The organism is Curvibacter gracilis ATCC BAA-807 (assembly GCF_000518645.1).
In the GTDB taxonomy this organism is placed as follows: Bacteria; Pseudomonadota; Gammaproteobacteria; order Burkholderiales; family Burkholderiaceae_C; genus Curvibacter; species Curvibacter gracilis.
The window spans coordinates 1-115343 of sequence record NZ_JADZ01000022.1 but is presented as its reverse complement, the minus strand read 5'-3'; the positions used below and the strand labels follow the sequence as shown (position 1 = coordinate 115343).

General features: G+C 66.8%; 91 protein-coding genes and 3 pseudogenes. 53 read left to right on the top strand and 41 right to left on the bottom strand.

The window, feature by feature from the left end; all coding sequences use genetic code 11:
* Nucleotides 1-4 precede the first annotated feature (4 nt).
* The 6 genes from L880_RS0116850 (at nt 5) to L880_RS0116825 (ending at nt 6996) form a co-directional block, all read left to right on the top strand.
* Complete coding sequence (locus L880_RS0116850) at nt 5-1432, top strand: NAD-dependent succinate-semialdehyde dehydrogenase (protein WP_027476673.1); 1428 nt, start codon at nt 5-7, stop codon at nt 1430-1432.
* Between the two features lie 130 nt (nt 1433-1562).
* Nucleotides 1563-3014 (top strand): NADP-dependent succinate-semialdehyde dehydrogenase, encoded by a 1452-nt coding sequence (gene gabD, locus L880_RS0116845; RefSeq protein WP_027476672.1) that lies wholly within the window; start codon nt 1563-1565, stop codon nt 3012-3014.
* Entirely contained in the window at nt 3011-4048 is a 1038-nt protein-coding gene (locus L880_RS0116840) for a Bug family tripartite tricarboxylate transporter substrate binding protein (protein ID WP_084461373.1), read from the top strand. The genes gabD and L880_RS0116840 overlap by 4 nt, the downstream gene beginning before the upstream one ends.
* Nucleotides 4049-4116: 68 nt before the next feature.
* The gene (locus tag L880_RS32635) at nt 4117-5100 is read left to right on the top strand and encodes a Bug family tripartite tricarboxylate transporter substrate binding protein (protein WP_043329737.1); all 984 of its coding nucleotides are present in this window, start codon (nt 4117-4119) and stop codon (nt 5098-5100) included.
* Between the two features lie 274 nt (nt 5101-5374).
* The gene (locus L880_RS0116830) at nt 5375-6115 is read left to right on the top strand and encodes an IclR family transcriptional regulator (protein ID WP_027476670.1); all 741 of its coding nucleotides are present in this window, start codon (nt 5375-5377) and stop codon (nt 6113-6115) included.
* 140 nt (nt 6116-6255) lie between these two features.
* Complete coding sequence (locus L880_RS0116825) at nt 6256-6996, top strand: IclR family transcriptional regulator (protein WP_027476669.1); 741 nt, start codon at nt 6256-6258, stop codon at nt 6994-6996.
* A 24-nt stretch (nt 6997-7020) separates the two neighbouring features.
* Here the strand turns inward: L880_RS0116825 and L880_RS0116820 are convergent, their stop codons facing one another.
* Together L880_RS0116820 and L880_RS0116815 are read right to left on the bottom strand one after the other, a co-directional pair.
* Nucleotides 7021-7617, bottom strand: a complete 597-nt coding sequence (locus tag L880_RS0116820; protein ID WP_027476668.1) for a nitroreductase family protein — start codon at nt 7615-7617, stop codon at nt 7021-7023.
* Between the two features lie 108 nt (nt 7618-7725).
* Entirely contained in the window at nt 7726-8598 is an 873-nt protein-coding gene (locus L880_RS0116815; RefSeq protein WP_245615200.1) for a Bug family tripartite tricarboxylate transporter substrate binding protein, read from the bottom strand.
* A gap of 510 nt (nt 8599-9108) precedes the next feature.
* Between L880_RS0116815 and L880_RS0116810 the strand changes: the two genes are divergently transcribed.
* Nucleotides 9109-10569: an APC family permease gene (locus L880_RS0116810; protein WP_051443374.1), complete on the top strand. Its 1461-nt coding sequence runs from the start codon at nt 9109-9111 to the stop codon at nt 10567-10569.
* Nucleotides 10570-10611: 42 nt separating this feature from the next.
* Here L880_RS0116810 and L880_RS32630 read toward each other — a convergent pair.
* The 3 genes and pseudogenes from L880_RS32630 to L880_RS0116800 form a co-directional block, all read right to left on the bottom strand.
* Nucleotides 10612-11532: pseudogene (locus tag L880_RS32630) on the bottom strand (sulfatase family protein); the annotation flags it as partial.
* A gap of 271 nt (nt 11533-11803) precedes the next feature.
* Nucleotides 11804-12259: pseudogene (locus tag L880_RS35680) on the bottom strand (sulfatase-like hydrolase/transferase); the annotation flags it as partial.
* Nucleotides 12256-13350, bottom strand: a complete 1095-nt coding sequence (locus L880_RS0116800; RefSeq protein ID WP_019572564.1) for an ABC transporter substrate-binding protein — start codon at nt 13348-13350, stop codon at nt 12256-12258. The gene L880_RS0116800 and the pseudogene L880_RS35680, both read right to left, overlap by 4 nt.
* A 198-nt stretch (nt 13351-13548) precedes the next feature.
* On the opposite strand from L880_RS0116800, the gene L880_RS0116795 reads away from it, so the two are divergent.
* From L880_RS0116795 to L880_RS0116785, 3 genes are all read left to right on the top strand, one after another.
* A complete protein-coding gene (locus L880_RS0116795; protein WP_051443373.1) occupies nt 13549-14481 on the top strand; it encodes a helix-turn-helix domain-containing protein in 933 nt (310 codons plus the stop codon).
* A 174-nt stretch (nt 14482-14655) separates the two neighbouring features.
* Entirely contained in the window at nt 14656-15642 is a 987-nt protein-coding gene (locus tag L880_RS0116790) for a Bug family tripartite tricarboxylate transporter substrate binding protein (protein WP_027476664.1), read from the top strand.
* Between the two features lie 8 nt (nt 15643-15650).
* Nucleotides 15651-17693 (top strand): acetoacetate--CoA ligase, encoded by a 2043-nt coding sequence (locus L880_RS0116785; protein WP_027476663.1) that lies wholly within the window; start codon nt 15651-15653, stop codon nt 17691-17693.
* Between the two features lie 16 nt (nt 17694-17709).
* On the opposite strand, the gene L880_RS0116780 is transcribed toward L880_RS0116785, so the two are convergent.
* Complete coding sequence (locus tag L880_RS0116780; RefSeq protein ID WP_027476662.1) at nt 17710-18711, bottom strand: tripartite tricarboxylate transporter substrate binding protein; 1002 nt, start codon at nt 18709-18711, stop codon at nt 17710-17712.
* A 179-nt stretch (nt 18712-18890) separates the two neighbouring features.
* Between L880_RS0116780 and L880_RS0116775 the strand changes: the two genes are divergently transcribed.
* Nucleotides 18891-21104, top strand: a complete 2214-nt coding sequence (locus L880_RS0116775) for a rhodanese-like domain-containing protein (protein ID WP_027476661.1) — start codon at nt 18891-18893, stop codon at nt 21102-21104.
* Between the two features lie 29 nt (nt 21105-21133).
* Nucleotides 21134-21976 carry an NADPH-dependent oxidoreductase gene (locus tag L880_RS0116770; protein ID WP_027476660.1) on the top strand — a complete coding sequence of 281 codons (843 nt, stop codon included), beginning with the start codon at nt 21134-21136 and terminating at the stop codon, nt 21974-21976.
* A gap of 353 nt (nt 21977-22329) precedes the next feature.
* On the opposite strand, the gene L880_RS0116765 is transcribed toward L880_RS0116770, so the two are convergent.
* Both L880_RS0116765 and L880_RS0116760 read right to left on the bottom strand, forming a co-directional pair.
* Entirely contained in the window at nt 22330-23532 is a 1203-nt protein-coding gene (locus L880_RS0116765; RefSeq protein WP_051443372.1) for a porin, read from the bottom strand.
* 509 nt (nt 23533-24041) lie between these two features.
* Nucleotides 24042-25244 carry an MFS transporter gene (locus L880_RS0116760; protein ID WP_027476658.1) on the bottom strand — a complete coding sequence of 401 codons (1203 nt, stop codon included), beginning with the start codon at nt 25242-25244 and terminating at the stop codon, nt 24042-24044.
* A gap of 97 nt (nt 25245-25341) precedes the next feature.
* Here L880_RS0116760 and L880_RS0116755 point away from each other — a divergent pair, with 97 nt between their 5' ends.
* Entirely contained in the window at nt 25342-26229 is an 888-nt protein-coding gene (locus tag L880_RS0116755; RefSeq protein WP_027476657.1) for a LysR family transcriptional regulator, read from the top strand.
* Nucleotides 26230-26372: 143 nt separating this feature from the next.
* Here the strand turns inward: L880_RS0116755 and L880_RS0116750 are convergent, their stop codons facing one another.
* Nucleotides 26373-26828 carry a DUF6130 family protein gene (locus tag L880_RS0116750; RefSeq protein ID WP_043329730.1) on the bottom strand — a complete coding sequence of 152 codons (456 nt, stop codon included), beginning with the start codon at nt 26826-26828 and terminating at the stop codon, nt 26373-26375.
* A gap of 89 nt (nt 26829-26917) precedes the next feature.
* Between L880_RS0116750 and L880_RS0116745 the strand changes: the two genes are divergently transcribed.
* Nucleotides 26918-27544, top strand: coding sequence for a TetR/AcrR family transcriptional regulator (locus tag L880_RS0116745; protein WP_027476655.1), 627 nt, complete (start codon nt 26918-26920; stop codon nt 27542-27544).
* A gap of 76 nt (nt 27545-27620) precedes the next feature.
* Here L880_RS0116745 and L880_RS0116740 read toward each other — a convergent pair whose 3' ends face one another.
* The 10 genes from L880_RS0116740 to L880_RS0116695 form a co-directional block, all read right to left on the bottom strand.
* Nucleotides 27621-28298: an anti-sigma factor family protein gene (locus L880_RS0116740; RefSeq protein WP_027476654.1), complete on the bottom strand. Its 678-nt coding sequence runs from the start codon at nt 28296-28298 to the stop codon at nt 27621-27623.
* A 4-nt stretch (nt 28299-28302) separates the two neighbouring features.
* Nucleotides 28303-28842, bottom strand: a complete 540-nt coding sequence (locus L880_RS0116735) for a sigma-70 family RNA polymerase sigma factor (RefSeq protein WP_027476653.1) — start codon at nt 28840-28842, stop codon at nt 28303-28305.
* Between the two features lie 12 nt (nt 28843-28854).
* On the bottom strand, nt 28855-29775 hold the full coding sequence (locus tag L880_RS32620; protein ID WP_169737772.1) for a cytochrome c: 921 nt from the start codon (nt 29773-29775) through the stop codon (nt 28855-28857).
* 19 nt (nt 29776-29794) lie between these two features.
* The gene (locus L880_RS32615; protein WP_051443370.1) at nt 29795-30676 is read right to left on the bottom strand and encodes a metallophosphoesterase; all 882 of its coding nucleotides are present in this window, start codon (nt 30674-30676) and stop codon (nt 29795-29797) included.
* Nucleotides 30677-30869: 193 nt separating this feature from the next.
* Nucleotides 30870-31781 carry an NmrA family NAD(P)-binding protein gene (locus tag L880_RS0116720; protein ID WP_051443369.1) on the bottom strand — a complete coding sequence of 304 codons (912 nt, stop codon included), beginning with the start codon at nt 31779-31781 and terminating at the stop codon, nt 30870-30872.
* A complete protein-coding gene (locus L880_RS0116715) occupies nt 31778-32866 on the bottom strand; it encodes an ABC transporter substrate-binding protein (RefSeq protein WP_027476651.1) in 1089 nt (362 codons plus the stop codon). Before L880_RS0116715 ends, L880_RS0116720 begins: the two co-directional genes overlap by 4 nt.
* Before the next feature lie 19 nt (nt 32867-32885).
* Nucleotides 32886-34553, bottom strand: a complete 1668-nt coding sequence (locus tag L880_RS0116710; RefSeq protein ID WP_157462932.1) for an ABC transporter substrate-binding protein — start codon at nt 34551-34553, stop codon at nt 32886-32888.
* Nucleotides 34554-34565: 12 nt separating this feature from the next.
* Nucleotides 34566-36089, bottom strand: coding sequence for an amidase (locus L880_RS0116705; protein ID WP_051443368.1), 1524 nt, complete (start codon nt 36087-36089; stop codon nt 34566-34568).
* Nucleotides 36090-36139: 50 nt separating this feature from the next.
* Entirely contained in the window at nt 36140-37753 is a 1614-nt protein-coding gene (locus L880_RS0116700; protein WP_027476648.1) for an ABC transporter substrate-binding protein, read from the bottom strand.
* A 67-nt stretch (nt 37754-37820) separates the two neighbouring features.
* On the bottom strand, nt 37821-39008 hold the full coding sequence (locus L880_RS0116695) for an LLM class flavin-dependent oxidoreductase (protein WP_027476647.1): 1188 nt from the start codon (nt 39006-39008) through the stop codon (nt 37821-37823).
* A gap of 242 nt (nt 39009-39250) precedes the next feature.
* Between L880_RS0116695 and L880_RS0116690 the strand changes: the two genes are divergently transcribed.
* A complete protein-coding gene (locus tag L880_RS0116690) occupies nt 39251-40273 on the top strand; it encodes an aldo/keto reductase (protein ID WP_027476646.1) in 1023 nt (340 codons plus the stop codon).
* Nucleotides 40274-40320: 47 nt separating this feature from the next.
* Here the strand turns inward: L880_RS0116690 and L880_RS0116685 are convergent, their stop codons facing one another.
* Nucleotides 40321-41469 (bottom strand): GGDEF domain-containing protein, encoded by a 1149-nt coding sequence (locus L880_RS0116685; RefSeq protein ID WP_027476645.1) that lies wholly within the window; start codon nt 41467-41469, stop codon nt 40321-40323.
* A 209-nt stretch (nt 41470-41678) separates the two neighbouring features.
* On the opposite strand from L880_RS0116685, the gene L880_RS32610 reads away from it, so the two are divergent.
* Together L880_RS32610 and L880_RS0116675 are read left to right on the top strand one after the other, a co-directional pair.
* The gene (locus L880_RS32610; RefSeq protein WP_157462931.1) at nt 41679-43316 is read left to right on the top strand and encodes an ABC transporter substrate-binding protein; all 1638 of its coding nucleotides are present in this window, start codon (nt 41679-41681) and stop codon (nt 43314-43316) included.
* Nucleotides 43317-43339: 23 nt separating this feature from the next.
* The gene (locus L880_RS0116675; RefSeq protein ID WP_027476644.1) at nt 43340-44659 is read left to right on the top strand and encodes an LLM class flavin-dependent oxidoreductase; all 1320 of its coding nucleotides are present in this window, start codon (nt 43340-43342) and stop codon (nt 44657-44659) included.
* 34 nt (nt 44660-44693) lie between these two features.
* Here L880_RS0116675 and L880_RS0116670 read toward each other — a convergent pair whose 3' ends face one another.
* Nucleotides 44694-46523 carry an AMP-dependent synthetase/ligase gene (locus tag L880_RS0116670; RefSeq protein WP_027476643.1) on the bottom strand — a complete coding sequence of 610 codons (1830 nt, stop codon included), beginning with the start codon at nt 46521-46523 and terminating at the stop codon, nt 44694-44696.
* Nucleotides 46524-46642: 119 nt separating this feature from the next.
* Nucleotides 46643-47068, bottom strand: coding sequence for an Lrp/AsnC family transcriptional regulator (locus L880_RS0116665; RefSeq protein WP_027476642.1), 426 nt, complete (start codon nt 47066-47068; stop codon nt 46643-46645).
* Nucleotides 47069-47216: 148 nt separating this feature from the next.
* On the opposite strand from L880_RS0116665, the gene L880_RS0116660 reads away from it, so the two are divergent.
* Nucleotides 47217-48266 (top strand): ornithine cyclodeaminase, encoded by a 1050-nt coding sequence (locus tag L880_RS0116660; protein WP_027476641.1) that lies wholly within the window; start codon nt 47217-47219, stop codon nt 48264-48266.
* Between the two features lie 51 nt (nt 48267-48317).
* Nucleotides 48318-49252, top strand: a pseudogene (ctlX, locus tag L880_RS32605) (citrulline utilization hydrolase CtlX).
* 206 nt (nt 49253-49458) lie between these two features.
* On the opposite strand, the gene L880_RS0116650 reads toward ctlX, so the two are convergent.
* Nucleotides 49459-50556, bottom strand: a complete 1098-nt coding sequence (locus L880_RS0116650) for an alkene reductase (RefSeq protein WP_027476640.1) — start codon at nt 50554-50556, stop codon at nt 49459-49461.
* Between the two features lie 204 nt (nt 50557-50760).
* Complete coding sequence (locus tag L880_RS0116645; RefSeq protein WP_027476639.1) at nt 50761-51345, bottom strand: TetR/AcrR family transcriptional regulator; 585 nt, start codon at nt 51343-51345, stop codon at nt 50761-50763.
* 286 nt (nt 51346-51631) lie between these two features.
* Between L880_RS0116645 and L880_RS0116640 the strand changes: the two genes are divergently transcribed.
* Nucleotides 51632-54145, top strand: a complete 2514-nt coding sequence (locus tag L880_RS0116640; RefSeq protein ID WP_027476638.1) for a cation-translocating P-type ATPase — start codon at nt 51632-51634, stop codon at nt 54143-54145.
* Between the two features lie 50 nt (nt 54146-54195).
* Here the strand turns inward: L880_RS0116640 and L880_RS0116635 are convergent, their stop codons facing one another.
* Together L880_RS0116635 and metE are read right to left on the bottom strand one after the other, a co-directional pair.
* Nucleotides 54196-56394, bottom strand: coding sequence for an OsmC domain/YcaO domain-containing protein (locus tag L880_RS0116635; protein WP_027476637.1), 2199 nt, complete (start codon nt 56392-56394; stop codon nt 54196-54198).
* 413 nt (nt 56395-56807) lie between these two features.
* A complete protein-coding gene (gene metE / locus L880_RS0116630; protein ID WP_027476636.1) occupies nt 56808-59102 on the bottom strand; it encodes a 5-methyltetrahydropteroyltriglutamate--homocysteine S-methyltransferase in 2295 nt (764 codons plus the stop codon).
* Nucleotides 59103-59214: 112 nt separating this feature from the next.
* On the opposite strand from metE, the gene L880_RS0116625 reads away from it, so the two are divergent.
* The gene (locus L880_RS0116625) at nt 59215-60099 is read left to right on the top strand and encodes a LysR family transcriptional regulator (protein ID WP_027476635.1); all 885 of its coding nucleotides are present in this window, start codon (nt 59215-59217) and stop codon (nt 60097-60099) included.
* A gap of 10 nt (nt 60100-60109) precedes the next feature.
* On the opposite strand, the gene L880_RS0116620 is transcribed toward L880_RS0116625, so the two are convergent.
* Nucleotides 60110-61456, bottom strand: coding sequence for an acetyl-CoA hydrolase/transferase family protein (locus L880_RS0116620; protein ID WP_027476634.1), 1347 nt, complete (start codon nt 61454-61456; stop codon nt 60110-60112).
* Between the two features lie 20 nt (nt 61457-61476).
* Nucleotides 61477-63258, bottom strand: a complete 1782-nt coding sequence (locus L880_RS0116615) for an acyl-CoA dehydrogenase (RefSeq protein ID WP_027476633.1) — start codon at nt 63256-63258, stop codon at nt 61477-61479.
* A 370-nt stretch (nt 63259-63628) separates the two neighbouring features.
* On the opposite strand from L880_RS0116615, the gene L880_RS0116610 reads away from it, so the two are divergent.
* Nucleotides 63629-65596: a PAS-domain containing protein gene (locus L880_RS0116610; protein ID WP_027476632.1), complete on the top strand. Its 1968-nt coding sequence runs from the start codon at nt 63629-63631 to the stop codon at nt 65594-65596.
* Complete coding sequence (locus L880_RS0116605; RefSeq protein ID WP_027476631.1) at nt 65593-66336, top strand: response regulator transcription factor; 744 nt, start codon at nt 65593-65595, stop codon at nt 66334-66336. The genes L880_RS0116610 and L880_RS0116605 overlap by 4 nt, the downstream gene beginning before the upstream one ends.
* Before the next feature lie 64 nt (nt 66337-66400).
* Here the strand turns inward: L880_RS0116605 and L880_RS0116600 are convergent, their stop codons facing one another.
* On the bottom strand, nt 66401-67375 hold the full coding sequence (locus tag L880_RS0116600; protein ID WP_027476630.1) for a LysR family transcriptional regulator: 975 nt from the start codon (nt 67373-67375) through the stop codon (nt 66401-66403).
* Nucleotides 67376-67507: 132 nt separating this feature from the next.
* Here L880_RS0116600 and L880_RS0116595 point away from each other — a divergent pair, with 132 nt between their 5' ends.
* Genes L880_RS0116595 through L880_RS0116585 form a run of 3 tightly spaced genes read left to right on the top strand, consistent with a single transcriptional unit; the run spans nt 67508 to nt 70037 of the window.
* Nucleotides 67508-68656 (top strand): iron-containing alcohol dehydrogenase, encoded by a 1149-nt coding sequence (locus L880_RS0116595; RefSeq protein WP_027476629.1) that lies wholly within the window; start codon nt 67508-67510, stop codon nt 68654-68656.
* A gap of 47 nt (nt 68657-68703) precedes the next feature.
* Nucleotides 68704-69192, top strand: a complete 489-nt coding sequence (locus L880_RS32600) for a (R)-mandelonitrile lyase (RefSeq protein WP_051443367.1) — start codon at nt 68704-68706, stop codon at nt 69190-69192.
* A gap of 11 nt (nt 69193-69203) precedes the next feature.
* Nucleotides 69204-70037, top strand: coding sequence for an SDR family oxidoreductase (locus L880_RS0116585; RefSeq protein ID WP_027476628.1), 834 nt, complete (start codon nt 69204-69206; stop codon nt 70035-70037).
* Here the strand turns inward: L880_RS0116585 and L880_RS32595 are convergent.
* On the bottom strand, nt 70004-70978 hold the full coding sequence (locus L880_RS32595) for a LysR family transcriptional regulator (protein WP_043329727.1): 975 nt from the start codon (nt 70976-70978) through the stop codon (nt 70004-70006). The two genes, L880_RS0116585 and L880_RS32595, sit on opposite strands and share 34 nt — an antisense overlap.
* 143 nt (nt 70979-71121) lie before the next feature.
* Here L880_RS32595 and L880_RS0116575 point away from each other — a divergent pair, with 143 nt between their 5' ends.
* The 12 genes from L880_RS0116575 to L880_RS0116520 all read left to right on the top strand — a co-directional run bounded on the left by L880_RS0116575 (nt 71122) and on the right by L880_RS0116520 (nt 82064).
* The gene (locus L880_RS0116575; RefSeq protein WP_027476627.1) at nt 71122-72309 is read left to right on the top strand and encodes a muconate/chloromuconate family cycloisomerase; all 1188 of its coding nucleotides are present in this window, start codon (nt 71122-71124) and stop codon (nt 72307-72309) included.
* A 67-nt stretch (nt 72310-72376) separates the two neighbouring features.
* A complete protein-coding gene (gene catA, locus L880_RS0116570; RefSeq protein ID WP_027476626.1) occupies nt 72377-73312 on the top strand; it encodes a catechol 1,2-dioxygenase in 936 nt (311 codons plus the stop codon).
* Between the two features lie 100 nt (nt 73313-73412).
* Nucleotides 73413-74777: a Rieske 2Fe-2S domain-containing protein gene (locus L880_RS0116565; RefSeq protein ID WP_027476625.1), complete on the top strand. Its 1365-nt coding sequence runs from the start codon at nt 73413-73415 to the stop codon at nt 74775-74777.
* On the top strand, nt 74774-75265 hold the full coding sequence (benB, locus tag L880_RS0116560) for a benzoate 1,2-dioxygenase small subunit (RefSeq protein WP_027476624.1): 492 nt from the start codon (nt 74774-74776) through the stop codon (nt 75263-75265). The genes L880_RS0116565 and benB overlap by 4 nt, the downstream gene beginning before the upstream one ends.
* Nucleotides 75266-75282: 17 nt before the next feature.
* Nucleotides 75283-76302, top strand: a complete 1020-nt coding sequence (benC, locus tag L880_RS0116555) for a benzoate 1,2-dioxygenase electron transfer component BenC (protein ID WP_027476623.1) — start codon at nt 75283-75285, stop codon at nt 76300-76302.
* Nucleotides 76299-77093 (top strand): benzoate diol dehydrogenase BenD, encoded by a 795-nt coding sequence (benD, locus tag L880_RS0116550; RefSeq protein ID WP_027476622.1) that lies wholly within the window; start codon nt 76299-76301, stop codon nt 77091-77093. Before benC ends, benD begins: the two co-directional genes overlap by 4 nt.
* 30 nt (nt 77094-77123) lie before the next feature.
* Entirely contained in the window at nt 77124-78467 is a 1344-nt protein-coding gene (locus L880_RS0116545; protein ID WP_027476621.1) for an MFS transporter, read from the top strand.
* A 52-nt stretch (nt 78468-78519) separates the two neighbouring features.
* Entirely contained in the window at nt 78520-79221 is a 702-nt protein-coding gene (locus L880_RS0116540) for a 3-oxoacid CoA-transferase subunit A (protein ID WP_027476620.1), read from the top strand.
* Nucleotides 79218-79946 (top strand): 3-oxoacid CoA-transferase subunit B, encoded by a 729-nt coding sequence (locus L880_RS32590; protein ID WP_084461368.1) that lies wholly within the window; start codon nt 79218-79220, stop codon nt 79944-79946. Before L880_RS0116540 ends, L880_RS32590 begins: the two co-directional genes overlap by 4 nt.
* Nucleotides 79939-80778: a 3-oxoadipate enol-lactonase gene (gene pcaD, locus L880_RS0116530; protein ID WP_051443366.1), complete on the top strand. Its 840-nt coding sequence runs from the start codon at nt 79939-79941 to the stop codon at nt 80776-80778. The genes L880_RS32590 and pcaD overlap by 8 nt, the downstream gene beginning before the upstream one ends.
* Before the next feature lie 16 nt (nt 80779-80794).
* Complete coding sequence (gene catC / locus L880_RS0116525; protein ID WP_027476618.1) at nt 80795-81073, top strand: muconolactone Delta-isomerase; 279 nt, start codon at nt 80795-80797, stop codon at nt 81071-81073.
* Nucleotide 81074: 1 nt separating this feature from the next.
* Nucleotides 81075-82064, top strand: coding sequence for a tripartite tricarboxylate transporter substrate binding protein (locus tag L880_RS0116520; protein WP_027476617.1), 990 nt, complete (start codon nt 81075-81077; stop codon nt 82062-82064).
* 123 nt (nt 82065-82187) lie between these two features.
* Here L880_RS0116520 and L880_RS0116515 read toward each other — a convergent pair whose 3' ends face one another.
* The 5 genes from L880_RS0116515 to L880_RS0116495 form a co-directional block, all read right to left on the bottom strand.
* Entirely contained in the window at nt 82188-83228 is a 1041-nt protein-coding gene (locus L880_RS0116515) for a YeiH family protein (protein ID WP_027476616.1), read from the bottom strand.
* Between the two features lie 4 nt (nt 83229-83232).
* Nucleotides 83233-84858 carry a 3-(methylthio)propionyl-CoA ligase gene (locus tag L880_RS0116510; protein WP_027476615.1) on the bottom strand — a complete coding sequence of 542 codons (1626 nt, stop codon included), beginning with the start codon at nt 84856-84858 and terminating at the stop codon, nt 83233-83235.
* Between the two features lie 99 nt (nt 84859-84957).
* Nucleotides 84958-85893, bottom strand: coding sequence for a Bug family tripartite tricarboxylate transporter substrate binding protein (locus L880_RS0116505; protein ID WP_169737771.1), 936 nt, complete (start codon nt 85891-85893; stop codon nt 84958-84960).
* 96 nt (nt 85894-85989) lie between these two features.
* Nucleotides 85990-87402, bottom strand: coding sequence for an alpha/beta fold hydrolase (locus L880_RS36735; protein ID WP_342669177.1), 1413 nt, complete (start codon nt 87400-87402; stop codon nt 85990-85992).
* Nucleotides 87403-87410: 8 nt separating this feature from the next.
* A complete protein-coding gene (locus L880_RS0116495; RefSeq protein WP_027476613.1) occupies nt 87411-88259 on the bottom strand; it encodes a TauD/TfdA dioxygenase family protein in 849 nt (282 codons plus the stop codon).
* 129 nt (nt 88260-88388) lie between these two features.
* On the opposite strand from L880_RS0116495, the gene L880_RS0116490 reads away from it, so the two are divergent.
* Nucleotides 88389-89402 carry an AraC family transcriptional regulator gene (locus L880_RS0116490; RefSeq protein ID WP_027476612.1) on the top strand — a complete coding sequence of 338 codons (1014 nt, stop codon included), beginning with the start codon at nt 88389-88391 and terminating at the stop codon, nt 89400-89402.
* 30 nt (nt 89403-89432) lie between these two features.
* Here the strand turns inward: L880_RS0116490 and L880_RS0116485 are convergent, their stop codons facing one another.
* From L880_RS0116485 to L880_RS0116470, 4 genes are all read right to left on the bottom strand, one after another.
* Nucleotides 89433-91034, bottom strand: coding sequence for an EAL domain-containing protein (locus L880_RS0116485; RefSeq protein WP_027476611.1), 1602 nt, complete (start codon nt 91032-91034; stop codon nt 89433-89435).
* 21 nt (nt 91035-91055) lie between these two features.
* Entirely contained in the window at nt 91056-92621 is a 1566-nt protein-coding gene (locus tag L880_RS36680) for a methyl-accepting chemotaxis protein (protein WP_051443365.1), read from the bottom strand.
* Between the two features lie 346 nt (nt 92622-92967).
* On the bottom strand, nt 92968-94419 hold the full coding sequence (locus L880_RS0116475; protein ID WP_027476610.1) for an aldehyde dehydrogenase: 1452 nt from the start codon (nt 94417-94419) through the stop codon (nt 92968-92970).
* 24 nt (nt 94420-94443) lie between these two features.
* Nucleotides 94444-95217, bottom strand: a complete 774-nt coding sequence (locus tag L880_RS0116470; RefSeq protein ID WP_027476609.1) for a coniferyl-alcohol dehydrogenase — start codon at nt 95215-95217, stop codon at nt 94444-94446.
* Between the two features lie 202 nt (nt 95218-95419).
* Here L880_RS0116470 and L880_RS0116465 point away from each other — a divergent pair, with 202 nt between their 5' ends.
* Entirely contained in the window at nt 95420-97228 is a 1809-nt protein-coding gene (locus L880_RS0116465) for a sigma-54-dependent Fis family transcriptional regulator (RefSeq protein ID WP_027476608.1), read from the top strand.
* A gap of 26 nt (nt 97229-97254) precedes the next feature.
* On the opposite strand, the gene L880_RS0116460 is transcribed toward L880_RS0116465, so the two are convergent.
* A complete protein-coding gene (locus L880_RS0116460; protein ID WP_043329749.1) occupies nt 97255-99036 on the bottom strand; it encodes an NYN domain-containing protein in 1782 nt (593 codons plus the stop codon).
* 69 nt (nt 99037-99105) lie between these two features.
* Nucleotides 99106-99495, bottom strand: a complete 390-nt coding sequence (locus tag L880_RS0116455) for a DUF488 domain-containing protein (RefSeq protein ID WP_027476606.1) — start codon at nt 99493-99495, stop codon at nt 99106-99108.
* A gap of 280 nt (nt 99496-99775) precedes the next feature.
* On the opposite strand from L880_RS0116455, the gene L880_RS0116450 reads away from it, so the two are divergent.
* From L880_RS0116450 to L880_RS0116385, 13 genes are all read left to right on the top strand, one after another.
* The gene (locus L880_RS0116450) at nt 99776-100705 is read left to right on the top strand and encodes a VTT domain-containing protein (protein ID WP_027476605.1); all 930 of its coding nucleotides are present in this window, start codon (nt 99776-99778) and stop codon (nt 100703-100705) included.
* A gap of 61 nt (nt 100706-100766) precedes the next feature.
* A complete protein-coding gene (locus L880_RS0116445; RefSeq protein WP_027476604.1) occupies nt 100767-103076 on the top strand; it encodes an FAD-dependent oxidoreductase in 2310 nt (769 codons plus the stop codon).
* A gap of 44 nt (nt 103077-103120) precedes the next feature.
* Complete coding sequence (locus L880_RS0116440; protein ID WP_027476603.1) at nt 103121-105142, top strand: sensor histidine kinase; 2022 nt, start codon at nt 103121-103123, stop codon at nt 105140-105142.
* Nucleotides 105143-105301: 159 nt separating this feature from the next.
* On the top strand, nt 105302-106051 hold the full coding sequence (locus tag L880_RS0116435) for a response regulator transcription factor (protein ID WP_027476602.1): 750 nt from the start codon (nt 105302-105304) through the stop codon (nt 106049-106051).
* A 228-nt stretch (nt 106052-106279) separates the two neighbouring features.
* Entirely contained in the window at nt 106280-106879 is a 600-nt protein-coding gene (locus tag L880_RS0116425) for a type IV toxin-antitoxin system AbiEi family antitoxin domain-containing protein (protein ID WP_027476601.1), read from the top strand.
* Complete coding sequence (locus L880_RS0116420) at nt 106876-107778, top strand: nucleotidyl transferase AbiEii/AbiGii toxin family protein (protein WP_019572654.1); 903 nt, start codon at nt 106876-106878, stop codon at nt 107776-107778. Before L880_RS0116425 ends, L880_RS0116420 begins: the two co-directional genes overlap by 4 nt.
* Before the next feature lie 202 nt (nt 107779-107980).
* Complete coding sequence (locus L880_RS0116415; protein WP_027476600.1) at nt 107981-109192, top strand: ABC transporter substrate-binding protein; 1212 nt, start codon at nt 107981-107983, stop codon at nt 109190-109192.
* 122 nt (nt 109193-109314) lie between these two features.
* Nucleotides 109315-110175, top strand: coding sequence for a branched-chain amino acid ABC transporter permease (locus tag L880_RS0116410; protein WP_019572656.1), 861 nt, complete (start codon nt 109315-109317; stop codon nt 110173-110175).
* Between the two features lie 5 nt (nt 110176-110180).
* A complete protein-coding gene (locus L880_RS0116405) occupies nt 110181-111170 on the top strand; it encodes a branched-chain amino acid ABC transporter permease (RefSeq protein WP_051443364.1) in 990 nt (329 codons plus the stop codon).
* Nucleotides 111167-111937, top strand: a complete 771-nt coding sequence (locus tag L880_RS0116400; RefSeq protein WP_027476598.1) for an ABC transporter ATP-binding protein — start codon at nt 111167-111169, stop codon at nt 111935-111937. Before L880_RS0116405 ends, L880_RS0116400 begins: the two co-directional genes overlap by 4 nt.
* Entirely contained in the window at nt 111934-112635 is a 702-nt protein-coding gene (locus L880_RS0116395; protein WP_027476597.1) for an ABC transporter ATP-binding protein, read from the top strand. Before L880_RS0116400 ends, L880_RS0116395 begins: the two co-directional genes overlap by 4 nt.
* A 10-nt stretch (nt 112636-112645) precedes the next feature.
* A complete protein-coding gene (locus L880_RS0116390; RefSeq protein WP_027476596.1) occupies nt 112646-114118 on the top strand; it encodes a M81 family metallopeptidase in 1473 nt (490 codons plus the stop codon).
* Between the two features lie 44 nt (nt 114119-114162).
* On the top strand, nt 114163-115343 hold a 1181-nt coding region (locus L880_RS0116385; protein WP_027476595.1), incomplete at its 3' end, for a Zn-dependent hydrolase.

Sequence of the window (115343 nt, the reverse complement as noted above, 5' to 3'; positions counted from 1 at the left end):
CACCATGTACCCCTCACTTTCTCTCTACATCAATGGCCGCTTCCTGAGTGCCGAAGGGCGCGAAGTCCAGACCATCCGGGATCCCGCAACGCAGGAGGCCTTGGGTGAATTGCCTTGGGCCACCCGTGAAGACCTGGATGTTGCACTACAGGCCGCAGACCATGCCTTCCAGACCTGGCGGTGCAGCTCGCCCATGGAGCGCTCCGCCGTGTTGCGCCGGGTGGGTGAGTTGGCCCGCGAGCGCGCGAACGACATTGCACGGGCCATCACGCAGGACAACGGCAAGCCCCTGGCCGAGGCCGTGGCCGAGGTGCTCAACAGCGCCGAACATGCCGAATGGGCGGCCGAAGAGTGCCGGCGCATCTACGGCCGCGTGGTGCCGCCCCGCAACCCCCTCGTGCGCCAGTGGGTGGTACGCGAGCCCGTGGGGGTGTGCGCGGCCTTCAGCCCTTGGAACTTCCCGATGGGGCAGGCCATGAAGAAGGTGGTGGCGGCCATTGGTGCCGGCTGCACGGTGGTCCTCAAGGGGCCCGAAGAGTCTCCCAGCGCGGTGGATGCCCTGGCCCGCCTGTTCCACGACGCCGGATTGCCGCCCGGCGTGCTCAATGTGGTGTGGGGCGTGCCTTCCACCATCTCCAAGCACCTGATCGAGTCGCCCATTGTGCGCAAGGTGTCGTTCACGGGCTCCGTGCCGGTGGGCAAGCACCTGGCAGCCATGGCGGGGGCCCACATGAAGCGGGTCAGCATGGAGCTGGGCGGGCATTCTCCGGTGCTGGTGTTTGATGATGCCGATGTGGAGCAGGCGGCCACCCTGCTGGCCCGCTTCAAGGTGCGCAACGCCGGGCAGGTGTGTGTCTCGCCCTCGCGCTTTTATGTGCAGAGCCGGGTGTATGACCGCTTTGTGAGCGCCTTCACCGAGGTCATCAACTCGGTGACGGTGGGCCATGGCCTGCAGCCCGAGTCGCAGATGGGCCCCCTGGTGCACGCGCGTCGCCTCGAGGCCGTGCAGTCCCTGGTGGATGACGCCCGGCGCCAAGGGGGCGAGGTGCTCAGCGGTGGCGGCCGTCTTCCGGGTGCCGGCCACTTCTTTGCCCCGACCGTGATCACGGGCCTGCCCGACACCGCCCGTGTGATGAACGAGGAGCCCTTCGGCCCCCTTGCGCCCATCACCCGCTTCACCGATCTGGAGGAGGTGCTGCGCAGGGCCAACAGTGTGCCGTTTGGCCTGGCGTCCTATGTGTTCACCCACTCGATTCAGACCTCGACGCGGGTGGCCAACGGCCTGGAGGCGGGCATGGTCAACATCAACCACTTCGGCATGGCCCATCCCGAGCTGCCCTTTGGCGGCATCAAGGACAGCGGGATTGGCAGCGAGGGCGGCACCGAACTGTTCGACGGCTACCTGGCCACCAAGATGATCACCCAGATCTAGCGCCTGGCGGCGCCCCATTCCATGGGCAAGGCCCCGCCGGGCCTGCCCTTCACCCGATGTTTCACGGCCTGTTCTCCAGGCTTTTCCCCAGGGCTTCGGGTCCTGGGGGTTTTCTCAAATTTCAATCGCCATGTTGAACCTACAAGACCCCTCCCTGCTGCGCGACCAATGCCTGATCGATGGACAGTGGATCTCTTCCGAGCATCGCATCGATGTGACCAACCCGGCCACCGGGGCGCGCGTGGGCTCGGTGCCCCGCCTGGGCGCCGCCGAGACCGAGCGTGCCGTGCTGGCGGCCCAGGCCGCCTGGCCGGCCTGGCGAGCCCGCACGGCCAAAGAGCGTGCCGCCATCCTGCGCCGCTGGTACGAGCTGATCCAGGCCCATGCCGACGATCTGGCCCGCATCATGACGGCCGAGCAGGGCAAGCCCCTGGCCGAGGCCCGGGGCGAGATCACCTACGCAGCCTCGTTCATCGAGTGGTTTGCCGAAGAGGCCCGGCGCGTCTATGGCGACACCATTCCAGCGCCCTTGAGCAGCCAGCGCATCGTGGTCACCAAGGAGCCCATTGGCGTGTGCGCCGCCATCACGCCCTGGAACTTTCCGGCCGCCATGATCACCCGCAAGGCGGGCCCGGCCCTGGCTGCGGGCTGCACGATGGTGCTCAAGCCGGCATCACAGACACCCCTGACGGCCTTGGCCTTGGTGGCGCTGGCCGAACGTGCGGGCGTGCCCGCGGGCGTCTTGTCGGTGGTGACGGGGTCGGCGGCTGACATCGGGCGGGTGTTGGCAACCCACCCGGCGGTGCGCAAGCTGAGCTTCACCGGCTCGACGGAGGTGGGGCGCACCTTGATGAAGCAGACCGCGGACAGCATCAAGAAAGTGTCCATGGAGCTGGGGGGCAATGCGCCCTTCATCGTGTTCGAGGATGCCGACCTCGATGCGGCGGTGGAGGGGGCGATGATTTCCAAATACCGCAATGCGGGGCAGACCTGTGTGTGCGCCAACCGCCTGTATGTCCATGCCAAGGTCTATGACGCCTTTGCCGCCAAACTGGTGGCTGCGGTGCAGGCCTTGAAGGTTGGCGACGGCCTGGCCGAGGGGGTGCGTGTGGGGCCTCTGATCGATGACAAGGCCCTGGCCAAGGTCGAGGAGCACATCGCCGATGCGCTGGCCAAGGGGGCGCGGGTCCTGGCCGGAGGGCAGCGCCACGCGCTGGGGCGTTCCTTCTTCGAGCCGACCGTGCTGGCGGATGTCACCTTCGACATGGCGGTGGCCCGCGAGGAGACCTTCGGCCCTCTGGCGCCCCTGTTCCGTTTCGAGTCTGAGGACGAGGTCGTGGCCCTGGCCAATGACACCGAGTTTGGCTTGGCCAGCTATTTCTACGCCCGCGACCTGGGGCGGGTGTGGCGCGTGGCAGAGCGTCTCGAGTACGGCATGGTGGGCGTCAACACGGGCCTGATCTCGAATGAAGTGGCGCCCTTTGGCGGCGTCAAGCAGTCGGGCTTGGGGCGCGAGGGCTCGCACTACGGCATGGATGACTACCTGGTCATCAAGTACATCAACATGGCAGGTATCCAATGAGCACTGCCCCGGCCCTGCGGAGGTGGTTGCGGCCTGGCACCGTGGCCTCCAGTTGGCGCATCGGCCTGGCGGGGCTGGCCCTGGCCCTGGCGGGCTGGGGCGGCGCGCCGCACGACGCCCGCGCAGCCGATCTGGCCTACCCCCAAAAAGCCATCACCTTGGTGGTGCCCTTTGCCAGTGGCGGGGGCACCGACGCGCTGGCCCGCCTGCTGGGAACGCAGCTCCAGCAGGTGTTGGGGCAGCCCGTGGTGGTGGACAACCGCCCCGGTGCCAATGGCACGGTGGCCTGGCGCAGCGTCCAGCGGCAGCCGGCCGATGGCTACACCTTGCTGCTGGGCAGCCATTCAACGCACGTCATCGCGCCCCTGGCCGCGCAGCCGCCGCAGAATCCGCAGGCCGTGATGGCGCAGTTCGCCGTGGTCAGCATCGTGGGCCATGCCCCGCTGGTGCTGGCCGTGCGGGCGGATGCCAAGGAGCGCGATCTGGGGGCGTTCGTGCAGCGGGCCAAGGCGCCAGGCCTGAGCTACGGCAGTTTCGGGGTGGGGTCCTCAGGCCATGTCATGGGCGAGGTGTTGGCGGATGCGGCCCACCTGCAATGGGTGCATGTGCCCTACAAGGGCTCGGCTCCAGCGCTCACGGACCTGCTCGGGGGGCACCTCGACAGTGTGTTTCTCACGGTGTCTGCCATTAGCGGCGGTGTTGAGAGTGCCCAGGTTCGACCGCTGGCCGTGACCGGCACGCATCGATTCCCGTCCTTGCCATCGACCCCCACTTTTGTCGAGCTGGGGTGGCCCCAGATGGCCGAGTCGGGCTGGTTTGCGCTGTTTGCACCTGCCGGTACACCGCCCGTGATCCAGGACACCTTGGCCAAGGCCTTGCACCAGGTGCTGCAGTCGAGCGAGCTGCGGTCGCGGTTGCTGGCGCAGGGGGTGGACCCGGTCGGCAGCACGCCCGAGCAGGCACGGCGCATCTGGGCGGAGGCTTTCCGCCAGGCCGAGCCGGTGGTCAAGCGGGCGCACATCGAGTTCCCCTGAGGCCGGTGGCCCATCGGGTGTCAGGTTGTCAGCAACGCATGGGCCCTGAAAGGCCCGAAAGGTACAGCATGGAACTGAACAAGCGGCTTTGTCTGAAGGGTGTCGGCCTGGCCGGGTTGGCCGTGGTGTGCCCTTTGATGGCGCAACCCGTGGCGGGCAAGCCCGTCACCGTGATCGTGCCGTTTGCGCCGGGCGGCGCCATCGATGGGGTGGCCCGCCAGTTGGCCGCGCCGGTGGCCCAGTTGCTGGGGGAGGCCTGGGTGGTCGACAACGTCACGGGCGCCTTCGGCACCATCGGCACGCAGAAGGTCGCCCACGCTGCCACCGATGGGCAGACGCTGCTCTTCGCGGTCAGCAGCCCGCTCAATGTGGCGCCGGTGCTGACCCCCAGTGCCGTGCGCTATGACAGCTTTCGTGATTTCCTGCCCTTGACCGTGGTCGGGCAGATGCCTTTTGCGGTGGTGGGGCGCCAGGGTTTGCCGGCAGACACGCTGGAGGGGCTGATCCGCTGGGCGCGCGCCCATCCCGGGGTGCTGAACTTCGGCACCGATGGCCGGGGCTCGTTGCTGCACATCACCGGTGAGCTGATCCACCTGCGCACCGGCCTGGACTGGGTGCATGTTCCCTACAAGGCCGCACCCCAGGTGGTGACCGATGTGCTGGGCGGGCAGTTGGACCTGGCGATCCTGCCCGTGGCCCTGGTGCAGCAGCACGTGCAGGAGGGCCGAATGAAAGCCCTGGCCGTGAGCTCCGCGCAGCGGGTCGGTGTGCTGCCCCAGGTACCCACCCTGTCTGAACTGCCGGCCATGAAGGGCGTGGCCCTGAGCTCATGGTTGGGTCTGCTGGCGCCGGCGGGCCTGCGGCAGAGCGAGGCCGATCGGCTGAATCAAGCCGTCGGCAAAGTGGCGGGCAGTGAGGCCTTTCGGCAAATGCTGCATGTCCGGGGCATCGTGCCTCAGCTCATCCAGGGGCCTGAATTCGAGCGCCTGATGCGCAGCGAGCGCGCCCTGATTGCCGACGTGGTCCGGCAAAGTGGCATGTCGGCGGAGTAAGGGCATGGCCCTCACAGGCCCGTGCAGTGCCGCCACGAAGCCTGCAGCGTGGGGTCGGCAGGAATAGGCCTCAGGCTATTGAAGTAAAAATCAATGTGTTGATTTGGCATAAAAGTGCTTTATTTAATTGCAATACAATCAAATAGATAAAAATTTGCAATAAATTTGTGACATGTTGCCCCGCGCGGCTTGGCTGTGCGGGCCCCTTGCATGTCGTTGGCAGGGCAGGGCCGAAGTGCCTGGCTGCCACCTTGTTGTTTTCAAAACCAATGCCATGAACAGCTTGCGCCGGATGCTCGATGTCTTGGGCCTCTTCAGGCCTGACCAGTCGGTGATCGACATCGACATCATCTCCCGTGAGTTGGGCTACACCCCAGCCAGCGCCTATCGCTACCTGCGTGAACTGGGGGCGGTGGGCTTGCTGGTGCGTCTGCCGCGGGGCTACGCTTTGGGGCCGCGCATCATTGCCCTGGAGCACCAGATGACAGCCTACGACCCCATGCTGCAATGGGGGCGGGACCTGGTGGCCGACCTGGTGGCCCAGACGGGCCTGGATGCCCTGATCAGCGAGTTCCATGGCCACTCCGTCATCAATGTGCTGCTGCAACGGGGCCATGACGCCGGGCCCGTGGGCGGTGGGCGGGGCTTGCCGATGGACTTGTTTCACAGCGCCACCTCACGCGTGGTGCTGGCCTACCTGCTGCCGCGCCAGATACGGCGCATCTACGATCAGCATGCTGAAAGTGCCCAGCTGCAACACCTGGGGCTGGCCTGGAAGGACTACTCCCGCAGCCTGCTGGACATCCGCAGGAAAGGCTATTGCCTGAGCCGGGGCGAGCTGCACCCGGATCGCACCGGCGTTGCCGCGCCGGTGTTCGATGAGAAGCGCCGGGTGCTGGGCAGCATCACCCTGGTCGGGCGCAGCGAGCGTTTTCAAGCCTTTCAGGAAACCTTTCTGTGTGATCTGGTCGTGCGGGCCGCTGCGCGGTTGACGGATCGCATCGTGGCCCAATAGAGTCCTCATTCCTGACCTTGGCGGGCACGGGCCTGGTGCGGGTCTGTTGCTCTTCCTTTGGCGTTTCGTCACGGGCACTGCCCGCAGTTCGATTACGCTTGTCAACCTGAACTTCAACCCTCCCACAGAACAACGAATTGATGAATAGCCTTCGACGCATGCTGGATGTTTTGAGCCTGTTCAAGCCTGAGCAGGCCGTGATTGATGTGGAGTTGATCTGCTCCCAGTTGGGCTATGCGCCGGCCAGCGCCTACCGCTATGTGCGCGAGTTGAGCGATGTCGGTCTGCTGGTGCGTCTGCCCCGGGGCTACGCCTTGGGCCCGAGGGTGATCGAGCTGGATCGCCTGATGACCGAATACCACCCGCTGTTGTCCAGCAGCCGCGATCTGACGCAGCACCTGGTGGAGCAGACCGGGCTCAGTGTGCTGATCAGCGAGTTGTATGGCTCCACCGTGATTTCGATCTATCACCAGCCCGGGGCCAACGTCGACCCCTTGAATTTTGGTCGCGGGCGCCCCATGGATCTGTTTCGCAGCGCCACATCGCGGGTGATCCTGGCCTATCTGCTGCCGCGTCAATTGCGCAAGATATTCGACGCCCACACCGATCATCCCGGCGTGCAGCGCATTGGCGGCGACTGGAAAGTCTTCTCCAAGACCATGCTGCAGATCCGCAAGCAGGGCTTCTGCATCAGCGTCGGCGAGCTAGACCCCGAGAAGACGGGCCTGGCCGCGCCGATCTTCGACGAGAAGCAGCGCATTCTGGGCAGCATCACCCTGGTGGGGCCCAGCGAGCGCTTTGCGGCCTTCAACCAGGAGTTTCTCGCCAATCTGGTGGTGGGGGCGGCTGCCAGCATCACGGCGCATATTTCAGCGGCCTGATCCCGGGCGGTGGCCCCAAGGCCCTCAGCTGTTGCTCTTGAAGCGGCCTTCGAAGGCCACGTCTGCCAGCGGCAGGCGCCCGTTCGGAGTCTCGCGCGCGCGCAGCGCTTCGGGCAAGCGATCCGGGCGGCCGGGTTTGCCGACCGCAATCACGGTCTCGATGGCGTGGGTCTCGGGCAACTGAATGGCTTCGCGCAGGCGGGGCTCGTCAAAGCCGGCCATGGCGTGGCTGGCCAAGCCAGACAAGGTGGCCTGAAAGGCCAGGCTGGCCCATGCGGCACCGCTGTCAAAAGAGTGCCAGGCATTGGGCGCTGCCGCGGGTTTTCCTGGAAACACGGCCTGTTTGGCCGACACCAGCACCAGAAGCGCTGCTGCGTGTTGTGCCCAGCCCTGATTGAACTCCACCAGCGACTCGAAAATGGGCGCCCAATGCGCCGTGTCGCGTCGCACGTGGATCCAGCGCCAGGGTTGGGCGTTGTACGCCGACGGCGCCCAACGCGCGGCTTCGAGCAGCGTCAGCAACTGTTCTTCTGAGATCGCTTCACCCGTGAAGGCGCGGGGCGACCAGCGTTGAGTGAATAGCGGATGGATGGGGTGCTCGGTTTCGCGGGTAGATGACACAGGTGGTCTCCGGTGGGTGAATTGACCTGCAGCGAGGTGCCCAGGTCGGGTGGGTGAAGGGGCAGGGTGAGTCGCGTGGGGGCCATTGCGGCGGGCGTGGCCCCGTGCTCACTGCACCCGGATGCCCCGTTCACGGATGAGCTTGCCCACGCGTTCTGAATCAATGGCAATCTGCGCGTCCAGTTCTGCCGGCTTCGACGCCGCCGCGTGCATGCCCCGCTTGGCGGTCCAGGCTTGCAATTCAGGGCTGCCCAGCACTTTGAACAGGCTGGCATTCACCCTGGCCAGAATGTCCGGTGGCGTGCCCGCCTTGGCATGCAGGGTGTAGGAGGTCGAGAGCAGCATGTCGGCGCCGCCAGCCTCCAGGATGGTGGGCACCTGGGGTGTGATGGGCGCTCTCTTGGGGGCGCCCACCGCCAGCAATTTCAGGCTGCCCTTTTCAACATGGGGCAGCAATGCCTCCACACCACCCGAGGTCGCCTGCACCTGGCCTCCGAGCATGGCGGGGATGACCTCCGCGAGGGCCTTGTATGGCACATGCAGAAACTCCATCCCGGTGCGGGCCTGCAGCAACTCCATGTTCAGATGCATGATGCTGCCCACCCCGCCCGTGCCAAAGGTGACCTTGCCAGGGTTGGCCTTCACGTACTGCACGAACGAGGCGAAATCGCTCACCGGCAATTGAGCGCTGGTGACCAGGTACAGGTTCACATCGGCAATGTTGCTCACCGAGACCAGGTCTTTGCGGACATCAAACGGCAGTGGTTGATAGAGCAGCGGGTTCACCGACAAGGTCAGACGGTCCAGCAGCAAGAAGGTGTAGCCGTCGGCAGGCGCCTTCACCACCGCATCGGTGCCGATGATGGCGTTGGCACCCGGCTTGTTGTCCACGATGACACTGGTGTTCAGCTCTTTGGCCAGCCCTTCCGCGACCAATCGGGCCATCACATCGGGCCCGGTGCCCGGGGGGTAAGGCACCATGATTTTCACGGGTCGAGCTGGCCAATTCGTCTGCGCAACCGCCGATTCCGTCCATGCCGCGGAGGTGGCGAGCAGCAGGCCCAGCAAAGCCCATTTTTTGAGTGCAGCAAGCATTCCGAGTCCTTTTCAAATCATCCTGGAAGACACTGGCTTGAGCTGTGATGGGCCAAGCAGTACGGTTTGTCATCCACGTTTTTCCCTGTGGATGCGTGAATGCAAAGTTATCACAATGAAATAAAAAAGCAAAACAAATCAAAAAATAATTGCGTGCACGATGTTGAATTTTCGTTTTAAGAAATGCCGGCTTTTGGTGCGAAATTTTGAAGGCGCCTTCCCGGCGCACTTTTACGGTGCCTGGATCGGTGTTCCTGCATGCCGATCTGGGCTATCGACTCCCAGATGGCCGGCCTAGACTTTGCGTCAGCCCTCAGACAACCGAGCGCGTGAACGCGACCTGAACCGTTCGCGTGGCCTCCGACAACAGACCTCACTTGCTGATCAAGAACACCTATGGATTCACCCACTCCTTCGATGCCCCGTCTGCCCGATGACGCCACGGGCCTGCGCTCAGGAACCCTGAGTTCATGGTTCATCACGCTCTTGGTGATCTCGGCGGCCAGCCCGTTGAGTGTGGTCGCCGGGGGCTTTCCCATCGGGATGATGCTGGGCAATGGCGCCGGGACACCCGCGCTGGTGGTGCTGGCTTTGTTGCTGCTGCTGATGTTTGCTGCGGGCTATACCGCCATGGGTACCTGCGTCACCAGTGCCGGAGGCTTCTACGCGATGATCTCGCGTGGGGTGGGTGGTGCGGCGGGTGGCGCGGCGGCCTTCATCGCAATACTGGGGTCGCTGACCCTTCAGTTTGGCTTGTATGGGCTGCTCGGCGAGGTGGTCTCCGAATCCTTGCGCACGCAGTTTGATCTGAGCGTGCCCTGGTGGCTGGTGGCGGTGGCCGCGATTGCATCCGTGGCCTACTTTGGATTTCACCAGATCGATTTTTCGGCCAAGATCCTGGCCTGCTTTGTGGTGGCCGAATACGCCTTCGTGCTGCTGTTGGACGTGCTGATCCTGCGTCGCGGCGGGGCCCATGGCATCGAGTTTTCGTCGTTCCAGCCCGCAGCACTCAGTGCCGGCAATCCCTCCATCGGGATCCTGTTTTGCTTCGCAGCCTTCATCGGCTTCGAGGCCACCACCATCTACAGCGAAGAGGCCAAAGATCCGAAGCGCAGCATCCCGATCGCCACCTATTCGGCCCTGATCCTGGTCGGGTGCTTCTATTCGTTTTCGCTGTGGTGTCTGGTGATCGGCACGGGGGCCGAGCGCGTCCAGGAGACCATCACCGGGCTGAGTGATCCGACCAACTTCCTGTATCTGCTGTCAGACACCTACGCGGGCCAGCCCCTGACCCTTCTTCTGCGGGGCATGTTCATCGTCAGCATCTACGCGGGGCTGATCGCGTTTCACAACTCTACCGCCCGGTATTTTTATTCAATGGGTCGGGAGCGCCTGCTGCCCAGGCGCCTGGGCTGCACCCACCCGCAGTACAAAAGCCCGCACGTGGCCTCGCTGTTGCAGACCGTGCTGTGCCTGGTCGTGGTGCTCTTGTTTGCGGTGTTCAAGGCCGACCCCGTTCTGCACCTCTTCTCGTGGCTCAGCAACATCGCCACGGTGTGTCTGCTGCTGCTGATGATTGCGACGGCGGCGGCGGTCATCGTGTTCTTCCGTCGAGATGCGCATTCCTACAGCACATTCAGGATCTTCTGGATGCCGCTCGCCGCCATGGTCGGCCTGTGTTTTGTATTCGCCCTCGCTGTGCCCAATTTTCAGGTCTTGACCGGGGCCAGCCAGGCCTTGTCCTGGGCCCTGCTCGCCTTGTTGCCCTGTGCGGGGTTTGCAGGGTGGGCGGCGGCTCTTCGATTGAAGTCCATCGATCCTGTGGCCTACGCCACCCTGGGGCACGATCGAAAGTAGGGTGCCGCCCCGTCTCGGATCGTGTCGCCGTTGAAGCTCCGGTCAAGCCCGAACCCGCTGCCCCTTGTCCGGCGCGTAGCGGTCGGCCTGGATGTCGGGCGTCACGCCGTGGGTGAAGACCTCGTCCGTGATGGGCAGCTGGGTTTCGTTCCATTGGCCCCACAGGGTTTTCAGCTGCGCGAACACCTCTGGGTGTCGGTGCCGCAGGTTGGCGCGTTCGCGCTGGTCCTGCACCACATCGAACAGAAACTCGTTGTCGTTGATCTTCAGGTACTTCCAGTCGCCCTGGCGCAATGCGCGTTGGGCTTGTGACTTGTAGCGCCAGAACAGGGTGCGTTGCCAGGGGCTGCGGTCGCCGGTCAGCACGGGCAGGATGTTCTCGCCGTCGCTGGGGTAGTCGGGGTGGGGCGCCAGGCCCACCGCCGCCAGCAGGGTGGGCAGCCAGTCCATGGTGATGGTGACCTGGTCGCTGATCTGCGGCGCCAGGCGTTGCGGCCAGCGCAGCAGGGTGGGCACGCGCAGCCCGCCCTCCAGCAGCTCGGTCTTCTGACCCGTGAAGGGCCAGGTCTTGGAAAAGCGCTCGCCGCCGTTGTCGCTGGTGAAGACCACGATCGTGTTCTGGGCCTGCCCACTCTCATCGAGTGCCTTCAGCACCTGGCCCACGGCGGTGTCCAGCGATTGCACCATCTTGCCGTAGGTGGCGAGGTTGCCGCCGTCGTAGTGGAACAGGTCGGTGAGGCTGCGCGACACCGCCTCGTCCTCGGGCCCTACCCAGGGCCAGTGCGGCGCGGTGAAATGCAGCGACAAGAAGAAGGGCTTTTCGGCCCGGGCCTGTTGCTGCACATAGCGCGAGGCCTCATCGGCCAGGATCTGGGTGTAGTAGCCCACGCGCTCAACGGGCACATCGTCCTCCCACAGGTCGCGCGGCACATGTTCGCCCACGCCGGGCTTGTGGGTGAAATAGTAGGGCCTGCTAACACTGATTTCGCCGGATGCGTTGGAGATCCAAAAGGCCTAGCGCAAGGCGCCAACCGCAGCTGGGTCGGTGACCCAGCGAGGATTGGCAACGCCGCGATCGGCCTTTTGGGCTCCAACCCGAAGGGAAGCCGGCTGGCCAAGCGCCACTCGGCGTTGCGTGTCTTGCCCAGACGCCCGGTCTGGGCTGCGACACGCGCCTTGATTGGCGCTTGGCCAGCAGGCTTCGCACCGGTGAAATCAGTGTTAACAGGCCCTGCACCCCGCTGTAGTTGCCGAAGAACTTCTGGTAACCGCTTTTCAGCGGGCCGAAGTGCGGCAGGGCGCCCAGGTGCCATTTGCCGATCAATGCGGTGTGGTAGCCGGCGTCGGCCAGCAGCGAGGGCAGGGTGGGGTGCTCGGGCGGCAGACCCAGGTAGTGGGCGGGCTTGGCGATCGGCTCTTCCAGGCCGCCACGCAGGCGGTACTGGTAGCGCCCGGTGATCAGCGCGAAGCGGGTGGCCGAACACACGGCCGAGTTGGAATAGGCCTGGGTGAAGCGCACCCCCTGGTCGGCCAGCCGGTCCAGGTGCGGGGTGGGGTAGTCGGTCTGGCCGTACACGCCCAGATCGGCCCAGCCCAGGTCATCGGCCACGATGAAGACGATGTTGGGGCGCCTGTCGTGCAGGGTGTCGTGGGTGTCGGCTGGGTGCTTGGTGTGGCGGCTCTGGCTCATGGCAGGGGGCGTCCGTTGCGGTCCAGTGCGGGCCAGAACTTCTCGGCCTTCAACTCTTTCAGGGCGGCTTCGACAAACTGCGGTGCCACCCAGGCGTCCACGTCCACGGGCTGCTTGATCAGGCCCAGCTTCAGGCCATCGGCCACCACTCCCTTGTAGACCGACACCGCGGCCTCGTCGATGCGCGGCGAATGGCGCGACTTCAGCGATTCACCATCGAACTCGGCCTTGTACACCGCCTCGCCCTGGCCGCTCTGGTCGCCCCACAGTTGCAGCAGTGCGGCGCGGTTGGCTTCGTCGCTGGCCCATTGCGAGGCGCGGATCAACTGCTTGACCAGGCGCGTGGTGTGGGCCGGGTAGCGGGTGATGAAGTCATCGGTGGCCAGCAGGCTGGCGTAGATGCTGAAGGCCGGGCCCTTGCCCTTGGTGCTGACGGGCAGGGTCACGCCCTTGTCCAGCAGCAGGTGCAGGTCGGCGCCGCCAAAAGTGGCATCGATGTCGCGGTTGACCACCGCCGCCTTGGAGCCGGGCCAGTCGAGGTTGACCACCTTCAGGTCTTTTTCGGTCAGGCCGGCTTCGGCCAGAAAGGCGTCAAACGGGCGCTGATAGGCCGTGCCCTTGAGCACCGACACCTTGCGCCCTTTGAGGTCGGCAAAGCTCTGGATGCCCGCGCCCGGCGCCACCGCCAGGTAGCTGTTCGAGTTGCGCCCCACCACCGCGATCAGCCGCGTGGGCAGGCCGCGCGATTTGCCGATCACCGAGGCCAGGTCGCCCAGGAACACCACGTCCAGCTGCTTGGCCGCCACCGCTTCGTTCACGGCCGGGCCGGCGCCGCGGAAGGTGGTCCATTCGATCTTGATGTGGTCGGCCTTGAATTCTTCCTCCAGCCAGCCCCGGGCCTTGACCACCGCCAGCGGGTTGGCCCCCGGGAAGGGCTTGGTGCCGGTGCCCAGTTCGGGCGAGCCGATGCGGATCACGGTGGGGGCGGGCTCGGCCTGGGTGAAGGTGGCGGCAGCGGCCAGCAGCAGGCCGGCGCTGGCGATCAAGGCGCGACGGGGCAGGGCCAGTCGCTTGGCGAGGGTCAAGGGCATGAAATGGGGGCTTGAAGTCGTTGAAACACCGGGGCGGCCTTCAGGCGCGCTCCCGTCATGGCGAAATGTTATGAAAACCCGACTTCATAGCCAAAGAAGTTTGATGCATAAGCAAGCAGGGTCTTGGCTGGGCCGGCCTGACAGGCCCGCCTGCGTGGCATCATCCGTGTGATCCCAGTTCTGGGCCACCGGCTGACCATGTACCCACCTGACCCGCGTTTTGATGCTTCCCGGCGCGTGCCCAGCGGCTTTGACGTGGGCCGCTGGCAGGCCTTGGAGCAGGCGGCGCCCGATTCTCCCCCCTGGAAGCTGCTGCCGCACAGCGTCAAACGCTCCAGCCAGGATCGGCCCTGGCCGGGCCTGGTGTTCTGGCACCAGGTGGGGCCGGAGGGCGATCTGTATGTGCCGCCCACGGCCAGCCACAGCATTCTGGTGCGGCGGGCACAGCCCACCCAGCTGTTGCAACGCCAGGGCAGCGTGACCGAGTCCTTGCGCTGGCAGCCGGGGCAGGCCGTGGTGGTGCCGGCCGGGCTGCCCTCGTTCTGGCGCAGTGCGCAGCCGCGCGACAACCTGCACATCGACCTCTCGCCCGCCTGGCTGGAGCGCGTGGCGCACGCGCCCGTGTCGCTGCAAAGCTGCTTCGGGCGCGACGATCCGCTGCTGGCCGGGTTTGCCCAATTGCTGCTGGCCTCGCTCGATTCCAACACCTCCCTCGACAGCCTGTTCGGCCAGCACATCGCTGAGGCCATTGCCTTGCACCTGATGCAGCATTACGTCGGGGCGCGGACCAGCTCACGGGCCCAGGCCGGGCTCTCACGGCGCCAGATGCAGCGCGTGGAAGAGGCCTTGCGCGCCGACCTGGCCGGCCATTGGACGGTCGAGCGCCTGGCCCAGTTGGTCGACCTCAGCCCCTTTCATTTTTCACGGGCCTTCCGGGCCTCTTTTGGGGCTGCACCCCATGCCTGGCTGAGGCTGCAGCGCATGGAAGCGGCCGCGCATGCGGTGCGGGAAACCCGGCTGAGCTTCGAGGAGATCGCCCGCCAGACGGGCCACCGCTCGGCCTCCCATTTCGCGCAGGCCTTCCGCCAGCACTGGGGCCTGACGCCGACGGCCTACCGCCGGGCGGGCTGAGGCCAGGGGCGGGGTTTTCCCTGGGCAGCGCAGGGTTTCGACAGGCGCAGCAATCCGTCGACAGTGGGCCATGGGGCCCTGGGGCACATTCGCAGTGGCCGGGGCAAGGCCTCCGCTTCGAGAAGCCATGCACCCCGGGCACCCCACCAGACCCCTGCCGAAGGAGACAACACCATGAGCACCCGCCGTCAATTCACCGCCCGCCTGGGCCTTTTGGGCGCCTCTGGCCTGCTGGGCGGCCTGCCCCATGCCGCCTGGGCCCAGCAGCCCGAACTGGCCCGCCTGCTGGTGGGCTTTCCGCCTGGGGGCAGCACCGACAACGTGGCGCGCCGGGTGGCCGACCGATTGCGTGGCAGCTACGCGGGTCAGGTGCTGGTGGACAACAAGCCCGGTGCAGGCACCCAGATCGCGGTGGCAGCCCTCAAGGAGGCGCCCGCCGACGGCTTGACGATGCTGCTGTCGCCGCCGGCGCCCTTCAGCATCTACCCCTTCACCTACCGCAAGCTGCCCTATGGGCCCGACGACCAGCTGCCTGTGGCCATGGTCTGTTCGTTTCCCTTTGCCTTTGCGGTGGGGCCGGCGGTGCCGGAGAGCGTGCGCAGCGTCCCCGATTTCATCGCCTGGGCCAAGGCCAACCCGGGCAAGGCCAGTTTTGGCTCGCCTGCCGCCGGCTCCACACCCCATCTGGTGGGCAGCCTGCTGGGCTTGATGGCCGGCGTGGAGCTGACCCACGTCGCCTACCGCGGCGATGCCCCGGGCCTGCAGGACCTGATGGGCGGCCAGTTGGCGGCCTATTCCTCGGTGTTGGGCAGCTTTCTGCCGCAGCTCAAATCGGGCCGGATCCGTCTGCTGGCCGTGTCGGGCAACGAACGCAGCAGCTTCATGCCCGCCCTGCCCACCTACCGTGAACAGGGCTACGAACTCGACATGACCGAATGGTTCGGCCTGTTCCTGCCGGGCAAGACGCCCGCACCGGTGGTGCAGCGCCTGGCCGAGGCGGCCCGTGCCGTGGTCGGCCAGGCCGACTTTGCCCGTGGCCTGGCCGACTTTGGCATGACCCCGCGCTACCTGGGCCCGCGCGAGCTGGCGGCCCAGTTGCGTGCCGAGACAGAGATGTGGCGCGGCAACATCAAGAAAATCGGTTTCACTTCGGAATCCTGAAAATCACCATGACAGACCACTTGCCTGCTGCCGTCCCTTTGTGGGTGCCTGATGAAGCACGTCGATCACAGGCCTTGATCACCGCCTTTGAAGCCTGGCTGGCGCGTGAGCGCGGCCTGCGTTTCGACCATTACGAAGCGCTGTGGCGTTGGTCGGTCGACGATGCGGAGGGCTTCTGGTCTGCCATCCTGCAGTTTTTCGATCTGCGCTTCGACCCGCCGCCGCAGCGCATGCTGGGGCGCTCGCAGATGCCGAACGCCTCTTGGTTCCCGGGGGCGCGGCTCAATTTTGTCGAGCAGATGCTGCGGCACACGGCGCTGGCCACACCGGCGGTGGTCTACGAGAGCGAAGCCATGGGCGCGGGGGAGCTGAGCTGGCCGGAGCTGCGGCGCCAGGTGGCCTCGGTGGCGGCCACCCTGCGCGCGCTGGGGGTGGGCGAGGGCGACCGCGTGGCGGGCTACCTCCCCAACATCCCGCAGACGCTGGTGGCCTTTCTGGCCGCTGCCAGCCTGGGGGCCGTCTGGACGCTGTGCGCGCCCGACATGGGGCCCTTGAGCGTGGGCGACCGCTTCCGCCAGATCGCGCCCAAGGTGCTGGTGGCGGTGGATGGCTACCGCTTTGCCGGCAAACCTTTCGACCGGCGCGCCGCCCTGGGTGAGATCCTGGCTGGCCTGCCCAGCGTGCGGGCTGTGCTTTGGGTGACGCACCTGGATGCCCAGGCCGAGCCCCCGCCCACTGCGGCCCCTCTGCACTGGCTGCCCTGGGCGCAGGCCGTGGCGGGCGAGCACGAACTGCGGCCGCAGGCGCTGCCGCCCGAGCACCCGCTGTGGATCCTCTATTCCTCCGGCACCACCGGCCTGCCCAAGCCCATCGTGCATGGTCATGGCGGCGTGCTGGCCAATGCCATGGTCAACATGGTGCTGCACAACGACCTGCACCCGGGCGACCGCGTGCTGTGGGCGGTGAACACCTCCTGGATGGTCTGGAACGCTCACATCATGAGCCTGCTGGGCGGTGCCACCGTGGTGCTGTACGACGGCAGCGTGACCGGCGCCGGGCCCGAGCCCGACTGGGGCCACCTGTGGCGCCTGGCCGGGCGTACCCGGGTGCAGTTCTTCGGCGCGGGCGCGGCCATCCACCAGCAGTGCATGAAGGCCGACGTCATGCCTGCCCGCATTGCCGATCTGTCGGCCCTGAAGACCGTGGGCTCCACCGGCTCGCCGCTGTCACCCGAGGCTTGCGCCTGGCTGTACAGCGCCGTCAAGCCCGACCTCTGGCTGAACGTTGTTTCTGGCGGCACCGACCTGGCCGGCGGCTTTCTGGTCGGCCTGCCCACCTTGCCGGTGTACCTGGGCGAGATGCAATGCCGGACGCTGGGCGCCCGGGTCGAGGCCTGGAGCGACGAGGCCCGGCCCGTGATCGACGAGGTCGGCGAGCTGGTCTGTGTGAACCCGCTGCCTTCAATGCCCCTGTACTTCTGGGGCGACGACGATGGCAGCCGCCTGCGTGAAAGCTATTTCGACACCTTCCAGGATGCGGCCGGCCAACCGGTGTGGCGCCATGGCGACTGGCTGCGCCTGGTGCCTCGGCCCGAGGCCATCGGCGGCGTGATCTATGGGCGCTCCGACGCCACCATCAACCGCCAGGGCGTGCGCATGGGCACGGCCGAGCTGTACCGCGTGGTCGAGCAGCTCGAAGAGGTGGCCGACAGCCTGGTGGTCGACCTGGAGTACCTGGGCCAGCCGTCCTGGATGGCCTTGTTCGTGCAGTTGCGCCCCGGCCTCACGCTGGACGAGCCGCTGCGCCAGCGCATCCGCCAGGCCTTGCGCACAGGCCTGTCGGTGCGGCATGTGCCCGACGACATCGTGCAGGTGGCAGCCATTCCGCGCACCATCACCGGCAAGAAGCTCGAGCTGCCCGTCAAAAAACTGATGCTCGGCCATGCGCCCGACAAGGTGGTGCGCCGTGACGCACTGGCACAGCCCGAGAGCCTGGACTGGTTTGTCGAGTTCGCGGCCCGCCACCTGAGCCAACGCAGCGCCTTGGCCTGAGGTTTGGGGGCGCCCCTCAGCGCAGCGAAATCCCCGCCGTGCGAATCGCCCGGCTGTAGCGCGGGCGCTCTTGTTGCAGGCTGGCGGCCAGGTCGGCGGCGCTGCCGCCGGCCACTTTGAAGCCCATGTCCTCAAGTTTGCTGCGCAGCTCGGGCGAGTGCAGCGCGGCGTCGATATCGTGGTTCAGGCGTGCCACCACGGCGGCGGGCGTGCCGGCGGGCACAAAATAGCCTTGCCAGCTCTCCACCGAGAAGCCCGGCACGCCGGCCTCGGCCATGGTGGGCACCTGGGGCAGGGCGGGTGAGCGGTAGCTGGTGGTCACCGCCAGGGCGCGCAGCTTGCCGCTGCGCACATGCTCGGTCACGGCGGCCAGCGTGATCAGGGTGGCCTGGGTGTGGCCGGCCAGCACGTCCAGCGCCGCCGGGGCTCCACCCGAGTAGGGGATGTAGCGCACCTTGGCGCCGGTCTCCTGGCTCAGGATCTCATGCGCCACGTGGGCGATGCCCCCGTTGCCGGGCAGGCCCAGGGTGAGGGTGTCGGGTTGGGCCTTGGCGCGCGCCAGGTAGTCGGCGAAGGTGTTCAGACCACTGTTCGGGTTCACCACCAGGATCTGCGGGTTCACCACCGCCTTGATCACCGGGGCAAAGGCCTTGTTGGCGTCGTAGGGCAGTTCGGTGAACAGGATGTTGTTCAGTGTCAGGCCCTCACCCTGCTGCAGCAGGGTGTAACCGTCAGGGGCGGCCCGGGCCACCTTGGCGGCACCGATGTTGCCGCTGGCACCCGGCACGTTGTCCACCACCACGGGCTGGCCCCACAGGGCGGTCAGTTTCTCGGCCAGGGCGCGTGTCAGCTTGTCGGCACTGCCGCCGGCGGCCACGGGCACCACGATGTGCACGGGCCGGTTCGGGAAGGCCGGTGGCTCGGCCGCTGCCGCTGCAGCACACAGGCCCAGGGTGGCCAGCAGGATCAAAGGGGTGTGCAGCAGGCTGCGGCGGGGCAGGGTGGGGGTGGCGTGCATGGTGGGCGCCACTCTAGGCAGGCCGGGTCGAACCGTGAACGAAGTTCTTCGGCTAACCATATGCGTGCAAGGCGTACATATGGTTAGCCGAAATCATTCCTTGGGCAGGGCGTCGGGCGCTTTTAGCCTCAAGCAACCGCAACATTGCCTTTGACCCCAGCATCCGAAAGACCCATCGCATGAGCCAGACCGACCTCAGCCTCGACTTCAGCGGCACTGACCTCGCCAGCCTCCGCACCCGTGCGGTGCTTGATTTCATTGCCCATGCGCGCCGCACCGTGCCCGACCCTGGGCAGGCCAGCGACGCCCAATTGGCCGAGGTGGCGCAGGCCCTGGCGCAGCTGGGCCTGCGCCGCGAGCTGTTCCCCGAGGCGCACTTTCCACTCAGCGAAGAGGCCCCGGCCCGGGTCTACCGCCTGTACGAAGACCTGGATGGCCACTATGCCCTGTACGTGTCGGCCGGCCAGCCTGGCAAGGCCCAGCCGCCGCACGACCACACCACCTGGGCCATCATCGCCGGCATCCAGGGCCACGAAGAAAACGTGCTCTACCAGCGCAGCCCCACGGCCGACCCGGCGCGTGACAGCCTGAGCCCCATCCGCACGGTGGACGTGGCCCCTGGCAGCTACATCACCCTGCAACCCACGGATGTGCACACCATCGAGCTGGTGGGGGCCGAGACCGGCCTGCACCTGCACTTCTACGGCCTGGGCCTGGACCGCCTGCCCGGGCGCGTGGTGTTCGAAAGCCGCAGCGGCGGCAGCTACCGCACCTTTGCGCCCCCGGCCCTGATCCGCCACCCCCTGATCAGCCCGGCCGCCCTGCGCGAGGCCCTGCGCGACGGCGAAGAGATCGCCGTGCTCGATGTGCGTGAAACCGGTGTCTACACCCACGGCCACCTGCTGCTGGCGGCCTCGGCGCCGCTGTGGCGGCTGGAGCTGCTGATCGACCGCCTGGTGCCGCGCCGCGGCACCCGCATCGTGCTGGTCGATGGCAACGAATCGCTGGCCCATGAGGCGGCGCGCAAGCTGGTGCGCCTGGGCTATGCCCAGGTGTCGGTGCTGGAGGGCGGCACCGAGGCCTGGGCCGCCGCCGGCTTGGAGATCTTCACGGGCACCAACGTGCCCAGCAAGGCCTTTGGCGAGGTCATCGAGCACGACAAGCACACCCCCTGGATCGACGTGGCCGGCCTGCGCCAGGCGCTGGATCAGGGGCAGAACCTGGTGGTGGTGGACAGCCGCACCCCTGAAGAGTTCAAGCAGTTCAGCCTGCCCTTTGCGCACAGCCTGCCCGGTGCCGAGCTGGTCTACCGCATCCATGAGCTGGCGCCCGACCCCGATACCCTGGTGGTGGTCAACTGCGCCGGGCGCACGCGCAGCATCGTGGGCGCCCAGACCCTGATCGACGCCGGCATCCCGAACCGCGTGGTGTCGCTCAAGGACGGCACCATGGCCTGGCTGCTGGCCGGGCAAAGCCTGGCCCAGGGCCGCAGCACGGCCCTGCCCGAGCCCTCGCCCCAGGGCCTGGCCCAGGCCCGTGAGCAGGCCGCCCGCGTGGCCGAGCGCGCCGGTGTGCAGCGGCTGGACGCAGCGGGCCTGGCCCGCCTGCAGGGCCAGCGCCACGAGCGCTCGCTGTACCTGTTTGACGTGCGCACCCGCGAGGAATACCAGGCCGGCCACCTCGAAGGCTGGCGCTGGGCCCCCGGGGGCCAGCTGGTGCAGGCCACCGACGAGTACGTGGGCACACGACGCAGCCGCATCGTGCTGGCCGACTGGGACGGGGTGCGCGCCCTCACCACCGCCGCCTGGTTGGCTCAGCTGGGTGGGCATGAGGTGTACGTGTACAGCCCGGCCGCCCAGGCCACCACGGTGACCGGCCCCGAGCCGGTGCGTGTGCTGGCCTCGCAGCCCGCTGCGGCGCGCCTGTCGCCCCTGCAACTTCAGGCCTGGCAACAACAGGGCGAGGTGCTGGTCTTTGACGTGGACCGCCGTGCCGACCACGAGCGTCGCCATCTGCCCGGCGCCCGCTTTGCCGTGCCCGACCGCCTGCACGAGTTTGTGGGCACGGCCGACGACACCCGCGCCATCGTCATCACCTCGCCCGACGGTGTATTGGCCGCCACGGTGGCGGCCGAGCTGGCACACCGCCTGCCGACGCGCACCGTGCGCAGCCTGGCCGGAGGCACCGAGGCCTGGGCCACTGCCGGCCTGCCTCTGCAAAGTGGTGCCGATGGCGTGCTGACGGGGGACGACGACCACTGGTACAGCCCCTATGCCCATGCCGACCTGGCCCAGCGCGATGCGGGCTTCAAGGCCTATCTGGACTGGGAGCTGGGCCTGGTGGCCCAGCTGGAGCGCGAAGGCGACATCGGCATCCAGTTGATTGCGGCCTGACCCACTTCACACCACCCACCGGAGAACCCATGAGTCAGAACCCCTATGACCTGAACCCGGCGCTGGCCGCCCGCTATGCCAACGCCCAGGCCGCACTGCCCACGCCACCAGCAGGGGCCAACACCGCAGTGCTGCAACACCTGCTGGCCCACCGCTCGGTGCGGGCCTACCTGCCCGATGCCCTGCCCGAGGGCACGCTGGCCCACCTGGTGGCGGCCGCCCAGTCGGCTCCCACCTCGTCCAACCTGCAGGCCTGGAGTGTGTTGGCGGTGACCGACCCCGAGCGCAAGGCGCGCCTGTCGGAATGGTCGCGTGACCAGGCCCACATCCGCCAGGCGCCGCTGTTCCTGGTCTGGCTGGCCGATCTGTCGCGCCTGGACCGCGTGGCCCAGGGCCTGGGCCTGCCCTCGGATGCGAACCAATACCTGGAGCAGTTTCTGGTCGCCAGCATCGATGCCTCGCTGGCCGCCCAGAACGCGGTGGTGGCCGCCGAGGCTCTGGGCCTGGGCACCGTCTACATCGGTGCCTTGCGCAACCGGGCCCCCGAAGTGGCGGCCGAACTCAAGCTGCCGGCGCATGTGTTTCCGTTGTTCGGCCTGTGTGTGGGTCACCCCGATCCGGCCCAGCCTGCCGCCGTGAAGCCGCGCCTGGCCCAGTCGGTGGTGCTGCACCACGAGCACTACAGCGCCGAGGCCGAGGCCCGCGAGGTGCCGCAGTACGACCAGGCCATCCAGGCCTTTCAACGCGATCAGGGCCTGCCCCCGGTGCCCTGGTCGCAGCAGGCCAGCCAGCGTGTGGCCGGGCCGCAAAGCCTGTCGGGGCGGGATCATCTGCGCCGCTTCATCACCTGGCAGGGGTTTGAGCTGACCTGAAGCCGGGTGCTCGATGGCTGCCCTTTGGACCCGGCCAGGTGCCGGGTTTTTTTATGTCTGGCATTCGCATGGTTGAGTGCTGGCTGATTATCTCCAACAATGGATATGCAAAATGATAATCACCTGATTTTCCATTCCGGGCAGAATATCCATTGAGCGCAGGGCCGGATTATTTTGAGGAAAATGTTTCGGTGGGCCCCAAAAGCCGCCTGCGCTTTTGCGATGTCTCCTAGCTCTGACTTTCGTCAGTTGAATCCCCCGGTCAGTCTATGGCCGGGGGATTTTTTTTGGAGGCGAAAAAAAGCCGCCACCCGAAGGTGGCGGCTTTTGCGTGACTGCGCTGTTGAAGGTGATCAGAAGCGCACGCGGATACCGGCGTCAATACCGGTGGACGAGCCGTTCACGTTGGCCGCACCGTTCACACCGCCAAAGCCGGCCGAGCTGAACGAGGCCGCATTCAGGCTGGCACCACCCGAATTGCTCACGCGTGCCACGGTGCCGTACACCGCGGTGCTCTTCGAGAAGTTGTAGACATAACCCACGGCAAACTTGTTGGCTTTGCCGGCGCTGTCGAGCTTGGCGCTGCTCAACTGGGCCAGCACGTTGCCCGCACCCACCGGTGCGTTCACGCCCAGCGACCAACCCTTGACGGCCTTGGAGTTGCCCAGGCTGATGAAGTCGTTGTACTTTTGCTGCGACACCGTGGCCAGCAGCTTGGCCACGCCAAAGTCGTACGAGCCGCCGAAGTTGGTGTCGGTGTAGTTGCCGAAGCTGCCAAACGCGCCCAGGCTGTTGGTGGCGTTGCCGAACGACTGTGCGCCATTGTTGATGTACTTGGTCTGGCCGTAGGCGGCGGCCACGTCGATCGGGCCCTTGGCATAACCGGCGCGCAGGCCGTAATACCGGCCGTTCTCCGACGAGTCCACCGTGGTGCCGGCGCTGTTGGTCTGGGTGGCGGTGCTGGCCTGGTTGCCGAAGGCGACGGTGCCCTGACCATAGAAGCCCCCCAGATTGCTGGGCAGCAGGTAGCTCACGCCATTGGAGGCACGCACAAAGGTGGTGGCCGCACCGGTGTAGTTGGTGATGATGGCGCCCACGCTGCCGGCCCCGAAGGGATCGAAGACGGTGTAGTTCCAGAAGCTGGGCACGATGTCGCGACCCAGGCGCACTTCACCGAAGTTGCCCGACAGGCTCACGGTGGCCCGGCGGTTGAAGGTCAGGCCACCGGCGGCCACGGCGCCCGTCGAGGTGGCGCCGTTGTTGGTGGTGGTGCCGCTGCTGCCGATGCCGCTGTTGGCCGCGATCGCGGCTTCGAGCCAGAAGCTGGCAGCCAGGCCACCGCCCAGGTCTTCGGTGCCGCGAAAGCCCAGGCGGCTGGCGGTGTTGCCCGAGGGCGCGATGCCGCTTTGGCGGCCGGCATTGCTCTTCACGCTTTCAAAGGCCAGGTCGACCACACCGAACAGGGTGACTGACGATTGGGCGTGGGCGCTGGCGCCCAGGGCCAGGGTCAGCACGGCGGCGGTGGAAAGGGCTGAGCGGACAAATCGAATCTGCATGGGTTTTCCTGAATGAGTTAATAGGTGAATCGAGGTGAAAAGTGATTTCAAGGCCCGAACCCCGATAACGGGGGTGGTCAGGTGACGTCCGCCGACTTATTTCGGTCATGGGCCACTGTCCGGGTTTGAAGTTGTCACTCTAGAGAGGGCTCGGTTCAGGCCATATCAGGAATTCGAAGATGCATTGAAAAATATTGTCGGCGCACATCGGTGGATGGAAGTGAGTGCCGGATATTCGTCCGCATGCCCTTCGGGGAGCACCTTTGCATATGATTTCAAAATGCTCGAAGGTGTTGTATCGGGTGGGCGAATGAAATGATGTATTCGCCGGTATTTATTGAATATCGATATTCGTATCGCCTGTCGCCGGCACGCCACAGTGCTGGCTGGTGCCTGGTCCGAAGCAGGCCCACGCAAAAGCCCGCGTCAGATCCGTCGACCTGCCTCAGGGCCATGGGTCATTCAGGGCCTGGGTTCTCGCTCCATCGCCCTCGGGCGAGGCCCGAGGCTCAATGGGCGGTCGGGCGTGCACCGTTGAAACGCACCGGCACGCCGCCGCGCCGATCCAGCGCGCCGCTCCAGCAGGTCAGCCCCAGTGACACCAGAACCACCAGCGCACCGATCCACGGCGTGTGCATCAAGCCGAGGTGGGTGACGATCAAGCCGCCGGCCCAGGCGGCGCCCGCGATGCCGAGGTTGAAGGCGGCGATGTTCAGGCCCGAGGCCACGTCCACGGCGTGGGGGGCAACGCGCTCGGCCTGCTGCACCACGTAGACCTGCAGCCCGGGCACGTTGCCGAAGGCCACCGCGCCCCACAGCAACACCGTCGCAACCGCAAGCCAGGGGTGTGGCGCGGTGAAGGTCAGCGCCAGCAGCACGGCGGCCAGCAGGGCGAAGATGATCTGCAGCGCGGGAATCGGCCCCTGGCGGTCGGCCAGCCTGCCACCCCATAGGTTGCCGACGGCCACGGACACGCCATAGACCAACATCACCCAGACCACCGCGCCGGGTGTGAAGCCCGAAATGTCCTGCAGGATCGGTGCCAGAAAGGTGAAGGGAATGAAACTGCCCCCGTAGCCGATCGCGGTCTTGGCGTAGACCAGCAGCAGGCGCGGCTCGGCCAGCACACGGGCCTGCTGCGCCAGGGACGCCGGCGGGGTGTGCCGAAGCTGGCTGGGCACGAACAGCAGGCTGCCGATGAAGGCGATCACACCCAGCACCGACACCGCAAGAAAGGTGGCGCGCCAACCGAAATGCTGGCCGATGAAGGTTCCCAGCGGCACACCGGTGACCAGCGCCACCGTCAAGCCGGTGAACATGATGGCGATTGCGCTGGCGGCCTTTTCCTTGGGCACCAGGCCGGTGGCGATGGTCGAGCCGATCGAGAAGAACACCCCATGCGCCAGACCGGTCAGCACGCGGGCCGCGATCAAGGTCTCGTAGCCGGGCGCCTGCCAGGCCATCAGGTTGCCCAGCGTGAAAAGCGCCATCAGCGACAGCAGCACCTTCTTGCGTGGCAGCTTGCCGCTCAGGGCGGTGAGCACCGGTGCGCCGACAGCGACGCCCAGCGCATACAGGCTGACCAGCAGGCCGGCAGAGGGCAGGCCGATGGCCAGATCGGTTGCGATGGTGGGGATCAGGCCGACGATGACGAACTCGGTCGTCCCGATGGCGAAAGCGCTGAGGGTCAGCGCGAGCAGGGCAAGTGGCATGGGGGCTCCTATCAAGATGGGGAGCGCGCAGTATCCAGAGCCGATTGATTCCGATAAAGCCGGTATCAGGCAGAATTCTCTTGATTCGGAGTCAAGAATGAAAATCAGCCTCGAAGAACTTCAGGCCTTCACCACCGTGATCGACAGCGGCTCGATCACGGCGGCAGCCGAACAGCTCGAACAGACCGTCTCCGGCATCAGCCGCGCCCTGGGCCGGCTGGAGCGCAAGCTGGGCACCACGCTCATGCGGCGCACCACACGCAAGTTGGAGCTGACCGAAGAAGGCGAAGTCTTTCTTCAGCACGCGCGCAGCATCCTCGATGCGGTGGAGTCGGCGGAAGATCAGATGGCCTCTCGCCACCAGCGTCCGGCAGGGCGCTTGCGCGTGAACGCGGCTTCGCCCTTCATGCTGCATGTGGTCGTGCCCCTGGTCGGGGCGTTTTGCGAACGCTATCCCGACATCGAGCTGGAGCTGCACAGCAGTGACAACATCATCGATCTGATCGAGCAGCGCACGGACGTGGCGATCCGCATCGGCACGCTGCAGGACTCGACGCTGCATGCCCGTGCTCTGGGGAGCTTTCGGCTGCGTGTGCTTGCGTCACCGGCCTATCTCGAAGCGCATGGGCGGCCCAAACAGGTGGCCGACCTGCGCCACCATCGGCTGCTCGGCTTCACGCAGCCGGAAAGCCTCAACCACTGGCCCTTGCGCAGCGAACAGGGCGACACCTGCCTGACGCGGCCGAGCATCAAGGCCTCCAGCGGCGAGACCGTGCGCCAGCTTGCGCTGGCAGGGCAAGGCATTGCCTGCCTGGCCGATTTCATGACCCGCGACGATCTCGCACGCGGCGACCTCGTCCCCCTGCTGGTGAAGGACACGGTCGAACACCTGCAGGCCGTGCATGCGGTGTACTACCGCAACACGCAGCTCTCGGCGCGGATCCAGTGCTTTCTGGATTTTCTGGCGCAGCGCATGGCCCCCTGATTCAAGCGCCCGGGCGGTCATCGGCGAGGCTGCGCTGATGTCGCGGCCAACCCTGCGCAGACCTGAACTTGGCTCAAGGACAGCCTCAGTTGCTGCCGGGCTGTGCGTCGCCCGGCCTCATCACCCACCCGGCAGGGCAGGTCTCAGTGCTGCGGCACCGTAAAGCCCACGGTCTGGCTGTGCAGCACCTGATGTTGGGCATCGGCGAGGTCGATGCGCAGGGTGTGCGGCCCCGCATCCAGCCCCTGGAGCACGATGAGGTCGGGGCTTGCCTGTACCCAGTGCCAGGCCGCGTTGTCCACGGTCAGGTGCAGGTGACCGATGCGTGGCACCACTTTGGCGGCAGCGCTTCCATAGACCGGAGCGATCTGCAGGTTCTCGGCCTGGAAAGGAACCACCACCACACCGCGTGTGAGCGGGCCCGCCAGTGGCGCATCGACCCGCAGCCGGGGTGCTGCAACGGGGGCCTGCGCGGCCGGCTGCTCCGCTCGGGGGGCCTCTGTCTCGTGGGCGGCGCTGCGGGACTGGCAGGCTGCGATGACTGCCAGACCGATCAAGGTCTGAACTGCTAGCCGGCTGGCGATGAGAAGACTTGGCATGGGCACTCCGTGAAATTGAAGTAATCAGTGATTACATTTTGGAGAATGTAGCATGTAATCATTGATCACACACCACGAAGAACCCCACGATGCCGTCACCCACCAGCCCCGATGAACGCGCCTACCACCATGGCGATCTGCGGCGCTCACTGATTGCTGCCGCCTTGCAACTTGTTGAAGAACAGGGCCTGGAGGCCGTCAGCGTGCGCGAGGTGGCACGACGCGTGGGTGTGTCGCCCGGGGCGCCTTTCCGGCATTTCGAAAACCGCACCGCCTTGCTGACCGCCGTGGCGGAGGAGGCGCAGGATCGCTTGTTGCAAGCGGTGGGCGAGGCCCAGCGCCAGGCAGCGCCTGATGATCCCCTGGCAGCATTCCGTGCCATTGGCGAAGGCTTTTTGCGTTGGGCTTTCGCGAACCCGGCTCATTTCCAGGTGGTGTCCACCCGGGCCATGATCGACTACGACAGCCCCGGGCTGCGTGACCGCAACGACCGTTTGCGGGCGGGCATGCGCGACTTGATGCAGCAGGCTGCGGAGCAAGGCCGACTTCGGCCAGGCGAGCTGGACGCTTACGTGCTGGGCCTGCGCGCGCTGGTGTATGGCTTGGCGCGCATGCACATCGACGGACAATTCGCCAGCTGGGGCCGCGAGCCGCAACGGGCCCTGGAAGACAGCCTGGCTGTGCTCGACCAATTCATGTTGGCCCTGCAGGCCTAGCGGTGCGGCCCCGCCATCGGCGACGTTCTGAACGCCAGCCCCGAACGCCAGGCCGGCGCATCGGTACCCGCGTGGCCTACAGCCTGGTCTGCAGTGCCTGGGTGAAGCGCATCAGTTCGATCGCGTCCATGTCCGAGACCGCCCAGAACTGCATCTGGGCCGTGCTCCAGTGGCTGATGTTGAACCCCCTGATCTGCGAGCTTTGGAGGGCCGCGGTGCGTTCAGAGGGCCAGACAAACAGGTTGATCACATGGCCACGGTGCCGGTAGACCAGTGCGGCCACCGCGTTTTGATCGATGTGTTCAACCCGCCCGCCCACCAGGGGGAAGTCGGCCTCGGCCAGGTCCAGCACCGGTGGGGCATAGTCCAGCTTGCCCTGGAACCAGGGTTTGACGGTGTGCCGGTCGCTGGACTCCACCTGGAACAAGGGGCCCACCCGCAGCGAATGGACATGGTCGGCTACCAGGGCCTCCTCAAGGCCACCCGGCCTGTTCAGACTCGCCAGGTGGGGGCTGAGCCACCAGGTGAGGGCCACCCCTAACAGAAAGCCCGCGGCCAGTCTGCGCCAACCGCCCAGGTCCAGGCTCAGAAGCGAGCCCGCCGGGCGCTGGGGCTTGAGGGGGCTGGCCGCTGGCTGGGCCGCCGAGGCCAGCAGCAGCTGGGTGCGGATGCGGGCGCGCAGCTGATCGTCGGCGTGGTGGCGGGTCGCCTGTGTGCGGATGAGCGCCGAGAGTTCGTCGTCTTGCGGGTCCATGTTTTCAGCGTCCTTTTTCTTCTTGGGGGCTCAACAGCATGTCTTTGAGGCGTGCCCGCGCGCGCGAAAGCCGTGACATCACGGTGCCGACAGGGATGCCCGCGACCTGGGCGATGTCGGCGTACTCCAGGCATTCGAGTTCTCTGAGCACGATCACCTCTCTCAATTTCGCGGGCAGGGCCTGGATGGCGCGATTGACCCGCCCCGCATCCTGCTTGTGGTGGAGCAGGCTGGCGGGGTCAGGGGCATGGTGGCCGTCCTGGTGGTGCAGCAGGTCCAGGGCGTCATCATCGAAGCCGGTCACTTCGAGTTGCCCCCGTTGCTGCTGCAGGTGGGTGTAGCAGGCGTTTCGGACAATGCCCAGGAACCAGGGGCGGGCATCGTCACCGTGCAATTTGTCCAGGTAGCGGAAGGCCTTCAGCGAGGCCTCCTGCAAGACATCGCTGGCAGCGGCGTCGTCGTGCACCAACCAGCGTGCCAGGTTGTAGCCCGCATCCAGCCAGGGCAGGATGAGGTGTTCGAAGTTGCGGGTCGATCGGTTCATGAAATCGGTCGCTCAGGGGGCCTTGACAGAGGCCTTGCCGGCGGGCCCGGGCTTGGGCTCGACAGCGATGGCCGGCACACTCTTGAGGTAGACCGCCATCGCGTGCAGGTCTGCTTCGCTGAGCCGGGAGGTGCCTCGCACCACCGCCTTCATCCCGGAGCCCACCAGATCGGAGTCGGGTGTCATGCCGGTCTTCAACAGGTTCTGGATGTCGGCGACCGACCATTCTCCGATACCTGTGCGTTTGTCGGGGGTGATGTTGGGGGCATTCTGCCCGTCAGGCCCCCCTACGTTGCCCGAAAACGCCAACGAGGTCTTTAGACCGCCCAGCGCATTGCGCGGCGTGTGGCATTCCTGGCAATGGGCCACCGCATTGACCAGGTAGTCGCCCCGGCGCCAGGTCGCATCCTGCGGCGCAGGGGCTTTGTCAGGCTCGGGCCGGAAGAACAGGGTGCGCCAGAAGAACAGCAAGGGCCGCCAGTTGAACGGGGGCTTCAACTCGTGCGGCTTATTGGCCGTGGGCACGGGGGGCAGCGTCATCATGTAGGCGTACAGGTCAGCCATGTCGCGCTCGCTGAGCCGGGCAAACGAGGGGTAGGGAAACGCGGGATACAGGTATTGCCCCTGCCGGCCAATGCCTTCGCGCAATGCGCGTTTGAAGTCGAGCTCGCTCCAACTGCCGATACCGTGCTGCTTGTCGGGAGTGATGTTGGGCACCCTGAAGGTGCCGAAGGGCGTGTCCAGCCCCAGACCGCCGGAAGGCAGGGCTGATGAGCCCTGACCGGCGTGACAACCGATGCAGTCGGCCGCGTCGTAGAGGTACTTGCCATTGGCCAGGTTGGCCGCAGCGGCGGGAAGGCTGATGGCGAGCATCAGCCCACCGAGCCCCGCCCGCAGGGCCTGGGCGGCCTGAACTTGGATCTTTGAAAGCACGGTGTTCACCCCCGTGTGCTCAGGCCAAGGGGCGGCGCTTGGGCTGGGCGGTCCCGGCATGCTCGTCGACCTGGCTGAAACCCAGGCCCTTGAAGGGGCGCGCGGCATCCCAGGCCACCGGGGTTCTCTTGGGCTGGCTGCCCGCGAGGGGGAAGGGGAAGATCAGCGATTCAGCCGCATGGTGAGCGATGCGTCCCGTCATCTGATGGTGCTCCTGGTGGATGTGACCGAAGAACACGGTGGTGTTCTGGTAGGGCGTCAGGATGTCGATGGCCTTGGCGCCGTCCTTGGTCGCCCAGTCCCAGGCCGGGTACATGTCAAACAGGGGCCGGTGCGCAAACACCACCACCGGGGCGGTCTTGTCGAGCCGGGCCAGGTCGGCATGCAGCCACTCCAGTTGCTGCTCGCCGATCAGACCATTGGGGTCCGAGACATTGTCCAAGGCCACAAAGTGAACGCCTTTGTGCTTGAAGCTGTAGTGCCCCTTGCCAAAGACCTGCTGGTACATCTCGCCGTTATCAAGCCCGGCGTCGTTCTCGCCGGGGATGAAGCGCACATCCTTGACCTTGAGTTCACCGACGATGGCCTTGAACTCGGTCATGCGGCGCTGACGCTCCTTGTCGTCGGCAGCCGCATGGGTCAGATCCCCCGTGAACATGATGAAGTCGGGTTGACGCTCCAGGCTGTTGACGGCCGCCACCGCCTTGCGCAGCGTGTTCCTGGCCTCGGGATTGGGTGGGCCTTCGAAGCCCCAGTGGGTGTCGGTCATCTGGACGAAGAAGAAGTCCTCTCCAGACGCGGCCAACGACTGGCCCCACGGCCCCAGGCCCGAGGCCAGAACGGCGCCGCCCACGCCGGATAGTTTGAGGAAGTCGCGACGGTCGAAGGGGGTGTGCTTCATGGGCTGGGCTCCAGGTTGGGGGCGCCGGAAATCGACGCCTCACCCTGCAATACCAGGCCCGTGCGGGTTTTATTCCCTTCAGCCTGACGAATTCACCGACCCTCGAACTTCATGCCTGCCCGTCGTCCAGGGCACTGCCTCAGCGCGGGATCCGCTCGCCTTGATGCTCACCGGTGCCCGGCCTGCAGCGGCCTCAATCAACGCCATGCCCCCGCAGACCTCCAGTGGCCAGCAACTCACGCAAGAACCCATCCGGCCCGTCCAGTCGGCGGGCCGGCCGCCCCAGGGTCTGGGCTACGGTGGCGGTCACCGGGGCGGCCACGCCGGTGCTGATCCAGTGGTGGAACTGGGCGTGCACCTGTTGCAGGTAGCTGGGGTGGTCCGGCGCTGGGGCCGGGGCCGAGGCCTGCCAGCGGATCGGACGGCCGGCCAGGGCGCTCAGGCGCTGGGCCAGCTCGGCATGGCTCAGGGCTTCAGGCCCGGTCAGTTCCAGGGGGGCGGTGGGCAGGGGGCCGGGGCTGAGCAAGGTGTGCACGGCCACGTCGGCGATGTCGCGGATGTCGATGTACGACACCTGGGCGGGCCCGAAACCGCCGCTCAGCACATCGCCCGCGCGCAGGGCGGCGGCCAGCGGGGCCAGCACCACCTGGGCCCAGGCGTTGGGGCGCAGCACGGCGTGGGGCAGGCCGCTGTCGGCCAGCGCCTGCTCGACCTGGCGGTGGGCGTCGCCGCTCCAGGTGCGACCTGCCGGTGACAAGGTCCAGGCCGAGCCCGAGAGCTTGACCAGCCGTGGCACGCCGGCCTGGCGTGCCGCCTGCACAAAGTGGCGCTGGTGTTGGGCCAGATCGGGGCTGATGGGCGACAGCAGAAAGGCCGCCCGCACCCCGCTCAAGGCGCGTTGCAGGGTGCCAGGCTCGGCCAGCTCGCCCTGGCTCAACTCCACCCCGGCTTGGGCCAGGTGGGCGGCCAGGGTGCTTTGCCGGCTCAGCACCCGCACCCGCACGCCCTGGGCCAGCAGGCCGGCCACCACCAGGCGGCCCAGCCGCCCGCTGCCGCCGCCCACCAGCACCGGGCGGGGGTCGCCGCCGCGCAGCGGCGGGCTCATGTGGCCTCCAGCACAGGCGCGCCCAGGCGGTGCAAGGGGCCCGCGTCCACCCAGTCGGCCACGCTGAAGTCGGCGCTCAAAAAGCCCTGCTGCAGCAAAAAGCCCTTGAAATGGTCCACCGCGTCCAGCAGCTCAGGGGCCAGGCTCAGGCCCAGGTGCCGGTGCACCTCGGGGCCGTTGCTGGCCAGCACGGCTTCTTCGGTGCTGCCGATCTCGCGCGCCACAAAGCGCAGGGTCTCATCGGGATGGGCCTCGGCCCATTCGGCGCCGCGGCGCACCACGGCCAGCAGGCGCTGCACCAGGTCGGGCCGGTCGCGGGCCAGGGCCTCGTCCACCGTCAGCAGGCGGGGCGTGCCGTTGTTGATGCGCACGCGCGGGTCAGGGTGGTTGCCCGTCTCGACCACGGTCTGGGCGCCGATCAGGTTGGCCACCACAATGCCCTCGGCCCCTTTCACAAACACGGCATCCACCTCGCCGCGCTCCAGTGCGCTGATCTCGGCCAAGTAGGGGTGGCGCCGGCGCAGCCCATGCAGGCTGGCGTGACCGGGGCCCAGCAGCACGGGCTCGGTGATCGGCAGATCGACCGGCACGATGTCGGCCCAGCCCAGGCCGGCCGTGCCCAGGGCGGAGTGCAGGCCCTTGAGTGCGGTGGCGCGGTGAAAGTCGATTTGCTCGCCCACCCTCAGCGGCACGCCCAGGCGGCGCCCGGCCAAGTCGGCGGCGCTGCGCAGCGGGCTGTCGCGGCGGGCGATCACGGCCTGGAACTCATCGGTCCAGGTCAGGGCCACCAGCCGGGTGGCTGCACCCTGGGCACGCGCCCACAGTGGCGGGATGTTGCCGCCCTGGCGGAACGACCAGGCCAGGTGGTGGCTGAAGTGGCTCTCGCGGATGGCCTTGACCGGGCTGTCGATGATCGACTTGACCTGCAGGCCCAGGGGCTGGAATTCGGCCTCCAGCCAGCCCAGGCGGGCCGCGATGCCCAGGGGCGAGGGCACGGGGCAGCGGGTGTACCAGAGCACGGTGCCGGGGGCGTCCGTGGGGTCGCCGGCGCGGGCGGTGGCCGGTGCGGCCAGGGGTTCACTCATGGGGTCTCCCTTTGGGGTGTCAGGCGGCCAGCCAAACATGGGCCAGGTTGCCGGCCACGCCCAGCGCACCCACGGTGTGCTGGTGCACGCGCGGGCTGGCCACGGTCAGGTTGTCGGGCGCCACCAGGGTGATGTCGGGCAGGTCGCGCACGATGGCTTTCTGGATGGCTATCCACAAGGCCTGTCGTTTGGCCAGGTCGGTTTCAACGGCAGCAGCTTCCAGCCACTGGTCCACCTCGGGGTTGGCATAGCCCGAGCCGTTCGAAAACGGCAGGCCACGCTTGAAGTTCTTCGACCAGTACAGGCGCTGGATGCCCACCGTGGGGTCGAAGGTGTTGCTCATGCCGCCAAAGTTGAAGTCGAAGTCGCGGTCGGTGTAGATGCGCTTGATGTAGGTGCTGAAGTCGCTGCTGCGCAGGCTCACCTCCACGCCCACCTTGCCCAGCGCCTGCTTGATGTACTCGCTGGTGCGCAGGCCGCCCTCGTGCGGCATGGGGTCGTGGGTGAGGCGCACCCGCACGCCATCGGCCCCGCGCGGGTAGCCCGCCTGGTCGAGCAGGCGGCCTGCGCGTTCGGGGTCGTACACCGGCACGGCCAGGTCGGCATGGAAGAAGCGCTTCAGGCCCGGCGCCACCGGCCCCGGGGGCGAGCTGGCCAGCCCATACCAGGCTGTCTTGACGATGGTCTGCCGGTTCAGCGCGTGGGCAAAGGCCTGGCGCACCCGCACGTCTTTGAAGAAGGGGCGCTCCAGGTTGAACTCGAGCCGGAACACCGAATTCACGTACTGGTAGCCCTCGCTGCTGAAGTGCAGCTTGCCGGCGGCACGCAGGCGGCCCACGTCGGCCAGCGACACCGGCGTGTTGGGCGCCAGGTGCACCTCGCCGGCCTCCAGTGCGGCGCTGCGCGCGGCGGCATCCGGGATGAAGCGGATCACCAGCCGGTCCAGGTAGGGGCGCGGCTTGTCCCAGTAGTCGGGGTTGCGTTCCAGCACCAGGTGGCTGCCGCGCACCCATTCCTTGAAGCGGTTGGGGCCGGTGCCGATGGGGGCGTTGTTCACCGGGTTGGATTCGGCGCGCCCGCTGCTGTACAGGTGCTTGGGCACGATGGGTGATTCGGAGGCCGCCAGCGCATTCAGCAGGTAGGGCACGGGCGCCGACAGGCGCAGCTCCACCGTCAGCGGGTCGGGCGTGCGCACCTCGCTGAGGTTGGCAAAGGTGGCGCGACCACGCGGGTGCACCTCTTTGAGCAGGTTCAGCGAATGCGCCACATCGGCCGAGGTGAAGGGCTGGCCGTCATGCCAGAGCACCTTGGGCCGCAGCTTGAACACATAGCGCAGGCCATCGGGCGACACCTGCCACGACACGGCCAGTTGGGGCTGCGGGTTCAGATCGAAGTCGTAGTCCAGCAGCCCCTCCGTGACCTTGGCGCTCACGAAATAGCTGTTGTTGGCGGTGTGGGCGATGGTGGTCAGCACCGGCGGTTCGGGGAAGATGGCCAGCACCAGGGTGCCGCCGCGCTGGGGCGTGGGGGTGGCGGCCCGGGCCGGGGCCCAGGGCAGCAGGGCGCCGAGGCCGGCGGCGCTGGTGCCGGCCAGCAGGCGGCGGCGCGACAGGCCGAGGTCGGTGGCGTTGGCTTCAGGGGCAGCCTGACGGGCCGATGGGTTCCAGGGGGCGTGGAATGGGTTCATGGCCGCGTCCTCTCAGCCGGTGCTCTGCCAGCCCGGGGGCACGATGAAGCCGGGCTGCTGGGCCTCCAGCAGTTCGGCAAAGCGGATCGGTGTGAGGTCTTCCAGGAAGGGGCCCACGGCCTGGCCGCCAATCGGCAGGCCGCTCTCGTCCAGCCCCAGCGGAAAGCTGGTGGCCGGCAGACCGGGCAGCACCGGCAGACCGGCCCAGGTGAACAGGTCCAGAAAGCGCACCGGGCGCACGCCGTCGGCAAAGGCCACGGGGTAGTGGCGCTCGTCCTTGGGCTCTTGCTGGTTGTGTTCGAAGGCGGGCAGCGGGGCGACCGGGCTCAGCACCAGGTCGAACTGTTCAAACAAGGCCTCCCATTGGGCGCGCAATTGCAGGCGCGCTTCGTTCAGGCGCAGCCAGTCGCGGTGGCTCAGCGAGAACGAGCGCAGCCAGGCCGCATCGGCACTGTGGTCGTCGGGCTGCAATGCGGCCAGGCGTTGCTGGGCCCCAGCGCTGAGGGTGGGTGGGTCAGCCAGTGACGAGCCCAGCAGGCTGCGGTACAGCGTGTGCGAGGCCGCCAGATCGGGCAGCAGGCCCGGTGCCAGCTCGCTCACGCGGGTGACCTGGCCACCTGCGGCCTGCACGGCCTGCACCAGGCGCTGGCTCACCTGCTGTTCAGACAGGCTTTGCTCGGTGCCCGGCCATTGGTCGATCAGCAGCAGGCGGAAATCGCTCAGACGGTTGTGCCGTGGGGCGGGCAGGGTGGCGCGCCAGGTCTTGTTCTGCCGCGGGTCGCGGTTGAGCAGCAGGGGCAGGGCCAGCGCCAGGTCGGCGGCGCTGCGCGCCAGCGGGCCGGCCACGGCCAGATCGCGCTCGCCTTGACGGCCGGCCGGCAGGCCGGTGCCCAGCAGGCTGATCAGACCCTGGCTGGTCTTGTGCCCGTAGACCCCCGTGAAATGGGCCGGGATGCGGATCGAGCCGCCGATGTCGGTGCCCAGCTCCAACGCCACAAAGCCGGCCGCCAGCGCAGCGGCCGAGCCGCCGGACGAACCGCCCGGCGTGCGCGCCGGATCCCAGGGGTTGCGGCTCAGGCCATAGACCGCGTTGTAGCTTTGCAGATCGGCCAGTGCCTGGGGCACGTTGCTCTTGCCCAGCACGATGGCGCCCGCCTCGCGCAGGCCGGCCACGGCGGCACTGTCTTGCGCGGCCAGGTTGCCGGTCTGGGCTGGGCTGCCCACCGTGGTGGGCAGGCCGGCGACATCAAAGTTCTCCTTCACGCTGACCGGCACGCCCAGCAAGGGGCGGCGCTCGCCGCGGGCCAGGGCGGCATCGGCGGCCCGGGCGTCGGCCCGGGCGCGCTCCAAGTCCAGCACCACGAGGGCATTGATGGCGGGGTTCAGGCGCGCGATGCGCTCGAGGCTGTGCTCCAGCAATTCGCTGGCGCTGATCTGGCCCTCGGCCAGGGCACGCGCCTGCTCGCTGGCCGAGGCATGGCTCAGGCGGTTCAGCAAGGCGGTCTTCAGGTGCTGGGTGTCGGCGGGTGCGTTCATGGACGGCTCGCTTTCTGTGGTGGTGGGTGGTGCTTCAGTCGCGCCGGGGCTTACTTGCCGCCCTCGACCCAGGTGTCGGACCAGTCGCCCGCGTGCAGGTCGATGCTGTTGAAGAAGTTGTGCACGCGCTTGTTCAGGGCCGAGGGGCCGGGCACGGTGACCAGCGGGTACACCGGCAGTTCGCGACCCACGATCTGCTGGATCTGCTTGAACTGGCCGGCGCGCTTGCCCTCGTCCACTTCCACCGCAGCCTGGCGGAACAGCTCATCCACCTGGGGGTTGTTGTAGTGGGCGGCGTTGATCCAGATCAGCGGGTTCTTGATGCCGTCGGACCAATAGATGCGCTGCACGCCCACGATGGGGTCGAACAGGCGGCCCAGGCCGTTGATGTTCAGGTCGAAGTCGCGCGCGGTGTAGACGCGCTTGAAGAAGCTGGCCATGTCGCCGTCCTGCAGTTCGGCCTTGATGCCCACACGCCCCAGCGCATTGCGCAGGAACTCCGAGCTGCGTTTGAAGTCGGCGCCCGGGATGTTGGTGATGCGCAGCGCAAAGCGCTGGCCGTTGGCCTGGCGTGGGTAGCCGGCCTGGTCCAGCAACTGGTTGGCGCGGGCCACGTCGTAGGGGTACTGGAAGGTGCTGTCGTCGTAGTAGCTCGACAGCACGCTGGGCACGGGCGAGTTGACCACCTCGGCACGCTTGTAATAGACCGTGGTGCGCAGCGCGTTGCGGTCGATGGCGTGCGCAATGGCCTGACGCACTTCAGGCTTGGCGAGGATGGGGTGCTCGACGTTGAACTCCAGGAAGGCGGCGTTGTTCAGAAAGCCGTCATAGCTGTCGTCCACCTGCACCTTGGGGTTCTGGGCCAGGCGGTCCAGGTCAGCCAGGTTGATGTTGGTGGCCACGTCGATCTCGCCAGCCTCCAGCGCGGCCACGATGCCGGCGCGGTCGCCGATGAACTTGATCACGGCGCGGTCCAGATACGGCTTGCCCGCCTGCCAGTAATGGGGATTCTTCTTGAGCAGCACGTGGCTGCCCCGCACCCACTCAGCAAACACAAACGGCCCGGTGCCGATGGGCGCGCTCTGGTTCGGGCTGGTCAGCGGGTCGGCCTCGGTGTAGCGGTGGGCCGGCACGATGGGCAGCTCGGCCGACGACAGCGATTTCAGCAGGAACGGTGTGGGCTTGTTCAGCACCAGCACGGCGGTCAGCGGGTCGGGCGTGTCCACGCGCTCCAGGTTGGCCAGGGTGATGCGCCCGCGCGGGCCCTGCTTCTTTTGCGCCGACAGCGAAAAGCGCACGTCGGCCGCGGTGAAATCCTTGCCGTCGTGCCACTTCACGCCGGGGCGCAGCTTGAAGGTGTAGCGCAGGCCATCGGGGCTCACGCTCCAACTGGTGGCCAGCAGGGGCTGGGGCTTGAACTGGCTGTCGTAGCGCAGCAGGCCCTCGACGATCTTGGCGCTGATGTTGCGGATGCGGGTGTTGGTGTCGAGAAACGACACCAGCGACGGCGGTTCCAGGTCGGTGGCCAGGGTCAGGGTGCCGCCGCTTTGGGGCTTGGCCGCGCTCCCTTGGGCGCTGGCGCTCAGGCTGGCGCCGGCCAGGGGCAGGGCGGCCAGCAGCAGGGCGAGCAGGCGGCGGTTGAGTTGGGGCAGGCGCTGGGTCATGGTGGCTTTCAAGGTCGGTTTCACGTGGATGGGACGGTGGGTGGGGTGTTGCGGGTTCATGCAGCGCTCACAGGCGCAGGCCGGCCTGCTTGAGCAGGGGCAGGATGCGGTCGCCGAAATATTCGAGGTCTGGCTTGAAGTCGTAGAAGCTCAGTTGCAGCCCATCCACGCCGGCGCGGTGCAGTTGCACAAACTGCTCCACCACCTGCTCGGGCGTGCCCACCACTTCGATGTTGCCGCCGATGGCGCGGCGGCTCGGTGGGTCGATGCCGACCCGGCCTTTCCAGGCGTGGGCGTCGCTGGCCAGGCTGTTGAAGCCCTGGGGCGTGGTCGGGTCCTGGTGGGCCACGATGGCGTCGTAGTAGGCGCGGGTCTCGGCCTCGGTGTCGCGGCTGATCACCAGCGGGTTCAGCAGGGTGCGCACTTCGCGGCCCTGCTGGCGCGCGCGTGCCTTCAGGTCGGCGATGTGGGCCGGCAGCGCCTTCACGGCGCTTGCGAAATCCGAGCCCGCAGGGCTGGTGATGAAGACGATGTCGGAGTAGCGCGCCGCGTACTCGAAGCCGGCCTCCGAGCCGGTGGCATTGACCAGCACAGGGCGACCATAGCGGGGCTTGGGGCTGACAAAGGCACCCTGCAGCTTCCAGCTCGACTCGCGGCCTTCATAGCTGTAGTTCTCGGGGTCGCTCCACAGGCGCTGCACCACCTCGATGAATTCGGCCGTCAGGTCGTAGCGATGGTCGTGTTCGATGCGCTCCCAGCCGAACATGCGGTGCTCCACCTCGCGGTGACCGGTGACCACGTTGATGCCCCAGCGTCCACCCGAGATGTGGTCCAGCGTGGCGCCCCACTTGGCCAGGTGCAACGGGTGCAGGGGCCCATACAGCACGTGCAGGGTCGAGATCAGGATGATGCGCTGCGTCACCGAGGTCAGTGCCGCGGTGGTCATGAACGAGTCGAGGGCATTGCCGTCGAATACGCCGCCATAGCCGCCCTTGGGCAGCCACTGCGACAGCGCAAACACCAGATCAAAGCCCAGTGACTCGGCTTTCAGCACCAGGTCGCGGTTGTAGTCGAAGCGCCAGTCGGTGCTGCGCGGCAGGGTCGAGGCACTCCAGCCACCGGCCTGGATGGGCAGGAACAGGCCCAGCAGAACGGGTTGCTTCAGGGCTTGCGACAAGGGGCTGTCCGGGAAATCGGTGGGGGCGGCAAAGCGGTCCAGGCCGACCAGGGCCCCGGCATGAGATGGCAGTGACATGGTGTTTGAAGCGTGCGCTCGCAGGTGAGGAATTCAGGTGCATTCAGGTGGAATGAGAGTGCGCATTCTGGGTCGCAGCATTTCAAATGCGCTATGCCGATTTCGGATGTCGATCCTTGGAAATCGTTGCTGGGCGCGGCTTCCAAAGGGGCGTCTGGTTTCTAGAATGAAAAAGAGCCCCACCACGACGGGCTTGCGGTGCGTGACCGCCGCGCTTCTTTTCAAACCCGGAAACCCATCCCATGACCTACCGTTACCTGGGCCGCAGCGGCCTGCGCGTGTCCCGCCTGAGCCTGGGCACCATGATGTTCGGCGGTGCCACCGACGAGCCCACCTCGCATCGCATCATTGCCAGTGCCCGCGAGCAGGGCGTCAACTTCATCGACACGGCCGACGCCTACCAGAAGGGCCGCACCGAAGAGGTGGTGGGCCGCGCCCTGCAGGGCGACCGCGACCATTGGGTGCTGGCCACCAAGCTGTCCAACCCCATGGGGCCGGGGCCCAATCAGCGCGGCACTTCGCGCAAGTGGATCGTGCAGGCGGTGGAAGGCAGCCTCAAGCGCCTGGGCACCGACTACATCGACCTGCTGTACCTGCACCGTGCTGACTTCGAGGCCCCGCTGGGCGAGGCCGTGCGGGCCCTGGGCGATCTGGTGCGGGCCGGCAAGCTGCGCTACTTCGGCCTGGCCAACTTTCGCGGTTGGCGCATTGCCGAAGTGGCCCACCTGGCCGATGCCGAAGGCATTGACCGCCCGGTGGCCAGCCAGCCCCTTTACAACCTGGTGGACCGCAGTGCCGAAGTGGAGCAACTGCCCGCCGCCGCCCACTATGGCCTGGGCGTGGTCTCGTACAGCGCGCTGGCCCGTGGTGTGCTGACGGCCAAGTACGACCCTGATGCGCCGCCCCCGGCCGACTCGCGCGCCGCACGCCATGACAAGCGTTTGCTCGAAACCGAATGGCGCCCCGAGTCGCTGCGCATCGCACGCCAGTTGCGCGAGCATGCCGAAGCCCGCGGCATCACCCCGGCCGAGCTGGCCGTGGCCTGGGTGCTGAACAACCGCCTGGTCACGTCTTTCATCGCCGGTCCACGCACCGAGGAACAGTGGCAGGCCTACGTGAAGGCGCAGGATGTCGTGCTGACGCCTGAGGACGAGGCCTTGGTGAATCGCCTGGTGCCCGCGGGCCACAGCTCCACCCCGGGCTACACCGACCCGGGGCACCCGGTGGAAGGGCGCGTGCCCTTTGTGCTGCCTGCAGCAGGCTGAGCCCGGTCTCTGATCCGCTGGGCGCCAGGACGGCGTTCAGGCCTGGTTCAGCCCAGGCTCACCTGGTTGCGCCCCGCCGCCTTGGCCTGGTACAGCGCCCGGTCGGCACGGCCCACCACGGCATCGCAAGAGGCGTCGTCGGCCTGCACCAGGGCCACCCCGATGGACACCGTGCAGGCAGGCGTGTCGGCGTCAGCCGGCAGCCTTTCCACCCGCGCCTGCAGGCGTTCGGCCATCCGCTGCGCCGACGCCAGATCGCTGATCGGCAGCAGGGCGATGAACTCTTCGCCGCCGTAGCGGCCCACCCGGTCGAGCGGGCGCAGGCCTTGTTGCAAGGTGGCGGCCACCTTCACCAGCGTGCGGTCGCCGGCCTGGTGGCCGTGGTTGTCATTGATTCGTTTGAAGTGGTCTAGATCGAGCAGCAGAAGGGCATAGGCCTGGCCTTCCAGTTGCCAGCGTGCGTGGGCTTGATCTGCCAGGCGCAGGATGGCCCGGCGGTTGAGGGCACCGGTCAGCTCGTCGTGGCTGGCCAGGTGTTCAAACTCCTGTCGCACCCGCTCGCTGGCCATCAGCTGGGCGCTCACCAGCACCATCAGGATGGTGAAGCTGAAGGTGGCCACAAACACCATGTGGATGACCGAGCCGGCGTCAAAGCGTTGCGTCTCGGGGGTGTCGATCCAGTAGGTGGTCAGTGCGCGCGTCAGCAGCACCAAGGTCTGCCAGGCCATCGCCACCAGCATCAGCCGGGCGGCAAAGCCACGCCCATGGCGGGCCAACACCTGGGTGTGCACCCCACAGATGAGGGCCATGCCCAGCCCGAAGATCAGCATGCGCGGGCGGTAATCGGGCCAGATCACAAAAAACACAAAGAGGCCTGCCAGACACCCCAGCACCAGCACCACCCAGGGCCACCAGCGCCAGGGGCGACCCAGAAATTCGCAGGTGCCCGCCAGCAGGGTCACCGTGCAAGCCATCAACAGCCCATTGCCCCCCAGGCCGACCAACAGGGCCGGCGCATGCCCTAGCAAGGCGTAAAAGGCGGTGGTGCCCAGGGCAAGAAGGGGGGCCACACCCCAATACCGAAGGCCTTTGATCTCGCTCGGAAAGTTGTGCCGGATGCCCAGCAACACGGCCCCCATCACGGCGCATTGAAGGGCCGCGAGAAAGTTGAAACTGCGCAGGTCCAGAGACGTCATCGGGCAGGCGCCCGAACGCAGGCGACGGGCGGTTTCATGATTTTTGCCAGTTTAGCCGCCTGCATGAGGCCCGGTGCCAGGCCCTCTCTTTTTCAACATTCCATCTCTGAAATCCGTCTAAGTCGACGCAACACCCGCCGATAGGATTTGCGCCAACCGTCCAGGCCACCATGTCCGGTGGCTGGACCGGCTTGTTTTCTGGAGTGTGCATGTTGAATCGACTGAAACGCGACTGGCAGGGCCAGCTTCAGGTCTTGGCGCTGTGCGCCTGGCTGGGGGTGGGGGGCTGGGCTGGCGCTCAGACGCCTGCTGCCAGGCCGGTGGCCCCGTCTGGCCAAGCCGTGCATGGCGGCACGTTGCAATTCGGGGTGGTGCCCGAAGCAGCCACCATCGTTTCGATCGACAACACCTTCGGTTTTCCGCAGAAGGTGGGCACCAAGGTGGTCGAGGGCCTGCTGGCCTACGACTTCGAGTTCAAGCCGGAGGCCCGTCTGGCCACGCGCTGGCAGGTGTCGCCCGACGGGCTGCAATACCGGTTCGAGTTGCGCCGCGGCGTGAAGTGGCACGATGGGCGCGATTTCAGCTCGGCCGATGTGGCGTTTTCCATCCTCACGCTCAAGGAGTTCCATCCGCGCGGCCGGGCCACCTTCGCCAATGTGTCGGAGGTGCGCACGCCGGACGCCCACACGGCCATCATCGTGCTGAGCAAGCCGGCACCCTATCTGCTGACTGCCCTGGCCTCCAGCGAGTCGCCCATCGTGCCGCGCCACCTGTACGAGGGCACCGACATCCGCGCCAACCCCTACAACACCAAGCCGGTGGGCACGGGGCCCTTCGTGTTCAAGGAATGGGTCAAGGGCAGCCACATCATCCTGGAGCGCAACCCGGATTACTGGGACAAGCCCAAGCCCTACCTGGACCGCATCGTGGTGCGCATCATCCCCGATCCGGCGGCCCGTGCGGCCGCGCTGGAATCGGGCCAGCTTGATCTGGCCGGTGACACCCCCGTACCGCTGGGTGATGTGGCGCGCCTGCGCAGCCTGCCCACGCTGGACATCACCACCCGCGGATACGAATACGGGGGCCAGCAGTCTCAGTTCGAGTTCAACCTCGACACGCCTGCTCTGGCCAACCCCAAGGTGCGTCTGGCCATTGCCCATGCGGTGGATCCGAAGGCCCTGGTCAAGACAGCCTGGTTCGGCTTTGCAGAGGTCTCGCCCACGCCGATCACGCCGGTGCTCAAGCAGTTCAGCGACTTGCGCATCAACCCGCATGCCTACGACCCGGCCCTGAGCGAGCGGCTGCTGGACGAGGCCGGCTTTGCCCGCAAGGCCGACGGCAAGCGCTTTGCACTGCGCCTGACCTACAACCCCTACTACCAGGAAGGCAACCGCCGCACCACCGAATACCTGCGCCAGGCCCTGAACCGCATCGGCATCGACGCCAGCATCGCGGCCTACGATTTCGGCAGCTTTGTGAAGGCGGTCTATACCGACCGCAGCTTCGACATCGCGGTGAACAACCTCAACAACAACTTCGACCCCACGGTGGGCGTACAGCGCATCTACTGGTCGAAGAACTTCAAGCCCGGTCTGGGCTTCTCGAACGCCAGCCACTACGCCAACCCCGAAGTGGACCAGTTGCTCGAAGCTGCTGCCGTCGAGCCCGACCTGACGCGTCGGCGCGGCCTGTTCTTCCGCTTCCAACAGATCATCCATCAGGAGCTGCCGGTGGTGAACCTGGCCGCCTTCCAACCCGTGACCGTGGCCCAGAAGAAGGTGCGCCGCCACACCCTCAATTCGAACGGGCTCAACGATTCCTTTGCCGAGCTGTACCTGGCGCCCTGAGCGCCCTTCCCGGAGACTGACCCATGGCCAAACGATCTGGCTTTTTGCGCTTTGGCGCCTTTCTGTACCCCACCGGCCACCACATCGCGGCCTGGCGCCACCCGGACACGGTGCCCGGTGCGGGGCTCAACATCCGTCACTACCGTGAGCTGGCCCAGATCGCCGAGGCGGCGCGCTTTGACCTGCTGTTCCTGGCCGACGGTGTGGGCACCCGGGGCGACCGGCCTGAGGTACTGAGCCGCACCGCGCACAGCTATGTGTCGCAGTTCGAGCCGCTCACGCTGCTGTCGTCTCTGTCGGCCGTGACCGAGCGCATCGGCCTGGTGGGCACGGCCTCGACCAGCTTCAATGAGCCCTTTCACATTGCGCGCAAGTTTGCCTCGCTGGACCACCTGAGCGGCGGGCGCTCAGGCTGGAACCTGGTCACCTCGTCCAGCGAGTTCGAGGCGCGCAATTTCAACCTGGAGCACCACCTGGCCCATGCCGACCGCTACGAACGTGCCAGCGAGTTTGCCGATGTGGTGCAAGGCCTGTGGAACAGCTGGGACGCCGATGCCTTTGTGTGGGACAAGGCCGGTGGTCGGGTGTTCGACCCGGCACACCGCCATGTGCTGAACCACAAGGGCAAGCACTTTTCGGTGCAAGGCCCCTTGAACGTGGCGCGTTCGCCGCAAGGCCGGCCAGTGCTGGTGCAGGCGGGTTCGTCTGAAGCTGGCAAAGCCCTGGCGGCCCGCACGGCCGAGGTGGTCTTCACCGCCCAGCAGACGCTGCAGGACGCGGTGGACTTCTATGCCGACCTCAAGGGCCGCATGGCAGCCCATGGGCGTGATCCGGCCAGCCTGTTGGTGATGCCGGGGGTCTTTCCTGTGGTGGGCAGCAGCGAGAGCGAGGCCCGCGAGAAGTTCGAGCAACTGCAGTCGCTGATCGACCCGGTGCTGGGCCTGTCGCTGATCTCGGGGCTCACCGGCGGTGTGGACCTGTCGGGCTACGACCTGGACGGGCCGATCCCCGAACTGCCCGAGACCAATGCCAGCAAGAGCCGCCAGGACCTGACGCTGAAGCTGGCCCGCAGCGAGAACCTGAGCATCCGCCAGCTCTACCTGCGCGTGGCGGGTGCCCGGGGCCACTGGCAACTGGTGGGCACGCCCGAGCAGATCGCCGACCAACTCGAAGAGCGCTTTGTGAACTACGGTGCCGACGGCTTCAACGTGATGGCCCCGGTGCTGCCCAACGGCCTGCGCGACTTTGCCGAGCGGGTGCTGCCCGAGCTGCGCCGGCGCGGGCTGGCACGCACGGAGTACGACGGTGCCACGCTAAGGGCCAATCTGGGCCTTCAGGCCTGAAGCGCTGTCAGCGCTGTTGTGCGCCGGCCAGCCTTCAACGCCGGTACACGGCCTCGATGTCGCTTTTGAAGTGCTGGGCCAGGTTGTTGCGCTTGAGTTTGAGCGTGGGCGTCATCAAGGTGTTCTCGATGGTCCAGGGCTCGAGCGTCAGGCGCACGGCCCGGGGCTGGGCGTAGTAAGGAAAGCTGGCGGTCAGGGCCTTGATGCGCTCCAGCACCGCCTTGCTGGCCGCACTGGCGGTGAGGGCGGCCGGGTCATCCGGGTTCAGGGCCAGCGTGTGGGCCAGGGCCTGCCACTGCGCCGGGTTGAGCACCACGATGCAGCCGATGAAGGGGCGGTTGTCGCCAAAGGCGTAGGCCTGGTCGAACAAGGTGTCCTGGGTGATGGCCAGCTCCAGGTCGGCCGGGGCGATCTTCTCGCCGGTGGAGGTGACGATGATCTCCTTGACCCGGCCCAGGATGCGGATGCGCCCGTCCTCCAGCGCGGCCTGGTCGCCGGTGCGCAGCCAGCCACCTTCCAGCAGGGCGGCACGGGTGTCGTCCTCGCGCTTCCAGTAGCCACGCATCACGCTGGGGCCGCGCACCTGCAGCTCGCGGTTGTCGGCAATGCGCACTTCCAGGCCCTCCAGCGGCCGGCCGACGGTGGCGGGGTGGTTGTCGTCCAGCGTGTTGACGGCGATCACGGGCGACGATTCGGTCATGCCATAGCCCTGGGCAATGGGCACGCCCAGGCTGTTGAAGCAGCGCGCCACGGCAGGCGAGAGCGGGGCGCCCCCGCTGACGGCCAGGCGCAGGCGGCCGCCGAAGCCGGCCTGCAGGCGGCGCGCCACCAGGTGCTCCAGCAGCGGCCAGGCCAGCCGCGCCAGCGGGCCCGGTGGTGGGGTGGGCTGGCCCAGCGCGTCGGCCAGGCCCTGGGCTGCGGCAAAGCGTTGCCAGCCGATGTCCTGCGCGGCACGCGCCAGGCGGGCGTTCATGGGATGGCCGGCCAGACGGGTCTCGAAGCCGGCATGCACCCGCTCGAAGATGCGCGGCACCGACACCAGCACCGTGGGGCGCACGCTTTGAAAGTCCTGCATCAGCTGCTGGGTGGAGCGCGCAAAGGCCACGCTGGCCCCCACTGCCACGGGCAGGTAGTAGCCCGCGGTGCGCTCGAAGGTGTGCGACAGCGGCAGGAACGACAGAAACACATCGCTGGCGCGCGCCTGCACGCGCTGCACGCAGGCCTGCACGTTCGACAGCACATTGCGGTGGGTCAGCATCACACCCTTGGGCTTGCCGGTGGTGCCCGAGGTGTAGACCAGTGCGGCCAGGTCTTCGGCCTGGGGCGGCTGGCTGGGCACGGCGCCGTTCAAGGCATCGCCCCGGGCCAGCCAGTCGGTCAGCGAGCACAGCGGCACCGTGCCCGGGGGCGCGGCCAGCGGCGTGCTGCCGGGCTGCACCACCACCACCTGGCGCAGGGCGGGCAGGGCCAGGCCCACGCTGGCGATGGAGGCCCACTGGGCCTCGGTCTGCAGCACCAGCAGGCTGGCATCGCTGTCGGCCAGGATGTAGGCGATGCTGTTGGGGTTGTCCAGCGCGTGCATGGGCACGGGCACACAGGCGCGGCGCAGGGCGGCCTGGTCCAGGCAGACCGCGTTCAGGCCGTTGGGCAGCAGCAGGCCGATGCGCTCACCCCGGCGCAGGCCCAGGCTGGCCAGGGCGGCCGCATGGCGGGCCACCTGGGTGGCCACGGCCTGCCAGCTGAGGCTGTCCCACTGCTCGGTGCCGGGGTTGTACACCTGATAGGCCTCGGCCTGCGGGCTTTGGGCCACGCGCCAGTCAAACAGCTCTGAAAGGGTGTGCAGATCGGCCAGGGAAGGGGTCATGACGGTTCGGGGTCGGGTGGTGGGGGAGCAAGGCACCACAGCATCGGTGGCTACCCCATTGTGGCGCTGCGGGCCTGTTGGGGCTTTGCGCCAGATCGACTGCGCGTGTCATGACTTGATCAGGCCAGCTTGTGGGTGGACAGCAGCAGGCTGGTCTCGGTGTTCGAGATGCCGTGGATGGAGCGCAGCGTGCTCAAGACCTTGTCGAAGGCTTCCAGGCTGTCGGTGCGGATCTCGGCCAGCAGATCCCACCGGCCATTGGTGCTGTGCAGGGCCACGATGTTGGGGTGGCCGCGCAGGATGCGCAGCACCTCGGCACCGTGCGGGCCCTCTACCGCGATGCTGGTCATGGCGCGGATGCGGTGGGCCTCGGCGGCCGGTCGCAGGCGCACCGTGTAGCCCACGATGGTGCCCTCGGCCTCCAGCCGGACGATGCGGTTCTGCACCGTGGCGCGGGCCACGCGCAGCTTGGCGGCCAGGGCCACCACGGGCAGGCGGGCGTTGTCACGCAGCAGGGCGATCAGTTCGCGGTCGATGTCATCCATGAACAAATTGTCACTTGTTCAGCGCATATTGGCCAATGGATCGTAAAAATTGACAGATTGAAGGGTTCATTTTGGCGCGTCCAACGGGAAGAATTCTTCCATTCCCCGTGATTCCCCGCGGGTTGAAAGCCCTCTGAAAGACCCCGCCATGACCCGTTTCATCGATGTTCCCACCATGTCCCGCCTCGTGCAGGAGATCGGCGTTGCCCGCTTTGTGGGCGAACTGGCCGACGCCATCCGCGACGATTTCGTGCGCTGGGCCGACTTTGACAAATCGGCCCGCGTGGCCAGCCACTCCGACATCGGCGTGATCGAGCTGATGCCCGTGTCCGATGCGCAGCACTACGCCTTCAAATACGTCAACGGCCACCCGGGCAACACGGGCCGGGGCCTGTACACCGTGATGGCCTTCGGGGTGCTGGCCGAGGTGGCCACGGGCTACCCGGTGCTGCTGTCTGAGCTGACGCTGGCCACCGCGCTGCGCACCTGCGCTACCTCGCTGATGGCGGCCCGCGCCCTGGCGCGGCCCGACGCGCGCCGCATGGCCCTGATCGGCAACGGCGCCCAGAGCGAGTTCCAGGCCCTGGCCTTTCACCACCACCTGGGCATCGAGGAGATCGCGGTGTTCGACCTCGACCCCCGGGCCACCGACAAGCTGGTGCGCAACCTGGCCCACTGTACCGGGCTCCGCATCCGGCGCGCCAGCTCGACCGCCGACGCGGTGCGCGGGGCCGATGTGGTGACCACCCTCACCGCCGACAAGGCCTACGCCACCATCATCACCCCCGACATGATCGAGCCCGGCATGCACCTGAACGCCGTGGGCGGCGACTGCCCTGGCAAGACCGAGCTGCACGCCGACGTGCTGCGCGCGGCCCGTGTGTTTGTCGAGTACGAGCCCCAGACCCGGGTGGAGGGCGACATCCAGCAGTTGCCGGCCGACTTTGTGGTGGTGGACCTGTGGCGTGTGCTGGCCGGCACCGAGGCCGGGCGCCAGAGTGCCGAGCAGGTCACGGTGTTCGATTCGGTGGGCTTTGCGCTGGAGGACTATTCCACCCTGCGCTATGTGCTGGAGCAGGCCAGCCGCCGGCAACTGGGCGTGGAGGTGGAGTTGGTGCCCGAGGCCGACGACCCCAAGGACCTGTTCCGTCACACACGCGCCGGCAGCGCTCGGGCCGCCCTGCGCCGCGTGGCCTGAGTGCCCGGCCTGATTCCGCACCCCTGAGCTCTTCATCTGCACTTTCCGCCCATGCCCCCTCTGCCTTCGATCCAGGCCCCTGCGGCCGTCGTGATGGTGCGCCCGCACCGTTTCACCCCCAATCCCGAGACTGCGGCCGACAACGCCTTCCAGCAGGCGGCCGAGCGCGAGGCGGCCCAGCGCATCGCCGAGGCGGCGCGCGACGAGGTGACGGCCGCCGCGGCCCGGCTGGAGGCCGAGGGCGTGCGCGTGCACTTGTTTGAGGACCCTGGCGAGCGCGACACGCCCGATTCGGTGTTTCCGAACAACTGGTTTTCCACCCACCCGGGCGGGCATGTGGCGCTGTACCCCATGCACTCGCCCAGCCGGCGGCGCGAGCGGCGCAGCGATGTGATCGAGATGCTCAAGACCTGTTACCGCGTGCAGGACGTGATCGACTATTCAGGCCTGGAGCCCGACGGCCTGTTTCTGGAGGGCACCGGCGCCATGGTGCTCGACCACGTGGCCCGCGTGGCCACACGGCCCGCTCGAACCGGGCCGATGCGGTGGCCCTGGAGCGCTTTTGCACCCATTTCGGCTTTGAACCCCTGGTGTTCGACACCGCCGACGCCCAGGGCCAGCCCGTCTACCACACCAATGTGTTGATGTGCATTGCCACCCAATTTGCCTTGGTGGGCTTTGACCTGATCCCGGATGCGCGGCGCGCCGCCGAACTGCGCGCCCGCCTGGAAGAATCAGGCCGCGAGGTGATCGCCCTGAGCGCGGCCCAGATCGCCGACTTTGCCGGCAATGCGCTTGAGCTGTCGGGCCGGGACGGGCGCCTGCTGGCCCTGTCGCAGCGCGCCCACGACAGCCTCACCCCCGCCCAGCGGGCCACCATTGGCCAGAGCGCGCGCCTGCTGCCGCTGGCCGTGCCCACGGTCGAGATGGCGGGCGGCTCGGTGCGCTGCATGCTGGCGGGGATTCACCTGGCGCCCCGGCGTTGAAGCAGGCCCGGTGGCCTGTTCCAAACGCCATGGACGCAGTTGGGAACGTCCTGATCCTGCAGGTGTGACGGGGGCTGTGCCGTCGTGGGCCGGATACGGCTCACACAGTCAAAGCTCACAGATACGGCTCACAGTTTGAGCCGTATTGTGTGGAATGCGGCTCACACCGGGCACGACCCCTGTGACACGGCCTCTCAAACCCGCATTCAGGCCGCCACAGCGTCCAGCGTGGGGTAGTCGGTATAGCCTTCGGCCCCGCCGCCGTACAGCTTGTCGGCGCGCAAGGGGTTGAGCGGGGCGTCTTCACGCAGGCGGCGCACCAGGTCGGGGTTGGCGATGAAGGGGCGGCCAAAGGCCACCACGTCGGTGGCGCCGCTGGCCACGGCCTGCAGGGCCTCGCTGCGGCTGAAGCCGTTGTTCACGATCCAGGTGCCGGGGAAGGCGCGGCGCAGCGCAGCGTAGTCGAAGGCCGGGGCGCCTTCGGGTTGGCGGGCGCCACCGGTTTCACCCTCGATCACGTGCAGGTAGGCCAGGCCCAGCGAGGCCACCTGCTGCACCACGTAGCCGTACAGGGCCTGGGCCTGGCTGTCCACCGGGGCGCTGCCGCCAAAGGTGGTGGTGGGGCTCAGGCGCAGGCCGGTGCGGCCGGCGCCGATTTCGGCGGCCACCGTGCGCACCACCTCCAGCAGCAGGCGGGCCCGGTTCTCGATAGTGCCGCCGTAAGGGCCGCTGCGGTCGTTCACGCTGTCGCGCAGGAACTGCTCCAGCAGGTAGGTGTTGGCGCCATGCACTTCCACGCCGTCAAAGCCGGCCTCGATCGCGTTGCGTGCGGCGCGGCGGTAGTCCTCCAGCAGGGCAGGGATCTCGTCGTCGCCCAGGGCGCGTGGTGTGGAGACCGGCACAAAGCCTTCAGCGGTGAAGGTGTGGGCCTTGGCGGCCACGGCGGTGGGCGACACGGGCGCGGCGCCACCGGGCAGCAGCGAGCTGTGCGAGATGCGACCCACATGCCACAGCTGCAGCACGATGCGCCCGCCCTTGGCGTGCACGGCGGCCGTCACTTGGCGCCAGGCGGCCACCTGCTCGGGCGAGTGGATGCCCGGGGTGTCGAGGTAGCCTTGCGCCATGGGGCTGATCTGGCTGGCCTCGGCAATGATCAGGCCGGCGCTGGCGCGCTGCCCGTAGTACTCGGCCATGGCGGCGGTGGGCACACCGCCCGGTGCGCGGTTGCGCGTCAGCGGGGCCATGGCGATGCGGTTGGACAGGGCGATGTCGCCGGCTTGGATGGGGTCGAACAAGGTGGTCATGGGGTCAAGGTCTTTCAGGTTGAGAGAGCCACGGGGGCCCGGGTTGAGGCTGGCAGGGGGTTGAAAAGGGTTGCGGTCGGCGTGTTGGCACTGGTCAACGGCGACAGGGCGGGGTGGGTTTCAACATGGGGTGCATCTCTGTATTTAATAGACCGGTCGTCTAGTTTCTGTTTCAAAAAAGGCGTTCAGACCGAAAAAGCGGCTTCAGGGGGTGAGCAACCGCTGCGTGAAGGTCATGGCCTGTTGCAGCGAGCCGGTCTGCCGGTGCACCTTGCCCAACAGACTGGCGCCCAGCCACAGCTGGTACAGCAGGCTGGCGCTGGCCTCGGGATCGAGCACGGGCATCGAGCCATCGGCCTGGCCGGCCCGGATGACCTCCGCCAGGCGCGCAGTGATGCGGTTGGTGCCATCCTGCAAGGCCAGGCGCATGGGCTCCGACAGGTCGGACACCTCGGCGCTGAGCTTCACCACCTGGCAGGGCTGGTCGTCACAACCGGGGCACTGGGTGGCCTGCCACTGCTGCCAATAGGCCAGCAGGCGTTCGCGGGCGTTCAGGTCGGTGCGTGCAAACAGGCTGTCGATGCGGGCCAGATAAGCCTCAAAGAAGGACTCGAGCAGGGCCTGACCGAACTGCTCCTTCGATTTGAAGTAATGGTAGAACGAGCCCTTGGGCACCTCGGCCGCCTGCAGGATCTCGTTCAGGCCCACCGCCGAAAAGCCCTTGCTGGCAATGATGCGGTTGCCCGTGTCCAGGATGTGTTGGCGGGTGTCGGCGTGGGCGGGCTTCATGGGAGCGGATGTTAGGCTTTTTATTAGACCAGTCGTCTAGAGTGCAAAGAATGACCGTTGATCGTATGGGGGTATCCCGCTGCAGCTGCACCGATGGGGCTGGGCCTGGTTGGGTACCGATGCGCAGGCGAATGCGGGCCGACAGCATGCTGTACACCAGAGCCCGTGCGTGCCGGCACCCGTGCGCCAGCGCAGAGACCGGGTCACGGATCGGGCGTATAACAAGCTCATGGAACAAGCTCATGGTCACCACCCTGGGGCACTGCCTCGCCCCGCAGCACCTGACATGTCCGATACCAACCCCATCCCACCCCCAGGCCTGGACCCGGCCGTGGCCGCGCAGCGTCTGCGCGACGAGGGCCCCAATGAACTGGGCGTCAGTCAGCGCCGCACCTTGCGCGACATGGCCTGGGACGTGGTGCGCGAGCCCATGTTCCTGCTGCTGCTGGGCGCCGGGGCCATCTACCTGACCATGGGCAACGCCCATGAGGCGCTGATCCTGCTGGGCTTTGTGCTCATCATCATGACCCTCACGGTGCTGCAGGAGCGGCGCACCGATCAGACCCTGAACGCCTTGCGCGACCTGTCCAGCCCGCGCGCGCTGGTGTTGCGGGGCGGTGTGGCGCAGCGGGTGGCCGGGCGCGAGGTGGTGCGCGAAGACCTGTTGATGATTGCCGAGGGCGACCGCGTGCCGGCCGATGGCACCTTGCTGCAAGCGCATGAGCTGGCCACCGACGAGGCCATGCTCAGCGGCGAATCCGAGCCTGTGGCCAAACAGCCTGGCCAGCCCGTGTTTGCCGGCACCCTGGTGGTCAGCGGGCAAGGTCTGGTGCAGGTCACGGCGGTGGGCCAAGGCACCGAGCTGGGCCAGATCGGCCAGTCGCTGGACACGATTGCGCTGCAGGCTTCGCCCTTGCGCGAAGAGATGGCCCGGCTGACGCGCCGGCTGGTGTTCATCGGCCTCGCGCTGTGCGCGCTGCTGGTGGGCCTGCTGGGCGTGCTGCGGGGCGATTGGCTGCAGGCCGTGCTGTCGGGCATCACCCTGGCCATGGGCGTGCTGCCGCAGGAGCTGCCGGTGATCATGATCGTGTTCCTGGCCCTGGCCGCGCGGCGCCTGGCGGCCCAGCAGGTGCTGACCCGGCGCCTGAACGCCATCGAGACCCTGGGCCAGACCACGGTGCTGTGCGTCGACAAGACCGGCACCCTGACGCAGAACCGCATGGCGGTGGCCGCCTTGTGTGCCGGCGACCAGACCTTGAACGCCCTGGGCCCGATGCCAGAGGGCCCAGATGCGCTGCCCGAGGCCTTCCATGAGCTGCTGGAGTACGCCGTGCTGGCCAGCGAAATCGACCCGCACGACCCGATGGAGCAGGCCTTCCACCGCTTTGCCGGCGCGCACCTGGTGGGCACCGAGCACCTGCACCCCGAATGGCGCCTGGTGCGCGAGTACGAGCTGTCGCCGGGCCTGCTGGCCATGTCGCACCTGTGGCGCGACAAGAGCGGTCAGGTGGACCGGGTGGCCTCCAAGGGGGCGCCCGAAGCCGTGGCGGACCTGTGCCACCTGCCAGAGGCCGAGCGCGCCGCCGTCAGCGCCCAGGCGGCGCAACTGGCCGACCAGGGCCTGCGGGTGCTGGGGGTGGCCAAGGCGCGCCACAGCAGTGCCCAGGACTGGCCCACCGGCCAGCACGATTTCGAGTTTGCCTGGCTGGGCCTGGTCGGCTTGGCCGATCCGCTGCGCCCAGAGGTGCCGGCGGCCATCGCGCAATGCCGCCAGGCCGGTATCCGCGTGGTGATGATCACCGGCGACCACCCTCGCACGGCGCGTGCGGTGGCGGCCCAGGCGGGCATCGCGAACGATCAGGTCGTCACCGGCGACGAGTTGGCTACCCTGACGCCCCTTGAGTTGGCCAACCGGCTGGCCGAGGTCAGCGTGTTTGCACGCATCAGGCCGCAGCAGAAGCTGGCCCTGGTCGAGGCGCTCAAGGCCCGCGGCGAGGTGGTGGCCATGACGGGCGATGGCGTCAACGATGCGCCGGCGCTCAAGGCCGCCCACATCGGCATTGCCATGGGCCAGCGCGGCACCGACGTGGCCCGTGAGGCCGCCGCCCTGGTGCTGCTGAACGATGATTTTTCGGCCATCGTGCAGGCCATTGCCCGCGGCCGGCTCACCTTCGCCAACCTGCGCCAGGCCATGGTCTACACCCTGGCCGTGCACGTGCCCATCATTGCGCTGGCGCTGTTGCCGGTGCTGTTCGGCCTGCCGCTGGTGCTGGCGCCCTTGCACATCGCGTTTCTGGAGCTGGTGATCGACCCGGCCTGCTCCATCGTGTTCGAGGCCGAGCCCGCCACGGCCGGCCTCATGGAGCGCCCGCCACGGCGCAGCGATGAAGCCCTGCTGAGCGGGCGCCATGTGTTGCTGAGCCTGTTGCAGGGAGGCGCGGTCAGTGGGGTGGTGGTGGGCCTCTATGCCTGGCTGCTGAGCCAGGGGCAGCCGGCCGGCCTGGCCAGCACGGCGGCCTTTGTGCTGCTGGTGGCTGCCAATGCCGCACTGATCCTGCCCAGCCGCAGCGGGCGTGTGGGTTGGCAAAGCCTGTTCAAGGGTCTCACGCCGGTCAGCCTGTGGGTGCTGGGCGCCACGTTGCTGGCGCTGTGCGCCATCACCACCGTGCCCTGGCTGGCCGCGCCGTTCCACTTTGTGGCGCTGGCGCCTGGGCCCTGGCTGGCCGTGCTGGCCGCCGGCTTCAGCTTGCTGCTGGTTTTTGTGGGCAACCAGCGCCTGCTGGGGCGCAGGCCTGGCTAACAACGCTTGGAGGTCTGGTGGACGGTGCGTCGGGCGCCGGCATCAAACCATCAAGCTTGCATCACACCGGCCCGCGCCGCATGCAGCTTCCGATAGCTGTCGAGCAGGCGCTTGTGTCGGTCCAGGCCTTCCAGTTGCAGGCTGGTCGGCGTCAAGCCAAAGAAGCGGACCGTGCCATCGACCGAGCCCGTCACGGCGTCCATTCGAGGGGTGCCGAACATCCGACGGAAATTGGCGATGTAGTCGTCCAGCTCCAGCTCTTCATCCAGGACCACATCGAGCACGGCATTCAGCGCTTGATAGAACAAGCCACGCTCCACCGTGTTGTCGTTGTATTGCAGGAAAGACTTCACCCCTTCGTGGGCATCTTCCAGTTGTTGCAGGGCCAACTGGATCAGCAGCTTCAACTCGAGCACGGTGAGTTGCCCCCACACGGTGTTTTCGTCGAATTCAATGCCGATCAGGGTGGCGATGTCGCCATATTCGTCCAGTTCTTCGTTTTCCAGGCGATCCAGCAAGGCCTCCAGTTGATCGTCGGTCAACTGATGCAAATTCAGCAGGTCATTGCGGAACAGCAAGGCCTTGTTGGTGTTGTCCCAGACCAGGTCTTCGACGGGATAGACCTCCGAATAACCGGGCACCAGAATGCGGCAAGCTGTTGCGCCCAACTCATCGTGCACCGCCATGTAGGCCTGTTTGCCCATCTTGTCGAGTATGCCGAACAAGGTGGCCGCCTCTTCGGCATTGGCGCTTTCGCCCTGGCCTGAGAAATCCCATTCAACAAATTCAAAATCAGATCGCGCGCTGAAGAATCGCCACGACACCACACCGCTGGAGTCGATGAAATGTTCGACAAAATTATTCGGCTCCGTGACGGCATTGCTGATGAAGGTGGGCTGAGGCAGATCGTTCAGCCCTTCAAAACTGCGGCCCTGCAGCAATTCCGTGAGGCTGCGCTCCAACGCCACCTGCAGTCTCGGGTGCGAGCCAAAAGAGGCAAAAACGCCCCCGGTGCGCGGGTTCATCAAGGTCACGCACATCACCGGGTAGCGGCCTCCGAGGGAGGCGTCCTTGACCAGAATCGGAAAGCCCTGTTCCTCCAAGGCCTGGATGCCTGCCAGGATGCCCGGGTATTGGGCCAGTACCTGCGCAGGCACATCGGGCAGGGCCATCTCACCCTCCAGGATTTCGCGTTTCACGGCGCGCTCGAAGATCTCCGACAAACACTGCACTTGCGCTTCCGCCAGCGTGTTGCCGGCGCTCATCCCATTGCTGGCATAGAGGTTTTCAACCAGATTGGAGGGGAAGTACACCACCTTGCCATCCGACTGGCGCACATAGGGCAGCGAGCAGATGCCCCGCTCTGCGTTGCCGGAGTTGGTGTCGACCAGGTGCGAGCCACGCAGTTCGCCACTGGGGTTGTAGATTCCCAGGCAATATTCATCGAGTATTTCAGCAGGCAGCTTGTCTTTTTTGCCGGGCTTGAACCAGCGCTCATTCGGGTAATGAACGAATTCAGATCCGGCAATGTCTGAACCCCAGAAAGAGCCCGCATAAAAATGATTGCAGCTCAGCCGTTCAATGTATTCGCCCAGGGCCGATGCCAGGGCGCTCTCCTTGGTAGACCCCTTGCCGTTCGTGAAGCACATGGGTGAATGCGCATCGCGAATGTGCAAAGACCAGACATTCGGAATGATATTGCGCCACGAGGCGATTTCGATTTTGATGCCCAAATTGGCCAGCAAGCCAGACATGTTGGCGATGGTCTGCTCCAAGGGCAGATCCTTGCCTGAAATGTAGGTGGCAGCATCAGAGGCAGGCTTGACCGTGAGCAGCGATTGAGCGTCAGCATCGAGGTTTTCCACCTCTTCAATCACAAACTCAGGGCCGGTCTGCACCACCTTTTTGACCGTGCAACGCTCGATGGAGCGCAAAATGCCCTGGCGGTCTTTGGCCGAGATATCCGGCGGAAGCTCCACCTGGATTTTGAATATCTGCCGGTACCGGTCTTCGGGGTCGACGATATTGTTTTGCGACAACCTGATGTTCTCAGTCGGGATGTTTCGCGTGTTGCAATACAGCTTCACAAAGTAGGCGGCACACAAGGCGGACGATGCCAGGAAATAGTCAAAAGGCCCCGGGGCAGAGCCATCGCCTTTGTAGCGAATCGGCTGGTCGGCGATCACCGTGAAGTCATCAAATTTGGCTTCAAGGCGAAGCTTATCCAGAAAATTGACTTTGATTTCCATGGGGAAATATCCAAAAAATAAAGTTTGCGGGCTTTTGAGGGCCGTGCCTCAAATGCGAAAAATGCGGGCAAGCTTGCTGGCGACGCGCATCCATGGGTGTGTTGCAAGCACATCACCGCCCGGGCCATCCGATGGCCCTTGGGAACATGGAACGCCGACGTGGGCTGAAATGGGAGGGGGGCTTTGGCGTGGCGGCGGCTCCGGTTGGGTTGCCGGCAACCGATCAGCGCGCTGCAAGCCTCTTGAGGGCTCAGATCAGAACACGCCTGCACGCAGATTTGGCGGACATGGCCGAAAAAACTTCAACTTTTTGGGCACAGACCTTCGACAGGCAAGCCCGTTGGGCCCCCTGAGACGGGGCCCCCGCGAAAAGAGGCGGTCCACCGCCCCGGTTGCTTCACTGAAGGGGGGCCTCACGCCAGTTCGGCGCGCAAGGTCTTGGCAGCGGCCACCATGTGGGTCAAGGCCGGGATCACCTCGGGCCACTGGCGGGTCTTCAGGCCGCAGTCGGGGTTGACCCACAGGCGCTCGGCCGGCACGCGCTCGGCGGCCTTTTTCATCAGCGCCACCATGTGCTGCTCGGTCGGGATGTTGGGCGAGTGGATGTCGTACACGCCGGGGCCGATCTCATTGGGGTAGCTGAAGTGGTCGAAGGCGTCGAGCAGCTCCATGTCCGAGCGTGAGGTCTCGATGGTGATCACGTCGGCATCCATGTCGGCAATCGAGGCCATGATGTCGTTGAACTCCGAGTAGCACATGTGGGTGTGGATCTGGGTCTCATCGCGCACGCCATTGGCCGTGATGCGGAAGCTCTGCACCGCCCAGCTGAGGTAGCTCTGCCATTGGGCACGGCGCAGCGGCAGGCCTTCGCGCAGGGCGGCCTCGTCGATCTGGATCACGCGAACGCCGGCCTGTTCCAGGTCCAGCACTTCCTGGCGGATGGCCAGGGCCAGTTGCAGACACGATGCCGAGCGCGGCTGGTCGTCGCGCACGAACGACCAGTTCAGGATCGTCACCGGGCCGGTGAGCATGCCCTTCATGGGCTTGTCCGTCAGCGACTGGGCGTAGCGGGTCCACTCCACCGTCATGGTGTGCGGGCGGCTGATGTCGCCGAACAGGATCGGCGGCTTCACGCAGCGCGAGCCATAGGACTGCACCCAGCCGAACTGGCTGAAGGCATAGCCTTCGAGTTGTTCACCAAAGTACTCGACCATGTCGTTGCGCTCGGCCTCGCCATGCACCAACACGTCCAGGCCCAGTGCTTCCTGTTCACGCACGGCGCGCTCGATTTCGGCCCGCATGACGGCCTGGTAGGCCGGCAGGTCCAGGCGACCGGCCTTGAACTCGCTGCGCGCCTGGCGGATCTCGGCCGTCTGCGGGAAGGATCCGATGGTGGTGGTGGGGAACCGGGGCAGCTGGAGCAGGGCGGCCTGCTTGGGCGCGCGCTGGCCGTAGGGGCTTTCTCGGCGGCCCAGATCCTCGGTGATCCTGGCCACGGCCAGCTTGACCGCCGGGTTGTTGACGCGCGGCGAGGCGCGGCGTGCCGCCAGCGCGGCCTGGTTGGCGGCCAGGGCCTCGCGCACCGAGTCACGCCCGCCGTTCAGGGCCTGGGCCAGCACCTGCAGCTCCGCCAGCTTCTGGCGGGCAAAGGCCAGCCACGACAGGATGTCGGCATCGAGCTTCTGCTCGCTGGCCAGGTCCACGGGCACATGCAACAGCGAGCACGACGGCGCGATCCACAGGCGCTGGCCCAACTGCCGGGCCAGGGGCTCCAGCCAGTCCAGGGTGGCGTTGAGGTCGGTCTTCCAGATGTTGCGCCCATTGACCACCCCCAGCGACAGCACCTTGTGCGCCGGCAGCAGGTTGAGCAGGGGGCGCACACCCTCGCGGTCATTGATCGCATCCACATGCAGGCCGGCCACCGGCAGGTGGGCCGCCAGGTAGGCGTTCTCCTGCAATTGACCGAAGTAGGTGGCCAGCAGCAGCTTGAGCTTGCTGACCTTCAGATGGTGGTAGGCCGTGTTGAAGGCGTGTTGCCAGTCGGCATCCAGCTCGGTCACCAGGATGGGCTCGTCGATCTGAAGCCATTCCACCCCTTGTGCGGCCAGGGTGTCGAGCAGCTGGGCATAGACCGGCAGCAGGCGCTCCAGCAGCGCCAGGCGATCCGACCCATCCTTGCTCTTGCCGATGGCCAGGTAGGTCACCGGGCCGATGATGACCGGCTTGGCCTTCACGCCCTGGGACCGGGCCTCGGCCAGTTGTTCCAGCAGGCGGCTGGCATCGAGCTTGAATTCGGTGGCCGAGGTGAATTCGGGCACGATGTAGTGGTAATTGGTGTCGAACCACTTTGTCATCTCGCCCGCAGCGACGCCCCCACAGCAGCCCGCATGGGCCTCAGCTGTCTGGGCCGAGCGGCCACGCGCCACGCGGAAATAGTTGTCCAGTGCCTCCCCTTGAAAGCCCTGCACCCGCTCGGGCAGGTTGCCCAGTGTGAAGCTCATGTCCAGCACCTGGTCGTAGAACGAAAAGTCGCCCACGGGCGCCAGGTCAAGAGCTGCTTGATCGGCCCAGTGCTGTCGCCGCAGCGCCGCGCCCAGGGTCGTCAGATCTGCCAGTGTGGACTGGCCCTTCCAGTACGACTCCAGCCCCAATTTGAGTTCGCGCCGGGCGCCGATGCGGGGAAAGCCGAGGTTGTGTGTGGTGACCATGTCGTCTTCTTCAATGCCATCTGTGTTGGAGATGGCGCGAGGTTAAAGAAGACGTTCAATTACGTAAAATGATCTTATTTCAGAGATCGATAAATTCAGCTCATGGATCAGCATGATTGAACGCATTCACCTGTCCATCATCCAGGAGGTAGACCGGCAAGGCTCGATGACGGCCGCAGCCGCCACGCTGTGCCTGACCCAGCCCGCACTGAGCCACGCCATGAAAAAGCTGGAACACCTGATGGGCACCGACATCTGGCTGCGCGAAGGCCGCAACTTGCGCCTGACCCAGGCGGGCCAATACCTGCTGGCGGTCGCCAAGCGGGTGCTGCCCCAGCTCGAGTTGGCCGAGGCGCGCATGAAGCAGTTTGCCCAGGGCGAGCGCGGCACCCTGCGCATCGGCATGGAATGCCACCCCTGCTACCAGTGGTTGCTGAAGATCGTGGCCCCCTACCTGGCCGCCTGGCCCGATGTCGAGGTGGACGTGAAACAGAAGTTCCAGTTCGGCGGCATCGGTGCCCTGTTCGGCTATGAGATCGATCTGCTGGTCACCCCTGACCCGGTCTTCAAGCCCGGCCTGCACTTCGAGCCGGTGTTTGACTACGAGCAGGTGCTGGTGGTGGGCCGGAGCCACCCGCTGGCCGATCAGGCATTTGTCGAGCCCGCCCAATTGAGGTCTGAAGCGCTGCTGAGCTACCCCGTGCCGCCTGAGCGGCTGGACATCTACCAGCAGTTCCTGCTGCCCGCCGGGGTGCTGCCGCGCCAGCACAAGCCGATCGAGGACACCGACATCATGCTGCAGATGGTGGCCAGCGGCCGCGGCGTGGCCGCGCTGCCGCGCTGGTTGGTGCAGGAGTACGCGGCACGGTTGCCGATCACACCGGTGCGCCTGGGCCCTCAGGGCATTGCGAAGCAGATTTATCTGGGGGCCCGCGATTCAGACGTGCAGATTGACTACCTGCAGGCTTTTGTCGCGCTGGCCCGAGGGGCGCGTTGAGCGCGTCCCTTCAAAGCACCCGCTGAGACCGCCGCCAAACCCCCAGGCGCGCAGCCTCCTGGATCAGCTGCTCCCGGAAATCCGGGTGGGCGATGTTGATCAGGGCCTCGGCCCGTTGCCAGGTCGATTTGGCCTTGAGCTGGGCGCAGCCGTACTCCGTCACCACGTAGTGGACCAGCGAGCGCGGGCAGGTCACGATGGAGCCCGCCGACAGGGTCGGCACGATGCGCGAGGCCAGGGTTCCGTCCTTTTTGCGGTAGGTGGAGTTGACACAGATGAGCCCCTTGCCACCCTCCGATTTGTAGGCCCCCAGGATGAAGTCCAGCTGCCCGCCCGTGCCAGAGATCTGGCGCGGCCCGGCCGATTCACTGGACACCTGGGTGAACAGATCGATCTCGATCGCGTTGTTGATCGCCACCACCTTGGGGTTGCGACCGATCACGCAAGGGTCGTTGGTGTAGGAGGCCGGGTAGATGGCTGCCGCGGGGTTGTTGTGCAAGAAGTCATAGAGCTTTTGCGAGCCCATGGCAAAGGTGTAGACCATCTTGCCCCGGTCCAGCGTCTTGCGTCGGCCGGTGATGCGGCCTGCTTCGTACATGTCCACATACGAGTCGGCCAGCATCTCGGTGTGCACCCCCAGGTCCTTGAGGTCGCTTTGCGCGATCAGTGCGCCCACGATGTTGGGCAGGGCGCCGATGCCCAGTTGGAGGGTGCAGCCGTCCTCCAGCAAGCCCATGACGTGCCCGGCGATCGCGGTGTCGGCCGCGCCGGCCCGGGTCGGAGGCAGTTGCAGCAGGGGGCTGTTGGGTCCCTCGATCACGCCATCGACCGCGCTGAGGTGGATGCCCTCGTCCAGCCCGCCCAGGCAGCGCGGCGCGCGGGTGTTCACCTCCAACAGCACCTTGCGTGCCTTCCTCAGGTAGGCGGGGGTGAGCGAGCAACTGGTCGAGAAGTTGAAGAAGCCGTTGGCATCCATGGGCGTGACCTGGGCCACCGCTACGTCGGGCTCCTCGTACAGCATCACGTTCTGCGGCCCCTGGTGGTAGCACAGCGGGATGTAGCTGGCCAGGCCCTTCTCGGCGGCCTGGCGGGCCAGGCCCGAGAAATGCCAGTCGTTCCAGACAAAGGCCTCGCGCTGGGGGTCGGCCTCGACGCACTTCAGCGGCTTGGCGCGGGTGGTGGTGATCAGGTTCACGTCGCGCAGCGCCTTGGCGCGCAAGGCCAGGGCCGCGTCAAAGGCTTCCACGCTCTGGGCAAACTCGCCCAGGAACACGGTCTGGCCCGATTGCACCAGGGCGGCCGCCGCCTCGGCGCTCAGGCGTTTTTGCTGGTACAGCGTCTGCAAGTCTTGTGTCATGTCGGCTTGTTGGCTGCAGTTCAGAAAAGCTCGGCCGGCATGGCCTGGGTGTTGGCGCCCGCGTTGACCACGGCGCTGGCCAAGGCGTCGGCCAGCGGCAGCAGCGACTGGGCATAGAACACGGCGGTGTGCACCTTGGCCTCGTAAAAGGCCGGGTCTTCGTTGCGCTTTTCCAGGGCCACCATCAGGGCGCGGGCCATCTGCCAGCCACACAGCACATAGCCGGCCAGCAAGAGGTAGTTCACCGCGCCGGCGTACACCGCCTTGGGCGCGGTCTTGCCGTGGGCCAGCACGTGTTCGACAACGGCTTCCAGCGCCTGGCGTGCCGGGGTCAGTGCGGCCCGCATCAGTGCGCATTCGGGCTCGCCATGCACGGCCAGGTCTTCTTCGGTGCTGGCCACCCAGGCACACAGCTGGCGGGCCATGGCGCCGCCGTCGCGCAAGGTCTTGCGGCCTACCAGATCATTGGCCTGGATGGCGGTGGTGCCTTCGTAGATGCTCAGGATGCGCGCATCACGGTAGTGCTGGGCGGCGCCGGTCTCTTCGATGAAGCCCATGCCGCCATGCACCTGCACGCCCAGGCTGGTCACGTTGACCGCCAGCTCGGTGCTGAAGCCCTTGACCACCGGCACCAGGTAGTCGTACAGCGCCTGGTGTTGGGCCCGCCGCTCGGCATCGGGGGCGTGGTGGGCCAGGTCGCTGGCGGCGGCGGCCACGTAGGCCAGGGCACGCTCGCCCTCGGTGAGGGCGCGCATGGTCAGGAGCATGCGTTTCACGTCGGGGTGCTCGATGATGGCCACCGGCCCGGCTGACCCGGCCAGATCGCGGCTTTGCAAGCGCAGGCGAGCAAAAGCGACCGCCTGCTGGTAGGCCCGGTCGGACACCGCAATGCCCTGCATGCCCACCGCAAAGCGGGCGGCGTTCATCATGATGAACATGGTCTCCAGGCCGCGGTTCTCTTCGCCGACCAATTGGCCGATGGCCCCGCCGTGCTCGCCAAATTGCAGCACCGCGGTGGGCGAGGCTTTGATGCCCAGCTTGTGTTCGATGCTGATGCAATGCGCGTCGTTGCGCTCGCCCAGGCTGCCGTCGGGCCGCACCAGGAACTTGGGCACCACGAACAGGCTGATGCCCTTCACCCCCTCGGGTGCGCCCGGCACGCGGGCCAGCACCAGGTGCACGATGTTCTCGGCCATGTCGTGTTCACCGTAGGTGATGAAGATCTTGGTGCCGAACAGCTTGTAGCTGCCGTCGTCCTGGCGCTCGGCCCGGGTGCGCACGGCGGCCAGGTCCGAGCCGGCCTGGGGCTCGGTCAGGTTCATGGTGCCGGTCCATTGGCCCGAGATCATTTTCTCCAGGTACAGCTGCTTGAGCGTGTCGCTGCCGGCCGTGAGCAGGGCTTCGATCGCGCCATCGGTCAGCATGGGGCACAAGGCAAATGACAGGTTGGCTGCGTGCAGCATCTCCATGCAAGCCGTGGCGATCAGCTTGGGCAGGCCCTGGCCACCGTGCTCGACGGGGTGAACCACCCCTTGCCAGCCCCCAGCCGCGAACTGTTCGAAAGCCTGCTTGAAGCCGGGCGTGGTGCTGACCTCGCCCTCCTTCCAGGACGACGGGTTCTTGTCGCCGGGCACGTTCAGGGGGGCGACCACGCCTTCGCAGAACTTCGCAGATTCTTCCAGCACGGCTTCGGCGGTCTCACGACCGTGGTCCTCGAATCCAGGCAAGGCGGCGATGCCGTCGAGCCCGGCCAGGTGTTCCATCACGAACAACATGTCCTTGAGGGGGGCTTGGTAAGTCATGTCTCTCTCCAGAGTGTTTGGGGTGTTGGGGGGGCGTGAGGAGGGGCGTCGCGTAGGGCTGCGATCAACGCAGGCCCGGGCGGCAAGCGGCCGGCCGCGCTGATCCTGTGTCTGGGCGGGCGCCGGGCGCGCGCCGTGTTGTGTTGGCTTGCGCGCGCCTGGGGTGCATGGCTGGATCGCCTGCCTTCAGGGCGGCCATGCCATGGCCAGGGGGCTGCTTCATAGGTCTCCGGCTTTTTCTTGTGAGGCCGGATCTTCCCCGAACATGTTTGCAGCAGTTTTTGGCAAATGTGACGAATGTTTGCATGCGGCGGTGGCCTCAGGCCTTGCTTCTACAATCCCGCAGGCCCGCGTTTCAACTGCGCAGGAGATGCCTTTGAATACGCTTTTCCCCGCTGAGTCCCCGCATCCTGCGGAGCCCTTTCCCCCCTTGTATGCCGCGCTGAGCCGGGTCGAGCAAGGTTTCACCCTGGTGGATGAGGAGCTTCGCCTGCTCGCCTGGAACGAGGCATTTGTGCGCCTGCTCGATCTGCCGCCGGCCCTGATTCAACGGGGCAGCCCACTGGAGGCGGTGATTCGCTTCAATGCGGCACGCCACCAAGATGGGCCCGGTGATGTGGAGGCCCTGATCCAGGAGCGCCTGCGGGTGGCACGGCACGGTGAGCCCCACGCTTTCGAGCATGTGGCCCCCTCGGGCGCGGTGCTGCGAGTCACCGGGGTCAGCGTGCCGGGGCACGGCTTTCTGACCGTGTACACCGATGTCACCGAGCAGCGCAGTGCCGAACAACTGATCCGCGACCAGAACGCGCTGTTGGAGACCCGCGTGGCGGAGCGCACCACCGAGCTGCGGCGCAGCGAGGCGCAGATGCGTCTGATCACCGACTCGATCCCTGCGCTGGTGGCCTACTTCGACCAGCATCGCAATTACCGCTTCATCAACCGGGGCTACCAGGATTGGTTCGGTCTGGACCCCGGCCGGCCCGAGCAGGTCAGCGCCCGCGAGTTCCTGGGGCTGGAAACCTACACCCAGATCAAACCCAATGTGGCCCAGGCCCTGCAGGGCAGGGCGGTCACCTTCGAGTACCCCATCCACACCCTCGATGGCCGCACCCTGATGGCCCGGACCACGCTGATTCCTGAATTGAATGCCGAGGCTGAAGTGATCGGCTGTTTCGAGCTGACTTTCGACATCACCGAAGAACGCCGTGCCCAGGAGCTGCTGGTCCAGGCGCAGAAGATGGAGGCCCTGGGGCAACTCACCGGGGGGCTGGCGCACGATTTCAACAACATCCTGATGGTCGTGCTGGGCAACCTCACGGCGCTGGCGGAGCAGGCGCCGGCACAGGCCTATGTGGGCGAGTACATCCACCCCGCCATCGAAGCCGTGCGCCGGGGCACCAAGCTGATCCGGGGCTTGCTCACCTTTTCGCGCAAGCAACCCATCGAGGCCCGCATCGTCGACCTCAACCCCCTGGTGAGCGGCGTGCAAGACCTGGTCAAGCACACCCTGCCCAGCACCCAGGCCTTGGTGACCGACGTGAACCCCGGCCCGATCATGGTGTCGGTGGACCCGCAGCAGTTGCAGAACTCCTTGTTGAACCTGATCCTCAACGCCCACGATGCCACCGCCGGCCAGGGGCTCATCGAGCTGCGCAGCACGCGCCGGCAGCTCGATGCGCCTCAGGCTTCGCACCTGGGCCTGGCCCCCGGCGCCTATGCCTGTCTGCAGGTCCGTGACAACGGCTGCGGCATGGATGCCAGCACCCGGGCCCGGGTGTTCGAGCCCTTCTTCACCACCAAGGCGGCCGGCCAGGGCACGGGCCTCGGCCTGTCGATGGTGTATGGCTTTGTGCGGCAAAGTGGCGGCGGCATCGACCTCCAGAGCAGCCCGGGCAAGGGGTGCTGCGTCAGCCTCTGGCTGCCGCTGGCCCCATCCGGCGCCGTGGCCGACGCCGCAGAGCACGTGGTACCGGTGCCCCCGCCCACAACGGCCGGCCTGGCCCTGCTGGTGGATGACGACCTGCAGGTCCGCATCACCGTGCGCCGCCTGCTGCTTGACCTGGGCTACGTGGTGCTCGAGGCCGAAAACGGCGCCGAAGCCCAGGACATCCTGGACCAGACGCCCGGCATCCAGCTGCTGCTGTCCGACATCGTGATGCCGGGCACCATTGATGGCCGCCAACTGGCACGCTATGCCCGCCAATCCGGCGAGGTCGCCCACATCCTGTTGATGAGCGGGTACGCCGCTGAAGCCGAGAACCCCCTGGACGTTCCCTTGTTGGCCAAGCCCTTTGGCAAGGCAGAGCTCAGCGCCGCCCTGCGGGAGATCGGTGCATGACGCGGCCAGCGAATCCAGCCAATTCAGCAGAGGGCCGCCAGGTCCAGCCCCTGGTCTATGTGATCGAGGACGACGAGGCCGTGGCCCGCATCGTGACGCGCAGCCTGGCCGAGTTTGGCTTTGCCACCGAATGGTTCCGCGACGGCGGCTCGGTGCTGCGCCGCTTGAAACAGGCTCAGGCCGACCTGTGCATCGTCGACCTGGGTTTGCCCGACATCGATGGCATCGAGCTGCTGCGGCAGATCGGCCTGCAATCGAGTTGCGGTCTGCTGGTGCTGACCGGGCGCGGCCACATGATCGACCGGGTCATGGGGCTGGAGCTGGGCGCCGACGACTATGTGGTCAAGCCTTTCGAGCCCCGCGAGCTGGTGGCCCGGGTGCGCAGCATCCTGCGCCGGCGCCGAGCCCAGGCGCCTGCGGCAGAGGCCGCGCGACACGCCCACTTTGCGGGCTGGACCTTCGACAGCTCGGCCAACACACTGACCGGCAGCGACGGCGAGGCACACCTGCTGGGCGTGGCCGAGGCCGAGGTGCTGCGCGCCTTTCTGCTGCGGCCGCACCAGATCCTGAACCGGGAGCACCTGCTGGCCCAGCGCGACCTGTCGCCGGCCGACCGCACCATCGATGTGCGCATCTCGCGCCTGCGCAAACGGCTGGAGGCCGACCCGCAGAACCCGAAGATCATCAAGACCGTGTACGGTGCGGGCTACATGTTCATGGCGCCGGTCAGCTGGCGTTGACGGTGGCATTGACGGTGGCTTTTGGGGGCAAAGCGCGCGCAGTGTCCCTCAGCTGCGGGCTCCATCAGCGGCCTGTTGTGTGGCCTGCCACACCCCGGGCATGGGCCTGGGCCAGTTCAGCGGGCGTGAGCACAAAGGCCGGGCTGTCACTCAGCCGTTCCACCGCAATGTCGATGAAGCGACGCACCCGGGCCGGCTGGGCCACACGGCTGCCGTAGTACAGGTGCAGGCTCAGGCTGTCTGACAGGTGCTGGGGCAGCAAGGGCACCAGGCGGCCGGCGCGGAGGTGGGCTGCCACGGTGGGCACGGCCAGTTGGGCAATCACCTCGCCGGCCAGCACGGCGCGCAGCTCGAAGGCCTCGTCATTGGTGCTGAACGCCGGCCGGATGGCCTGGTCCTGGTCGCTGTCCCCGACGCGCACACGCCACGGCGCCACGCGCCCGTCTGAGGAGCGCCGGAACCCGCTGCAGCGGTGGGCGCTCAGCTCCCCCAGGCTGCGTGGCAGGCCGTGGCGACGCAGGTAGGACGGGGCAGCACAGATCAGCAGTTGCATGGCGAACAGGCGGCGCGCGATCAAGCCCTCCTCGGGTGGGTGCCCCAGGCGAAAGCCCACGTCCACCCGGTCTTCCACCCAGTTGCCGATGCGGTCGTCCAACTGCACATCGGGTTGTACCTCGGGGTAGAGCCGGCAGTACTCATCGAGCACCGGGCCGATGATGGGCTGCAGCACGGTGCGGGGACCCACGATGCGCAGGGGCCCAGCCACCTCCTCCCGGGTGTGCCGAGCCCCCTGCAAGGCCTGCTGCAAGCCCTGCAGCGCAGGCTGCACCGACTCCAGGAAGCGCTGGCCTTCCTCGGTCAGCGACAGGCTGCGCGTGGTGCGGTGGAACAGGCGCACCCCCAGGTGCTGCTCCAACTGCCCCAGCGCCTTGCTGGCCGCCTGCGGGGTGATCTGCTGGGCCGCTGCCGCCTTGCTCAGGCTGCCCAATTCAACCGAGCGGACAAAGGTGGTGATCGAGCGCAGTTCGTTGATGGCCATGGTCATTTGGCATTTTTACAACCAACAGTTGTAAATCATTCAACCTATTGCTGTCTAGTCGGATGCGGGTGTGCTGCCTAAAGTACGGCCATCGCGGTGCAGCAGGACGCTGCCCTTCCTCAGGAGCCTCCCATGGACAACTTCACCTACTACAACCCCACCAAGATCGACTTCGGCACCGGCAAGGAGCAGTTGATCGGCCAGCACCTGGCCGAGCACGGCATCCGCAAGGTGTTGCTGGCCTATGGCAGCGAACGCATCAAGCGCGACGGCCTGTTCGACACTGTGAGCCAGAGCCTGGCCGCCCAGGGCGTGGCCTGGGTCGAGTTCGGCGGCATCGTCAGCAACCCGCTGATCTCCAAGGTACGCGACGGCATCGCGCTGGCCCGCCAGCACCAGGTGCAAGCCATCCTGGCGGTGGGGGGCGGCTCGGTGCTTGACAGTGCCAAGGCCATTGCGGCGGGCGTGCCCTACCAGGGCGATGTGTGGGATCTGTTCATCGGCAAGGCCGCCATCGACTCGGCCTTACCGGTGTTCGACATCCTGACCCTGGCCGCCACCGGCAGCGAGATGAACAACGGCGCCGTGGTCACGCACGACGAGACCCGCGAAAAGTTTGCCATCGGCTCGGTGCATACGTATCCCCGGGTATCGATCGTCAACCCGGCGCTGATGCAGACTGTGTCGCGCGATTACCTGGTGTACTCGGCCGCCGACGTCATCGCCCATGCCATCGAGGGCTACTTCACGGCCACGGTGCAGCCACGCTTTCACTCGCGCCTGGTCGAGGCCATCCTCACCACGGTCATCGAAACCACCGAGACCCTGCTGGCCGAGCCCGAGAACTATCCGGCCCGCGCCGAGTTCGCCTGGGCCGCCACCCAGGCGCTGAACGGCTTGGTCTATTCGGGCACGGCAGGCTTCGGTTACCCCAACCACATGATCGAGCACGCGCTCTCGGCCCTGTTCAATGTGCCTCATGGCGCCGGGCTGTCGGTGGTCATGCCGGCATGGATGAAGTGGTACCACGGCCGCAACCCGGCCCAGTTCACCCGCTTTGCGCGCCAGGTGTTCGGTGTGGACACCCCCGAGCAGGGCATTGCGGCCCTGGAGCACTGGTTCGACAAGATCGGCACCCCCACGCGCCTGTCGCAACTGGGCATCACCGAGGCCGAGCTGCCTGCCACGATCGAGAACGTGCTGGGCAATGCCAAGTGGTTTGGCGTGGCCGAGCTCTACACCCGCGATGTGGTGAGTACCATCCTGAAACTGGCCTTGTGACCCCTGTTGTGACCCCTGTTGTGCCCTCTGACCTGAAAGAACGCCTCATGAACCCCCTCTTCACCACGGGCGCCATGCCCCAGGCTGCGCCCGCTACCTTCTCGGCCGCTGATGCCGATCTGCAGATCACCCGCGCGGGCAGCCGCCCCGTCAATGCGGCCCCCGAGCAGTACTTCACGGGTCGTGTCAGTGTCGAGATGATGCAGGTGCCCAGCGGCGACGAGCGCACCTCGGTCGGGGCGGTCAGCTTCCAGCCCGGCGCCCGCACTTTCTGGCACAGCCACCCACTGGGTCAGACCCTGCTGGTGACGGCCGGCATCGGCCGCATCCAGCGCTGGGGAGGGCCGGTGGAGGAGATCCGCGTCGGCGACGTGGTGCACATCCCGCCCCACACCAAGCATTGGCACGGTGCGGCCCCCGACAGCGCCATGACCCACACGGCGATCACCGAGGTGTTGAACGGCAGTGCTGCCGACTGGTTGGAGTCCGTGACCGACGCGCACTACCTGGCAAGCCCCACGAAGGCGAATTTGTGAAGGCGTCGAAGATGACAAAAGAAGTGCTGGTGGTGGTGGGCGCCGGTTTCATTGGCCAGGCCATTGCCCGTCGTGTAGGGGCTGGCAAGCACCTGGTGGTGGCCAACCTGACCCAGGCGCATTCCGAAGAGGCCGCCAACGTGCTGGCCAATGCGGGCTTCGAAGTCACGCCGCTGGCGGTCGATATCTCGTCGCGTGCCTCGGTGCAGGCCCTGGTCGAGGCCGCCACCCGCATCGGCCCGGTCACCGGCTTGGTGCATGCAGCGGGCGTCTCGCCCTCGCAGGCGCCTGTCGCCACCATCCTGCAGGTCGACCTTTACGGCACGGCCTTGCTGCTGGAGCTGTTTGGCGCGGTGATCGCACCCGGTGGCTCAGGCGTGGTGATCTCTTCTCAGTCAGGGCACCGCCTCGGGGCTTTGAGCGCCGAACAGGACCGTGCGCTGGCCCTGTCCCCCACCGAGGAGCTGCTGGCGCTGCCATGGCTCCAGCCCGACCAGGTGCGCGACACCTTGCACGCCTACCAGCTGTCCAAGCGCGGCAACGCGCTGCGCGTGATGACCGAGGCCGTGCGCTGGGGCCAGCGCGGCGCGCGCATCAACACCCTCAGCCCGGGCATCATCATCACCCCGCTGGCGCGCGACGAGCTGAGCGGGCCCCGCGGTGCGGGCTACCGCCGCATGATCGAGGCCTGCGCCGTGGGCCGCGCCGGCACACCGGATGAGGTGGCCAACGTGGCCGCCTTGCTGATGGGGCCGGATGGCAGCTTCATCACCGGCAGTGACTTCTTGATGGATGGCGGCGTGACGGCGGCCTACCGCTTCGGGGCGTTGGCGCCGGCGGCTTGAGCCTGGCTTTGCGCCAGATCGGACGGAAAGGCATTGGTCTGGAAATCCAGCCAGGGCGGGTTCTGGGCGTACATCTCGGCGATCAGCTGCTTGATGGCGGCGATGTACCACGAGTCGTCGTTGAGGCGGTGGCTCAGGATGATGGGCGAGGTGGCAATCTCGTCGGCGATCAGCCGATACACGATGTCGGAGCGCAAGCGCGCTGCGGCCGGCACGATGCACAGGCCCACCTCGGCCGCCACCAGGCCCAGGGCGGTGTGCAGCTCGCGCACCTCGTGCACTTCGGCCAACTTCACGCCCTTTTCGTGCAGCAGGCCCAGCACATGGTCTGCAAAGCTGGGGCGGGGCTCTTTCGGGAACACCAGCATGGGCAGGCCATCGAGCTCCTGCAGCGAGACCGGCCCGGTTGCTGCGGCCAGCGGCCAAGCGGGCGGGATGGCCAGCACCAGCTTTTCCTCGCGCAGCACGGTGCGCGCCACCGAGGTGTCATGGCTGCGCAGGCGGCCCAGCCCCAGGTCAATCCGCCCGGACTTGAGTTCGCTGATCTGCTGGATCGAGCCCAGGTCGACCAGGTGCACATCGGTGTCGGGGTAACGCCGGCGAAAGGTCCGTACCAACACGGGCAGCCCGCCATACAGCGTGGACGGCACATAGCCGATCGAAATGGATTGCCGGTGGTTGCGCCCCGCCTGTTGGGCCGTGTTCTTCATCTGATCGACCCGGTGCAGCACCTGCAGGGATTGCTCGTAGAACAGCCTGCCGACTTCGGTCAGGCGCACCGGGCGGCTGTTGCGCTGGACGAGCTGCACGCCCAGCTCCTCTTCCAGCAGCTGGATCTGGCGGCTCAGCGGCGGCTGCGCGATGTGCATCTGCTCCGCGGCGCGTGTGAAGTTTCGGGTGGTGGCCACCGCCACGAAGTACCGGAGTTGACGCAGATCCATAGGGGAAAACCATAGGTTATCAGGATGATGGTCATCCAAGTGCTTGTTTTTCAATGAAAAACGACAGCATCATACCTAATAGGTATCGTATTAGATGAAAACGGTGTTGGCCTGAAACGGCCTGCCTGCGTCCAATACAGGTCATGCACAACACCGCCTGCCCACCCGCCGCCGCCGGCCCCGTCGTCATCGAGCGTGTCGAGACGATGCTGGTCGATCTGCCCACGATCCGCCCGCACAAACTGTCGATGGCCGTCATGAACGGCCAGACGCTGATGCTGGTGCGCATCCGCTGCTCGGATGGCACGGTGGGCCTCGGTGAGGGCACCACCATCGGCGGGCTGGCCTACGGGGCGGAATCGCCCGAGGGGATGAAGCTGGCCATCGACACCTACTTTGCGCCCCAACTCATCGGTGCCGACGCCAACCGCGTGCCGGCCTTGATGGCCCGGCTGAACACGGCCATCCGCGACAACCGCTTTGCCAAGTGCGCGGTCGAGACCGCCCTGTTTGACGCGCTGGGCCACCGCACCGGCCTGCCGGTGTCCGAGTTGCTCGGCGGCCGCCTGCGTGAGCGCCTGCCGGTGGCCTGGACTTTGGCCTCAGGCGACACCGGCCGCGACATCGAAGAGGCCCAGCGCATGCTGGCGCTGCGTCGGCACCAGATCTTCAAGCTCAAGATCGGCCGCCGCTCGGTGCGCGAAGACGTGGCGCACGTGGCCGCCATCAAGAAGGCCCTGGGCGACCAGGGCTCGGTGCGCGTCGATGTGAACATGGCCTGGAGCGAGCTGGAGGCCCAGCACGGCCTGGCCGGCCTGGTGGATGCGGGCTGTGAGCTGGTCGAGCAGCCCGTGGCCAGCGTCGACGCCTTGACCCGCCTCACCGGCAAGTACCCGATCGCGGTGATGGCCGATGAATCGCTGATGGGCCCCGAGACGGCGTTTGCCATCGCGCGGGTGGCCGGTGCCAACGTCTTCGCCATCAAAACCGAACAGTCTGGCGGCCTGCAGGCGGCCCAGCGCGTGGCGGCCATCGCCGACGCGGCCCACATCGATCTGTACGGCGGCACCATGCTCGAAGGGGCCTTCGGCACCATCGCCTCGGCCCATGTGTTCTCCACCTTCCGCGAGCTGCGCTGGGGCACCGAGCTGTTCGGCCCGCTGTTGCTGACCGAGGAGATCCTGGCCCAGCCGCTGGAATACCAGGATTTCCACCTCACGGTGCCCGCCTTGCCGGGGCTGGGTATCGCCCTGGACGAAGACCGCGTGCAGCACTTCCGCCGCGACCGCCCCCGCACCACGGTCGGCCCGGCCGCCACGGCGCTGAGCTGACGGGACCAGCGCCCCAGAGCGCGGCCCACCTGACCTGATTTCAACCACCTACTCAACGGAGACTGCGATGACTGTTCAAATTTTCAACACCCCAGAAGTCCAGGACTTTCTGCGTCTGGCCAGCGGCCTCGGCCAGGCTGGCGGCAACCCCCGCACCAAGAAGATCGTGCACCGCATCCTGTCGGACCTGTTCAAGGCCATCGAAGACCTGGACATCACCTCCGACGAATACTGGGCCGGCATTGCCTACCTGAACCAGTTGGGCGCGCGGGGCGAGGCCGGTCTGCTGTCGCCCGGCCTGGGCCTGGACCGCTACTTCGACATGCGCATGGACGCCGAAGACGCCGCGCTCGGCGTGCAGAACGGCACCCCCCGCACCATCGAAGGCCCCTTGTACGTGGCCGGCGCCCCGGTGGCGCAGGGCTTTGCCCGGCTCGACGACGGCACCGACGCCAACGGCCATACCCTGATCATGCATGGCACGGTCTATGGTGCTGATGGCCAGCCCATGCCCAAGGCCACGGTCGAGGTCTGGCATGCCAACACCAAGGGCTTTTACTCGCACTTCGACCCCACGGGCGAGCAACAGCCCTTCAACATGCGCCGCACCATCGTCACCGACGCCCAGGGCCGCTACAAGTTCCAGAGCATCGTGCCCGTGGGCTATGGCTGCCCGCCCGATGGCCCCACCCAGGCCCTGCTGAACCAGCTGGGCCGCCATGGCAATCGGCCGGCGCACATCCACTTTTTCGTGAGCGCCGAAGGCCATCGCAAGCTGACCACCCAGATCAACATCGACGGTGATCCCCTGGTGTTCGACGACTTTGCCTACGCCACCCGCGAGGGCCTGGTGCCTGCGCTGGTCGAGCGCAGCGATGCCGCCAGCCTCCAGGCCCACGGCCTGAACGCGCCTTTTGCCGAGATCGTGTTCGACATCCGCCTGAGTGCCCTGGTGCAGGGCGTCGACAACCAGATCGTCGACCGCCCCCGCCTGGCCGCCTGAGTGTGAAGCTGCCCAGCAGCTTCCACCCCGTCATCCCCCTCTTGGTCACCCACCGCGACATCGGTCGCGGGGGATGGCCTCACCCCCAAGAAGCCCCGCCATGAACACGAGCACAAGCCCCGACAAGTACGGCGACCTTGAAAAGCTGCTGGACAGCGCTTTGCAAGACGACAAGGCCGCTGGCATCTTCCGCTGCCGCCGCGACATCTTCACCGACCCCGCGCTGTTCGAACTTGAGATGAAGCACATCTTCGAAAGCAACTGGGTCTACCTGGCCCACGAGAGCCAGATCCCCGAGGTCAACGACTACTTCACGACCTCCATCGGCCGCCAGCCCATCGTCATCACGCGGGGCAAGGACGGACAGCTCAATGCCGTGATCAATGCCTGCGCGCACCGCGGTGCCATGCTGTGCCGCAAGAAGCACGGCAACAAGGGCAGCTTCACCTGCCCCTTCCATGGCTGGACCTTCAACAACACCGGCAAGCTGCTCAAGGTCAAGGACGAGAAGACCACCGAGTACCCGGTGCAGTTCAACAAAGAAGGCTCGCACGACCTGAAGAAGGTGGCGCGCTTCGAGAGCTACAAGGGCTTTCTGTTCGGCAGCCTGAACGCCGATGTGCCCTCGCTGAGCGAGCACCTGGGGGAGACCAAGGTCATCATCGATCAGATCGTGGACCAGGCGCCCGAGGGCCTGGAGGTGCTGCGCGGCAACTCCAGCTACACCTACGACGGCAACTGGAAGCTGCAGATGGAAAACGGCAGCGACGGCTACCACGTCAGCTCCGTGCACTGGAACTACGCGGCCACCATGGGCCGCCGCGCCGACGGGGGCACCAAGGCCGTCGATGCCAATGGCTGGAGCAAGAGCGTGGGCGGGGTCTATGGCTTCGAGAACGGCCACATTCTGCTGTGGACCCAGACCATGAACCCCGAAGTGCGCCCGGTCTACAACCGCCGCGAAGAGCTGAAACAGCGCCTCGGCGAGAGCAAAGCGGAGTTCATCGTCGGCCAGACGCGCAACCTGTGCCTGTACCCGAATGTGTACCTGATGGACCAGTTCTCCACCCAGATCCGCGTCACGCGCCCCATCAGCGTCGACAAGACCGAGATCACCATCTACTGCTTCGCCCCCAAGGGCGAGAGCGCTGAAGACCGTGCGCTGCGCATCCGCCAGTACGAAGACTTCTTCAATGTGTCGGGCATGGGCACGGCCGATGACCTGGAGGAGTTCCGCTCCTGCCAGACCGGCTATGCGGGCAAGGCCGCACCCTGGAACGACTTGAGCCGTGGCGCGCCGCTGTGGGTGCAGGGGCCCGATGAGAACGCCCAGAAGATGGGCATGAAGCCCCTGATCAGTGGCGAGCGCAGTGAAGACGAGGGGCTGTTCGTGTGCCAGCACGAGCATTGGGCCCAGACCATGAAAAAAGCCGTGCGGCAGGAACGCGAAGGAGACCTGGCATGAGCGCGAACTACGCAGACATCTGCACCTTTCTGTACCGCGAGGCCCGTCACCTGGACGATCGCGAGTTCGATGCCTGGCTGGCGCTGTACGCCGCCGATGTCGAGTACTGGATGCCGGCCTGGGACGACGACGACCAGCTCACCGACGACCCGCAAAGCCAGATCTCGCTGATCTACTACCCGAACCGCAACGGCCTGGAAGACCGCGTCTTCCGCATCAAGACCGAGCGCTCCAGTGCTTCCATGCCCGAGCCGCGCACCAGCCACATGCTGAGCAATGTGGAGGTGTTGGCCGTCCGTGGCGATCAGGTGGACGTTCGCTACAACTTCCACACCCTGAGCCACCGCTACAAGGCGACCGATCACTATTTCGGCACCATCTACGCGACGCTGCGCCAGGGCGGCGACGCCGGCTACCTGATCGCGCGCAAGAAGATCGTGCTGAAGAACGACTACATCAGCCAGGTCGTCGACGTGTACCACATCTGACAGGCCAGGTACTCCTCATGAAAAACTACCGCATCGCCCTGAACTTTGAAGACGGGGTGACCCGCTTCGTCGAGTGTGGCGCCCAAGAGAAGGTGCTGGACGCCGCCTTCCGCCACCGCATCAACCTGCCCATGGATTGCTCCGACGGCGTGTGTGGCACCTGCAAATGCCGCGCCGAGGCGGGCAGCTACGAGCTGGGCGACGACTACATCGAAGAAGCCCTGACGCAGGACGAGGCCGACGCTGGCCTGGTGCTGACCTGCCAGATGATCCCCACCTCGGACTGCGTGATCGCGGTGCCCGTGCCGTCCACCGCCTGCAAGACCGGCACCGCCCGTTTCGGGGCCACGGTCGCCGGGGTGACGGCCTTCGGTGACGCCGCCTACGAACTGGTGCTGGACGTGCCGGCCGAGGCCCCCGCCTTCCTGCCCGGGCAGTACGTGAACATCGAGGTGCCGGGCAGTGGCCAGCACCGCTCGTATTCGTTCAGCTCGGCACCGGGCAGCCCGCGCATGAGCTTCATGATCAAGCAGGTGCCCGATGGCCTCATGAGCGGCTGGCTGGCCGCCGCCCAGGTGGGGCAGCCGCTGCAACTGAGCGGCCCCTTGGGCAGCTTCTACCTGCGTGCCGTCACACGGCCCTTGTTGTTGCTGGCGGGCGGCACCGGCCTGGCGCCGTTCCTGTCCATGCTCGAGGTGCTGGCGCAGCAGGGCACGCAACAGGCCGTGCACCTGATCTACGGCGTCACCCGCGACCAGGACCTGGTGATGGTGGACCGGCTCGCCGAGTACGCGCGCCGCATTCCGGGCTTCAGCTTCGACACCTGTGTGGCCGACCCGCAGACCCGGCACGAGAAGCAGGGCTACGTGACCCAGCACATGCCGGCGCAGGCCCTGCACGGCGGCAATGTCGATGTGTACCTGTGCGGCCCGCCGCCCATGGTCGAGGCCGTGCAGAAGCACTTCAAGGCGGCCGCCATCGAGCCGGCCAGCTTTCACTACGAGAAGTTCACCCCCAATCTGACGGTGGCCGCATGAGCACGACGCAACGTTTTCAAGACAAGGTGGCGCTGGTGACCGGCGCGGCCCAGGGCATCGGGCGCGGCGTGGCCCTGCGCATCGCGGCCGAGGGCGGCCAGGTGCTGGCGCTGGACCGGTCCGACATCGTGGACGAGGTGGTGGCCCAGATCCGTGAGGCCGGCGGCGTGGCCGCTGCGGCCCAGGCCGATCTCGAAACCTATGCCGGCGCGCAGCATGCGGTGGCGCAATGCCTGGCGCAGTTCGGCCGTGTCGATGTGCTGATCAACAACGTGGGCGGCACGATCTGGGCCAAGCCCTACGAGCATTACGAAGAGCAGCAGATCGAGGCCGAGATCCGCCGCTCGCTCTTCCCCACGCTGTGGTGCTGCCGTGCGGTGTTGCCGCACATGGTGGAGCGCCAGCGTGGCGTGATCGTCAACGTGTCGTCGGTGGCCACGCGGGGCGTGCACCGGGTGCCGTACTCGGCGGCCAAGGGCGGCGTGAACGCCTTGACCGCCTCGCTGGCGATGGAGCACACCCGCCACGGCATCCGCATCAACGCTACCGCCCCGGGCGGCACCGAAGCCCCACCGCGGCGCGTGCCCCGGAATCAGGCGGCCCCCAGCCAGCCGACGGCCACCGAGGCTGCCTGGTACCAAGGCGTCGTCGACCAGACCAAGGACTCGAGTCTGATGCACCGCTACGGCACGATCGATGAGCAGGTGGCCCCGATCCTGTTCCTGGCGTCCGACGAGTCGTCGTACATCACTGGCTCGGTGCTGGCTGTCGCGGGCGGCGACCAGGGCTGACCCTCACAACAACAACACGGAGACAGCAACATGAAACACATCGACCTGCACAAGCTGGCGGACGAAGCCCGATTCAGCGGCTTCCATCGGGGCGTTCTGCTCTGGTGCGCCCTGATCATCATTTTTGACGGCTACGACCTGGCGGTGGCGGGCATCGCCCTGCCATCGATCATGAAGCAGATGGGCGTGAGCCCGACCAACGCGGGCTTCATGGTCAGCTCGGCCTTGTTCGGCATGATGTTCGGGGCGATCTTCCTCGGCACGGTAGCCGACCGCATCGGGCGGCGCATGGCGATCGCGATCTGCATTGGCTTGTTCAGCGTGTTCACCGCGGCGGCCGGGTTCGCCAGTGATCCGGTCACCTTCAGTGTCATGCGCTTTCTGGCGGGCCTGGGCATCGGTGGCGTGATGCCGAACGTGGTGGCACAGATGACGGAGTACTCGCCGCGCAAGATCCGCAGCACGATGGTCACGCTGATGTTCAGCGGCTATGCGGTCGGCGGCATGCTGGCCGCGGTGGTCGGCAAGGGCCTGATCGAGAGCTATGGCTGGCAGTCGGTGTTCCTGGCGGCGGGGCTGCCGGTGTTGCTGATCCCGGTGATCCTCAAGTCCCTGCCCGAGTCCATGCCCTACCTCATCAAGACGCAGCAGGTGGCACGCCTGCAGGCCCTCGCCGCACGCCTGGACCCTGGCTTTCGGCCGCAGCCGGACGACTCGTTCGACCTGCCCCGACAGGACCGCGATGCCAGCGCCCCCATCGGCAAGCTGTTTCAGGACGGCCGGGGTTTCAGCACCGTGATGTTCTGGGTGGCCTTCTTCATGTGCCTGTTCATGGTCTATGCCCTGAGCTCTTGGCTCACCAAGCTGATGGCGGGCGCCGGCTACACGCTGGGCTCCGCGCTGACCTTTGTGCTGGTGCTGAACTTTGGCGGCATGTTCGGCGCCATCGGCGGCGGCTGGCTGGCCGACCGCTTTCACATCAAGTACGTGCTGGTGGGCATGTACCTGCTGGCCGCCGCGTCGATCACCTTGCTGGGCTACCCGGTGCCCACCCCGGTGCTGTTCGTGTTGGTGGGCCTGGCCGGTGCCTCGACCATCGGCACCCAGATCGTGACCTATGCCTACGTGGGCCAGTACTACCCCATGGCGGTGCGGTCCACCGGCATCGGTTGGGCCTCGGGGGTGGGGCGCAGCGGGGCCATCCTGGCGCCGATCGTGATCGGCAGCCTGGTGGCCATGGCCTTGCCTCTCGAGAAGAACTTCCTGGCGATCGCCTTGCCGGCGGTGGTGGCGGCTGCGGCGGTGTTCTGCATCCAGCACAGCCGCGCGGCCCAGGGGCCAGCGCGGGCGGTTCCCGGTATGGCACTCGACTGAGCCTGCCAGCACGCAAGTGCAGGGCGCTTCCATTTTTTGAAGGACAGTTTTCATGATCAACAAGATCGCCCACTCGGTCGCCGAGGCGATGTCGGGCATCCAGGACGGCGCGACGATCCTGATTGGCGGCTTCGGCACGGCCGGTATTCCCAACGAGCTGATCGAGGGCTTGATCGAGCAGGGCGCCCGCGATCTGACCGTGGTCAACAACAACGCCGGCAACGGCGACACGGGTCTGGCGGCGCTGCTCAAGGCGGGGCGGGTGCGCAAGATCATCTGCAGCTTTCCGCGCCAGGCCGACAGCCAGGTGTTCGACGGCCTGTACCGCGCCGGCCAGCTGGAGCTTGAACTGGTGCCGCAGGGCAACCTGGCCGAACGCCTGCGTGCGGCCGGCGCCGGCATCGGTGCCTTCTTCTGCCCCACCGGCTTTGGCACCGCCCTGGCCGGGGACCGCGAAACGCGTGAGATCGACGGCAAGCACTACGTGCTGGAGTACCCGATCCAGGGCGACGTGGCCCTGATCAAGGCCGAGGCCGGCGACCGCTGGGGCAACCTGGTCTATCGAAAGGCCGCGCGCAACTTCGGCCCGGTGATGGCCATGGCAGCGCGCCGCACCATCGCCACCGTGCACGACATCGTGGAACTGGGCAGCCTCGACCCAGAGGCCATCGTCACCCCTGGCATCTTCGTCAACCAGATCGTGCAGATCGACCGCGTCGCCACCCAGGCCGGCGGCTTCAAGAAGGCAGCATGAACATGGACTACCAAGCTCTTACCAAGGACCAGCTCGCTGCGCGGGTGGCCCAGGACATCTTCGATGGCGCCGTCGTCAACCTGGGCATCGGCCAGCCCACGCTGGTGGCCAACCACCTGCCTGCAGGCCTTGAAGTGGTGCTGCACAGCGAGAACGGCATCCTGGGCATGGGCCCGGCGCCGGCCCCGGGGCAGGAGGACTACGACCTGATCAACGCCGGCAAGCAACCGGTCACGCTGCTGCCGGGCGGCGCCTTCTTCCACCATGCCGACAGCTTTGCCATGATGCGCGGCGGCCACCTGGACATCTGCGTGCTGGGCGCCTTCCAGGTCAGCACCACCGGCGACCTCGCCAACTGGAGCACGGGTGCCCCGGGCGCCATCCCCGCCGTGGGCGGCGCCATGGACCTGGCCATCGGCGCCAAGCAGACCTGGGTGATGATGGACCTGCTCACCAAGCAGGGCGAAAGCAAGCTGGTCGCCCAGTGCAGCTACCCCTTGACCGGCCTGGCCTGCGTCAAGCGCGTCTACACCGACCTGGCCACCTTCGCCTGCACGCCGAACGGCCTGCAGTTGATCGATGCGGTGGAAGGGCTCAGCCGCGAAGCGCTGGAGCGCATGGTGGGCTTGCCCATCGCGCCTGCCATCGCTCCTGCACTGGCACCTGCACTCGCTCCCGCACTTGCCAACCCGCCCACCGCCCGTGAGACTGGCAGCCATGAATGAACCCACGCCTCAACCGGGCCGCTCCAGGCCCGTGCCCTTGGCCACCGCGCGCGGAACCTTCCGCGTCTGCGTCGATGGCGATGCCGCTGCACCGGCGCTGATCCTGTCCAACTCGCTGGGCACCCCGTTGGAGATGTGGGGCCCGCAGGTCGAGGCCCTGTCCAAGCGGCATCGCCTGATCCGTTACGACACAAGAGGTCATGGGGGCAGCCCGGTCACCCCTGGGCCCTACAGCTTTGAGGAGCTGGGCCAAGACGTGCTGGCCGTGCTCGATGCCCTGGACATCGAGCAGGCCGCGTTCTGCGGTATCTCGATGGGGGGCCACACCGGCCTTTGGCTGGGCATCCATGCGGGCCAGCGCTTCACGGGCATAGCGGTGTGCAACAGCGCGGCCCGCATCGGTTCGACGCAGGGCTGGCAGGAGCGCGCGATCTTCGTGCGCAAGGGGGGGGCGGCCGCCATGCACGCGCTGGCCGAGTCATCGCCCAGCCGCTGGTTCAGCGAGGGCTTTGTCCAGGCGCACCCGGCCGAGGTGCAGGCTGCGCAAGCCTGGATCGTAGGCATCGCGCCACAAGGCTATGCCGCCTGCTGCGAGGCCCTGGCAACCTCCGACCTGCGCGACGAACTGCACCGCATCACCACGCCCACCCTGCTGTTGGCGGGGGCGGCAGACCCCGTCACGACGGTGGCCGACGCACAGACCATGCAGGCCCGCATCGCCGGGGCCCGGCTGGCGGTGGTGCCGGCCTCGCACCTGTCCAATCTGGAGGCGCCGCAGGCGTTCAACCAGGCCATTCTTGAGTTTCTTGCCACCCTGGAACACGCTTCCTGACCTTTGAGGAGATCCCATGCTGTATCTGGTTCACATGCTTGTCGACATCCCATCGACGATTGCGCCCGAAGAGGCGGCACGCATCAAGGCCGAAGAGAAGGCCTACTCGCAGCAGCTTCAGCGCAGCGGCAAATGGCCCCACCTCTGGCGCGTGGTGGGCGAATACGCCAACTACAGCGTGTTCGACGTGGCCAGCAACGACGAACTGCACGACACCTTGAGCCAACTGCCGCTGTTCCCGTTCATGAAGATCACGGTCACCTCGCTGGCCAAGCATCCTTCGTCGATTGTCTGACATGGCCCTGAACCGAAGAACGCTGGCCGCGCTGGCAACACTGGCCGTGGGCCTTGTGCTGCCTTGGGGCGCGCAGGCACAGACCGAGCCCAGGTGGCCCACCAAGCCCGTCAAGTGGGTGGTGCCCTTCCCGCCGGGTGGGGCGATGGATGTCATTGCCCGCACCCTGGGCGACCGCTTGGCGCAAGACCTCGGGCAGGCCTTTGTGATCGAGAACCGGCCCGGTGCCGGGGGCAACATCGGTACCGACTACGTGGCCAAACAGGCTGCGGACGGCTACACCCTTCTGATCACCTCGATCGGCATGGCCACCAACAAGGCGCTGTACCCCAAGCTCAGCTACGACCCCGTGAAAGACTTCGCGCCGGTCAGCCTGCTCGCTGTCGTGCCCAACGTGCTGGTGGTCAACCCCGCCCGCAGCGCCGACCGATCGGTCAAGGACGTGTTGGCCCATGCCCGGCGCGAGCCTGGCAAGTTGACTTATGCGTCCGCCGGCAACGGCACGTCCATCCATCTGGCAGGCGAGGTGTTCGCCTCGATGGCTCAACTGAAGCTGCTGCACATCCCCTACAAGGGCAGCGGCCCGGCCGTGACCGACATGTTGGGCGGGCAGGTCGACCTGATGTTCGACAGCATCACCTCGGCCCGGCCGCACATCCAGTCGGGCAAATTGATGGCGCTGGGCGTGACCTCGGCGCGGCGATCGTCCGCCTTGCCCGATGTGCCCACGCTGGCCGAAGCCGGCGTTCCAGGCTACGAGGTGTCGCCCTGGTTTGGCGTGTTTGCACCCGCGGGCACGCCGGCCGAGGTGGTGAACCGGCTGAACAAGGCGCTCATCACAGCCATGCGCCAGCCCGAGACCCTGCGCAAGCTCGAGAGCGTGGGGGCCGAGCCCATCGGCTCGACGCCACAGGCCCTGGCCGAGCACTTGAACAAGGAGCTGGCGCGCTGGGGGGCGTTGATCCAGGAGCGGGGCATCCGGCTGGACTGAACAGAGTGCCATGGGCCGCGGCGAGGCCTTCTGCTGCGGGCCTGGTCAAACCTGTTCAATCAAACTCACGTCGCATGGCGCGGGGCCCTCAGGCATGGCTCTAGCCCTGGGGGTGTCCATGCATCAGCCCTGCGCGTGCAGGCCTGCCGCCCACATCAATCCGAAAAACAAGGCCGCCAGAAACAGCGTCTCCAGCACCATCAGCGCCACCGGCCGCCAGCCCACCGTGAGGATGTCCTTGAGGTGGGTCTTCATGCCGATGGCTGCCATGGCGGCCACCAGAAAGGCCTGCGACATCTGCAGGCCGGCGCGGCTGGCGGTGGGCGGTACCCAGCCCAGGCTGTTCACGGCCACCAGCACCACAAAGGCCACGGCAAAGCCGGGCAGCAGCGGGGGGCGCGCGGGCTGGAGGGCGCCGGCCTGCTGCGCCTGTGCGGCCTGGCTGAGGTTGTGGCGGTGCGTCATCCAGGCCGCCAGCGCAATCACCGGCACCAGCATGGCCACGCGCATCAGCTTGATCACGGTGGCAGCGTCACCGGTTTCGGGGCCCATGCTGTAGCCGGCACCGACCACCTGGGCCACGTCATGGATCGTGCCGCCGAGAAAGAAGCCCGCATTGAGCGCGTCCAGGCCCAGCAGGCGCACCACCACGGGGTAAAGCACCATGGCGATGGTGGAGAGCGTGCTGACCCCGATCACGGTGAAGAGGGTGGCCCGCTCCTTCTGGGGGTGCTGCGGGAAGGCGGCCGAGATGGCCAAGGCCGCAGAGGCGCCACAGATGCCCACGGCGCCGCCCGTGAGCAGGCCGAAGAATTTCTGGAAGCCCAGCAGGCGCGCCGCCAGAATGCCGAAGCCGATGGTGGCCGCCACCGCCGTGACCACCATGGCCAGGGGTTGCCAGCCCATGGCCTGCACCTGGGCGACCGTGATCTTCAGCCCCAGCAAGGCCACGCCCCAGCGCAGCACCTGCCTGGCCGTGAACTCGATGCCCGGCTTGCATCGGCTGTCTTGCGACAGGAAGTTCACGGCCATGCCCAGCAGCAAGGCAAACAGCATCACAGGCGCGCCGTAGTGGCTTGCCAGGGCCATGGCCGCGATGGCCACGATGCTCGTCATCAACACGCCCCGGGAGCGCTCGGCCAACCAGGTCTTCCAGTGGCTCATGGTCTCAACCCTGTGGCAGCAGATGGTTCTGGAATTTGTCGCGCAACTGGTGCTTGAGCATCTTGCCTGTGGCGCCCAGAGGAATCGCGTCGACAAACACGACATCGTCGGGCGTCCACCATTTGGCGATCCGGCCTTCGAAGAAGTTCAGCATCGCCTCTCGGCTCAGCTCCGCGCCGGGCTTCAGGGTCACGATGAGCAGCGGGCGTTCATCCCACTTCGGATGACGGGCCGCGATGCAGGCCGCCATCGCCACTGCCGGGTGGGCCATGGCGATGTTCTCAAGGTCGATCGAGCCGATCCACTCGCCGCCCGACTTGATCACGTCCTTGGACCGGTCGGTGATGTTCATGAAGCCCTGGGCATCGATGGTGGCCACGTCGCCCGTGGGGAACCAGCTGTTCTCCAGCGGCGATGCGTCCAGACCGAAATAGCGCTCGACCACCCAGGCGCCGCGCACCAGCAGGTCGCCCGCGCTCTTGCCATCCCAGGGCAGTTCGTCACCCTGGGCATCGATGATCTTCATGTCGATGCCGAAGGGCGAGCGGCCCTGCTTGGCCAGCGCGGCACGGCGCTGTTCCTTGGGCCAGGCCAGTTGTTCTGCCTTGAGCACGCCCACCGTGCCGATGGGGCTGAGCTCCGTCATGCCCCAGGCGTGGATGACCTGTACCCCATAGGTGTCCTCAAACATCTCCATCATCGAAGGAGGGCAGGCCGAGCCCCCGATGACGGTGCGGTTCATGGTGGAGAAGCGCAGGCCTTGGGCCTGCACATGGCTGAGCAGCCCTTGCCAGACCGTGGGCACGCCTGCCGACAGGGTCACCCCCTCGCTCTCGAACAGCTCGTACAGGCTCTTGCCGTCCAGCCCCGGGCCCGGAAAGACGAGTTTCGCACCCACCATGCAGGCCGAGTACGGCAAGCCCCACGCATTGACGTGGAACATCGGCACCACCGGCAAAATGGTGTCGCGGCCTGAGAGGTTGAGCGAATCGGGCAGGGCCGAGGCCAGGGTGTGCAGCAGCGTGGAGCGGTGGCTGTACAGCACGCCCTTGGGGTTGCCGGTGGTGCCGCTGGTGTAGCACAGGCTGGAGGCCGTGTTCTCGTCAAGGGCCGGCCACTCGAAGTGATCGTCCTGTGCGGCCATCAGCTCTTCGTAGCACAGCAGGTGGGGGATGGCCGATTCGCTGGGCATGTGCTCGCGATCCGTCATCAGCACGAAGTGCCTGACGCCTTTCAAGCGGTCTGCCACCGCCTCGACAATCGGCAGAAACGTCTTGTCAAAGCACAGCACCTGGTCTTGGGCGTGCTCTGCAATCCAGACCAGTTGATCGACATGCAGGCGGGGGTTCAGGGTGTGCAGCACGGCGCCGGAGCCCGAGACCGCGTAGTACAGCTCCAGGTGCCTGTAGCCGTTCCAGGCCAGGGTGCCCACGCGCTGACCCGGCAGAACGCCCAGGGCGCCCATCGCCTTGGCCAGTTGACGGGCGCGCCGTGCCAGGTCGCGGTAGGTGTAGCGGTGGATGTCGCCTTCGACGCGGCGCGACACCACCCACTGCTCGCCGTGGTGGCGTTCTGCGTGACGCAGCAACGAAGAGACCTGCAGCGGCTGCTGCATCATTTGTCCGATCATGGAAACTCCAAAAGCAGGGTAAGCCAGCGCGGGAGCGTGTCCCGCGTGGATTCATGGCGTGACGCGGCGTGTGCCGCGCCAAACGGGGTGGGGGTGGGCTTATTCGGGTTTGAAGCCGATGGACTGCAGCACCGCACCTTGCTTGTCTGATGCTGCGCGCAGCGAGCTCATCAGTTCATCGGGCGTGGCATGGCCACCGATCGACCAACCCATCTTGGCGTAGGCCTCGCGCAACTTGGGGTCTTGCAAGGCCTTGAGGGTGGCGTCGCGCATCTTTTGCTGGATGGGCGCAGGCAGATCGGGGGTGGTCCACAAACCAATCCAGATCACCTCGGTCAGATCCTTGTAACCCAGCTCTGCAAAGGTCGGCACCTCGGGAAACATCGGCAGGCGTTGCGGTGCGGTGGTGGCGAGCACCTTGATGCGCCCGGCCTTGACGTGGGGTTCCACGTTGCCAGCCACATCAAATGAGGCCTGGACCTGGCCCCCCATCAGGTCCTGAAGAGCGGGCGGAGAGCCTTTGTAGGCGACATGAACCATGTCCAGGCCAGCCTGTTTGTTCAAAGCCAGGCCCAGCGTATGAGACAAGGTGCCAGCGCTGTAGGAGGCAAAGTTGACCTTGCCCTTGTTCGCTTTCGCATAGGTGATGAACTCACTCAAGGTATTCGCCGGCACTTGGCTGTTGGTTGAGAACACCAGGCCAAGGCGACTGAGTTCCGCAAGCGGCTTGAGTGCCTTGAGTGGGTCGAAAGGCATTTTCACCGCGTGCGGAATCTCAGAGACGATGGCATTGACCTGCACCATGAAAGTGCTGCCATCCCGGGGAGACTTGAGCAGATCTGCTGCACCGATCAGACCAGCGGCGCCCGGCTTGTTGTCAACAATGACTTGCTGTCCAAATTGTGCGCTCAGCCGTTCGGCCAATACGCGCGCAGCCAGATCAACGCCGCCACCCGCAGGGCCGCCCACGACAAATCGAATCGGCTTGTCGGGCCAGTGCTGTGCCCAAGCCAGGCCTGCACTGCTCAGCAGCAAGGCCGCCACAAGTGCCTGACGACCCATGCCGCGGCGGGTTCTATCACAAGGCGTTTTCATGCTTGTCTCCTCATCGAGAGCTTGTTTTAGTCGATCTCAGCGACCGAAGCTGGACACGTCGATGGGTTCGACGCCTTCCTTCTTGCAGAAGCTGAGGTAGCGATCCATCATCGATTTCCAATTTTCAATCGCCAGCACCGCGCCGTCCGGCGACATCAGGTTCCAGTCGCCCTGAACGATGTTGAGGGTGATCACCTCCTCCTCGCCCACCGTCACTGGCGTGTGACGTGAACCTGCAGTCTCGTACACGAAGCTGCCCGGGGTTGCCACCCAGTCGTGTTCCAGATACCGCCAGCAGCCTTTGATGGTCGACACCATCACGGTGCCTGCATGGTGATGCAGAGGCAGTTCGGTGTGAGGGGGCAACTTCAACAGCGTGATCCAGTCACCCCGGACGGGATCGACCTTGATGAGTTTCATCAGAATCGTGTCGCTGTAGGGCGTAAACGGAATCCAAGGAAGAGATTCAACATCGATCAATGCGGTATCGACAGTTTCAAAGTACATGGACATGGCAGCTCCTGGCTGGGGGGTTGAAGAATCAAGGGAAGGGGGAGAGGAAAGACGTGGCTTCTGCGCCAAATCCATCTCGTTGAAGAATTCCTGCAGGCGGGCGATGACCCATTGCGGGCGCTCCTCGGGGATCCAATGGCCGCAGTCGGGGGCCACGCCGCCGCGCACATCACTGCACATGCGTTGCCATGAGTCCATGGCGAAGTAGCCGCGCCCAATGTTGGCCGCACCCCCTCCGTACACCAGCACGGGCATGGGCAACTTGCCGCCGGTTCGCAAGAATTCACGGTTTTCGTGGCCATCTTGTGCCATCGCCCGGTAATAGTTGAAGCCGGCCCGCATGGCGCCTGGTTGGGAATAGGCCCGCACATACTCACGTTGGGCTTCTTCTGTGATGGCGTCAGGGCGTGCGCCTGCCTTGCGGAACATGTATCGCAGGTAGACGTCTTCACGGCCGCTCACCATCGCCTCGGGCAGATCGGCCTCCCCATGAAAGCCAAAATGCCAGCGAGGAATGGCGCTCAGCGGCGATCCATCCCCAGGGACCGGCGCATCGAAGATCGCCATGGCCCGCACTGCATCACGGTGTTGTGCGGCCAGGGCGTAAGCCACGGGCCCTCCCCAATCGTGGGCCGCAACATAAAAGGACTTCTGGCCCAGCACGTCGTGCATGAGGGCCCAGATGTCCTGTGCCACCGTCTTGGTGTCGTAGCCGCCGCTCGGGCGAGAAGAGTCCCCAAGTCCTCGCAGGTCAACGGCCACCACCCGGTAGTTCTGCATCATGCCGGGGAGCACGTCGCGCCACATGTACCAGGTTTGAGGCCAGCCATGCAGAAACACAATCGACGGGCCATGGCCGCCGGTGACGTAGTGCAGGCGCACCTCACCCACCTGGGCATAGTGGTGGGTCAGTTCCATATTCAGATCGCGGTCCATGGCAATCCTCAGAACGGGCGATCGCCCTGGATGGTGGCCCGGTTCATCCTGCGATGGCAGGGCGGGTAATCCATCACGGCATAGTGCTGTGTGCAGCGGTTGTCCCAGATCGCGACGGAGCCTGGGCTCCAGCGCCAGCGCATCTGGTACTCGGGAATGAAGCTCTGACTGACCAGGTACTGCAGCAAGTTGGACATGCCGGGGTGAAAGTCCTGACCGAAGCGGACATTGCGCGCGGTATGGAAATTGGTGAAGTGGGTGATGAACCCACCCGTCATCAGGCTTCGCTTGCCCGTGATCGGATGGGTGCGCACCACCGGGTGCTCCGGGTCTGGGAATCGCGCCTTCATGGCCAGGCGCTCATCGGCAGGCTTGGCGGCCATGAAGGTGGCCTCCATGCTGTGGCGTGCTCGAAGGCCCTCGATGGCGTCTTTGACGTGATCGGGAAGGCGTTCATACGCCAACTCCATGTTGGCCCACATGGTGTCGCCGCCCACGGGCGGGCACTCCAGGCAACGCAGCACGGCGCCCATGGGCGGGCATTCACGCCATGTCGCATCGTGATGCCAGGCGTTTTCGTAGCGCTCCGGCGGGCTGTCGGGGGTCTTCCAGATTTGAATGATGCCGGGCTCACCACTGGTGCTGGGCGCCAGAGGATGGTCTTCCAACTCACCGAATGTGCGGGCGAACGCGGCATGTTCGGCATTCGTCATGTCTTGATCGCGTGAAAACAAGACTTTGTACTTGAGCAGTAGCTCGTTGATTTCTCCGGCGAGAGCGGCATTGCGACCCGCCTCGGACAGTTGGATGCCTTGGATTTCAGCGCCAATGGCACAGGTGAGCGGAACGACTTTCATCGGAGATCTCCTTTTGCGTGGACTCGCCACAAGTGAAGTAGTTGGTGAAGCGATTCTGAGAGTCGCGATCACTTTGAACTTGACAAAAAGGGAATTGAAGTTGACATTTCGTGAAATTGAGGGTTTTCCATGCCTACCACCCGTTCTGCCGCTTTGACCAACTTTGAGCGCGTCGCCAGCGAGTGCGGGCTGGACGCGAGTGCGCTGGTCAAGGAGGTCGGTCTGCCTCAGCGCTGTCTCAGCGATCCAGACCTGTTGATTGCGGCCTCTGCGATCAGTCAATTGCTTGAATTGGCCTCGCAGCGGGCCAAGGAGCCCGCCTTTGGCCTGCGCATGGCCGCATCGCGACGCTTGTCCAATCTCGGGCCCTTGGGTTTGCTGCTGCGTGACCAGCCCACCTTGCGCAAGGCCCTGGAGACCTTGGTGGAGAACGTGCACACACACAATTCGGCCATGACGGTCTCACTCGTCCAAACCGGCCCCTGGATGGCCATCCGTGAGGAAACTTTGCCTGATTTGCGCCACATGTCGCGGCAGGCGACAGAACTCGCGATGGCGACGACCTTCAACTTCCTGCGCATCTTTCTGGGTGAGTCCTGGTCGCCCAAGGCCGTCACCTTCCGCCACCTGGCACCGCCCAACGCCACCTGGCACCGGCGCGTCTTTGGCTGCCCGGTGAGCTTCGGTCAGGAGTTCAACGACATTCTTTGCAATGCGCAGGATCTCGAGGCGCCCAACCCCGGAGCCGACCCGGTGATGGCGCGCTACTCGCAGCGTCTGCTGGAGGCCGAGCACAACCACCGCTCCAGCATGTCGGACCAGGTCAAGAACCTGATGGTGCTGCTCATGCCACGGGGGCATTGCCGGGTCGAGGTGGTGGCGCAGCACCTGGGGGTGGACCGCCGCACCGTGGCCAACCGGCTGGCCAAGGAGGGCAGCAGCTTCAAGGCCTTGATGAACCAGATGCGCAAGGAACTGTTGGCCAACTACATGCTGGACGGGGCGCGGCCGTTTTCAGACATCGCCATCCTGCTGGGGTTTTCAGAGCTCAGCGCGTTCTCCCGCTGGCATCGCACGCATTTCGGGTTCACGGCCCGCAGTCGCCATGGCCTGCCCGAGGCTCAGGCGGTCAATGCGCCGTGAGGGCGGCCGGTGCGTCGCCGCAGCCCCGTCTCAAGCGGGCACCGGTGTCAGGGGGGCGGCAGTGTTCGGCCTGCGGTACTGCTCCAGCCAGGCACTGACCGGCATGGGCTTGGCATAGTGCCAGCCCTGGGCCCATTGAACCCCACGCGCTCGCAGGTAGTCGGCCTGCTGCTGGGTTTCCACGCCCTCGGCGACCATGTCCAGGTGCATGCGGTGGCCCAGTTCGATGACGTGATCGACCACATGGGAGGTCACCAGCCCCTTGCCGATGGCCGCCACAAACGACCGGTCGATCTTGACCTGGTCTGGCTCCAGCGTGGCCAGGTAGGTCAGGCTGGAATAGCCCGTGCCGAAATCATCCAGGCTGACCTTGATGCCCAGCGCATGCAGCCTCCTGACGTTGTCGATGGACTGATCAATGTCAACCGCCACCCGCTCCGTGATCTCGACATGGATCTGCGTGGCGGGTACCCCCAGCTGCGCGATCAGGGCCTGAAAGCGGTCGACAATGCCCGGGCATTTCAGGTCTTCCGCGCACACGTTGATGGCCATCTGCAAACGAGGGTGGACGGCCAGCATGCGGGGCATGTCCTGACTCAACAAGAACATGACCTTCTCCGTGACGAGCTTGATCAGACCACGACGCTCGGCCATCGCAATGAACAGGTCGGGCGCCACATGCTCGCCGTTCTGCCGGCGCCAGCGCAACAAGGCCTCCACGCCCACCCAATCACCGCTGCGGGTGTCCACAATCGGTTGGTAGACGAGGAACAACTCGTCATGACGCTTCAGGGCCTGTTTGAACTCGGTGGGCAGGGATTGGGTGATGCGCGCAATCCTGAACAGCACCCAGGCCAGCACGCCACTGGCCCCCAGGGCCATGAACACCATCCAGACAAATTGCCGATGCAATTCACTGGCCAGGACCTCGGCGGGCACGGTCACCAGGGCTCCAAAGTCGTAGCGGCTGGAGGGCTTCCAGACCCTCACACGCTCGTCCTTCAACTCGACAAAGGCCTGGGCCCGGGTCACCTGACCGAGATGGGCATCGGCTGCCATCGGCCCCCGCGTCATCACCACTTTCTGATTGGAGATGTTCACCAGCGCGATCTGAGAGGCCTCCCCCTTGGGCAGCATGTCGAGCAGCAGGTCGGGGTGGACGAACACGGTGTAGCCCGATTCGGCATGGGTCAAGGCCATGGTCCTGATCGTGGGCACCAGGGGATGCCACAGGTGGACTCTGACCTGATTGCCGATCGCACTGTGGTAGTCGAAGGGCCCCAGGTCGTGGGGCGAGGCCAGCAGGGCCGAGCAGCGCAGCCAGTTGTCCTTGATGTAGCCCACGTCCTGCAGCAGCTTGTTGCGGATCAGCTCCTGGCGCATCAGCGTCACCGACTGGTCATCGCAAGGGGTGTCGATCCGGTGCTGCTCGATCGACTGGATGGCGCTGACTGACTGGTCTGACACCATCTCGGCGGAGCGAAGGACCGAGGTGGCCAAGTCTTCAGCTTGGGCCAGCAGGTGCTGGCGGGTCTGCTCGCGAATAGCATGCCAGGTGATGGCCAGGGGCAGCAGAAAGCCTGAGATGGCAGCGCCATACAGAAGCGCGATCCGAAATCGATGCGTTGTCATGGCCGCAGCTTTCGGTGGGCTTCAGGCAGACTTCAGGCGAAACACGGAAACGGCGTCCACCAGATCGCGAGCCTGGTTCTGCATCGCAGTCGCGGCGGCAGCGATCTCTTCCACCAGCGCGGCGTTTTGCTGGGTGGCCTGGTCCATGTGCGTCACGGCCTCGCCCACCTGGACCACCCCGGTGCTTTGCTCGGCACTGGCGGTGCTGATTTCCGCCATGATGGTTGTGACCCGGCGGATACTGGAGACCACATTGCCCATGGTCACGCCGGCCTGGTCCACCAGCACGCAGCCGGCCTCGACCCGGTCCACGCTCTCGCTGATCAGGCCCTTGATCTCCTTGGCCGCTTGCGCACTGCGGCCCGCCAGACTGCGAACCTCACCGGCCACCACCGCAAAGCCCCGGCCTTGTTCACCCGCCCGGGCCGCCTCCACCGCCGCATTCAGAGCCAGGATGTTGGTTTGAAAGGCAATGCCATCGATCACATTGATGATCTCGGCAATCTTCAGCGAGCTGTCGCTGATGCTCTTCATGGTCTCCACCACCTGGCCCACCACCTGGCCCCCTTGCTCCGCGATCTGCGACGCGCTCTTGGCCAGCTGATCTGCCTGCTGGGCGTTGTCCGCATTCATGCGCACTGTGGAGGACAGCTGTTCCATCGACGCAGCGGTCTGCTGCAGGGCACTGGCCTGGCTTTCGGTGCGGTGGGACAGGTCGTGGTTGCCTTGCGCAATTTCATTGCTGGCCATCGAGACGGAGTCCGCGCTTTCACGCACATTCGACACCACCGAAGCCAGGGACTGCTGCATGCGCTTCATCCCCAGCTGTAATTGGCCAATCTCATCGCGTGATTCCACCTGGATGTTGGCGGAAAGATCTCCTTGACCGACCGCATCCACCGTGCTCAGGACGCGCATCAGTGGCCGCACGATCAGCCGCGCGTTCAGATAGGCCAAGGCCACGCCCACCAGCGCGATCAGGATGCAGATCGCCACCAGGCGCTGCCTTTTGAGCTTCAGGACTTCATCAGCCTCCGTTAACAGGGTCGTGGAGCGATGTGCCGAAAACGCGTTGTACTCATCGGTGGCCAGCGTCAAGGCGGCGAGCAGGGGCCGGCACTCCCGGATCATCAAGGCCGTGGCCTCGTCGTACTGCTGCTGGAGTGCCAGGTCGACAATGGTCTGGGCCACCGGGGCGTACTGCTTCTCGATGTTCGCGATCGTGGCGATCATCTTCCTCGCCTGTTCGGACACCTCTTTGGCCTGCGCCAAGGCCACCAGGCGACCCAGGTGCTGCTCCAGATCTTTCTGGGCCTTGAGCAGGGCCTGGCGTTCGAGATCGATGTCTTGCGGGTTGCGCACCGCCAGCAGGTTGCGCGCCGCGATCGCCCGATGATCGATGGCCTGTCGGACCAGGTGGGCCTCGTCAGAGCGCTGATGCACGCCATCCACATACGATCGGAACCGGTCATTGGCCTCGGACAAGGACGAGTTGATCGCAAAAGACAAGGCCACCAGCAGGGCCACCAGCAGCCCGAACGAAAGGCCCAGCTTGGCCTTGACGGGTAAGTCAATCAACAGTTTCATGGGTGTTCCTCATTCATGTGCAAGTCACCCAACGGCGTCCTGCTGATGCGCAAGGCCTTGGGAATCTCGGGGGTGCAGGGCGGGGTCATCGGCCCGCCGGGCTGGCAGGGACGATGGACTCAGACGGCTGCCAATTTTGCTGAATTGAGCCGCCGTAGACTTGACGTTATGAGAAACTGAGTTGACAAAATGAGAATATTTGTCGGCCTGGGCGTGCGCTTCCAAGGTGCTGACGCCGGCGTGTGACCCAGGCGCACACGCGGCGCCTGCTGGCCTGCCCTGACCTTTTGCCAGGGCAGGGGGCAGGGGCGGGCACCGGGTGATGCCCGGGCCGCCTGTTGGAGGCTCAGAACGGATAGTGCCGCGGCCCCGTCTGCAGCGTGATCCAGCGCAGCTCGGTGAAGGCCTCGATGCCGGCGCGCCCGCCAAAGCGGCCCCAGCCGCTGCCCTTGACGCCGCCAAAAGGCATCTGGGCCTCGTCGTGCACCGTGGGGCCGTTGATGTGGCAGATGCCCGATTCGATGCGTTGCGCCACGCGCCAGCCGCGGGCCGCGTCGCGGGTGAACACGGCGGCCGACAGGCCGAAGGGGTTGTCGTTGGCGCAGGCCACGGCCGCGTCTTCGCCGGCCACGCGCATCACGCCCTTGACGGGGCCGAAGCTCTCTTCGCTGTACAGGCGCATGGCCGGCGTCACGTGGTCGAGCACGGTGGCGGGCATCAGGGTGCTGTCGGCACGGCCGCCGCACACCAGGGTGGCGCCGTGGGCTAGCGCGTCGTCGATCAGGGCGTTGCACCGGTCCACCGTGGCCTGGCCCACCACCGAGCCCAGCACGGTGGGGCCCAGTCGGGGGTCGCCCAGGGGCAGGGCGGTGGCGCGCGCTGCGAAGCGGGCCACGAACTCGTCGGCCACCGATTCATCGACCACGATGCGTTCGGTGGACATGCAGATCTGCCCCGAGTTGGCGAAGGCGCCGAAGATGGCGCCGTCCACGGCCGCGTCCAGGTCGGCGTCATCGAGCACCAGCAGGGGGGCCTTGCCGCCGAGCTCCCGCACCGAGGGCTTGAGGTACTTGGCGCAGGTGGCGGCAATGATCTTGCCCGCATGGGTGGAGCCGGTGAAGTTGACGCGCTTGACCGCCGGGTGGGCGATCAGGGCTTCGACCACGGTGGCGGCGTCGGCCGGTGCATTGGTCACAAAGTTGACCACGCCCGGGGGCAGACCGGCCTCCTGCAGGGCCTGGATGATCAGGCCGTGCGTGGCCGGACACAGCTCGCTGCCCTTGAGCACCACGGTGTTGCCCATGGCCAGCGGCACGGCGATGGCGCGCACGCCCAGGATCACCGGTGCGTTCCAGGGCGCGATGCCCAGCACCACGCCGGCCGGCTGGCGCACCGCCGTGGCCAGACTGCCCGGCAGGTCGGAGGGGATCAGCTCGCCGCTGACCTGGGTGGTCAGGGCGGCGGCCTCCAGCAGCATGTCGGCTGCCAGGTGCACATTGAAGCCCGCCCACAGGCCGGAGGCGCCGGTTTCGCGGGCCATGGCCTGGGCAATGGCCTCGCCCTGAGCCTCCAGGGCGACGGCGGCCTTCATCAGCAGCTTGCGTCGCTCGCCCGGGCCCATCGCGGCCCAGGCCGGGAAGGCCTTGGCGGCGGCATCGGCGGCAGAGCGGGCGTCGGCGGCGCTGGCCGCCGGGGCGGTGGTGGCCAGCGAGCCATCCAGCGGGTTCAGTCGTTCAAAGGTGCTGCCGTCCGCGGCGGCCACGGTCTGGCCATCGATCAGCATGGAAATGGTGCTCATGTCGGGGTCTCCTGTTTCCGCGGCTCAGAGCCCGTTCATCTGGCACAGCACGTTGGCGTACATGCCGCCATCGGTGGGGATGTTGGTGCCACGGATCCAGCCCGAGGCGTCGGACAGCAAGAAGGCCACCACGGGGGCGATGTCGGCCGGGGTGCCGGGGCGGTCCATGGTGCGCATGTCCTCTTCGGCGCGCGCGCCCAGGGTCTCGATGAAGTCCTGCAGGATGGGGGTGTCCACCGGCCCCGGGCTCACGGCGTTCATGCGGATGCCCCGGGCGCGCCAGGTCCAGCGGTTCTGCAGTGTCCAGGCAATCAGGGCCTCCTTCGAGAAGAAGTAGCTGCGGGCACCTTCGATGCCGTGCTGCTGGCAGAAGGCGTCCACCTCATCAAAGCCCAGGCCGTCGGCGGCCAGGATGGTGTCTTTGGCGTCGGCCCAGCCCAGTCCGGCCAGCGAGGCCAGGTTGACGATGGCGGCGCCATCGGCCAGCTTCGGCAGCAGCTGGGTGCTCAGGTACTTGAGACCGACCAGGTTCACGCGCAGCACCGCGGGCGCCGGGCGGGTGGGCGGCAGTCCGGCAATGTTGGCCAGGCCGTTCAGCCCCTGGGGCAGGGCGGCGACCAGCGCATCGATCGAGTCCTGGCGCGACAGATCGGCCTGCACGAACTGGCCCTTGAACTGCGCCGGGCGCTGGATGTCCACGCCGATGACCTCGGCCCCCTGTTGGCTCAGCAGGGCTGCGGTGGCGGCGCCGATGCCCGATGCGGTGCCGGTGACGATGATTTTCTTGCCTTGAAGCATGGTTGACTCCGTTGTCGTGATGAAAAGAATGCCGCTACAGCATTGCAACCCCGGTGCCAGTTCGGGCTGCAAAAAAAGTCGTTGCATTTCAAGGGCTTGCCGAGGGCGATCCGTAGAAACCCTGAGTCAATGGTGGCTTGATTGATTAGAATTTGATGCTCAAAAATTGATCGATGACGCCGCTCGCTACGGCGCTGCCGCGATGAAACAAACACCCCCCCGCCTCAGCCTGGCCGCCTTGCAGGCCAGCCTGCTGCAGTCGCGCAGCAGCGCCGACATCGACGAAGGCGCGGCGCCCACGCAGCGCGATCTGGCCGAGACCCTGAGCTTCTCGCCCGGCGATGGCCGCATCTGGATGAACGACCAGCGCATGCTGCTGTGGCGCTCGTCCACCTATGGCTCGCTGCGCCGCGAGCTGATCGCCAGTCTGGGCCAGGAGCAGGCCCGTTCGCTGCTCACCCGGGTGGGCTATGCCGCAGGTGCCCGCGATGCCGAACTGGTGCGCCGCATGTGGCCCGACAGCGACCCGGCCAATGCCTTCCACGCCGGCCCCAGCCTGCACCGGCTGGAGGGCATGGTGCGGCCCGAGACCATCCGCTTCGAATTCGACATCGCCCGCGGCGACTTCTTTGCTGACTACTGGTGGCACGACTCCAGCGAGGACGACGAGCACATGGCCGCCTTCGGCATCGGCACCGAGCCGGCCTGCTGGATGCAGGTGGGCTATGCCAGCGGCTACGCCAGCGCCTTCATGGGCAAGCTCATCATCTACCGCGAAACCGCCTGCCGCTCAATGGGGGCCGAGGCCTGCCGCATCACGGGCCGTCCCGCCGACCAGTGGGAAGACCCCGAGCTGGACCTGCACTACTTTCTGCCCGAGGCCTCGGCACCCCGGGTGCGGGGCTTCAGCGCCGGGGCCAGCCTCAGTTCCACGGGGGCGCCGAAGGCCCCCGCCGCCGCCGCCCTGGGGCTTGGCGCCGACGCGCCCGAGCCCATCGGCATCTCGGCCAGCTTCAGCGCCGCCTGCCACCTGATCCAGCGCGTGGCACCCACCCAGGCCACGGTGCTGTTCACCGGGGCTTCGGGCGTGGGCAAGGAGCTGTTTGCCCAGACCCTGCACCGCATCAGCCCGCGGGCCCAGCGGCCCTTTGTGGCCATCAATTGCGCGGCCATCCCCGAGACCCTGATCGAGTCGGAGCTGTTCGGGGTGGAACGCGGCGCTTTCACCGGGGCCACGGTATCGCGGCCCGGGCGTTTCGAGCGCGCCCACGAGGGCACCCTGTTTTTGGATGAGGTGGCCTCGCTGAGCTATGTGGCCCAGGGCAAGCTGCTGCGCGCCCTGCAGGAGCGCACGGTCGAGCGGGTGGGCGGCACCCGGGCCATCGCGGTCAATGTCCGGGTGCTGGCGGCCAGCAATGTCGATCTGCGTGAGGAGGTGCGGGCCGGGCGCTTTCGCGAAGACCTGATGTTCCGCCTCAATGTGTTCCCCATCGCCTTGCCGCCCTTGAAGGAGCGGCGCGACGACATCCCGCTGCTGATGGAGCATTTTCTGCAGCGTTACGTGGCGCTGCACCAGCGCGAGGTGCCGGGCTTCACCGCCCGGGCGGTGCAGGCCCTGCTGCGCTACGACTTTCCGGGCAACATCCGCGAGCTGCAGAACCTGGTGGAGCGCGGTGTGATCATGGTCGAGCCCGGCGAGCCGATCGATGTGCACCACCTGTTCCGGGGTGGCGAGCTGTTGTCGCACGAGGCGCTGGGCCTGGATGAAAGCGGGCAATTGACCCAGGTGCCGCCCACCGGGCCCGAGCCCGCCCGGCGCGCTCGGAGATCGGCGCCCGGCGCGCCGGGCAAGGCCTCGGCGGCTGACGCAGATAGGGGCGCCGCCGCAGAACTGCAGCGCTACCGCAAGGCCTGGGTGGCAGCACGCCACAACGTGGCCGAGGCCGCCCGTGCGCTGGGCCTGAGCCGGGCCCAGCTGGCCTACCGCCTCAAGCGCGGCGGCCTGCTGTGACGTAGGCGAGGCCCGCCCGGACGCCCTCAGCCTGCCTTTTTGGCCGCAGCGCGGGGGCGGCGTGCCTTCTTGGCCGCTGGCGCAGTCGCTTCCACGGGGGCGGCCTCGGTCGGGGCGGCCTCGGGCGCTGCCACAACGCTGGGGGCTGCCGGCTCGGTGGCTTCAGCAGCCGTGCTGGCCGGGCCATCCGCGGCGCCATCCGCCGGCTCAGCCTGCGCTGCATGGGCCTGGGCGCGGGCCTTGGCGCCCGAGCGGCCACCGTGGCTGCGGCGGCGTGGCGAGGCGGGTGCTGCAGCTTCGTCCGTCGGGACGGTGGCCGGCGCAGCGCCTTCATCGGTGCTTTCGGCTTGGGCCGGCTCATTCACCGGGGCGGGGGCCAGTGCGGCGGGCTCCTCGGTGTCTTCGGACGCCGGGGCTGCGGCGCGCCGGGTGGCGGCACGGGTCTGCTGCTCCTCGCGCTCACGCAGTTCGCGGGCCTTGCGGGCCCGTGCGCGGGTTTCGGCCTCGGCGGCGGCTGCGGCGATGGCAGCGTCATGCTCGGACAGCGCAGCCGGGCTCTGGCCGGGGGTTCTGCCTGACTGCTGAGCCGGCTGGGCATCGCTGCGCGCGTTGCCGGGTTCAAAGCGGTTGTCACGCTGCCCACCGCGTCGGCCACCCTTGGTGCGGCCATCGCGACCCTCGCGGCCTTCACGGGGTTCACGGCCGTCACGCCCGTAGCTGGCTGGGGGCTGCTCGTCGTTCTCCGGCGCGGCTTCGTGCTCGGGCGCTTCGGTCACCGGGGCTGCGACGTTCGTGTGCACAGGCGCGGCCGCTGGTGTGGGTACCGGTGCGAAGGCCTCTGGCGGGAAGTAGCGCGACACTGGCCGTTCGTAGGGCTGCTCGGCACGTGGCGCCGGGGCGGCCGAGGCCTGCGGGTTGAAGGACTGGGAACCGGAGGCCTGTGAACCGGAGGCGGGCAAGGGCGCAGCGCCCGTGTTGCCGCCGCCGCTGCTGCGAAACACGTAGGCGCCCGATTTGTCATCGCGGCCGAACTCCATCAGGCCGCGGTTGTGGGCCTCTTCCAGCAGGTTGCCGAAGGTGCGAAAGCCAAAATAGTTCTCGTTGAAGTCGGGGCGGCGGCGCTTGATGGCCTCTTTGAGCACCGAGGCCCAGATCTTGCCGCTGTCGCCGCGCTCGGCCATCAGGGCGTCGAAGGTCTCCACGGCCAGCTCCAGGGCCTCGCTGCGGCGGGCCTCGCTGGCCTCCTTGCGCTTGCGCTCCTCTTCTGGCGTGCGGCGGGCTTGTTGCGGTGCATCGGCCGGCTGCTGGCGGCGCGCCAGGGCGCGTTGCTTTTCACGCACCAGGTCGTCGTAAAAGATGAATTCGTCGCAGTTGGCGATCAGCAGGTCGGAGGTGGACTGCTTCACGCCCACCCCGATCACCTGCTTGTTGTTCTCGCGCAGCTTGGACACCAGGGGCGAAAAATCCGAGTCGCCGCTGATGATCACAAAGGTGTTCACGTGCGACTTGGTGTAGCACAGGTCCAGGGCATCGACCACCATGCGGATGTCGGCCGAGTTCTTGCCCGACTGGCGCACGTGCGGGATCTCGATCAGCTCGAAATTGGCCTCGTGCATGGTGGCCTTGAAGCCCTTGTAGCGGTCCCAGTCGCAGTAGGCCTTCTTGACCACGATGCTGCCCTTGAGCAGCAGCCGTTCGAGCACGGGCTTGATGTCGAACTTCTCGTAGTTGGCGTCACGCACGCCCAGCGCCACGTTTTCGAAATCACAGAACAGCGCCATGCTGAGGTTGTCGGGTGAGTTGGCCATCAGGCTCTCCATTGGGGTTGCAGCCCTGGATCATCACACGGATTGACACCGACTCGTCCGCGCGTGGGGTCAGGGGGCGAGGTCGGCGCCTTTTTCCTGCAGCAGGGCGCGCAGCACCGAGCGGTGGCAGCGGGCCTCGTTCTCGCAATAGCAACCCAGCGAAAAGTGGCTGTGGCGCGAGAGGGCAGCCAGCACATCCAGGCTGCGGCTGGCCTCGGGCTGGGCCATTTCCTTGCGGAACTGGCGCTCGAAGGCCTGCCATTGCGCCGGGCTGTCGGCCTCTTGTCCCAGCTTCATGGTCTCGGGGCTGGGTGCGAGGTTGGGGTACCAGACGTCGTACCAGTTCTGGCTGGCGAATTCGGTCTTGGGCACCCCCCGCGGCGGGCGCCGAACCGTGCCGATGCGGGTGCCTTCATCAGGCGCGCGAGGGCTGCCCAGTTTCACGATGCGTAGCGTCATGTCATTTGTCCATCTGATAAGTCAGATTGAAGGAATTGGGCCGCAGCGGTTGAACCGGGGTCAGTCCGGCGGGCAGTTGCGGCGTGTTGCCAGGAATATACGCTTGCGCGTTGAGCAGCCTGGCGCGGGGTGGACTGCAGATCGGCAAGTGCGTGGCGTCCAGGCTTGCACGTTCCCGGCAACGCAAGAGCTTCATCGGGCCAGGCTTTGTTGCAGGGGCTAAACTGGCACAAGGCCACACAATGGCCTGCCGGCTTACAACCCCCATCCCCTTTCCGCCATGGACCTTCAGCAGCTCAGCCAAACCCTGGAGCGCGACGCGCTCGGCGTGGTCTTCATCAACGTGTTGCTGCAGCAGTTGGGCCTGCCGGTGCCGGCCGTGCCCACCTTGCTGCTGGCGGGCAGTCTGGCCGCCACGCCCGGGGCGCTGGGCAAGCTGGCGGCCGGGGCCATCTTGGCCTCGGTGCTGGCCGATTGGGGCTGGTACCACGCGGGCAAGCGTTTTGGCTACAGGGTGCTGTCGGGGCTGTGCAAGCTGTCGATCAACCCTTCCTCGTGTGTCAGCCAGACCGAGGCGCGCTTTCTGCGCTGGGGGCCGGCCTCGCTGGTGGTGGCCAAGTTCGTGCCCGGGTTTTCGACCGTGGCGCCGCCGATTGCCGGGGCCCTGCGCATGCACCAACCCAGTTTTCTGATCGCGGCCGGTGCCGGTGGCGGCCTGTGGGCTGGCCTGGCGCTGGGCGCAGGTTGGCTGCTGCGCGACACCGTGCGCCAGGTGATCGCGGCGCTGGAGCGCAACACCACCGAAGCCTTGACCGTGGTGCTGGTGCTGGCCGCCACCTGGCTGGGCTGGAAGTTCTGGCAGAAATACCGCTTTCGCCGCCTCAGCGCGGTGCCCCGCATCGGCATCGACGAGCTGCGCGCGGCGCTGGCACGTGAGCCACGCCCCCTGTTGCTGGATCTGCGCGGCGCCGTGATGGTGGCCCAGACCGGGCCCATCGAAGGGGCCCGCGTGGCCGAGCACAGCCAACTGGAGCAGGCCGTGGGCGACTGGCCCCGCAACCAGCCCATCGTGACCCTGTGCGCCTGCCCGCAGGATGCCGGCGCGATTCTGGCGGCCCGCCGCCTGCTGGACCTGGGCTACCTCTCGGTGCGCCCGCTGGATGGCGGCTACGAGGCCTGGCTGGCCTCTCAGCCCCAAGGTCAGCGCTGATGCGGTTGGCCCCGGTTTCTCGTCTCTGCCGGGCCGCGGGCCCGGCCCACTGGAGTTGTTCATGAGCCCAGCCCCACGCGGCGCTGCCAAGCCCTCTGTGCCCAAAGCCGGCAAATTGCCCAAATCTCCCGTAGCCTCACATGCCGACTACCTGATCGTGGGCGCCGGTTTGGCCGGTGCCACCGCCGCCGAAACCCTGCGGGCCGAGGGTGCCACCGGCCGCGTCGTGCTGTTGGGCGATGAAGACCAGCCGCCATACCAGCGCCCGCCCTTGTCCAAGAGCTTTCTGACCCTGAATCAGACCCCGCGCGTCAGCACCGTGCTGGCCGAAGGCACCTGGCAAGAGCAGGGCATCGAGCTGGTGCTGGGCTGCCGCGTCAGCCGCCTTGACACGGCACAGCGCACGCTGCACACCGAAGCGGGCCCCAGCTGGACTTATGGCCAGCTGCTGATCGCCACCGGGGCCCGGCCCTTGCGGCTGGCATTGCCCGGGGTGGACCTGCCCGGCATCCACTACCTGCGCTCGCTGGCCGACGCCCAGGCCATCCGTGCCAGCGCGCTGCAGGCGCAGCGGGCGGTGGTCATCGGGGGCAGCTTCATCGGGCTGGAGGTGGCGGCCTCCTTGCGCCAGCGCGGCATCGCGGTCACGCTGGTCGAGCGGGGCGATCTGTTCGGCCGCTTCAACACGCCGGCCCTGTCTGAGTTCTTTCAGCGCTGTTTCACCGAGCGCGGCGCCCAGGTGCTGCTGGGCGATGCCCCGGCCCATTTCAGTGGCAGCGACCGGGTGCAGGCCGTGCACACCCAGGGGGGCCAGGTGCTGCCTTGCGACATGGTGGTGATCGGTGCCGGCGTCTGCCCCGAGACCGGCTTTCTTGAAGGCAGCGGCCTGCAGCTGGACGAGGGCGTGGTGGTGGATCGCTTTTTGCAGGCCAGCCAGCCCGGCGTGTTTGCCGCCGGCGACGTGGCCAACTTCGATGACCCGGTGCTGGGCCGCCGCCACCGCGTGGAGCACTGGGACAACGCCATCAAGCAAGGGCGCCTGGCTGCGCGCAACATGCTGGGTCAGCGCCTGCCCTATGACGAGGTCAGCTACTTCTTCAGCCAGGTCTTCGAGCACAGCTTCAACCTGTTGGGCGAGATCGAGCCCCCGTTCGAGCGCATCGACCGTGGCTCTTTGCAGGCCGGCTCGTTTGCCGCCTTCTACCTGCGCCACGACGTGCCGCAGGCGCTCTTTTCGCTGGGGCGGCCCTCGCAGGAGACCCGGTTGGTCGAGAACCTGATCAAGCGCCGCGTCAACCTGAGCCGCCTCAAGGCCAAGCTGTCCGACCCGAAGTTCGCACTGCAGCAGATTCCCAACCAGACCTTTCTCATCCTGCAAGGCGGTGGCGCCTACGGGGCTTTCGAGTGCGGCGCCGTGAAGGCGCTTCAAGAAGCCGGCGTGCGGCCCGATGTGGTGGCCGGGGTGTCGATCGGGGCCTTCAACGGGGCCATCATCGCCGGCAACCCCGAGCGGCCGGCCGAGGCGCTGCAGGCCTTCTGGGCCGAACTGGCCACCCTGACCCCGGTGGTGCCTGACGAGGCCCTGCGCCAAAGCCTGGCCTGCCAGCAGATCGCCACCTGGGGCGTGCAACCCTTTTTCACGCCGCGCTGGCTGCAGCCCATGCTCGGTGCCGAGCAATGGCCGCAGAACTGGACCAGCCTGTACGACACCAGCCCCATGCGGGCGCTGCTGGCGCGCTACGTGGATTTCAGCCGCCTCAAGGCCAGCCCGGTGCGGCTGATGGTCAGCGCCGTCGACCTGGAGACCAGCGAGCTGGTGGTGTTTGATAGTTACGTGGACGATCTCACGCCCGACCACATCCTGGCCAGCGGCAGCCTGCCGCCGGCCTTTCCGTGGACCACGGTGAATGGCCGCCATTACTGGGACGGCGGCATTGTCAGCAACTCGCCGCTGGAGCGCGTGGTCGAGCGCTGTGGCTCGGCGGGCAAGCAGGTCTACATCATCGATCTGTTCCCGGGCCGGCGTCGCAAGTTGCCTGGCAACCTCAATGAGGTGATGGCCCGGCGTGATGAGATTCTTTACTCAGAACGCGTGCGCAGCGATGTGCGCACCCGCGAGCAGGCGCGCGACTACCAGCGCCTGGTCGAAGACCTGATGGCCGAGCTGCCCCCTGAGGCGGCCGCCCGGCTGCGCCACCAGCCGCGCTACATCCAGCTGATGGGCGATGAGGCCCCCATGACCATCACCCGCATCGTGCGCGAAGACAGCGACGACGCCCCCTCTTCGCGCGACTACGACTTCTCGCGCGAGACCGTGGCCCAGCTGCAAGAGGCGGGCTACCGCATGACCCGCAAGGCGCTCCAGCGCTGAGGCGCTGAGGCCCCTGGCCCGCCAACTGGACCGCATTTCCAGCCATGCCCGACCGCAGCCGCATTGCGTTTCGCACCTTCCTGATCCTGGCGCTGCTGCTGGTGCTGCTGCCCATCGTGGTGGCCAGCGGCTGGTTCTTCTACCGCTCAGCCCTCAGCGCGCGTGAAGAGTTTGCCCAGCAGCTGGCCGACGAGGTGTCCAGCCGCGTGCGCGAGAAGATCGTCAGCTTCTTCGACGTGCCGCTGCGGGTGGTCACCTTCAACGTGGAGCAGGCCCGGGCCGGCCAGCTGCTGTATGCCCAGCCCGAGGCCTTGATGCGGCAGTTTTTGCTGCAGATCGACCAGCAGCCCCAGCTCACCTTCATCTCGATGGGCCTGGCCGATGGTCAGTACTACGCGGGCAGCCGCCCCCCCGTCGGGGCCGACCGCCCCTTGCAATTGCTGCGCGCGCGCATCGCCGATGGCCGGGCCATGGAGGTGCTGCGCCTGGACGAAGCCAGCCGGGCGCTGGTGCCGGTGTCGCGCAGCGAGATCGCCTTCGACGCCCGCAGCCGGCCCTGGTTCCAGTCGGCGCTGGCGCGCGACGGCATGGCCTGGTATGCCCCGTACCGCTACCTGATCAACGACGCCCAGGGCGCCTATGCTGCCATCGGCATGGGCGTGTCGGCCCCGGTGCGCGACCGCCAGGGCGCCCTGGTGGGCGTGGTCACCGCCGATGTGGCGCTGTCGCAGATCAATGAATTCCTGGCCCGGGTGGCCCGTGAGTCGGGTGGCCAGGCCTTTCTGGCCGATGAGAACGGGGCGCTGCTGGCCTCGTCCACGCCCGAGCCCGGCCTCCCGGCCGATGGCTTGCAGGCTCGCAAGGCCGAAGACAGCGCCGACCCGGTGCTGCGCGCCGTGGGCCGCGCCATCCGGGCCAGCGGCCAGCCCGAGGGCAACCGCTTCATCGATGTGGGCGCCACCCAGCACCTGGCGCGCTGGTGGACCCAGCCCCTGCACAACGGCCCCAGCCTCACCCTGGGCGTGATCCTGCCCGAGAGCCGCTTCAACACCCCGCTGCGCGGCGTGCTGCACAACACCCTGTACCTGACCCTGGCCGTGATGCTGGCGGCCCTGCTGTTCTCGGTGCATGTGGCCAACCGGGTGGTGAGCCCGCTGGCCCGCCTGGGGCACTGGGCCGGCCGCCTGACCCGGGGCGAGTGGCATGCCAATGCCCCCGCGCCCAGCCCGATCCGCGAGCTGGGGGCCTTGTCCGACGCCATGCGCTACATGGCCCGCCACCTGCAGGAGCACGCCCAGGATCTGGAGCAGACCGTCACCCTGCGCACCCGCGAGCTCAAAGAGGCCTTGCTGGCCATCGAGCAGACCCTGACCGACCAACGCCATTTCATCGCCATGCTGTCGCACGAGGTGCGCTCGCCCCTGGCCGTCATCCACACCACGGCGCAGCTGATGTGCCTGCGGGCCAAGGATTCACCCTCCCAGCTGGCCCAGGCCGAGCGCATCCTGCGTGGGGCCATCCGGCTCAACTACTTCTTTGACAACTGCCTCACGCAGGACCGCATCGACAGCGACAGCTTTGTGCTCGAACCCGCCCCCATCGACGTGCCCGGCCTGATGGCCTGGGTGCTCGAAAACGGCCTGCAGCTCTCGCCCGGGCACCCGCTGCAGATGCAGCTGGCGCCTGGGCTGCCGGCCCTGCATGGCGACCAGGTGCTGCTGCGCATCATGCTGATGAACCTGGTGTCCAACGCCTTCAAATACTCCCCCGAGGGCGCCCCTGTGGCACTGCACGCCTGGCAGCAGGGCGATCGCCTGTGCCTGGCGGTGGACGATGCGGGCCCCGGCATCCCCCCCGAAGAGGCCGAGCTGGTGTTCGACAAGTACCGCCGCGGCCGGGGCGCCGAAGGCAAGCCCGGCGCCGGCCTGGGCCTGGCCCTGGTGCGGCGCATTGCGCAGCTGCATGGTGGCCGGGTCTGGCTGGAGGCCCGCGAGCCGCAGGGCAGCCGTTTTGTGATCGAGCTGCCTTTGGGTGCGGGCTCAAGGGCAGCCAGCGCCGGGGCGTGATCGGCCCCGACTGGGGAAAACCCCGCGCATCCTCCGGCGCGCTCGCTGGTACAACAGGTGGCGCCAGGGCTGGCTCGAAACTCGCTTGTCCCGGGCACCCTCCGCCGCCACACCGTTCCCTTGCCGGCGTCGAGACCGGGGCCGTCCCCAGATCGCACCATGAGCCATTCCAAACCCCGCATTGCCATCGTCGAAGACGACGCCGACCAGCTGCACAGCATCGAAGAATTCCTGCTCGACTCGGGCTACCGGGCCTGGGGCGTGGGCAGCGCCGAGGCCTTCTACAAGAAATTCATGAGCGACCCGGTCGACGTGGTGCTGCTCGACATCGGCCTGCCCGGCGACGATGGCCTGTCGGTGGCCGGCCTGCTCAAGGCGCGGCCCGAGGTGGGCGTGATCATCCTCAGCGCCCGCGATGCCCTGGGCGACCGCCTGGCCGGCATGCGCGCCGGGGCCGACCGCTACCTGGTCAAGCCCGTCAACCTGCTGGAGCTGGCCGCCAACATCGATGCCACCGCCAGCCGCCTGCAGCCCCGGGGCAGTGCCAACGCGACCGCGGCCAGCGGGCCGGCCGAGGCGCTGGTGCAGGCCCCGCCCCGCACCTGGTCGCTGGCCCTGAAAGACTGGGTGCTGTCCTCGCCTGAGGGCCGCAGCCTGCCCCTCACCACGCACGAGTTCCTGTTCGTGCAGCACCTGGTGCAGGCCCAGGGCCAGCCCGTGTCCAAGCGCGACCTCAGCGACAAGCTGTTCGGCGCCCGGGCGCAGAACGGCAGCGAGCGCCTGAACCTGCTGGTGACCCGCCTGCGCAAGAAGGCCACCGAGGCGCTGGGCGAGGCCTTGCCCATCAAGACCCTGCACCAGATCGGTTACGCGTTCACCGTGTCGGTGCGGGTGGGCGAGCTGGCCTGAACCCCTTTGGGGCGGGGCGTCTGCAAAGCACGTGTTGATGAATGTGTGCAAGGACGTCGAATTTCAGACGGTGCCACCGACCCCCGAAGCCATCGAAGACTGCACCTGCAGCCCTTGAACAAGCCACGGCGGCCATGCGCAAGGCCGGCGAGCTGTGACGGCTTGGCGTGAGATTGATTGAAAGTCTCATTGCTTGAGAAAAAGTAATGCGGATATTAAACTTACTTCATGAATCAGTCTGACCACATCCTCGAACTGGCCCGACACCGGCGCGTGCTGCGGGCGGCGGATGTGCGTGAGCACGGCTGGTCACCGCAGCTGCTGATCCGGCTGCACCAGGCGGGGAAGCTGCAACGCCTTACCCGTGGCCTGTATGGACTGCCCGATGCCGAAGTCACCGAGCATCAGACGCTGCTCGAAGTCTGCCAGCGCGTGCCCAAGGCCGTGCTGTGCCTGCTGAGTGCGCTGCAATTCCATGAGATCGGCACGCAGATGCCGCACGAAGTGTGGATCGCGCTGCCCGAAGGCAGCCAGACCCCGGCGCTGAGCTACCCCACGCTGCGCATCGCGCGCCTGCGCGGCACCGCCTACAGCGACGGTATCCAGACCCTGAGCGACCACGGCGCCCCCATCCGGGTGTACAGCGCCGCCAAGACGGTGACCGACTGCTTCAAGTTCCGCAACAAGATCGGCCTGGACGTGGCGCTGGAGGCCCTGAAAGACGCCTGGCGCAGCCGCAAGGTCACCCTGGCCGAGCTGAGCCACTTCGCCAAGATCAACCGGGTCGAACGTGTCATGCAACCTTACCTGGAGGCGGTGACACAATGACCGGCAAGCTCTCCGCGTCCCTCCTGGCCCGCCTGCTGGCCCTCGCCAAGCAACGCGGCGACGACTACAGCCTGGTGCTCAACCGCTTCGGCATGGAGCGCTTGCTGGCGCGCCTCAGCGCCTCACCACACGCCGACCGGTTCTTGCTGAAGGGCGCTCTGCTCTTTGCGCTTTGGTACGACACCCCGCACCGACTAACCAGGGACGCCGACTTGCTGGGCTTCGGCCCCGACGATGAGGCGAACCTGATCGCCACCTTCCGCGACATCGCCAGCATGGACCTGGGCGATGGCATCGTGTTCGACCCCGAGTCTGTGAAGGCCGACGCGATTCGCGAGGACAACTCCTACGGCGGCACCCGCATCACGCTGGTAGCACGCATCGGTTCCGCACGCTGTGCCCTGCAGATCGACGTGGGCTTCGGGGACGCCGTGACCCCGGAGCCACAGACGGTGGCTTACCCGACCTTGCTGGGCGACTTCCCAGCCCCCATGCTGCGGGTCTATCCGGTCTACACCGTGATCGCCGAGAAGTACCAGGCCATGGTGGTGCTGGGGCAGGTCAACAGTCGCATGAAGGACTTCTTCGACCTGGCGGTGATTGCCCGGCGCACTGAGCTGGATGGCGCCACGCTGGCGTCAGCCATCGCCGCCACCTTTGCCCGACGCCAGACCGCCTTGCCCACCGAGCGGCCTTTGGCACTGACCCAGCAATTCAGTGAAGACGCCGCCAAGCTGCGCCAGTGGCAAGCCTTCCTGAACAAGAACCGCATCGAAGCTGCAAGCCTGGGTGACACCGTGGCCCTGCTGGACGACCTGCTGTGGCCACCGACCCAGGTCGCCGCCGCTGGCAGTCAGGCAACGGCCACCTGGCGCCCTGAAGCCCTGCGCTGGGTCTGACCCCGCACGCAAGGGCTTCGATCTCTGACCAAGGGCTTTCCCCAGGTCGCGCTGAATCCAAATGAAAGTTTTGGAAAGCGCACGAAGGCGCCGACCGGGCAACACTGAATGCAGCAACGAGAGACGGACCGGGCCCTGAGGGCCGGGACCGGCTCCGTCGGCTTCACCCCTTCAGCCCATGCACCGATCCAGGAGCCCCCTCATGCAACGTCGCCAAATTCTGCAAGTCTCTGCCCTCAGCGCCCTGTCTGCCTCCCTGGGGCTGGCCGGCCGCAGCGCGCTGGCCCAGGCCGCCAGCGGCCCGATCCAGTTTGCCTGCCCGGTGCCCATGTCGGGGGCGTTTGCCGCCAACGGCAAGTTCGCCGACCTGGGCATGCGCCTGGCCATCGAGCAGTACGGCTCGGTGCTCAAGCGGCCCCTGGCCTACACCGTGCTCGACACCGAGGGCAAGCCCGCCACCGCCGTGCGCAAGGTGCAGGAGTCGGCCCAGCAACAGGGCACGCGCTTCTTTGCCGGCGGCATCCTGTCGGGCGAGGCCCTGGCCATGGGCAAGGAGGCTGAGAAGGCCGGCGGCATCTTCGTGACCACCGCGGGCGCCGACGAGATCACCGGGCAGGACTGCAATGCCGCCACCTTCCGCTGGTCCGTGCCCACCTATGGCGCCATCGAGCAGACCGTGCGCCCCCTGGCCGATCTGATGCCCAAGGCCAAGCGCTGGTACACCATCACGCCGCAGTACGTGTTTGGTGATGGCCTGCTGTCGGCGGCCAAGAACATTTTCAAGGAAAAAGGCATCGAGCACGTGGGCAACAGCTACCACTCGCTGGCCGAGAAAGAGTTCAGTGGCTACATCACCAACGCCCTGGCCGCCAAGCCCGATGTGCTGCTGCTGCTCAACTTCGGCGGCCAGTGCGCCGACACGCTGCGCCAGGCGATCAGCTTCGGCATGCACAAGAACATGACCATCCTGGTGGCCTGGGCCTCGGGCCTGGAGCAGTTCGAGTCGCTGGGCGCCGAGCTGTGCGAAGGCATCTACTTCGGGGCCCAGTACTGGCACACGGTCGACTCCGAACTCAACCGCGACCTGGTCAAGCGCAGCAACGACAAGCTCAAGATCAACCCCAACTACAGCCTGGCCGGCTCCTACATCTGCACCAAGCTGATGATCGACGGCATCCTGAAGGCCGGCACGGTCGAGCCCAAGGCCGTGGTGGCCGCGCTGGAGGGCCTCAAGTACGCCGGCCTCACCGGCGAAGAGGAAGTGCGCAAGGCCGACCACCAGGTGCTCAAGAACTACTACCTGCTCAAGGGCAAGGCCAAGTCGCAGATGAAGAACAAGGACGACTACGTCGACGTGCTCAGCGCCGGCAAGTCCTTCCTGCCGATCGACAAGACCGGCTGCAAGCGGGCCTGATCGCCGCCGGGCCCTGACCTGGGCTCTGCCCCAGGTCCCAACCCTTCCCGCCGCCTGCAACGCGCCCACCTTCCGGGGGGTGCGGGTGGGCCTGCGGGCCTGTCTTTCAACCTGATCAACGCATGAACATCTACCTGCTACAGATCATCAACGGGGTCGGCATCGGCATGCTGTACTTCCTGTTGGCCGTGGGCCTGTCCATCGTGTTTGGACTGCTGCGCTTCGTCAACTTCGCCCACGGCGCCTTCTACCTGATCGGCGCCTACGCCTGCTACCAGATGACGCGCTGGGGCCTGAGCTACTGGCTCACCCTGCTGGCGGCGCCGCTGCTGGTGGGCGCGCTGGGCTGGCTCACCGAGAAGGTGGTGCTGCGCCATGTGTATGCCAAGGCGCATGAGTTCCACATCCTGGTCACCGTGGGCCTGGCCCTGGCCGTGCAAGAACTGGTGATCCTGCAATGGGGCCCCCTGGGCGACAGCGTGGCCGTGCCCGATGCCCTGCAGGGCGTGGTGATGTGGGGCGGCTTCATCTACCCCAAGTACCGGCTGTTCGTGATCGGCTTCACCGCCGCGCTGGCCGTGCTGCTGTGGTGGGTGCTGGAGGGCACGCGCCTGGGCAGTGCGGTGCGTGCCGGCAGCGAGTCGACCGAGATGGTCTCGCTGCTGGGCATCAATGTGCACCGCATCTTCAGCCTGGTGTTCGGCCTGGGCGCGGCCACGGCGGCGCTGGCCGGCGTGCTGGCGGCCCCGATCCGGGGGGCCGAGCCCTTCATGGGCATCGAAGCCCTGTCGGTGGCCTTTGTGGTCGTGGTGGTGGGCGGCATGGGCAGCTTCAGCGGCGCCCTGCTGGGCGGCCTGTTGATCGGTGTGGTGCAAAGCCTGATGAGCACGGTGTGGCCTGAAGGGGCGCGTCTGATGATCTACATCGCCATGGCCGCCGTGCTGCTGCTGCGCCCGCATGGCCTGCTGGGCCGCAAGGAGTGAGTGACATGAGCCAACAAAACCAAACCCCTGTGAAGCGCTTTCAAGGGCCGCTGCTGCAGTTCTGGCTGGCCGGGGCCGTGGTGGCCGCCATGCCGCTGCTCATGCATTCGGGCTCGCTGGCCAGCGAGGTGCTGATCTTCGGCCTGGCCGCCATGGGCTGCAACCTGCTGCTGGGCTACACCGGCCTGCTGTCCTTCGGGCAGGGCATCTTCTTTGGCCTGGGCAGCTACACCGTGGCCCTCACGCTGACCCGCTGGCCCCTGCCCATGCCGCTGGCCCTGCTGCTGGCCATGGCCGTCGGCGCCCTGGGGGCGGCCGTGGTGGGCTGGGTGTCGATCCGGCAGAAGGGCACCTACTTCGTGATGCTCACGCTGGCCTTCTCGCAGATGTTCTATTTCATCGCCTACACCGCCACCGGCCTCACCGGTGGCGACAACGGCCTGATGGACATCCCGCGCCCCAGCCTCACGCTGATGGGGCTGCCGCTGTGGAGCCTGGTCTCACCCTGGCAGTTCTATGGCTTTGTGGCGGTGCTGTTCATGGCGGTGTTCTGGGTCTTGCTCAAGGTCTCGCAGTCGATCTTCGGCCGCACCCTGCTGGCCGTGCGCGACAACGAAGAGCGCGCCGGCGCCATCGGCTACCCGCTGAAGCTGCTCAAGCTGCAGGCCTTTGTGATCTCGGGCGCCGTGACCGGCCTGGCCGGGGCCCTGCACGCCATGATGACCGGGCTGGCGCCGCTGTCGAACGCCGAGCACCACACCAGCGAGATGATCCTGGTGATGACCGTGATCGGCGGCACCGGCAACCTGCTGGCCTCGGTGCTGGGCTCGGCCTTCTACCTGCTGCTGGGCGATTGGCTGTCGGCCCTGTGGCCGCGCTGGCTGCTGGTGCTGGGCCTGATCCTGATGGCCGTCAGCCTGTGGATGCAACGTGGCCTGTGGGGCCTGGGCGAGACCTTGTGGAAGCGGCTGGCCCGCCGAGGAGACCAAGCATGAGCACCCCGATTCTGCTGGAGGCCAGCGGCCTCGAAAAACACTATGGCAAGTTTGCCGCGCTGGGCGGCGTCAACCTGAAGGTGCGCGCCAACACCGTGCACTCGGTCATCGGGCCCAACGGGGCGGGCAAGACCACGCTGTTCCACCTGCTCACGGGCACCAAGTCGGTCAGCGCCGGGCGCATCGTGTTCGACGGCCATGACGTGACCCGCGAGCCCGACCACCGCCGCGTGCAGCGCGGCATGGCCCGCTCGTTCCAGGTCACCAGCCTGTTCCTGAGCCTGCCGGTGCGCGAGAACCTGCGCCTGGCCGCCCAGGGCGTGGCGCCGCGCGCCGCTTTCAACGGCTGGCAGGCCCCGGTGGGCGCCCGGGCCCTGGCCGATGTGGTGGACCGCGTGCTGGCGCGGGTGGGCCTGCAAGGCCTGGCCGACACGCCAGCGGGCAATCTGTCGCACGGCCAGCAGCGCCGGCTGGAGGTGGGCATGGCGCTGGCGGCCCGGCCCAAGGCGATCTTTCTCGACGAGCCCACCTCGGGCATGGGCATCGACGACCTCGAGGAGATGAAGCAGCTGATCCAGAGCCTGCGCGACGAGCACACCGTGGTGCTGATCGAGCACAACATGAACATCGTGATGGACATCTCGGACACCGTCACCGTGATGCAGACCGGCCGCGTGCTGGCCGAGGGCCTGCCGCACGACATCCGCAGCGACGACCGCGTGCGCGCGGCCTACCTGGGCAACATGATCACCGGAGGCAAGGCATGATTCTTTCGCTCAACGAGGTGCACGCCCACTATGGCAAAAGCCATGTGCTGCAAGGCGTGAGCCTGCATGTGAACAGCGGCGAGCTGGTCACCCTGCTGGGGCGCAATGGCGCTGGCAAGACCACCACCCTCAAGACCATCGTCGGCGTGCTGCGCCCCAGCCAGGGCACGGTGCGCCTGTACGGGCACGAGCTGCAGGGCCTGGCCCCGCACAGCATCGCCCGGCAAGGGGCCTGCCTGGTGCCCGAGCACCGGGGCATCTTCAAGCTGCTCACGGTCGAGGAGAACCTGCTGCTGGGCCAGCGCCGACACTCGCCCTGGCAGCTGGAAGACATCTACCGCATCTTTCCGCGCCTGAAAGAGCGGCGCAAGAATGGCGGGGCCCAGCTGTCGGGCGGCGAGCAGCAGATGCTGGCCATCGGCCGCGCCCTGATGAACGACCCCAAACTGCTCATGCTCGACGAGCCGGTGGAAGGCCTGGCCCCCGTCATCGTGGAAGAGATCGTGGCCCGGCTCAAGGTCATCAAGGCCGAGGGCGTGTCCATCCTGCTGGTGGAGCAGAACCTTGAGGTCTGCACCCAGCTGGCCGACCGGCATCTGATCCTGGAGCAGGGCCGCATCGTCTACGAGGCCGACAACGCCACTTTTCTGGCCGACACCGAGGTCAAGGACCGCTACCTCGGCGTGGGTCTTGCATGAGGACGCTTTCATGAAACTGCTGATCGCCCGTCTCAACCACGAGACCAATACCTTTTCGCCCGTGCCCACGCCCCTGGCCGCATTTGCGCCCACCTACGGGGTTGAGGCGCGGCAGGCCCAGCAGGGCATGCGCACCGCCATGGCCGCCTTTCTGGATGCGGCCCAGGCCCGGGGTGCCGAGTGCGTGACCCCGGTGTCGGCCACCGCCAACCCCAGCGGCCCGGTGCAGGCCGAGGCCTACACCCAGCTGTGTGACCGCATCGTGGCCGCCGCCCCGGGCTGCGATGCCATCTTGCTGGACTTGCACGGCGCCATGGTGGCCGAGAACAGCGCCGACGGCGAGGGCGATCTGCTGGCGCGGGTGCGCGCCGCCGCCCCTGGCGTGCCCATCGGCGTGGCACTGGACCTGCACGGTAACATCACCGCTCGCATGGTGGGCAACGCCGACGTCATGGTGGGCTTCAAGACCTACCCGCACATCGACATGTACGAGACCGGCGCCCATGTGGCCCGGCTGCTGCTGCCCATGCTCGATGGTGGGCCCCGTCACGGCGTGCGCTGGCGCCCCCTGCCTTTGATGAGCCACACGCTGCGCAGCACCACCCTGGGCGGCGCCATGGCCCAGGCGGTGGACACGGCCAAGGCCCTGGAGGCCCAGGGCCTGCCGGCCATGACCGTGTTCGCGGGCTTCTCGCTGGCCGACATTGCCGCCCCCTGCGTGAGTGTGGTGGCCACGGTGCGGCTGGATGACGAAGGCGAAGCCCAGGGCCAGCGGGCCCTCGACGATCTGGCCGGGCAGATCTGGGCCCAGCGCCAGCAGTTCGTGTACGACAGCGAGCCCCTGGCCGAGTCGCTGCAGCGGGCTCAGGCAATGGCCCAGGGCGCCACGCGCCCGGTGCTGCTGCTCGACCATGGCGACAACTGCATGTCGGGCGGCAGCTGCGACACGCTGGACGTTTTGCAGGCTGCCTGGGCCCAGGGCCTGAGCGACCTCACCGTGGGGCCTCTGTGCGACCCCGAGGCGGTGGCCGCACTGATTGCGGCCGGCGAGGGCGCGGAGCTCAGCGTGGCGCTGGGCAACAAGGTTTCGCTGGCGGGCCTGGGCCTGCTCAAGACCCCCGTGGCGGTGCAGGGCCGGGTGCGGGCCATCAGCGACGGCAGCTACACGGTCAGCGGCCCCATCTACACCGGGCAGCGCTGCCACATGGGCCGGACCGTGTGGCTGGACACCGGCAGCACCCAGATCGTCGTCACAGAAACCCCGCACGAGCCCTGGGACCTGGGCGTGTTCCGCTGCGTGGGGCTTGATCCGCTGCAGGCGCGCTTTCTGCTGCTGAAGTCGCGCATGTACTGCCGGCCCGTGTTTGTGCCCCTGTCGGCCGGCCTGGTCGAATGCGACAGCCCGGGCGTGACCAGCTCCGATTTCAGCCTGTTCCCGTTCCGGCACGTGACGCGGCCGGTGTTCCCGCTCGACGCGATCTGAGGCCCGGCCTTCAACGCGCTGCTCAACCTCATCCTCTTCCAACCATGACCTCTGCCAACCCCCATTCCCTGCGCATCAACGGCGAGCGCCTCTGGGACAGCCTGATGACCCTGGCCCGCATCGGCGGCACCGACAAGGGCGGCGTGTGCCGCCTGGCCCTGACCGAACTCGACCGCCAGGGCCGTGACCTGGTCGTGGGCTGGGCCCGCGACGCCGGTCTGAGCATCACCGTCGACCAGATCGGCAATGTGTTCATGCGCCGAGCCGGCCGCAACAACAGCCTGCCCCCGGTCATGACCGGCAGCCACATCGACACCCAACCCACCGGCGGCAAGTTCGACGGCAATTACGGCGTGCTCGCCGGCCTGGAGGTGGTGCGCACCCTGAATGACCACGGCATCCAGACCGAGGCCCCCATCGAGGTCGCCTTCTGGACCAATGAAGAAGGCTCGCGCTTCGTGCCCGTGATGATGGGCTCGGGCGTGTTCGCCGGCGCCTTCACCCTGGAGCACGCCTACGCCGCCACCGACACCGAAGGCAAGAGCGTCAAGGACGAGCTCACCCGCATCGGCTATGTCGGCACCGAAGTGCCGGGCCAGCACCCCATCGGCGCCTACTTCGAGACTCACATCGAGCAGGGCCCGGTGCTGGAGGACAACGACAAGACCATCGGCGTGGTCAGCGCGGTGCTGGGCATCCGCTGGTACGACTGCACCGTGACCGGCATGGAAGCCCACGCCGGCCCCACCCCCATGGGCCTGCGCAAGGACGCGCTGCAGGTGGCCACCCGTGTGATGCAGGAGGTGGTGGCCATCGGCAACCGCTACGCCCCGCACGGGCGCGGCACCGTGGGCATGGTCAACGTGCATCCGAACAGCCGCAACGTGATCCCGGGCCGGGTCAAGTTCTCGATGGACCTGCGCAACAGCACCGACGCCCTGGTCGACCAGATGGACGCCGACATCCGCGCCTACGCGGCCCAGGTGGCGGCCGAGACCGGGCTGAAGATCGAGGTCGAGCTGGTCTCGCACTACCCGGCCCAGCCCTTCCACGCCGACTGCGTCAACGCGGTGCAGCGCGCCGCCGAACGCCTGGGCTACAGCCACATGCCCGCCGTCTCGGGCGCCGGCCACGACGCGGTCTACATGGCCAAGCTGGCCCCCACCGGGATGATCTTCATCCCCTGCAAGGACGGCATCAGCCACAACGAGATCGAAGACGCCAA

What these genes read in the sequence shown, in the direction of transcription:
- L880_RS0116850 (WP_027476673.1), top strand. Translation starts at nt 5, where the DNA reads ATGTACCCCTCACTTTCTCTCTACATCAATGGCCGCTTCCTGAGTGCC.
- gabD (WP_027476672.1), top strand. Translation starts at nt 1,563, where the DNA reads ATGTTGAACCTACAAGACCCCTCCCTGCTGCGCGACCAATGCCTGATC.
- L880_RS0116840 (WP_084461373.1), top strand. Translation starts at nt 3,011, where the DNA reads ATGAGCACTGCCCCGGCCCTGCGGAGGTGGTTGCGGCCTGGCACCGTG.
- L880_RS32635 (WP_043329737.1), top strand. Translation starts at nt 4,117, where the DNA reads ATGGAACTGAACAAGCGGCTTTGTCTGAAGGGTGTCGGCCTGGCCGGG.
- L880_RS0116830 (WP_027476670.1), top strand. Translation starts at nt 5,375, where the DNA reads ATGAACAGCTTGCGCCGGATGCTCGATGTCTTGGGCCTCTTCAGGCCT.
- L880_RS0116825 (WP_027476669.1), top strand. Translation starts at nt 6,256, where the DNA reads ATGAATAGCCTTCGACGCATGCTGGATGTTTTGAGCCTGTTCAAGCCT.
- L880_RS0116815 (WP_245615200.1), bottom strand. Translation starts at nt 8,598, where the DNA reads ATGGTGCCTTACCCCCCGGGCACCGGGCCCGATGTGATGGCCCGATTG.
- L880_RS0116810 (WP_051443374.1), top strand. Translation starts at nt 9,109, where the DNA reads ATGGATTCACCCACTCCTTCGATGCCCCGTCTGCCCGATGACGCCACG.
- L880_RS0116800 (WP_019572564.1), bottom strand. Translation starts at nt 13,350, where the DNA reads ATGCCCTTGACCCTCGCCAAGCGACTGGCCCTGCCCCGTCGCGCCTTG.
- L880_RS0116795 (WP_051443373.1), top strand. Translation starts at nt 13,549, where the DNA reads ATGTACCCACCTGACCCGCGTTTTGATGCTTCCCGGCGCGTGCCCAGC.
- L880_RS0116790 (WP_027476664.1), top strand. Translation starts at nt 14,656, where the DNA reads ATGAGCACCCGCCGTCAATTCACCGCCCGCCTGGGCCTTTTGGGCGCC.
- L880_RS0116785 (WP_027476663.1), top strand. Translation starts at nt 15,651, where the DNA reads ATGACAGACCACTTGCCTGCTGCCGTCCCTTTGTGGGTGCCTGATGAA.
- L880_RS0116780 (WP_027476662.1), bottom strand. Translation starts at nt 18,711, where the DNA reads ATGCACGCCACCCCCACCCTGCCCCGCCGCAGCCTGCTGCACACCCCT.
- L880_RS0116775 (WP_027476661.1), top strand. Translation starts at nt 18,891, where the DNA reads ATGAGCCAGACCGACCTCAGCCTCGACTTCAGCGGCACTGACCTCGCC.
- L880_RS0116770 (WP_027476660.1), top strand. Translation starts at nt 21,134, where the DNA reads ATGAGTCAGAACCCCTATGACCTGAACCCGGCGCTGGCCGCCCGCTAT.
- L880_RS0116765 (WP_051443372.1), bottom strand. Translation starts at nt 23,532, where the DNA reads ATGCAGATTCGATTTGTCCGCTCAGCCCTTTCCACCGCCGCCGTGCTG.
- L880_RS0116760 (WP_027476658.1), bottom strand. Translation starts at nt 25,244, where the DNA reads ATGCCACTTGCCCTGCTCGCGCTGACCCTCAGCGCTTTCGCCATCGGG.
- L880_RS0116755 (WP_027476657.1), top strand. Translation starts at nt 25,342, where the DNA reads ATGAAAATCAGCCTCGAAGAACTTCAGGCCTTCACCACCGTGATCGAC.
- L880_RS0116750 (WP_043329730.1), bottom strand. Translation starts at nt 26,828, where the DNA reads ATGCCAAGTCTTCTCATCGCCAGCCGGCTAGCAGTTCAGACCTTGATC.
- L880_RS0116745 (WP_027476655.1), top strand. Translation starts at nt 26,918, where the DNA reads ATGCCGTCACCCACCAGCCCCGATGAACGCGCCTACCACCATGGCGAT.
- L880_RS0116740 (WP_027476654.1), bottom strand. Translation starts at nt 28,298, where the DNA reads ATGGACCCGCAAGACGACGAACTCTCGGCGCTCATCCGCACACAGGCG.
- L880_RS0116735 (WP_027476653.1), bottom strand. Translation starts at nt 28,842, where the DNA reads ATGAACCGATCGACCCGCAACTTCGAACACCTCATCCTGCCCTGGCTG.
- L880_RS32615 (WP_051443370.1), bottom strand. Translation starts at nt 30,676, where the DNA reads ATGAAGCACACCCCCTTCGACCGTCGCGACTTCCTCAAACTATCCGGC.
- L880_RS0116720 (WP_051443369.1), bottom strand. Translation starts at nt 31,781, where the DNA reads ATGAGCCCGCCGCTGCGCGGCGGCGACCCCCGCCCGGTGCTGGTGGGC.
- L880_RS0116715 (WP_027476651.1), bottom strand. Translation starts at nt 32,866, where the DNA reads ATGAGTGAACCCCTGGCCGCACCGGCCACCGCCCGCGCCGGCGACCCC.
- L880_RS0116710 (WP_157462932.1), bottom strand. Translation starts at nt 34,553, where the DNA reads ATGAACCCATTCCACGCCCCCTGGAACCCATCGGCCCGTCAGGCTGCC.
- L880_RS0116705 (WP_051443368.1), bottom strand. Translation starts at nt 36,089, where the DNA reads ATGAACGCACCCGCCGACACCCAGCACCTGAAGACCGCCTTGCTGAAC.
- L880_RS0116700 (WP_027476648.1), bottom strand. Translation starts at nt 37,753, where the DNA reads ATGACCCAGCGCCTGCCCCAACTCAACCGCCGCCTGCTCGCCCTGCTG.
- L880_RS0116695 (WP_027476647.1), bottom strand. Translation starts at nt 39,008, where the DNA reads ATGTCACTGCCATCTCATGCCGGGGCCCTGGTCGGCCTGGACCGCTTT.
- L880_RS0116690 (WP_027476646.1), top strand. Translation starts at nt 39,251, where the DNA reads ATGACCTACCGTTACCTGGGCCGCAGCGGCCTGCGCGTGTCCCGCCTG.
- L880_RS0116685 (WP_027476645.1), bottom strand. Translation starts at nt 41,469, where the DNA reads ATGACGTCTCTGGACCTGCGCAGTTTCAACTTTCTCGCGGCCCTTCAA.
- L880_RS32610 (WP_157462931.1), top strand. Translation starts at nt 41,679, where the DNA reads ATGTTGAATCGACTGAAACGCGACTGGCAGGGCCAGCTTCAGGTCTTG.
- L880_RS0116675 (WP_027476644.1), top strand. Translation starts at nt 43,340, where the DNA reads ATGGCCAAACGATCTGGCTTTTTGCGCTTTGGCGCCTTTCTGTACCCC.
- L880_RS0116670 (WP_027476643.1), bottom strand. Translation starts at nt 46,523, where the DNA reads ATGACCCCTTCCCTGGCCGATCTGCACACCCTTTCAGAGCTGTTTGAC.
- L880_RS0116665 (WP_027476642.1), bottom strand. Translation starts at nt 47,068, where the DNA reads ATGGATGACATCGACCGCGAACTGATCGCCCTGCTGCGTGACAACGCC.
- L880_RS0116660 (WP_027476641.1), top strand. Translation starts at nt 47,217, where the DNA reads ATGACCCGTTTCATCGATGTTCCCACCATGTCCCGCCTCGTGCAGGAG.
- L880_RS0116650 (WP_027476640.1), bottom strand. Translation starts at nt 50,556, where the DNA reads ATGACCACCTTGTTCGACCCCATCCAAGCCGGCGACATCGCCCTGTCC.
- L880_RS0116645 (WP_027476639.1), bottom strand. Translation starts at nt 51,345, where the DNA reads ATGAAGCCCGCCCACGCCGACACCCGCCAACACATCCTGGACACGGGC.
- L880_RS0116640 (WP_027476638.1), top strand. Translation starts at nt 51,632, where the DNA reads ATGTCCGATACCAACCCCATCCCACCCCCAGGCCTGGACCCGGCCGTG.
- L880_RS0116635 (WP_027476637.1), bottom strand. Translation starts at nt 56,394, where the DNA reads ATGGAAATCAAAGTCAATTTTCTGGATAAGCTTCGCCTTGAAGCCAAA.
- metE (WP_027476636.1), bottom strand. Translation starts at nt 59,102, where the DNA reads ATGGTCACCACACACAACCTCGGCTTTCCCCGCATCGGCGCCCGGCGC.
- L880_RS0116625 (WP_027476635.1), top strand. Translation starts at nt 59,215, where the DNA reads ATGATTGAACGCATTCACCTGTCCATCATCCAGGAGGTAGACCGGCAA.
- L880_RS0116620 (WP_027476634.1), bottom strand. Translation starts at nt 61,456, where the DNA reads ATGACACAAGACTTGCAGACGCTGTACCAGCAAAAACGCCTGAGCGCC.
- L880_RS0116615 (WP_027476633.1), bottom strand. Translation starts at nt 63,258, where the DNA reads ATGACTTACCAAGCCCCCCTCAAGGACATGTTGTTCGTGATGGAACAC.
- L880_RS0116610 (WP_027476632.1), top strand. Translation starts at nt 63,629, where the DNA reads ATGCCTTTGAATACGCTTTTCCCCGCTGAGTCCCCGCATCCTGCGGAG.
- L880_RS0116605 (WP_027476631.1), top strand. Translation starts at nt 65,593, where the DNA reads ATGACGCGGCCAGCGAATCCAGCCAATTCAGCAGAGGGCCGCCAGGTC.
- L880_RS0116600 (WP_027476630.1), bottom strand. Translation starts at nt 67,375, where the DNA reads ATGGCCATCAACGAACTGCGCTCGATCACCACCTTTGTCCGCTCGGTT.
- L880_RS0116595 (WP_027476629.1), top strand. Translation starts at nt 67,508, where the DNA reads ATGGACAACTTCACCTACTACAACCCCACCAAGATCGACTTCGGCACC.
- L880_RS32600 (WP_051443367.1), top strand. Translation starts at nt 68,704, where the DNA reads ATGAACCCCCTCTTCACCACGGGCGCCATGCCCCAGGCTGCGCCCGCT.
- L880_RS0116585 (WP_027476628.1), top strand. Translation starts at nt 69,204, where the DNA reads ATGACAAAAGAAGTGCTGGTGGTGGTGGGCGCCGGTTTCATTGGCCAG.
- L880_RS32595 (WP_043329727.1), bottom strand. Translation starts at nt 70,978, where the DNA reads ATGGATCTGCGTCAACTCCGGTACTTCGTGGCGGTGGCCACCACCCGA.
- L880_RS0116575 (WP_027476627.1), top strand. Translation starts at nt 71,122, where the DNA reads ATGCACAACACCGCCTGCCCACCCGCCGCCGCCGGCCCCGTCGTCATC.
- catA (WP_027476626.1), top strand. Translation starts at nt 72,377, where the DNA reads ATGACTGTTCAAATTTTCAACACCCCAGAAGTCCAGGACTTTCTGCGT.
- L880_RS0116565 (WP_027476625.1), top strand. Translation starts at nt 73,413, where the DNA reads ATGAACACGAGCACAAGCCCCGACAAGTACGGCGACCTTGAAAAGCTG.
- benB (WP_027476624.1), top strand. Translation starts at nt 74,774, where the DNA reads ATGAGCGCGAACTACGCAGACATCTGCACCTTTCTGTACCGCGAGGCC.
- benC (WP_027476623.1), top strand. Translation starts at nt 75,283, where the DNA reads ATGAAAAACTACCGCATCGCCCTGAACTTTGAAGACGGGGTGACCCGC.
- benD (WP_027476622.1), top strand. Translation starts at nt 76,299, where the DNA reads ATGAGCACGACGCAACGTTTTCAAGACAAGGTGGCGCTGGTGACCGGC.
- L880_RS0116545 (WP_027476621.1), top strand. Translation starts at nt 77,124, where the DNA reads ATGAAACACATCGACCTGCACAAGCTGGCGGACGAAGCCCGATTCAGC.
- L880_RS0116540 (WP_027476620.1), top strand. Translation starts at nt 78,520, where the DNA reads ATGATCAACAAGATCGCCCACTCGGTCGCCGAGGCGATGTCGGGCATC.
- L880_RS32590 (WP_084461368.1), top strand. Translation starts at nt 79,218, where the DNA reads ATGAACATGGACTACCAAGCTCTTACCAAGGACCAGCTCGCTGCGCGG.
- pcaD (WP_051443366.1), top strand. Translation starts at nt 79,939, where the DNA reads ATGAATGAACCCACGCCTCAACCGGGCCGCTCCAGGCCCGTGCCCTTG.
- catC (WP_027476618.1), top strand. Translation starts at nt 80,795, where the DNA reads ATGCTGTATCTGGTTCACATGCTTGTCGACATCCCATCGACGATTGCG.
- L880_RS0116520 (WP_027476617.1), top strand. Translation starts at nt 81,075, where the DNA reads ATGGCCCTGAACCGAAGAACGCTGGCCGCGCTGGCAACACTGGCCGTG.
- L880_RS0116515 (WP_027476616.1), bottom strand. Translation starts at nt 83,228, where the DNA reads ATGAGCCACTGGAAGACCTGGTTGGCCGAGCGCTCCCGGGGCGTGTTG.
- L880_RS0116510 (WP_027476615.1), bottom strand. Translation starts at nt 84,858, where the DNA reads ATGATCGGACAAATGATGCAGCAGCCGCTGCAGGTCTCTTCGTTGCTG.
- L880_RS36735 (WP_342669177.1), bottom strand. Translation starts at nt 87,402, where the DNA reads ATGGACCGCGATCTGAATATGGAACTGACCCACCACTATGCCCAGGTG.
- L880_RS0116495 (WP_027476613.1), bottom strand. Translation starts at nt 88,259, where the DNA reads ATGAAAGTCGTTCCGCTCACCTGTGCCATTGGCGCTGAAATCCAAGGC.
- L880_RS0116490 (WP_027476612.1), top strand. Translation starts at nt 88,389, where the DNA reads ATGCCTACCACCCGTTCTGCCGCTTTGACCAACTTTGAGCGCGTCGCC.
- L880_RS0116485 (WP_027476611.1), bottom strand. Translation starts at nt 91,034, where the DNA reads ATGACAACGCATCGATTTCGGATCGCGCTTCTGTATGGCGCTGCCATC.
- L880_RS36680 (WP_051443365.1), bottom strand. Translation starts at nt 92,621, where the DNA reads ATGAAACTGTTGATTGACTTACCCGTCAAGGCCAAGCTGGGCCTTTCG.
- L880_RS0116475 (WP_027476610.1), bottom strand. Translation starts at nt 94,419, where the DNA reads ATGAGCACCATTTCCATGCTGATCGATGGCCAGACCGTGGCCGCCGCG.
- L880_RS0116470 (WP_027476609.1), bottom strand. Translation starts at nt 95,217, where the DNA reads ATGCTTCAAGGCAAGAAAATCATCGTCACCGGCACCGCATCGGGCATC.
- L880_RS0116465 (WP_027476608.1), top strand. Translation starts at nt 95,420, where the DNA reads ATGAAACAAACACCCCCCCGCCTCAGCCTGGCCGCCTTGCAGGCCAGC.
- L880_RS0116460 (WP_043329749.1), bottom strand. Translation starts at nt 99,036, where the DNA reads ATGGCCAACTCACCCGACAACCTCAGCATGGCGCTGTTCTGTGATTTC.
- L880_RS0116455 (WP_027476606.1), bottom strand. Translation starts at nt 99,495, where the DNA reads ATGACGCTACGCATCGTGAAACTGGGCAGCCCTCGCGCGCCTGATGAA.
- L880_RS0116450 (WP_027476605.1), top strand. Translation starts at nt 99,776, where the DNA reads ATGGACCTTCAGCAGCTCAGCCAAACCCTGGAGCGCGACGCGCTCGGC.
- L880_RS0116445 (WP_027476604.1), top strand. Translation starts at nt 100,767, where the DNA reads ATGAGCCCAGCCCCACGCGGCGCTGCCAAGCCCTCTGTGCCCAAAGCC.
- L880_RS0116440 (WP_027476603.1), top strand. Translation starts at nt 103,121, where the DNA reads ATGCCCGACCGCAGCCGCATTGCGTTTCGCACCTTCCTGATCCTGGCG.
- L880_RS0116435 (WP_027476602.1), top strand. Translation starts at nt 105,302, where the DNA reads ATGAGCCATTCCAAACCCCGCATTGCCATCGTCGAAGACGACGCCGAC.
- L880_RS0116425 (WP_027476601.1), top strand. Translation starts at nt 106,280, where the DNA reads ATGAATCAGTCTGACCACATCCTCGAACTGGCCCGACACCGGCGCGTG.
- L880_RS0116420 (WP_019572654.1), top strand. Translation starts at nt 106,876, where the DNA reads ATGACCGGCAAGCTCTCCGCGTCCCTCCTGGCCCGCCTGCTGGCCCTC.
- L880_RS0116415 (WP_027476600.1), top strand. Translation starts at nt 107,981, where the DNA reads ATGCAACGTCGCCAAATTCTGCAAGTCTCTGCCCTCAGCGCCCTGTCT.
- L880_RS0116410 (WP_019572656.1), top strand. Translation starts at nt 109,315, where the DNA reads ATGAACATCTACCTGCTACAGATCATCAACGGGGTCGGCATCGGCATG.
- L880_RS0116405 (WP_051443364.1), top strand. Translation starts at nt 110,181, where the DNA reads ATGAGCCAACAAAACCAAACCCCTGTGAAGCGCTTTCAAGGGCCGCTG.
- L880_RS0116400 (WP_027476598.1), top strand. Translation starts at nt 111,167, where the DNA reads ATGAGCACCCCGATTCTGCTGGAGGCCAGCGGCCTCGAAAAACACTAT.
- L880_RS0116395 (WP_027476597.1), top strand. Translation starts at nt 111,934, where the DNA reads ATGATTCTTTCGCTCAACGAGGTGCACGCCCACTATGGCAAAAGCCAT.
- L880_RS0116390 (WP_027476596.1), top strand. Translation starts at nt 112,646, where the DNA reads ATGAAACTGCTGATCGCCCGTCTCAACCACGAGACCAATACCTTTTCG.